This is a genomic window from Flavobacterium gawalongense, from assembly GCF_007097265.1.
GTDB classification, from domain to species: Bacteria; Bacteroidota; Bacteroidia; order Flavobacteriales; family Flavobacteriaceae; genus Flavobacterium; species Flavobacterium gawalongense.
On record NZ_VJZP01000013.1, the window covers coordinates 1 to 89,532 of the forward strand.

At 35.4% G+C, this 89,532-nt stretch carries 58 protein-coding genes; 25 read left to right on the top strand and 33 right to left on the bottom strand.

The genetic code is table 11. The annotated features are described in order from the left end of the window. The first annotated feature begins 303 nt into the window (after positions 1–303). Complete coding sequence (locus FNW38_RS08770; RefSeq protein ID WP_144064815.1) at positions 304–1,350, top strand: nucleoside hydrolase; 1,047 nt, start codon at positions 304–306, stop codon at positions 1,348–1,350. A gap of 38 nt (positions 1,351–1,388) precedes the next feature. On the opposite strand, the gene FNW38_RS08775 is transcribed toward FNW38_RS08770, so the two are convergent. Continuing rightward, positions 1,389–2,261: an AraC family transcriptional regulator gene (locus tag FNW38_RS08775; RefSeq protein WP_144064814.1), complete on the bottom strand. Its 873-nt coding sequence runs from the start codon at positions 2,259–2,261 to the stop codon at positions 1,389–1,391. A gap of 185 nt (positions 2,262–2,446) precedes the next feature. On the opposite strand from FNW38_RS08775, the gene FNW38_RS08780 reads away from it, so the two are divergent. Continuing rightward, the gene (locus FNW38_RS08780) at positions 2,447–3,043 is read left to right on the top strand and encodes a hypothetical protein (RefSeq protein WP_143387168.1); all 597 of its coding nucleotides are present in this window, start codon (positions 2,447–2,449) and stop codon (positions 3,041–3,043) included. 80 nt (positions 3,044–3,123) lie between these two features. On the opposite strand, the gene FNW38_RS08785 is transcribed toward FNW38_RS08780, so the two are convergent. Further along, the gene (locus FNW38_RS08785; protein WP_144064813.1) at positions 3,124–4,116 is read right to left on the bottom strand and encodes a Gfo/Idh/MocA family protein; all 993 of its coding nucleotides are present in this window, start codon (positions 4,114–4,116) and stop codon (positions 3,124–3,126) included. A gap of 505 nt (positions 4,117–4,621) precedes the next feature. On the opposite strand from FNW38_RS08785, the gene FNW38_RS08790 reads away from it, so the two are divergent. Then, on the top strand, positions 4,622–5,335 hold the full coding sequence (locus FNW38_RS08790) for a hypothetical protein (RefSeq protein WP_144064812.1): 714 nt from the start codon (positions 4,622–4,624) through the stop codon (positions 5,333–5,335). Between the two features lie 150 nt (positions 5,336–5,485). Here the strand turns inward: FNW38_RS08790 and FNW38_RS08795 are convergent, their stop codons facing one another. The 18 genes from FNW38_RS08795 to aspS form a co-directional block, all read right to left on the bottom strand. Then, positions 5,486–6,208, bottom strand: coding sequence for a DsbA family oxidoreductase (locus tag FNW38_RS08795; protein WP_143387171.1), 723 nt, complete (start codon positions 6,206–6,208; stop codon positions 5,486–5,488). A 522-nt stretch (positions 6,209–6,730) separates the two neighbouring features. Then, positions 6,731–8,101 (bottom strand): NADH-quinone oxidoreductase subunit N, encoded by a 1,371-nt coding sequence (locus tag FNW38_RS08805; protein WP_143387173.1) that lies wholly within the window; start codon positions 8,099–8,101, stop codon positions 6,731–6,733. Positions 8,102–8,114: 13 nt separating this feature from the next. Continuing rightward, entirely contained in the window at positions 8,115–9,557 is a 1,443-nt protein-coding gene (locus FNW38_RS08810) for a complex I subunit 4 family protein (RefSeq protein ID WP_144066682.1), read from the bottom strand. Positions 9,558–9,663: 106 nt separating this feature from the next. Further along, positions 9,664–11,547 carry an NADH-quinone oxidoreductase subunit L gene (gene nuoL / locus FNW38_RS08815; protein ID WP_143387175.1) on the bottom strand — a complete coding sequence of 628 codons (1,884 nt, stop codon included), beginning with the start codon at positions 11,545–11,547 and terminating at the stop codon, positions 9,664–9,666. Between the two features lie 6 nt (positions 11,548–11,553). Further along, entirely contained in the window at positions 11,554–11,874 is a 321-nt protein-coding gene (gene nuoK / locus FNW38_RS08820) for an NADH-quinone oxidoreductase subunit NuoK (protein WP_066079401.1), read from the bottom strand. A gap of 1 nt (position 11,875) precedes the next feature. Beyond that, entirely contained in the window at positions 11,876–12,388 is a 513-nt protein-coding gene (locus FNW38_RS08825) for an NADH-quinone oxidoreductase subunit J family protein (protein ID WP_143387176.1), read from the bottom strand. Then, the gene (locus tag FNW38_RS08830; RefSeq protein WP_143387177.1) at positions 12,388–12,933 is read right to left on the bottom strand and encodes a NuoI/complex I 23 kDa subunit family protein; all 546 of its coding nucleotides are present in this window, start codon (positions 12,931–12,933) and stop codon (positions 12,388–12,390) included. Before FNW38_RS08830 ends, FNW38_RS08825 begins: the two co-directional genes overlap by 1 nt. A gap of 154 nt (positions 12,934–13,087) precedes the next feature. Continuing rightward, the gene (locus FNW38_RS08835) at positions 13,088–13,540 is read right to left on the bottom strand and encodes an ORF6N domain-containing protein (protein ID WP_235890181.1); all 453 of its coding nucleotides are present in this window, start codon (positions 13,538–13,540) and stop codon (positions 13,088–13,090) included. A gap of 312 nt (positions 13,541–13,852) precedes the next feature. Beyond that, positions 13,853–14,905: an NADH-quinone oxidoreductase subunit NuoH gene (gene nuoH, locus FNW38_RS08840; protein WP_144066681.1), complete on the bottom strand. Its 1,053-nt coding sequence runs from the start codon at positions 14,903–14,905 to the stop codon at positions 13,853–13,855. Then, positions 14,898–15,947 (bottom strand): 2Fe-2S iron-sulfur cluster-binding protein, encoded by a 1,050-nt coding sequence (locus tag FNW38_RS08845; protein WP_144066680.1) that lies wholly within the window; start codon positions 15,945–15,947, stop codon positions 14,898–14,900. The genes nuoH and FNW38_RS08845 overlap by 8 nt, the downstream gene beginning before the upstream one ends. A gap of 18 nt (positions 15,948–15,965) precedes the next feature. After that, entirely contained in the window at positions 15,966–17,333 is a 1,368-nt protein-coding gene (gene nuoF, locus FNW38_RS08850; RefSeq protein WP_144066679.1) for an NADH-quinone oxidoreductase subunit NuoF, read from the bottom strand. 1 nt (position 17,334) lies between these two features. Continuing rightward, a complete protein-coding gene (locus tag FNW38_RS08855; RefSeq protein ID WP_143387182.1) occupies positions 17,335–17,865 on the bottom strand; it encodes a complex I 24 kDa subunit family protein in 531 nt (176 codons plus the stop codon). A gap of 74 nt (positions 17,866–17,939) precedes the next feature. Further along, positions 17,940–19,178: an NADH-quinone oxidoreductase subunit D gene (locus FNW38_RS08860; RefSeq protein WP_143387183.1), complete on the bottom strand. Its 1,239-nt coding sequence runs from the start codon at positions 19,176–19,178 to the stop codon at positions 17,940–17,942. 35 nt (positions 19,179–19,213) lie between these two features. Next, a complete protein-coding gene (locus FNW38_RS08865; protein ID WP_144066678.1) occupies positions 19,214–19,735 on the bottom strand; it encodes an NADH-quinone oxidoreductase subunit C in 522 nt (173 codons plus the stop codon). A gap of 4 nt (positions 19,736–19,739) precedes the next feature. After that, the gene (locus FNW38_RS08870) at positions 19,740–20,288 is read right to left on the bottom strand and encodes an NADH-quinone oxidoreductase subunit B (RefSeq protein WP_143387185.1); all 549 of its coding nucleotides are present in this window, start codon (positions 20,286–20,288) and stop codon (positions 19,740–19,742) included. A 125-nt stretch (positions 20,289–20,413) separates the two neighbouring features. Further along, positions 20,414–20,779: an NADH-quinone oxidoreductase subunit A gene (locus FNW38_RS08875; protein WP_143387186.1), complete on the bottom strand. Its 366-nt coding sequence runs from the start codon at positions 20,777–20,779 to the stop codon at positions 20,414–20,416. Between the two features lie 232 nt (positions 20,780–21,011). Further along, on the bottom strand, positions 21,012–21,206 hold the full coding sequence (locus FNW38_RS08880; protein ID WP_007137066.1) for a cold-shock protein: 195 nt from the start codon (positions 21,204–21,206) through the stop codon (positions 21,012–21,014). Between the two features lie 132 nt (positions 21,207–21,338). Further along, the gene (gene aspS, locus FNW38_RS08885; protein ID WP_143387187.1) at positions 21,339–23,084 is read right to left on the bottom strand and encodes an aspartate--tRNA ligase; all 1,746 of its coding nucleotides are present in this window, start codon (positions 23,082–23,084) and stop codon (positions 21,339–21,341) included. Between the two features lie 228 nt (positions 23,085–23,312). Between aspS and FNW38_RS08890 the strand changes: the two genes are divergently transcribed. Continuing rightward, positions 23,313–23,678 carry a toxin-antitoxin system YwqK family antitoxin gene (locus FNW38_RS08890; protein WP_143387188.1) on the top strand — a complete coding sequence of 122 codons (366 nt, stop codon included), beginning with the start codon at positions 23,313–23,315 and terminating at the stop codon, positions 23,676–23,678. Positions 23,679–23,853: 175 nt separating this feature from the next. Here the strand turns inward: FNW38_RS08890 and FNW38_RS08895 are convergent, their stop codons facing one another. The 11 genes from FNW38_RS08895 to FNW38_RS08945 all read right to left on the bottom strand — a co-directional run bounded on the left by FNW38_RS08895 (position 23,854) and on the right by FNW38_RS08945 (position 44,002). Further along, entirely contained in the window at positions 23,854–24,558 is a 705-nt protein-coding gene (locus FNW38_RS08895; protein WP_144064810.1) for an NUDIX hydrolase, read from the bottom strand. Between the two features lie 136 nt (positions 24,559–24,694). Further along, positions 24,695–26,380: a sodium/sugar symporter gene (locus FNW38_RS08900; protein WP_143387190.1), complete on the bottom strand. Its 1,686-nt coding sequence runs from the start codon at positions 26,378–26,380 to the stop codon at positions 24,695–24,697. Positions 26,381–26,828: 448 nt separating this feature from the next. Further along, a complete protein-coding gene (gene galE, locus FNW38_RS08905; RefSeq protein WP_143387191.1) occupies positions 26,829–27,845 on the bottom strand; it encodes a UDP-glucose 4-epimerase GalE in 1,017 nt (338 codons plus the stop codon). A gap of 115 nt (positions 27,846–27,960) precedes the next feature. Next, positions 27,961–30,183, bottom strand: coding sequence for an alpha-galactosidase (locus FNW38_RS08910; protein ID WP_144064809.1), 2,223 nt, complete (start codon positions 30,181–30,183; stop codon positions 27,961–27,963). A gap of 93 nt (positions 30,184–30,276) precedes the next feature. Beyond that, positions 30,277–33,411: a glycoside hydrolase family 2 TIM barrel-domain containing protein gene (locus FNW38_RS08915; RefSeq protein WP_143387193.1), complete on the bottom strand. Its 3,135-nt coding sequence runs from the start codon at positions 33,409–33,411 to the stop codon at positions 30,277–30,279. Positions 33,412–33,574: 163 nt separating this feature from the next. Then, on the bottom strand, positions 33,575–35,092 hold the full coding sequence (locus FNW38_RS08920) for a RagB/SusD family nutrient uptake outer membrane protein (protein WP_144064808.1): 1,518 nt from the start codon (positions 35,090–35,092) through the stop codon (positions 33,575–33,577). An 11-nt stretch (positions 35,093–35,103) separates the two neighbouring features. Continuing rightward, positions 35,104–38,178: a SusC/RagA family TonB-linked outer membrane protein gene (locus FNW38_RS08925; protein WP_235890180.1), complete on the bottom strand. Its 3,075-nt coding sequence runs from the start codon at positions 38,176–38,178 to the stop codon at positions 35,104–35,106. Between the two features lie 165 nt (positions 38,179–38,343). Next, positions 38,344–39,396: a UDP-glucose--hexose-1-phosphate uridylyltransferase gene (locus tag FNW38_RS08930; RefSeq protein WP_143387195.1), complete on the bottom strand. Its 1,053-nt coding sequence runs from the start codon at positions 39,394–39,396 to the stop codon at positions 38,344–38,346. A 1-nt stretch (position 39,397) separates the two neighbouring features. After that, positions 39,398–40,567 carry a galactokinase gene (gene galK / locus FNW38_RS08935; RefSeq protein WP_143387196.1) on the bottom strand — a complete coding sequence of 390 codons (1,170 nt, stop codon included), beginning with the start codon at positions 40,565–40,567 and terminating at the stop codon, positions 39,398–39,400. Continuing rightward, positions 40,560–42,914 carry a glycoside hydrolase family 2 TIM barrel-domain containing protein gene (locus tag FNW38_RS08940; protein WP_144064807.1) on the bottom strand — a complete coding sequence of 785 codons (2,355 nt, stop codon included), beginning with the start codon at positions 42,912–42,914 and terminating at the stop codon, positions 40,560–40,562. The genes galK and FNW38_RS08940 overlap by 8 nt, the downstream gene beginning before the upstream one ends. A gap of 62 nt (positions 42,915–42,976) precedes the next feature. Continuing rightward, the gene (locus FNW38_RS08945; protein WP_235890179.1) at positions 42,977–44,002 is read right to left on the bottom strand and encodes an aldose epimerase family protein; all 1,026 of its coding nucleotides are present in this window, start codon (positions 44,000–44,002) and stop codon (positions 42,977–42,979) included. Positions 44,003–44,130: 128 nt separating this feature from the next. Between FNW38_RS08945 and FNW38_RS08950 the strand changes: the two genes are divergently transcribed. The 3 genes from FNW38_RS08950 (at position 44,131) to fsa (ending at position 48,262) form a co-directional block, all read left to right on the top strand. Then, entirely contained in the window at positions 44,131–45,129 is a 999-nt protein-coding gene (locus tag FNW38_RS08950; RefSeq protein WP_144064806.1) for a GntR family transcriptional regulator, read from the top strand. 409 nt (positions 45,130–45,538) lie between these two features. After that, positions 45,539–47,578 (top strand): transketolase family protein, encoded by a 2,040-nt coding sequence (locus FNW38_RS08955; protein WP_143387199.1) that lies wholly within the window; start codon positions 45,539–45,541, stop codon positions 47,576–47,578. Between the two features lie 27 nt (positions 47,579–47,605). Further along, on the top strand, positions 47,606–48,262 hold the full coding sequence (gene fsa / locus FNW38_RS08960) for a fructose-6-phosphate aldolase (protein ID WP_143387200.1): 657 nt from the start codon (positions 47,606–47,608) through the stop codon (positions 48,260–48,262). Positions 48,263–48,519: 257 nt separating this feature from the next. Here the strand turns inward: fsa and FNW38_RS08965 are convergent, their stop codons facing one another. Continuing rightward, on the bottom strand, positions 48,520–49,209 hold the full coding sequence (locus FNW38_RS08965; protein ID WP_143387201.1) for an NUDIX hydrolase: 690 nt from the start codon (positions 49,207–49,209) through the stop codon (positions 48,520–48,522). Between the two features lie 614 nt (positions 49,210–49,823). Between FNW38_RS08965 and FNW38_RS08970 the strand changes: the two genes are divergently transcribed. From FNW38_RS08970 to FNW38_RS09055, 18 genes are all read left to right on the top strand, one after another. Further along, the gene (locus FNW38_RS08970) at positions 49,824–52,922 is read left to right on the top strand and encodes a SusC/RagA family TonB-linked outer membrane protein (protein ID WP_218043832.1); all 3,099 of its coding nucleotides are present in this window, start codon (positions 49,824–49,826) and stop codon (positions 52,920–52,922) included. 10 nt (positions 52,923–52,932) lie between these two features. Beyond that, positions 52,933–54,708 (top strand): RagB/SusD family nutrient uptake outer membrane protein, encoded by a 1,776-nt coding sequence (locus FNW38_RS08975; RefSeq protein ID WP_143387202.1) that lies wholly within the window; start codon positions 52,933–52,935, stop codon positions 54,706–54,708. Between the two features lie 79 nt (positions 54,709–54,787). Then, entirely contained in the window at positions 54,788–56,881 is a 2,094-nt protein-coding gene (locus tag FNW38_RS08980) for a beta-galactosidase (protein WP_143387203.1), read from the top strand. A gap of 361 nt (positions 56,882–57,242) precedes the next feature. Continuing rightward, complete coding sequence (locus FNW38_RS08985; protein WP_143387204.1) at positions 57,243–59,252, top strand: beta-galactosidase; 2,010 nt, start codon at positions 57,243–57,245, stop codon at positions 59,250–59,252. A gap of 478 nt (positions 59,253–59,730) precedes the next feature. Continuing rightward, positions 59,731–61,575: an NPCBM/NEW2 domain-containing protein gene (locus tag FNW38_RS08990; RefSeq protein ID WP_144064805.1), complete on the top strand. Its 1,845-nt coding sequence runs from the start codon at positions 59,731–59,733 to the stop codon at positions 61,573–61,575. A gap of 260 nt (positions 61,576–61,835) precedes the next feature. Next, a complete protein-coding gene (locus FNW38_RS08995; protein WP_185963117.1) occupies positions 61,836–65,678 on the top strand; it encodes a hybrid sensor histidine kinase/response regulator transcription factor in 3,843 nt (1,280 codons plus the stop codon). 111 nt (positions 65,679–65,789) lie between these two features. Next, positions 65,790–68,180, top strand: coding sequence for a glycoside hydrolase family 31 protein (locus tag FNW38_RS09000; RefSeq protein WP_144064803.1), 2,391 nt, complete (start codon positions 65,790–65,792; stop codon positions 68,178–68,180). Between the two features lie 829 nt (positions 68,181–69,009). Beyond that, complete coding sequence (locus FNW38_RS09005; RefSeq protein ID WP_143387208.1) at positions 69,010–71,196, top strand: family 43 glycosylhydrolase; 2,187 nt, start codon at positions 69,010–69,012, stop codon at positions 71,194–71,196. A 171-nt stretch (positions 71,197–71,367) separates the two neighbouring features. Further along, positions 71,368–73,989: an alpha-L-arabinofuranosidase C-terminal domain-containing protein gene (locus FNW38_RS09010; RefSeq protein ID WP_144064802.1), complete on the top strand. Its 2,622-nt coding sequence runs from the start codon at positions 71,368–71,370 to the stop codon at positions 73,987–73,989. A gap of 13 nt (positions 73,990–74,002) precedes the next feature. Next, positions 74,003–76,375: a glycoside hydrolase family 127 protein gene (locus tag FNW38_RS09015; protein ID WP_144064801.1), complete on the top strand. Its 2,373-nt coding sequence runs from the start codon at positions 74,003–74,005 to the stop codon at positions 76,373–76,375. A gap of 82 nt (positions 76,376–76,457) precedes the next feature. Further along, on the top strand, positions 76,458–76,730 hold the full coding sequence (locus FNW38_RS09020) for an immunoglobulin-like domain-containing protein (RefSeq protein ID WP_143387211.1): 273 nt from the start codon (positions 76,458–76,460) through the stop codon (positions 76,728–76,730). 143 nt (positions 76,731–76,873) lie between these two features. Beyond that, the gene (locus FNW38_RS09025) at positions 76,874–79,306 is read left to right on the top strand and encodes a sugar-binding domain-containing protein (RefSeq protein ID WP_144064800.1); all 2,433 of its coding nucleotides are present in this window, start codon (positions 76,874–76,876) and stop codon (positions 79,304–79,306) included. 36 nt (positions 79,307–79,342) lie between these two features. Beyond that, the gene (locus tag FNW38_RS09030; RefSeq protein ID WP_144064799.1) at positions 79,343–81,328 is read left to right on the top strand and encodes an alpha-L-arabinofuranosidase C-terminal domain-containing protein; all 1,986 of its coding nucleotides are present in this window, start codon (positions 79,343–79,345) and stop codon (positions 81,326–81,328) included. Positions 81,329–81,495: 167 nt separating this feature from the next. Then, positions 81,496–83,187 (top strand): ribulokinase, encoded by a 1,692-nt coding sequence (locus tag FNW38_RS09035; RefSeq protein ID WP_144064798.1) that lies wholly within the window; start codon positions 81,496–81,498, stop codon positions 83,185–83,187. Next, positions 83,171–83,875, top strand: coding sequence for an L-ribulose-5-phosphate 4-epimerase (locus FNW38_RS09040; RefSeq protein WP_143387215.1), 705 nt, complete (start codon positions 83,171–83,173; stop codon positions 83,873–83,875). The genes FNW38_RS09035 and FNW38_RS09040 overlap by 17 nt, the downstream gene beginning before the upstream one ends. A 158-nt stretch (positions 83,876–84,033) precedes the next feature. Next, complete coding sequence (araA, locus tag FNW38_RS09045; protein WP_143387216.1) at positions 84,034–85,548, top strand: L-arabinose isomerase; 1,515 nt, start codon at positions 84,034–84,036, stop codon at positions 85,546–85,548. Between the two features lie 19 nt (positions 85,549–85,567). Further along, positions 85,568–86,749 carry an aldose epimerase family protein gene (locus FNW38_RS09050; RefSeq protein ID WP_144064797.1) on the top strand — a complete coding sequence of 394 codons (1,182 nt, stop codon included), beginning with the start codon at positions 85,568–85,570 and terminating at the stop codon, positions 86,747–86,749. Between the two features lie 773 nt (positions 86,750–87,522). Then, a complete protein-coding gene (locus tag FNW38_RS09055) occupies positions 87,523–88,071 on the top strand; it encodes a transposase (protein WP_144064796.1) in 549 nt (182 codons plus the stop codon). A 189-nt stretch (positions 88,072–88,260) separates the two neighbouring features. Here the strand turns inward: FNW38_RS09055 and FNW38_RS09060 are convergent, their stop codons facing one another. Continuing rightward, on the bottom strand, positions 88,261–89,445 hold the full coding sequence (locus FNW38_RS09060; protein WP_185963118.1) for an RCC1 domain-containing protein: 1,185 nt from the start codon (positions 89,443–89,445) through the stop codon (positions 88,261–88,263). Positions 89,446–89,532 lie beyond the last annotated feature (87 nt).

The following is an 89,532-nucleotide window of genomic DNA, read 5'->3' on the forward strand; positions in this document are numbered from 1 at the left end:
TTAGTGGTGAATTTTATGAAATATAAGTTGTTAACAATGAAAATGTTAAAACAATATTTTTTGAGATGTTTTTTGCGCAAGGTGAGTTAGTAAGTGAAAAACTAATCATATTAAAGGATGAGTAGTTTTATAGAGTTGCAATTTGGTTAATTGCAACTCTATTTTTTGATGTAATTGGCAGGAAGTAAATGAATCTTACTATTGTAGGCTATAGATTTGACGCTCGTATTACATGGAACATTTATTAAATGCATCGCCCATATCCTTCTTTAAAAATCAAAAAGTGATTCAAAATTTATAATTATGAAAAACATCTTATTTATAATACTTTCAGTATTGTTAAGTGCAAATGTATTGGCCCAAGAGAAAACAAATCATAAATCGCCGAATTTGTTTGATGAAAATAAGGTCAAGCCGAGAATGCGATTAATCATCGACAATGATTTTGGTGGAGATCCTGACGGATTATTTGAGCTGGTTCAACATTTGTTATCTCCTTCCGTTGAAATCAGAGGAATAATCGGGTCACACCTTAAACCTGGGGATGGCTTTGATAATTCGAATAGTACAGCTGTAAATGCTAGGAATAAAGTTTTAGAACTCTTGAAAATTATGAAGTTAGAACATAATTACAATGTATATCAGGGATCTAACGAAGCTTTAAAAGATTTTAATACGCCGCAACAATCAGAAGCGGCAGCTTTCATTGTAAAAGAAGCAATAAGAGAAGATACCAAATTGCCATTATATGTCGTTTGTGGTGCCGGACTAACGGATTTAGCAAGCGCCTACTTATTAGAACCCAAAATAGCTGATCGGTTAACATTGATATGGATTGGAGGACCTGAATATTCGGATATTGCTACGCCACCTCCGGGCTATACAAGTTTGGAATATAATTTGGGTATTGATATAAAAGCGGGGCAGGTAATCTTCAATAATTCCCAAATACCAATATGGCAAGTTCCACGTGATACTTATCGCCAAGTATTATTACCTTATTCTTCTTTACTACTTAAGATTAAAAATCAGGGCAAAATTGGAAACTTTTTAGGTAAATCTGTTGAGAAGATTATGAGTTATCTGACTTCTGTTAATTACCCTATAGGTGAAACATACATATTAGGCGATAGTCCCTTGGTGTTGTTAACTGCTCTGCAATCTTCATTTGAAGCCGATCCTTCTTCAAGCCAATATGTTTTGCGTCCTTCTCCACTGATTAATGATCAGGGACTTTATGAAGTAAATTCAAAAGGAAGAAATATCAGGGTTTACAAGAAACTTGATGTCGGACTTTTAATGGAAGATTTTTATTCAAAACTCACTCTTTTTCAACAACATGTGTTATAAGCTAAAAATAATACATTGACATCTAAAAAAATGTCGCCTTACTTAAGAATAGATCGAAGTTCCTGACGATATTGCGAAGCACTTTTTCCCGTGAATTCTTTGAAGGATTTATTAAAATAGCTGAAGTTATTGAAACCGCTTTCAAAGCAGATTTCAGTAATGCTTATGGGTTTTTCGGCTAACAACTTGGATGCGTGAACAAGTCGGTAATCATTTACAAAATGAGTGAATGTTTTATTGGTAATCTTTTTAAAATACCGGCAAAAAGAAGGTACAGTCATGCTTACCAATACAGCAACCTCTTCGAGAGTAATATGTTCCTGAAAATTGTCTTTTACATAATTGAAAATAACATTTACACGGTCATTGTCCTGCATTTCCATTTCCATGGAGAAACCCTTTGCATTCAAAACTATGCTTTCTTTGGATAGTTCGAGTTCATTTAGGATTGATAGCATGCTCAATAGCCTCTCCAATTGAGACTGTTCCTCCATTGCTTCTATTTTAGTCCCTATATCTTTCTTTGTTTCTCCTAAAAATGAAATTCCTGATTTAGCTTGGTTGAATAAGTTTCTAATATTTGTCATTTCGGAAATATCAAAAAAATCATTCCCCAGAAAATCCGGTTTCATCTGTATGACCGTTTCGTTTTTGTTTCCTGTTTCTTCATTGGTAAACCCGCAATGAGGCAGATTACTCCCTATCAGTATTAGGTCTCCATCAGTATAATAGGATATATGACTCCCTATTTGTCGTTTCCCAGATCCCCCATTTACAAAAACCAGTTCAATTTCAGGATGATAATGCCAGTGGTTTGCATTATTGTTAGCATTTTCATCATATTTCGAGAAAGAAAATGAACTTCCAAAAGAAGGTGTTATGATTTCTAAGTTTGGTAGTATAGGTCTCATATTCCAGAATTTAGAATTAATGTAAAAATATCTAAAATACCAATATCATTGATATTTTTAACCTTTATCGATTTCGTAAAAGGTAAAATAGCATACAAACTTGAAAATTCTGCATTATTCTTAATGAATTTGTTAAAGTAATTTAGCCCTAAATAAATATCAATATAAATCTAAAAATTACTATTATGAAAAAGATTTTAAAATTTAGTTTAGTGTTAGCCGCAGTAGCATTAACTGCCGTAGAAGCACATGCAGGGAACACTGATTTCTCATTAGATTTAAAAAAAGAAGAAGGAAAGACTGTAAGTTTTACTTTAAGAGAGATCAAGAAAGTCGACTTGTCGATTTATGACACCAGTGACAATTTAATTTATCAAGAAAATGTTACTTCTGACGACGATATTAACAGAACATACGATTTGACGGCTTTCCCTGACGGAGTATATTACTTACAAGCTGAAAGTGACCTTAAAATCTCAAAGTATAAAATTGAGGTTGTTGGTAAAGTAGCCAAATTATCTGCTGATGCCATTTCTGAAGTTTACAAACCAGTTTTAGTAAACAAAAACGGAATAGTAACGCTTAACATATTAAACTTAAATCAAGTTCCAGTTACTGTTAAAATTTACAGCTCAAATGATACAGAGGTATATAATGAAACCTTACCAGCTGAATTGAATATAGGTAAAATATTTGACTTAAGTAACATGAAAGGAGACAAATGTACATTCATGATAACTTCTAATGGCAAAACTTTTGTCGAAACAGTTGAAGCCAAATAGTGATTAAAAAAATTGTAGTAATTGAGGAGGCTGTCTTTTTAGGGTAGCCTCTTTTTTTGCTTTGAACTATTTTAAAAATGCTAAAGGTTTCCTATAATCTTGTCCATAACCCAGCTCGTATGAGCACCAGTCAAACCTGTAGAAGGATGTTCACTGTTTCCCAGAAGGTGTTCTCGCATTTGGTTTACATGATACAACTGAATATTTTCTGGATGCTCAATAAAAAGCTCGGTTTGTCCTTGTTCATTAGAAAGTACTAAAGGCTCATTTTCAAATACAGAAAATGCTATTTTTCCTTTACTTCCAAAAATCTCGACTTTATCTTCTCGCTCATAGCAACCAAAGTTCCAACTTCCAGTACCCGTAATTCCGGATTCATGAAGCCAACAAGCCACAGCAGCATCTTTAGCAGAATACAATCCCTGCTGGTTAAGACTAAAACCAGATACCTCTTTAATATTTCCTAAAAGATGAATAAACAAATCCAACCCATGACTGGCCAAGTCATCAAAATAACCAGCAGTAGCGATGTCAACGTCGGTCCGCCAGTTGTATTCTCCTAATAAATCTTGAGCCGTTGCGGGTTTACTCAAATGCCATTTGATGTGTCTGACATCGCCAATACTATTAGAATCAAGCCACCTTTTTATCTGTTCAAAACGAGGTAGTGCACGTCTGTAATACGCAACAAACAAAGGAATATTTTTTTCTTCAAAAGCTTCATAAATTGCGAGACTATCTTGGTAATTTGGTGCCAAAGGCTTTTCGATACAGCAGATTTTTCCAGCTACAGCCACTTTGAGTCCATAATATTTATGAACATCTGGAGGTGTGGCAATGTAAATCGCATCAATATCAGGATCATTAATCAAGTCATCCGCATCAGTGTAATATTTACTAATTCCATGTCTTTTGGCATAATCAGCCGCTTTTTCAGCATCTCTTCGCATCACTGCTACGACTTCAAAACCATCTGTTTTCTGGTATGCGGGACCACTTTTTACTTCAGTAACATCCCCACATCCTAATATTCCCCAACGAATTATTTTTGTACTTTCACTTCTATTAATCATTTCCATAATTTTGAAATAATGCAACTTATAGCATTAGTTTATTACTTTTTACCAAGCCAATTTTCATATCACCTATACCCTATTCGTAAATAAAACACACCGTTAAGGTTAAAGTAAATTTAATTATTTATTGACAAAGACACAGCTTTCAACAAGTTTATTTAGCATGGAAATAAAATAACTTTTCGTTTTAGTCTCAACTATTAATATGCAACTGTTCTTGATTGTTGTATTCCGTAAAATGGTGAGAAAAGAATATCGTGAAACAAAAAATTGCATTAAAAAACACCTAAATCTTCGCTCCAGCAGAAATTATTATTGCTTATTTTATAAAATAATAATCAATTGATTTTAAGGTATTTAAATAAAAACAATCGATCGACAGCCTAAAACACAAAACCGTGATTCAAATTTTTGGCATGCTACTTGGATATACCTAATCAAATAAGTAAAAAAGCGAAAGCCGAAAAGCTCAAGAGTAGGCAAAACCCAAATTATATTGATTATGAAAAAAATTACCCTTTTAGTAGCTAGTATCTTCCTTATTGGAGGTGGTGTAGCGAATGCAACAGAAAAAAACAATTTTTCTCATGAGAGAAGATTACCTGTTGATTTTAGAAATGCGGAACCAATTGTGTTCACAGAAAGAGGAATTGAATTTTTTGTGTTTCCTGACGGACAATTTGATTTCAATACACGTCCTTCAACCGGCAATATGTATTATAAATCAAGTAAAAGAAATGCTGTAAATAAAACGTATGGTGTACCCACAAATTTTCGAAACAAAAATTACGGTGTAAAAGTGGAACACGATAATATGGGCAGAATAAGACGTATTGGAAATGTGTTTATCAACTATGATTCGAATGATAGAATTAAACGAGTTGGTTCTGTATACATGACTTACAACCGTTATGCCTTGGAACAAGTAGGTGGATTGCAAATTATCTACAACCGTCGTGGTCAAATTGTTGATATTATTGGAAGTGTAAAAGGACGTAGAGCGAATGAATACAGCCAAAATATCAATGACAACTACGATCATGATTGTAATTATGGAAATAACCAAAATGACAATGGTAATAACGATTATGATTATGATTATAACCAAAATTCAAATGATCAGGATCAATACTATTATAAAAACAACGGTACAAAAGCCAAAGTCGAAGACACTAAAATAGTAGGAAGTTTAGATATTAGAATAGATAAAAGATAGTTCGTTTGTTATAATGGTTAGTTTAAAAAGTCCCGTTGGTATTCGTATCAACGGGACTTTTGTTTGAAGCTATTTCTAGCTAACCGCTGCGTAAATAATATACCTTTGACACAACTGAGTTATTATATAATAGTTAAACTATTTTCCATTTTAGTCACAACCATTGATGTCACAACTATTTTCGGTTATCGTATTCAGCAAAGTCACATTCGAATCAAATTTTCCTTCTTCCCATACTTTCTCCAAAGTTTGTAGAAAAGCAGCTGCGGGTTGCGCTCCGGAAATTGCATATTTAGTATCGAAAACAAAAAAGGGAACACCTTGAACGCCAATTGAATTTGCTTCTTTAATGTCTTGCTTTACTTCATTTGCATACGCATTAGAATGTAAAACCTGTTCAATAGATTCAGCTTCTAGTCCTACTTCAAGTCCCAACTCTTTTAATGTATCTAAATCGTTAACGTTCTTGCCATCGGTTAAATACGCTTTGAATAATAATTCTTCTAAATTATTTGCCAGATTGTGCTTTTTGGCCAAATGCAGTAAACGATGTGCATTCCATGAATTCGCCAGAACTGCTTTTTCAAAATGAAAATCCAATCCTGCCGTTTTTGCGTTTTGAGTCATCTTATCGAGTATATTTTGAGCCCAATCATTGTCTTTTCTGTATTTTTCTGCCAAATGCTCTACCATATTGTCCTCAGGCGAGGCAATAAAATTAGCGTCTAACTGAAAACTTTTCCATTCAATTTCAACCGCTTCTTTATGCTCGAAATTCTGTAAAGCTTCTTCTATTCTTCTTTTTCCTATATAACAAAACGGACACATGATGTCCGACCAGATTTGAACTTTTAATTTATTTTCTATCTTCATTTTAATTGAAATTCAAAATTGATTTTATAAGGCAAAATTAATCAATTTGGTTCTGAGCTTTTTGAGTTTTGGAATTTTATTATAGATACCCAAATAGTAAATATTTATTACAATCAAGGAAACAGGAAACCTCACAAACCAACCATTTGGGATTACAATTTTAGTATTTCATTCATCAAACCGTAAATACCAATTAAACTAAAAAGTAGACCACTTAAGAAAATTTTTAGTTTTGTTGCAAATGACATATCATTTGTATCATACTCATAAAATTTATGCTTTATCATAATAACAACTCCTATGATGACAAAAACAATACTAATTACAAAAAGTTTAATATCCATAAAACCTACTTAATTTATTTTCTGTTCAACCACTACATCATTTGTTCTCTGAAATTTTGGTAATAGAAACTACACAAATATCTAGAAACATAACTTTATAAAAGTAATCATTTAATAAAAACTAAAAAACCATCAAAATTACTCTTGATGGTTTTCTGTATATTTTTAAAGCTTAGGTTTATGACAATAAATCCAAAACTAAGGAAGGAAACAACCCTAATGCGATATTCAACACAATCGCTATAACGGCAACGGCATAAATAATAACTGGCGTTCCTTTTCTTTCTTCGTTTGGTTCTTTAGTGTACATCGCCAAAATCAATTTGAAGTAGTAACCAACGCTTATAATTGAATTCACAACTGCTACGATTACTAAAGCCAAATAACCTGCTTGAATCGTTTGATTGAACAAAACCAACTTAGCAAAGAATCCAGCGAAAATTGGAATACCAGCCATAGAAAGCAAAGAAGCGGTAAGAATAGCGGCTAACAATGGATTCGTTTTTCCTAAACCGTGAAAATTCACAATATCTTCGTTATCTCTATTTTTACAAACGTATAAAATCACACTAAAAGCAGCGATTCCAGATAAAGAATAAGCCGAAGCATAATACAACAAACTACCCGCTGAAGTGGACAAACTCAATAAAGTCATCAACATAAAACCAGCATGGGAAATTCCTGAAAAAGCCAACATACGTTTTACGTTTGTTTGTCTCAATGCCATAATATTCCCAACCGTCATCGAAGCCATAGAAATAACAACCACAATAATTTTAAATGACTCAGAAATATCCGCATTCATAACCGATAACAACTTGTATAATGTCGCCGTGGCAACTACTTTCGCCAAAGTGCTCATCAATGCAGTTGTCAATGCAGGAGAACCTTCGTAAACGTCCGGTGCCCAGAAATGAAATGGAACTGCCGCCACTTTAAACAACATTCCGATTGTTACCAATACAATTCCGATTGGAAACCAAATTGGCAATTCAGCCGATTGCGACAATTCACTGATTTCAGTAACGTCAAAACTTCCCATCGCTCCGTAAATTAAACAGATCCCAAACAGAATGATTCCCGAAGCAAAAGATCCCATTAAGAAATACTTCATTCCCGCTTCGTTACTTTTTAAATTCATACGGTTACTTGCCGCAAGAATATAAAGTGATATTGATAATACTTCGATTCCTAAAAAGAACATCGCTAAGTTTCCAAAAGAAACCATCGCTACTGCTCCTGCCAATAAAAATACTTTTATGGCAATGAAATCTGAGATTTTAGATTGGTGATTTTCGTAAAAATTATGTCCTAAAGCGACCAAGAAAATGGTAAGCACAATAAACAAAGATGAAAAAGTACTTGAAAATTTACTGACAACAATCATGTTGTTATAGTAGCTCTCTGTCGAATTAAATTCCGATATGGTTAAACCAAGAACACCCAACAACCCAATAATTATTATTGGAACTATGGCTTTTCTTAAATTAAAAATTTCAAATAAAAGGCATAAAACACCTAATCCTATTATAGCTATTAATGTATTCATTTTTTTATTTGACTTAGTTAATTCGGTTTATTTGAGTTAAAATTTCTTCAAGGCTTGGGGTAATCAAATCGGTAATTGGTTTTGGATACATCCCAAAAAAGAATAAAACACCTATTATTAATACTAAAGTTAATCCTTCATTGAAAGTAACATCAGCGAAGATTTTTGAATTGGTTTCACCTAACATGGCGTGTTGGAACATTTTCAACATATAATAGGCCCCTAAAATTATAGTTGTTCCTCCTAAAACAGCAAACCAAATATTAATTTGAGAAAGGCTGTATAAAACGGTAAATTCTCCAACAAAGTTAAAAGTAGATGGCAAAGCAACAGATGCCAAAACCAATATCAAAAACATTGAGGTGAATTTTGGTGATTGGGGACGAATGCCTCCCATTTCGGCAATTGCTCTGGTTTCATATCTTCTGAAAATAATCTCAGCGACGTAAAACAATCCAACAACCACAAATCCATGTGCAATCATTTGTAAAACTGCTCCGCGCAATCCATCTAATGTCAATGTGTATGTTCCCGCTGCTATTAATCCAACGTGAGCCAAAGAAGAATAGGCCAATAATTTTTTTAAATCTTTTTGTCTCAGTGCTACAATAGATCCGTAAATCACACCCGCTATTCCAAGTCCAATGAAAATATACATGTATTCTTTGGCGGCAAGTGGCGCCAATGGCAATTGCCAACGAATAACACTGTACAATCCCATTTTTAGCATGATCCCAGATAAAAGCATTGTCCCAACGGTTGGTGCTTTTTGGTACACATTTGCTTGCCAAGTATGGAAAGGAATTAATGGGATCTTAATGGCATACGCCAAGAAGAAAGCCAAGAATATCCACAACTGTTCAGTCGCTGATAAGTTTAATTTATATAAATCTTCCAATAAAAGACTTCCCGCTTGTTGATACATATAAACAAATGCCACCAACATAAATAAAGAACCCGCAAGCGTGTAGATAAAGAATTTAACTACTGCTTTTTTACGTTCTTCTGTATCTCCGTTACCCCAAATTAAGGCGATAAAGTAAATTGGAATCAAAGACAATTCCCAAAAAATGTAATATAAAAGACCGTCTGATGCCAAGAATGTTCCTGCCATTGCAAATGACATAAACAGAATTAAGGCATAAAATGATTTTGATTTTTTATATTGATTACCAAAAGAAGAAAAAATAATTATTGGAGTCAAAGCCGTAGTCAATAAAAGCATCGCCATGGATAATCCGTCCGCTTTTAGAGCAAAAGAAATATTAGGTTGTGTAATCCACTGGTTGATGAAACTGATGTTTTCACCTAAATTATAGTGATTTAATAATACAATAGAAGCGCCTGCAGCAGCCAACCCAAAGAACAAAGCCATTTTTGAAGCCAGTTTATCGCCCGCAAGATAAGTTGCAAACGCACCAACCAAAAGTATAATTAATATTAGAGATACATTCATTTGTAATTTTTTATTATTTTTTAAATGTCAAATGTAATAGACTTTTAAAATGTAATTTATTTAATAATTGAAATTTGGCGTAAAAAGTCTATTTCATAGTATAAGATTATTGAGCTAAAAATAAATAAGAAACAATGGCACAAAGCCCTAATACGAAAACAAAAAGATAAAGTCCGATACTTCCATTTTGTATTTTCTTTCCTTGATAACTTATTTCATTAGTTACTTTTCCGAATCCAAAAACCAAAGCTGATAAAGCCGTTTCTATAGTGTCTCTGAAAAAACGTGACAAAACATTAATCGGTTTAACAAAAATAGCTTCATAGAATTCATCAACGTAATATTTATTGTAAAGTACTTTAGAAAATCCTGTAATTTCAGCATCTTCTGTCGGCACAGTATTTTGTTTAATATATTTGGCGTAAGCAATACCTATTCCAACTAATCCGCCTATCACAGCAATAGCCATAAGTATATATTCTGTAGTTCCTAAATGATGTTCTGCATTTGCCAATTTTGGTAAAACAGGAGTTAAATATCCATTCAACCAACTGTTTCCAGGCAAACTAATCAAACCACCAATTGTCGCTAAAATTGCTAAAACAATCAAAGGAATTGTAATCAAAGAAGGACTTTCATGCAAATGATGTTTTTGTGCTGAAGTTCCTCTGAATTCTTGGAAGAAAGTTAAAAACATCAATCTAAACATATAGAAAGCAGTCATTATAGAAGCAATCGAAGCAACAATCCACAATGGAATATTATGATGGAAAGCCACTAATAAAACTTCGTCTTTCGAGAAAAAACCTGAAAATAATGGAACTCCGGAAATAGCTAAAGAAGCTACTAACATCGTTACAAAAGTAATTGGCATCGCCTTTTTCAAGCCGCCCATGTTGCGCATGTCTTGCTCTCCGTGCAAAGCGTGAATAACCGAACCTGAACCCAAAAACAAACAAGCCTTGAAGAAAGCATGAGTGATTACATGGAAAACGGCTACTTCATAAGCACCTAAACCCAAAGCTAAGAACATTAATCCCAATTGAGAAACGGTGGAATAAGCCAATACTTTCTTAATATCATTTTGAACCAATCCTATTGTAGCGGCTACTAAAGCAGTCACAGCTCCAACTATGGCGATTATAGATTGAACGCTTGGAGTCAAATCAAATAAGAAATTTAATCTGGTAATCATAAAAATACCCGCAGTAACCATCGTTGCAGCGTGAATCAATGCAGATACCGGTGTTGGACCCGCCATCGCATCTGGTAACCAAGTATACAATGGAATTTGAGCCGATTTACCACAAGCTCCAATAAACAGGGCTAACGCAGCAACCGCAACCCAAAAATCATTATAGTCTGGCGCAGTAGTTATAGCTGTTTTTAATGTTGTAAAATCTACGGTTGAAAATAAATTCCCAAGAATGAAAATTCCAACTAACAACCCTAAATCTCCAATTCGGTTCATGATGAATGCTTTCTTAGCTGCATCATTGTACTCTTGGTTTTTATGCCAGAATCCAATTAACAAGTAAGAACAAAGACCAACGCCTTCCCATCCAATGAACATTACTAATAAGTTGCTTCCTATCACTAAAGTGATCATGAAGAATATAAACAAATTCAAATACGCAAAAAATTGGTGCATATTTTCATCATCATGCATGTAACTGATAGAATACAAATGAATCAAAGATCCAATTCCGGTTACAAAAAGCAACCATAAAATTGACAATTGGTCTAATTGGAATCCAAAATCAACGTTGAAATTACTGATTTGGATCCAGTCAAAAAGAGAAATATGAATTCCTTCCGGTTGCGCTGAAATTCCACTGAAAAAATAAGCCGTCGCAATAAAAGAAACCACAACAGAAAAGGTTCCAATTATTCCGGACAGCCATTTTCCCAGACTTTTCCCGAAGAAAACATTGATTAAAAATCCTAAAAAAGGAGCAAGAACTAAAACTAAAGCTATATTGGTATTCATTTCCATTTATCCTTTTAAGTTTTTTAAATTATCGATAGTAATTGACCCTAAATTTCTAAATATTGAAACTAGAATTGCCAATCCTACCGCAACTTCTGCCGCTGCAACAGCCATCGAGAAGAACACAAAAACTTGTCCTTGCGCATCTTGATGATACGTTGAAAATGCCACAAACAATAAGTTTACTGCATTCAGCATTATTTCAATTGACATAAATACGATAATGGCATTTCGTCTGTACAAGACTCCGAAAACGCCAATACAAAAAAGTATCACGCTTAGGAAAATATAATTTTCAATACCAATGTGGTTTAAAATATTGTTCATCTTATTTTTGCAATTTTTCTTTTTTAGACAATAACACAGTCCCAATCATAGCAACCAAAAGTAATATAGATGCAAATTCAAAAGGAACCATATATTCATTCAGAAGTATTTTACCCAATACTTTTATAGACTGATAATCTTCGCCAGTAGTTACGTATTCTCCAACTATAGGTTTTGAGTTGATGAAAATGGCTATCAAAACCAAACAAATCAAACAAAAAGAAACAATAGCTCCTAATCGAGTGATTCTAGGTCGGTGTACTTCTCTTTCCTCATTTAAATTCATCAACATGATGGTGAATAAAAACAAAATCATAATCGCTCCAGAATAAACAATAATGTGGACTATCGCTAAAAATTGAGAATTCAATAATAAATAATGACCCGCAATCGAAAAGAAACAAATCACTAAATAAATAGCACTGTGTATTGGGTTTTTACTGAAAATAGTCAAAAATGCGGTTGACAATGTGATAGCAGCCAATACACAAAAAATTATAAGTATCGTAGACATTAGTTAGCGTTTTTAAGTTGAGCGTTTTTCATTGCCATTTCCAAAGGCATGACCAATTTGTCTTTTCCAAAAATGAAATCTTCTCTCTCATAGCTGGAAGGAACCAATACTTTAGAAGTCGTCAGGTAAATTGCGTCTTTTGGACAAGCCTCTTCACACAATCCACAAAAAATACAACGTAACATATTGATCTCATATATTGAGGCATATTTCTCTTCTCTGTACAAATGTTTTTCATCTTGTCTGCGTTCTGCAGCTTTCATGGTGATCGCTTCTGCAGGACAGGACAAAGCACATAAACCACAAGCCGTACAATTCTCACGACCTTCCTCATCACGTTTCAACATATGCTGACCGCGATAAACAGGACTCATTTCACGTACTTGTTCCGGATATTGAATGGTAACTTTTCGAGTGAACAAGTGTTTGATTGTAATAAACAAACCTTTGACAATCGCAACCAGATACATTCTTTCCCAAAAAGTCATCTCTTTATTAGAGACTATTTTTTTTCTTCCCGATAAGGATATACTTTCTATTGACATTTTTTATTTTTATTTGAAGCTTAATCCTGCTATTCGTTTCAATCTTTTATCCTGGACTTGTTTCAGGATCCTGAAACAAGTCCAGGATAAAAGGATTTCCACTGCTATCAGGGCTAGGGCTTTTCGGTACTAATAATGTTCCTTTTTTTAAACTCTAATTTTTGTAACCAATTTTATTCCTTTCTACTTTATTGTCTTGCTTTTCCATCAACTCATCCAAATAAGTAAAAACCAATTCAATATTTTTATCGTGATTTACTAATTTCTTTTTTATTTCTTCAATTTCAAGTTTTACACTTAAATTATCGGTTAGAAATTCTCGCAAACTTACAAATATCTCTATTATTTTGATGCTCATTTGAGTCGCTCTTTCGCTTTTCACAACATTAGATAACTGTAATATTCCGTGTTCCGTAAATACATACGGAAGTGAACCGCCAAGAGCTTGTTTTGAAGGTATCGCATTTTGCGACACCATTAAATCAACCTCAATTTCATTAAGCCTAAACATAAAATGTTCAGGAAACTTATCAACGTTACGATTAACTTGTTGGCGTAATCTTTTAGAAGTGACATCATACAAATCAGCTAAATCCCTATCTAGCATAACTTTTAGGTTTCTAATAAAATAAATTTTATTAGTTATTACCCTCGTTTGGTATAATAATCTCATCCATATTAAAAGATAACTTATTTAAAATTGACTAATTGTAATAATATATACTTTTTTACTAACAATATTGTTTCTAACTCACTGTAAATTCGATCACCTTTTTTTGTTTTTTCAAGGTATCACAAAATGTTATACCTAACTTTCACAAATCCAATACCTATTTTTATAACTGGTCACAAATTGTGACACCTTACTTTTAATTCAAGATTTCAACTCCAACAATTCCCCCTTTGGGGGCTAGGGGGATTATAGCCCTAAATAAGCAGCAATATCGCTTCTCAAAATTACAATACCAGTGATCACAATATTGATAATGGATAATGGAATTAATATTTTCCAACCCAAATGCATCAATTGATCGTATCTAAATCTTGGAATCGTCCATCTTACCCACATGTAGAAGAAAATGAATCCACATATTTTTACAAAAAGAGCAACAATTCCAATAACATTCGCAATATTAATACCCCAATTTTCAACAGCCCGACTCATTCCCGGATAATTATAACCCCCAAAGAATAAAACCGCTAAAATTGTTGAAGAAATAAACATATTCGCATATTCAGCAAATAAATAAAATCCCATTTTCATGGATGAATATTCGGTATGATATCCTCCAATTAATTCGCTTTCGCATTCCGCTAAGTCAAATGGCGTTCTGTTCGTTTCTGCAAAAGCACAAATCAAAAAGATAAAAAAGGACAATGGCTGATAAAAAACATTCCAATTCATTCCAGCTTGTTGCGCCGAAATTTCTCTTAAACTTAACGTTCCAGTCATCATCAATAAAGCAATCATAGAAAGTCCCATTGCTACTTCATAAGAAACCATTTGCGAAGCCGCACGAACCGCACCCATCAAAGAGAACTTATTGTTCGATGCCCAGCCACCAATCATGATTCCATAAACCCCTACAGATACTACTCCAAAAAAGTATAATAATGCCACATCAATATCGGCTGCTTGAAGTAAAATATCCCTTCCAAACAAATGAAAACGGTCACCCCAAGGAATAACAGCACTTGTCATTAATGCTGTACTCATTGCAATTGCCGGACCTACAAAAAACAAGAATCTATTGGGTGTATTTGGTTCAAACTCTTCTTTCGAAAACAATTTCAAACCATCGGCAAGCGGTTGAAACAATCCCATTGGACCTGCTCTGTTTGGCCCAATTCTGTCTTGAAGCCAAGCTGCAACTTTACGTTCTGCCCAAGTAGAATACATCGCCATAAGCATTGTAATGGCAAAAACCACCACAATAATTACGCTTTTATCTATGATAAGTGTACTATTCATTATTTCCCAAACTTTTTTGATTCATAATGTCTTCTTCGGTCAATGGAATTTCGGCCATGCTTATTTTCTTGCGGTCTTCTTCTCTACCCAAAAGGATATTCTCTTCGGTAGCGATTTCCACTTTATGCAATTTTCTATAGTATTTATTTTGATTGATAACCGAATCTTTTTCAAATGCTCTCGGTCCTTCAATAGTCCAATCTTTTATGTCTTTGTGATCAAAACGACAACCATTACAAATAAATTCTTCTACTTCATGGTATTCATCTTTTCTTCCGGTAACACGTTGGATTTCGTCACCAAACATCCAAAGCGTAGTTTTTCCACAACATTTATCACAATCTCTGTATGCATTGTACGGTTTGTTAAACCAAACTCTTGATTTGAATCGGAACGTTTTATCAGTCAATGCTCCTACTGGACAAACATCAATCATATTCCCTGAGAACTCATTGTCAATCGCTTTAGAAATACAAGTCGATATATTAGAGTGATCCCCCCGATCCATCACACCGTGAACACGATTGTCTGTCAATTGATCCGCAACCATTACACAACGGTAGCAAAGAATACAACGATTCATGTGTAATTGAATATGTGGACCAATATTTTCTGGCTCAAAAGTTCTCTTTTCTTCAATAAAACGAGTTTCTGATTTACCGTGTTCAAAGCTTAAATTTTGCAAATCACATTCTCCTGCCTGATCACAAACTGGACAATCTAATGGGTGATTAATCAATAAAAACTCTGTCACCGATTTTCTTGCTTCGGTTACTCTATCAGAAGATTTGCTGTTCACTTCCATTCCGTCCATACAACCGGTTACACAAGAGGCCATTAATTTTGGCATTGGTCTTGGATCGGCTTCACTTCCTTTAGCAACTTCCACTAAACAACAACGGCATTTTCCACCGCTTCCTTTTAGTTTAGAATAATAACACATCGCTGGCGGAACTACTTCTCCACCTATCATACGTGCCGCTTGCAGGATTGTTGTTCCTGGTTCTACTTCTATGCTTTGACCGTCTATGGTTACTTTCATTTTCTGAAATTCTTGGCTTTATACGATTACTTTAGAAACTAAATGCTTTACTTTTTCAAAAGGTTCAGCGACAAAATGATCCCTATTTTTAATTTTTTCGGGGAAACGAATATGATATTCAAACTCATCTCTAAAGTGACGAATTGCTGCTGCCACTGGCCAAGCTGCTGCATCACCTAATGGACAAATTGTATTTCCTTCGATTTTACTTTGAATGCTCAAAAGCAAATCGATATCTTCTTCACGGCCGTGACCGTTTTCTATTCTATGCAAAACTTTTTCCATCCAGCCTGTCCCTTCACGACAAGGCGAACATTGCCCACAGCTTTCATGATGGTAAAAACGAGAGAAATTCCAAGTATTACGAACAATACATGAAGTATCATTGTAAACAATAAATCCACCTGATCCTAACATAGAACCCGTTGCGAATCCACCGTCACTTAACGATTCGTAGGACATCAAACGATCATCGCCGTTTGCTGTTTTATAAATTAAATGGGCAGGTAAAACGGGAACAGAACTTCCTCCCGGTACAAAAGCTTTTAAAGGTCTGTCAGAACTCATTCCGCCTAAATATTCATCAGAATTCATGAATTCGTAAACACTTAGACCCAATTCAATTTCATAAACACCCGGATTTTTAATATGTCCTGAAGCCGAAATTAATTTGGTTCCTGTAGAACGTCCAATACCAATTTTAGCATATTCCGCACCTGTATTATTAATAATCCAAGGCACAGCGGCTATAGTTTCTACGTTATTTACAACGGTAGGATTTGCCCAAAGCCCTGAAATAGCAGGAAATGGTGGTTTGATACGAGGATTCCCTCTTTTCCCTTCCAATGATTCAATCAATGCAGTTTCTTCACCACAAATGTAAGCTCCGGCACCACAATGAACATAAAGTTCTAAATCGTAGCCTGAACCTAATATATTTTTACCCAAAAATCCAGCAGCTTTTGCTTCATTGATGGCTTTTTCTAATATTTTATAAACCCACATATATTCTCCACGAATGTAGATGTAAGATAGATTTGCACCCAATGCATAACTGGAAGTAATCATTCCTTCAATCAATAAATGAGGAATAAATTCCATCAAATAACGGTCTTTGAAAGTTCCTGGCTCAGATTCATCCGCATTGCAAACTAAATGCCTTGGTTTTCCAGATTTTTTATCAATAAAACTCCATTTCATTCCTGCCGGAAATCCTGCTCCGCCACGACCACGCAATCCAGAAGTTTTAACTTCTTCGACAACTTCGTCTGGTGTTAATGTTTTTAAGGCTTTTTCTACTGAAGCATAACCACCGTTTTGACGGTACACTTCGTAAGTTTTAATTCCTGGAACGTTTATTTTGTCTAATAATATTTTTTGTGACATATTATTTATCGTGTAATATTATTTTATCGTTTTTGCAATCAGCGATTAATTGATCAATTTTTTCTTCGTTCAAATGTTCTCTGTAAAAATCGCCTAATTGCATCATTGGAGCATAACCACAAGCGCCTAAACATTCAACACCTCTAACTTCAAATAGGCCGTCTGGTGTTGGCTCACCCACTTTCACTCCTAATTTTTCGCAGGTATAATCCATTAAATCCTCCACCCCATTCAAACAACAAGGAGAAGTTTGGCAAAATTCGAACATGTATTTTCCAATTGGTCTTTGGTTGTACATCGTATAAAACGAAACTACTTCATAAACCTCGATTGGTTTGATTAAAAGGATTTCGGCTACTTTATTCATTAATTCAATACTCAACCAATTATCGTGAGCATCTTGAACTTCATGCAAAACAGGCAATAATGCCGATTTTCTTTTATCTTCAGGATAATGACTTATCAATTCATTGATGCGATTCATCAATGCTTCGGTCATATTTATTTCTTGTTTGTGATACGTTCTTTCCATTTTTATTTTTTTTGCCACGAAGGCACAAAGTCACAAAGTATTATTTTAAAATCTGAAATCGTAATCAATAACCATTATGCGTCTAATTCTCCGGCAATAACATTTAAACTTGACAAAATAACAATTGCATCTGAAAGCAATGATCCTTTAATCATTTCTGGATACGCTTGATAGTAAATAAAACAAGGCCTACGGAAATGCAATCTATAAGGCGTTCTACTTCCGTCAGTAACTAAATAAAATCCTAACTCCCCGTTCCCTCCTTCTACAGCATGATAAATCTCAGCAACTGGAACAGGAACTTCTCCCATTACAATTTTGAAATGATAAATCAACGATTCCATATTCGTGTAAACAGCTTCTTTCGGAGGAAGATAATAATCCGGAACATCGGCATGGAATTCATTTCCTTCAGGCATTTTGGCTAAAGCTTGACGAATAATACTCAAACTTTCCCAAACTTCGGCATTACGAACACAAAAACGATCGTAAGTATCTCCAGATTTTCCAACAGGAATAATAAAATCGAAATCTTCGTAAGAAGAATATGGTTGCGCTACACGAACATCATAATCAACACCTGCAGCACGTAAATTTGGACCTGTAAATCCGTAAGCCATAGCTTGTTCAGCTGTTATAGCTCCAACATTTACAGTTCTGTCAATAAAAATTCTATTTCTTTCGAATAAGTTTTCAAATTCTTTCCAAGCTGCTGGAAATTCTTCTAAAAACACATCTAATTTTCTAAAAGCTTCTGGTGACCAATCTCTTTCGAAACCACCAATTCTCCCCATATTTGTAGTCAAACGAGCCCCGCAAATTTCTTCGTAGATTTCATATACTTTTTCTCTAAATTGGAAAACATACAAAAATCCGGTATAAGCTCCTGTATCGACACCAAGAATGGAATTACAGATAATATGATCCGTGATTCTTGCCAACTCCATTACAATTACCCTTAAATATTGTGCTCTTTTAGGAACTTCAATATCTAATAATTTCTCTAATGTCATCCACCAACCCATATTGTTTATAGGTGATGAACAATAGTTCAATCTATCAGTAAGAGGTGTGATTTGGTAAAAAGGACGGTTTTCAGCAATTTTTTCGAAAGCTCTGTGAATGTAACCAATAGTTGGTTCTGCTTCCAAAATTCTCTCCCCATCCATCAACAAAATATTTTGAAAAATACCGTGTGTCGCTGGGTGAGTAGGCCCTAAATTCAGAATCGAAAGCTCGCTTCCGTCTTCGTTTAGTTGCTCTTGTATTCTTTTAGCATAGCGATGCTCTGGTGGTAATAATAGTTCTGACATTTAGTTAATGTGAAAAATTATAATAGTGAGTATTTTTAATAATTGTCTGTCGTTCTTCCAAAGAAACGGTCATCTTTATCCGTTCTTCCGCTATCTTCCATTGGAAATTCTTTTCGCATTGGAAAAGAAATCATTTCATCCATATTCAAAATACGTTTCAATTGTGGATGACCAATAAAGTTTATCCCATAAAAATCAAACGTTTCTCTTTCCATCCAATTTGAACTTAAGAAAATGTTTGATATTGTTTTTATTTCCGGGTTTTCACCGTTGATAAATGCCTTGATTTTAATTCTTTTGTTTTCGTACCAATTGTGCAAATGATACACTACCGCAAATTGATGATCAACATCATTGTCAGGATAGTGAATCCCGCACAAATCAGTTAAAAAATGAAACCGTAATGTTGGATCATTTTTCAAAAAAAGAATCACCGCCGTAATTTTATCAGCAGCGACTTCAAATGAAAATATATCTTTTTCCTGCTTGAATTCAAAAACAGCCGAATCAAATGTTTCAACTAATTTCTCTTGGATTTGTGTTGTTTCTAGCGCCATTACTTTATTTGATATTATAAGAAGCTAATAATTCTTGGTATTCAGGAGAACTTCTTCTTCTTACAGATTCAGTTCTAACCAACTCTTGTAATTTCATTACACCATCAACAATTTGCTCTGGTCTTGGAGGACAACCAGGAACATAAACGTCAACCGGGATTACTTTATCAATACCTTGCAAAACAGAGTATGTATCAAAAATTCCACCTGAAGTAGCACAAGCACCAACGGCAATTACCCAACGAGGTTCTGACATTTGTTCGTAAACCTGACGTAAGATTGGTGCCATTTTTTTTGAAATTGTCCCCATTACCATTAGCATATCCGCTTGACGAGGAGAAAAACTCACCCGCTCAGAACCAAAACGCGCTAAATCATAATGCGAAGCCATCGTTGCCATAAACTCGATACCACAACAAGACGTTGCAAAAGGTAAAGGCCACAATGAATTAGCACGAGCCAATCCCACAACATCATTCAGTTTTGTAGCAAAGAAACCTTCACCAACAACACCTTCTGGTGGCTCAACCATATTTATTTTAGAATCGCTCATCTTTGTAAAATTATGAATTACGAATTATGAATTATGAGTTCATAATTTAAATTTAAAAATATTCTTATAAACACTTTAGAAACCGGAATTCTTGTAATTCGTAATTTCTAATTCGTAATTAATTTTTATTCCCACTCTAGCGCTTTCTTTTTGATAATGTAGAAAAAACCTACCAAAAGTAAAAGCATAAAAATCACCATCTTAACCATACCTTCCATTCCCAATTCTTTGAAATTGATTGCCCATGGGTAAAGAAAAATTACCTCAACATCAAACAAAACAAATAGTATAGCTACAAGAAAATATTTTACTGAAAATGGAATTCTTGCGTTACCCACAGATTCGATACCGCATTCGAAATTTTTATCTTTGATTTCAGATGATCTTTTAGGACCTAATTTTCCTGAAACCAATATAGTACCTACAACAAATCCTACAGCCAAAATGAACTGCATTAAAATTGGGATATAATTTAATTGATCGGATTGCATATTATCGTTGTTTTTGAATAAAAATAAGCCACAAAGATAGGTTTCAAGGATTTAAAACACAAGTTTAAAGCAAAATTTAGTTTCTATGAAAATACGATTTTCTTGTTATTTTTAACGATTATAAATAATTTCGTATTTAAGACGTCGTTTTTTCATTATACTGCAAAAAAAAACGTTCCGATATAATCGGAACGTTTTAAACATTCGTAGGCAAAAAAATAAATTTTTATGCTTAGATCACTGCTACTTTCGCAGCAACTTTTCCTTTTCTTCCTTCTTCTTCTTCATAGCTAACTCTGTCACCTTCGCGCAATTCTTCCGCGTTGATTCCTGATGCATGAACAAAAATGTCTTTTCCTGTTTCTTCGTCTGTAATGAATCCGTAACCTTTAGATTCATTGAAAAATTTAACTGTACCTGTACGCATTGTAATAGTAATAATAATTTATAATAGAGCAAATGTAATATTTAATATAATACGAAATACTATCTTCTGTTTTTATTTTGTAAAAATATTGATATTCAACGTTTTCAAACAAATTTAAACGACAAACTGCATTTAGTCAATTTTAATATGCAACTCTTTTAATTGCGATTCATCAATTGTAGATGGTGCGTCAATCATAACATCTCTACCTGAATTATTTTTGGGAAAAGCAATGAAATCACGAATGGTTTCCTGCCCACCAAGAATCGCTACTAATCGATCCAATCCAAAAGCTAAACCTCCGTGTGGCGGCGCACCAAACTGGAAAGCATCCATCAGAAATCCGAATTGTGCTTTAGCTTCCTCCTCAGTGAAACCTAAATATTTAAACATCAATTGTTGCGTAGCTTTATCGTGAATACGGATCGATCCACCGCCAATTTCATTACCATTCAAAACCATATCATAGGCATTGGCACGAACTTTCCCTGGATTTGTCTCCAATAAATGCATATCTTCCGGCTTAGGAGATGTAAAAGGATGATGCATCGCATGGTAACGACCGCTTTCTTCATCAAATTCCAATAATGGAAAATCAACAACCCAAAGTGGTGCAAATTCTGTTGGTTTTCTTAATCCCAAACGACTTGCCAATTCCATACGCAAAGCGCTTAACTGTCCGCGCGTTTTATCCGCAGGTCCAGAAAGCACAAAAATCATATCACCCGGCTGCGCTCCTGTAGTTTTTGCCCAATGGCGCAAATCATTTTGATCATAGAATTTATCTACGGATGATTTATAGGTTCCATCTTCGTTGCATTTTACATACACCATTCCCGACGCACCAACCTGAGGCCGTTTTACCCAATCAATCAAAGCGTCAATTTCTTTACGAGTATAATTTCCAACTCCGGGAGCAGCAATACCCACTACTAATTCCGCAGCATTAAAAACCGGAAATTCTTTGCTTTTAGCTACTTCGTTTAACTCGCCGAATTCCATCCCAAAACGAATGTCCGGTTTGTCATTTCCGTATGTTTTCATAGCATGCTCGTAGGTCATTCTTGGAAATTTCTCTACTTCGATACCTTTTATTTCTTTCAATAAATGTCTTGTCAATCCTTCGAAAACATTCAAAATATCCTCCTGCTCCACGAAAGCCATTTCGCAATCTATTTGTGTAAATTCCGGCTGTCTGTCTGCACGTAAATCTTCATCACGGAAACATTTCACAATTTGGAAATATTTATCCATTCCACCCACCATCAACAGCTGTTTAAAAGTCTGAGGCGATTGTGGCAAAGCGTAAAACTGTCCTTCATTCATTCGAGAAGGAACAACAAAATCTCTGGCTCCTTCTGGAGTAGACTTAATCAAATAAGGTGTTTCTACCTCGCAAAAATCTAAATCTGAAAGATACTTGCGCACTTCCATGGCTACTTTATGACGAAAAAGCAAACTGTTTTTCACAGGATTTCTTCTAATGTCAAGGTAACGATATTTCATTCGGATGTCTTCTCCTCCATCTGTTTCATCTTCAATAGTGAAAGGAGGTGTAAGCGAAGCATTAAGAATATTCAATTCTGAAACTAAAATTTCTATTTCGCCTGTAGGAATATTTTTATTTTTTGCTTCCCGCTCGATAACAGTTCCTTTTATTTGAATTACGAATTCACGACCCAAAGTTTTAGCCGCTTCAAATACTTCTTTTTGAGAACGACCTTCGTCAAAAATCAATTGCGTAATTCCATAACGGTCACGTAAATCAACCCAATTCATAAATCCTTTATCCCTTGATTTCTGAACCCAACCAGCAAGTGTAACTTCAGTATTAATATGTGAGGCGTTCAATTCGCCACAATTATGACTTCTATACATGATCCAAATTTTAGATTATTTCGCCCTTTGGGCTCGGGTGCAAATTTAGGACTAATTATGAATAATGGATTGAGAATAGTGAATTTTTACACTATTGTTTTTTATCTCAATTTATTTTCCAATGTTAAGTTTTTGCCTAATGTTACTAAATTGTTATGTAAAAGTTTTTTTAATGTAAATTAATAAGTAAATTTGACATATAAATACAAAACATTAACAACTCAAGATATGAAAAAGTGTATTATTTTAGTAGCAATACTGTTCTCAGGGATGATTTTTGCACAAGAAGCAAAACCAGTATTAGAACCTTTTGGCAAAAAGATTAAAGCGACTTACTTTTTTGAAAACGGTCAAGTGCAGCAAGAAGGTTTTTTTGAAAATGGAAAATTAGAAGGAGTTTGGGTTTCTTTTGATGAGAAAGGAAACAAAACTTCGTCCGGTGAATATGAAAATGGTCTTAAAACCGGAAAATGGTTTTTTTGGTCTCAAAACAATGACACTGGCATTAATAATCTAAGTGAAGTTGATTATTCCAATAATAGAATAGCTTCCATTAAAAACTGGAAACAAGACGCATTGGTCGACAGAGACTAAGGATTAATCCATTAATATTAAAAAGCTTTCGCCTAAAACGAAAGCTTTTTTTATTATAGTCCTTTTTGTTTTTTCAACCATCCCAAATTACAAAACCGGTTACAGGCAAAGCAGCCATAAAACCAATTGTAAAATAGACAGTCATTTATTTCATAATTACAAATAGCACAAGACATTATTCGTTAATATATTGACTGGGAACAAAATTCAAAAAGGTTTTAAAACCAGCGCTATATTTTTTTAAATTTACGGTGTAATAAAAGGCTCCTTTTTTTGAACTGAGCTTGTCCTTATCTTCCAACTTTTCTAACAATTTAGTAGACAACAACTTTCGGTTGAAATTCCCTTTGTCAAATTCCATATTATAAACAGCCTCATAAAGGCTTTGCAATTGCGGCATGGTAAACTTATCCGGCAACAATTCGAATAAAAGCGGATGTAGCGCCGCTCTGTACCGTAGCTTTTCTTTGGCCAATTCAACAATAGCAGAATGGTCAAAAATTAATTCGGGTAACTGATTAATAGGAAACCAAACCGGATGATAATCCTCACTAATCTGCTGATTGTATTTATGAATATCTATTAATGCAAAATAGGCAATGGATATGGTTCTTTCAACGCTATCTCTATTTGGCTCTGTAAAACAATGCAACTGTTCCATATACACCCCATCCAGACCTGTAAGATCTTTAAGAACCCGAACCGCAGCATCGTCAGCACTTTCGTCATCACTTACAAACCCTCCTACTAAACTCCAATTCCCTTTAAAAGATTCAAAATTTCTTTTTATAACCAACAATTTTAACTCTTGTCCATCATATCCAAAGATGATACAATCGACTGCAAATAAAAATCGTTTTTGTTGAGAATAATGCGACATACTTACGAAAGGTGTATTAAAATCAAATGCCCTTTAGTTAAGTTTTTCCAGCTAAATAATTGCTGACTACTTCTAACTAAACGGCATTGATTCAGATTATTTTAAGGTCTCCAAAACTTGATGTTAAAAAATAATGCTACCAAAATTTAGCATACAAAGCAAAAATAATCAGTAGTGTTATTACTATCAATACTGTTGTTTGAGGTTTTACCTTGAACATTTCAGTATCTAACTCAAAGGCTTTTGGATTCACTTTTGGCCCAGCAAAACTCACTGCAATCATAATAAGCATGGTAAACATAAATGACAACCCCATACAGATGTGAAATGGTATTTCATATCCGCCTTTTCCATTCGTATAAGCCGTGTATAATAATGTTTCATTTCCAAATAGTGCTGGTGCAAATTCGTTAAACAAAACCGACAATAAGAAACCGGAGATTACCCCTATTATTGCAGCAGTTCCTGTAGTTCTTTTCCAGAACATTCCAAGGAAAAACATGGCAAATACACCCGGACTAATAAAACCTGTATATTTTTGAATATAGGTAAAACCACCCACACCACCAATTCCAAGTACATCATTCCAAGTAAATAAAACAGCAAGGAGCATGGCTGCAAAAACAGCATATCTTCCTATGTTCACCTGACCTCTATCAGTAGCATCTTTTTGGATGTATTTTTTGTGCACATCCAGAGTATAAATAGTAGAAATACTATTTACTTTACCCGCTAACGATGCAACAATCGCAGCAGTTAAAGCTGCAACTGACAATCCTTTTAAACCTGTTGGAAGGAAAGTTAACACTGCAGAATAAGCACCATCTTTACCACCTACCAATTGAGGTAAATGCCCATTCTCATATAAAACATAAGCAGCAATACCAGGTAACATAACAATAAGTGGCATTAATAATTTTAAAATCCCCGCAAACAAAATACCGGTACGGGCAGTTTGTAAATCCGCTCCTAATGCTCTTTGGGTAATGTATTGGTTACAACCCCAATAATTAAGATTAATAATCCAAATACCAGCCAAGTAAGACATCATTCCTGGGAAAGTAAGATACTTATTAATATCATTTTGAGAAGAAGTCGCAGTGGGTTCCGGGATAATCATTTTGAAATGCTCCGGAGCTTCTCTCATCAATACTTTGAAACCTGCTATAGCATTTTCGCCAACACCAAAATATTGTCCAACAGTAGTCAAAGCAATGTAAGACGTAACCAGTCCACCAATTATTAAAACAGCAACCTGAATTACATCCGTATAAGCAACCACTTTCATACCTCCTAAAGAGATCACTAAAGCAAAAACGGCAAGCCCGATCATAATAGCATGTAAGTATTCACCACCAGCCAATCCATTAATGGCTACAGCACCTAAATATAAAATAGAAGTCAGGTTAACAAATACATATAAGAACAACCAGAAAACGGCCATAATTAAAGCAGTTGATTCGTTATACCTTGTTTTCAAAAATTGAGGCATCGTGTAAATCTTGTTTTTTAAATAAACAGGAATAAACCAAACGGCTACAATAATCAAAGCAATGGCAGCAATCCACTCATAAGCAGCAACTGCAATTCCTAAAAAGAATCCTTCTCCACTCATTCCAATAAACTGTTCTGCAGAAATATTAGAGGCAATCAATGAGGCGCCAATAGCCCACCATGTCAGTGTTCCTTCTGCCAGAAAATAAGCTTTGGCATCGTGTTCGTTTTTTTCGCGTTTGCGATAAACGGTATATCCATAAGTGGACACCACGATAAAATAGATAATAAATACTGCGTAATCTGCGAAGGCAAGGTTCTGGTTCATGAGTAAATAGTTTATTAATAGTATTAAAAATAGATTGCATTGGTATATATTATTTATGAAGTAAAAAGATTCTAATTACAGAATCAATTATTATACATTAATAATACTTGATTAATCTTTAATTTTTTTCAAATATATTATTATTTGTTAAATTGACAATTATTTTATTAGGATTATTTTTTATTGTTCATTATTTTAATGAATGCTATAAAAAAAGCAGTTTCAATTGCTATATGTTTTTCTTTACATTCCATTGCTTAATTTAAATATAGTTCATCTCATCTCGAAAAACGGGACTAATTATTACAGAAAATGCAATGATCAGCCAATACTCTTTATTTATCTTAAGATTTAAGATGTAGGGCGTTATTTTACTATCAAAACACTTTATCAGGAAATAATATCCCTTTCTGATTCACTAATCCACTTCAAGTCACCAACTTCTTTGTTATTTACCTCTAACTTTCTGCTCCCATTTCCAAGCACTTGCTATCCCTTCTTCCAAAGTTGATTCTGTTTTCCATCCAAGAATGTTATTTGCTTTTTCGGTATTGGCATAAGCCGAAATAACGTCACCTTCTCTTCTATCAACAATTTTGTATGGTAATTTTTGCCCACTGGCTTTTTCGAAAGCTGTAATCACTTCCAAAACAGAACTTCCCGTACCGGTTCCCAAATTAAAAGTTTCTATCTTATCTAAATTCTTTTTATTTACTAATCGTTGCAAAGCAATAACATGCGCTCTTGCTAAGTCTACAACATGAATATAATCCCGTACACAAGTCCCATCAGGCGTTGGATAATCATCCCCGTAAATCGATAGTTCTTTCCGCAAACCAATTCCGGTTTGGGTAATAAAGGGTACTAAATTTTGTGGTACTCCAATAGGTAATTCCCCAATTTCCGTCGATGGATGTGAGCCAATAGGATTAAAATAACGCAACAAAATAGCCTTTATACCACTTACTTTAGCAACATCAGCTATAATTTCTTCGCCAATTTGTTTGGTATTCCCATAAGGCGACATCGCTGGTTGAATTGCTGCCGATTCAGTAATAGGCATTGTTTCGGCTTGGCCATAAACGGTGCAAGAGGAGCTAAAAATAAAATGAGCCTCTGGTTTTTGTTGCAATTCCTGAAGTAAATAGATTAAAGTATTAATATTATTTTCATAATACAACAAAGGATCTTTTACACTCTCACCAACCGCTTTAGAAGCCGCAAAATGGATTACACCAGCAACATCAGAATGTCTTTTGAAAAAATCCTGAACCGCTGTTTTCTCTCTCAAATCCAGCTTTTCAAAAACAGGTGTTTTACCCGTTATAGCGACAATTCCCTTTAAAACTTCTTCAGACGAATTAGAAAGATTATCGATAATTACAACTTCGAAACCTTCATTTTGTAATTCAACTACAGTATGCGAACCTATAAAGCCTAAGCCGCCTGTAACTAGTATTTTCATAATTTATTTTTTATAATGTATTTGACTTCCGATGTTATTATTATGAATTGATTTTCAAAAAATCTATTCATTCTATAAAGCAAATATTTTTTATCTTTTCTACTTTTTGGTTGCCTTATTTCAATTCAGTAATTTCAAGAATAACGCTAGTTCTTTGCAAAGTAACATTAGGATTAACACCAACTTTCATAAGAAAATCTCCCGTATATACCTTCTCCGAAGAGATCGATGATTTAGTCCCCGGATACAAGTTAATTTCCTTAACAGTGTATTTTTTATTTGGATCCAATCCATCCAAAACAACAGGTCTTTGTGTTGCGGTTATCTTGAAGCGGTTATTTACCAAATAATTAAAAACAATCGCTTTACTCTTGTCTGGATTAACATACATAAGTGCCGAGATATCATTTTCATGGGGATTTATTAAACGATACAAATCGCCATGCCATACAATATCTTTAAAAGAATTATAATTAGCAATTGCCTGTTTGCAGAATAATTTATCCTTTTCATTTAAATGACTTACTACTATATCAAAACCTAATTTTCCCATACTCGCCACGTCAATTCTAAACTTTAGTGGTTGTTTCCCCCAGTCAGTAACGTGGTTATCGGTAGCGATAGCAGGAAAAAAATAAGAATAATCCCATTGCATAAATATTCTTTCCACGGGCTCAGTATCATCACTTGGCCAAAATTCCGTAAAATATTTAAGTAATTCATAATCCCCGCGACCACCCCCGCCAGAACACAACATCATAGGCACTTTAGGATATTTGGCACGAATTCTCTCCAACACTTTATACAAACCTCTTACATAATCTATATATAAATTAGATTGAGGAATTCCTTTTTTGTTAAGATATGCCGAATACGCATTGTAAATAACTGCATTGCAATCCCATTTTATAAAAGCTAATTCGGGATTTTTGGTAAACAGATTGTCTACAATTCCAAATACAAAATCCTGTACTTCTGGATTAGACAAATCCAGTACTAGCTGATTGCGATAATAAACTTCAGGTCTCTCAGGTTGTCGGATAACCCAATCAAGATGTTTTTCGTATAATTCACTTTTTGGGTTTACCATTTCGGGTTCAATCCAAATCCCAAACTTAATCCCTTCTTTTTTTGCTTCTTTCACCAAATAACCCAAGCCATGCGGCAACTTTTTGACATTTTCTTGCCAGTCACCAAGACCAGCTTTGTCATCATTTCGAGGATGTTTATTGCCAAACCACCCATCGTCTAATAAGAACATATCGACTCCTAAGTCTTTTGCATCCTTAAATAATGAAGTTATTTTGTTTTCATCAAAATCAAAATAGGTAGCTTCCCAATTGTTCAATAAAGTAAGTCGCTCTCCTTGACCATCTAACAATCGGTATTTTCGAGCCCAATCATGAAGGTTTCGGCTCGCTTCCCCTGTACCATGATTAGACAATGCATATATTAAAGATGGCGTTTTAAAAATTTGATTTGCCGGCAGTAAATATTCTGAGGCATACGGATTAATTCCTGCGATAAGGCGAAGATTTTTGTAAGAGTCTATTTCAAAATCCAGTTTAAAATTGCTACTCCAAGCAAGTTGACCTAACAAAACTGTCCCCTCATTTTCGGAAGCGGGTCTACCAAACGACACTATGAAATTTGGCGTTTGCAAAAGCATAGCTCTTGTTCCCAGTTTAGAATCTACGGTTCTTATGCCTTGCAAAAGTTTTGATTCAACGGGCTGCATTTCCTTTAAATATTCCCCTTGAAAACTGGTAAGATAAAAGTCTTTATTGGTAAAATATAAATTAGCAGAAGCAAATTTTTGTAACAAAACAGGTTCCTTTTCACTGTGTTTTATCTCAGTCCATTGTTCGATTATATTTTCTTTTGTCCAAACTTTATAGTACAAAGTAACTTCAAAAGGATAAAGTGAATCCTTTAAAACAATACTTGTAAGAGAAGAGTTTTCGTCGATTTTTTCTTTTTTATGACTAACATATTTCAGTTCTAACGAAGGGTTTCCATCGGTATGTTTGACTTGAATAGCAGGTTCAGAAAAATTCCATGTTCCTGCAGGTGTATAGGTTGCATTATAAATTCCCGCATTCTCGTCTTTAAAATTATAACCATCTGAAACAGCGGGATATTCACTGACATTTTCAAGAGGTTTACCAAAATAAATAGTCCTCAATCGGTTGTCATCATCCGTTTGTAACAACATAAGATTACTATCGGTTGCAATAGGAATAGTCACTTTCTGAGCTGACAGATTAATGACACTTATCATAAAATATAAAGTGAACATATATTTTTTATTAAAATAGGATTCTAGTTTTTCTTTCATAATTCTTGTTCTAAATGTCATCATCTTTATCGGGTATACAATTTTCATGACTCTTCATGCATTCCAAAAACGTCATGGGTTTTTATAACTATTTTATTTCTTTTTAGGTTTAATAACAAAACCATAACTATATTCTTTGTTCTTCAATTGATATTGTTCATGCGGTAAAGCTCCCCAACTATTATCCCCACCAACGCCTCTTTGGGCTAAATCAACACAAACTATAACCTCCTTACGAGGAGTGATATCACTGGTGTGACGGTATTTTTTTGTTAAACCTGGATCAAAATCTTCAGGGTAATTATGTAGCGCACTTACACCTAAAGGCTGTAACCCTTCTATTTCAATCCCATTCCCTGAACTATTTGTAAGTGTCAACCAACGAACATCTGTTTTATATCCATTTTCTTGAGGACGTGTATAGGGTACATATTGATCGGCAACTTTACTTTGGTAAATTCCCTTCAAAGAAGATGTATTTCTATCCTGATAGTTTTCCCAAGGTCCTCTTCCATAATAACTGAAATTATCTAATTCTTTCTTGAGAGAGAATATCATCCCAAAACGAGGCATTTCAGATAATGGATTGTTCCCTGCCTTGAATGAATTTAACATCGTTAAACTTCCATCTGAATTCATAGTATAAATAATCGTATAAATAGACGCTACATCACTTAAGAAAAGGTTAGCTACAATACTTGTTTTTCCAGACTCTTCTTTGACCTCAATAGTGTTCAAACTACTAACTCTTCCTACAGTTCTCCATACATTACTTGCCACCTGCATATTATTTCCAAAGTCATTATCAGTTGGTGCGCGCCAAAAATTAGGAACCGGTAATTGATTAAAAAAACGTTCTCCGTTGGATTTGTAATCTTGAATCAAACCTGTATTCTTGTTTATTGTCACTTCAACACCAGACGCACTAAGCGTGATAACATCTTTAGTTTCTTTAACAATAGGGCTTGTCCCTTTTGCTGCTGCTTTAACAAAGTATTTACTCTCACTAATTGAAAACTGTTCTCGGGCTACTTCAAAATTTTGAGGTAAAACTTCGGTCCCATCTTTTGTGTAGGCATAAACATTCAAAAGATATTCAACTCCGTCTTTTGATGATAATTTTGGTAATTCAAGTTGTACTTGTTTCTTGGATTGTGGTTCAAGACGTATATCAACAGTATCAGTCTTGATAACCAACCCATTTTCCAAAACCTCATATTTGAAAAGGTATTTATCAAGATTTGTATATCCAAATCCGTTTTCCACCTGAATAATTCCTTGTTTCAAATCAACCCCTGTGAACAGAATATCCTGATACACTTTTTTTACTTCGAAAGCACCTGGGTGCGGCGTACGGTCGGGCCAAACTAATCCATTATGACAGAAATTTTCATCGTTGGTGTAATTTTGGCTTCCCATATCTCCACCATACGACCAATATTTGCGTCCTACTTCATCTGTCATCTCAAATCCCTGATCTACCCAATCCCAGATAAATCCTCCCTGCATGTTATTGCTGCTGCGAATAATATCCCAGTATTCCTGAAAATTACCACTACTATTCCCCATAGCATGGGAGTATTCACACATAATAAACGGACGTTTCACCTCTTTGCGTTTAGCATACTCTCTCATATAATCCATACTAGGATACATAGGGCAAACTACATCGGTATTTTCTTCTTCACCAGCTTGCTCAAATTGAACCAATCGAGTTTTATCTCTGTTTTTTATCCAATTATAAGCCTCTTGAAAAACAGGTCCGTTTCCACACTCATTACCCAAAGACCAAAGAATTACAGAAGGTTGGTTTTTATCTCGCTCTACCAAACTGTAAATACGATCCAAATGTGCTGCTTTCCACTCTGGCAGATAAGCAGGATGTTTTGTTTTATCAAAGGAACCTTGCAATTCAGCACCCATACCATGAGTTTCAATATTAGCCTCGTCTACCAAAAATAAACCATATTGATTACATAATTTAACCCATTCAAGGTTAGATGGATAATGACTACTTCGTACCGCATTGATGTTTAATTGCTTCATCATGCGAATGTCTTTCATCATGGTTTCTTTATTTTGATAATGACCCGTTTTAGGATTATGTTCATGAATATTTACACCATGAACCATGATTCGAATACCGTTAACCAATAATTGTCCGTTCATCAATTCTACTTTTCGGAAACCGATTTGCGTAGAAACCGTTTCAAGAAACTTTCCGTTTTCATCCTTTAGCGTAAGCAATAAAGTATATAAATAAGGATTTTCGTTGCTCCATAAACGAGGTGAATCTACTTTTTGATTAAAGTTAGTTGATTCAATTGAATTTGCTTTTAAATTTATTTTTATCGTTTTTGTAAAAACTTCCTTTCCCGTTGCATCCACTAATTTAGCTTCTACAGTTTGGTTATTTTTTGCAACCTTGTTCATGTTCTTAACTTTAACATCAACAGACAAACTTCCGTTTTTATAAGAATCGTCAAGATCAGGACGTGCAAAGAAATCTGCAATACGGGTATTAGCCGTACTATAAAGATAAACGTCGCGATCGATCCCTGACAAACGCCAAAAATCCTGATCTTCCAAGTAAGAACCATCACTCCAACGATACACCTCAACAGCAACCTGATTTTTACCGGCTTTTACGTACTTCGTTATATCAAACTCCGTTGGACTTTTCGTATTTTCACTATACCCTACTTTTTCTCCATTTACCCAAATATACATCGCTGAAGTTCCTGCTTCAAAATGAAGGTAAACACGACGTCCGTTCCAATTTTCTGGCAACTCGAAAGCACGTCGGTAAGACCCTACTGGATTATCTGCATGATCAATGAACGGTGGATTTTTAACAAATGGATAGATTATATTAGTGTAAATAGGAATTCCATACCCGCCTAATTCCCAGTTTGAAGGCACGGAAATTTCTTTCCAGTTGGTTGTATTAAAATCTGTTTTGAAGAAGTCTTTCGGACGTTGATCAGGCGTAGATGCCCAATTAAATTTCCATTTTCCGTCTAAAGTTAGAAACCAAGGAGAACGAGTATAATCATCCGCAATAGCAGATGATTCATCGGCATAAGGTAAAAATGCCGCTCTTGCAGGCTCTCTATTAATCTGAAATATTGCTGGATTTTCCCAATCGTTAGTCGTTGGTTTTTCTTGTGCGCATACAACCAAAGAAATAATTGTAAAAATGCAGGATAAAATTGTTACTTTTTTCATGTATAATGAATTTTTAGGATCGGATTACTTTTATCAGATAAACATTAAAAGAGATCGGATGTTTATAAGAGATGACAAATGATTAATTTACTATAATATAGCTTATTAACCATTTGTCAAATTCTTATTTTAATCTTTTATTAATTAAAATGTATAACCCATATTACCAGTTGGCATTTTGTGTCATTTTTGGGTTATTATTTAACTCACTTTCCGGAATAGGAAAGTAGTTGTATTTAGCCGAGTAATTAAGATACCCCCCAACTTGACTTTCTTTGATTACTTTTTCTAAAGTACCCCATCTTCTTAAATCATACCAATGAATACCCTCACGAGCAAATTCAACATTTCTTTGATGCATAATCTCATCCATCATTTGAGCTTGATTCCATGCGATCATTGTGATATTAGCTAACTTCGCTCTGTCTCTTATTCTTTTAACTAAAGGAATAGCTTCAAGTACTTTTCCTTGCATCGTTTTGGCTTCAGCAAGCATTAAAAGTACATCAGCATAACGCATTGCATATTCGTTCAATTCTGATTTCCAATCTCCTTCATCGTTATTCCACCAGTTTTGATTTTTTCTTATCCAGATATCAGTCGCCTTAAACTTAGATGTGAAATTATAATTATAATAAACACAACCCGGATAATCCCATGCCAAAGTAGCAAGAGCTCTAGGATCAAAACTACCATCCGTGGTTTTCTCTTTGGTCATAGCGTCTAATAATTTTTTTGAAGGCAACAACTCAAACCATCCTCCAACTTCTCCTGGCGCTAATTCTTGAGCCATAGTTGTTGCTCTTGTTCTTTCTGATGGATTTCCACCCCAAATAGTAGCACCACCTTGTCTGCTGAACTGAATTTCAAACACTGATTCCTTGCTATTTTCATGTTTACCATCAAATAATTGTGCGTAATCGTCCAAAAGACCAAACCCATTTGCGGTTTCGTTATTTACCAGCTTAGAAAATTGCTCTTCGGCTTTAGCCCAATCTTTTAAATATAAATACGATTTTCCAAGGTAAGCGATTGCCGTATTTTTCGTTACTCTACCTTTTAAAGCTGAAGGATAGATCTCAGGTAGAGGACTTGTTGCCGCCGCTTGAAAATCTGCAATTATCTGTTTCCACACTTCTTCTTCCGTTGATTTTTCTTTAAAATAATCTGCCGATTCTTCTACTAAATCTGTAAAAATTGGAACACTACCAAATTCATTTACTAAATTAAAATAATTCAATCCTCTAAGAAAAGTAGCTTCAGCAACGATTTGTGCTCTTTTTGTTTCATCAATATTTTTGATTTGAGGCGCATAATTGATTACTTGATTCGCACGAAATATACCAATATACATCGCTTTATACATACCGGTAGTCTCACTTGTACTAGGTGTATTTTTATAGCTAGAAACTGCATAACGCCCAGGCACATCATTTCTTGCAACAAAATTTTCTGTTCTGTTTTCTTTCAACTGCATCGCTTGTATTTCCCAATAACCCGCGTTATTGTTGTCTACTAAAACATTGTAAACAGTCGCTAATCCAGACTCCAAATCCTCAGGAGTTTGCCAGAAAGAACCGGTTGTTACTTTACTAGGGTTTTGTAATTCGAGGTTATCGGAACAAGAACTTAGCAAAGCTAGTCCTCCCATAAAATATAATATAATTAATTTCTTTTTCATTTTTCGTTGATTTAAAAGTTAAGTTGCATACCAAAAATAATGGTTTTGCTTAATGGATACGATTTATAATCTATTCCTCTACCTCCAAGTCCATCAGCCGAAACGTCTGGATTATATCCTGTATATTTAGTAGCAGTAAAAAGATTATCTCCTGCAACATAGAATCGACATCTGTCAATTTCTAATTTTTTACTTAAATCATTAGGAAATGTATATCCTAATTGAATCGTTTTTATTCTAAGATAAGAACCATTTTCAAGGAAACGATCTGAATAATCAGCTCCATTATCATTAGGATCATCAATATTTAATCTTGGGAAATTAGAGTTTGGATTAAAAGTAAACGAATCTAATGTTGCTCTAGAGTAATTAATATTAGCTCTTACAGTTTGTAGATCTGTATTATTTCCGTTATATATTTCATTTCCTTGAACCCCTTGAGCAGCAACGGTCAAATCAATTCCTTTCCAATCTGCTTGAATACGTAATCCATATTCAAAATCAGGAAAAGCACTTCCTCTAAATTGTCTGTCTCCAGCGTCAATTTTTCCATCTCCATTAAAATCAACATATCTTATGTCTCCTATTTGTGCTCTAGGTTGAATAGGACTTCCATTTACATTATGTGCATCCAGTTCCTCTTGTGATCTGAATAATCCATCAGTCTTAACAAGGAAAAAAGAATAAATAGGATATCCTACTTTACTGTAAGTCACTGCTGATCCATGAAATGATCCACTAGAACCTGCAAGAATCTGACTTCCTGTGCTCAATTCTTCAACACGATTTTTTACACTTGAAATATTAGAAGTTATAGAGAAATTAACTTCTCCCACCTTTTGATTAAGCGTTAACCCCATCTCAAAACCTTTATTTGAAACCTTACCCGCATTAGTGTAAGGATCATTACTAGACCCAACTGACAAAGGAATTGGCACACGTAAAAGTAAATCTGATGTGTTTTTTTGAAAGTAGTCAAAAGTATAATCTAATTTACCATTCCATAAACCTAAATCAAAACCAACATTGGCTGTCGAAGTTGATTCCCATTTTAATCCAATCGCAGGATATTCTGTTTGAATATTACCTATCCAAAGTGTATTCGGCTCTCCTGTACCATAGCTTATTCCTGATGTAATTGATCCAAGATATTGGTAATCTCCAATTTCTTGATTTCCTAATATACCATAACTTGTACGTAACTTAAATTCAGATACAGGTAAGTCTAGGTTTTTAAAAAAATCTTCTTTTCCTATTCCCCATGCTGCAGAAATTGAAGGGAAATTTCCCCATTTATTTTCTGGACTAAAACGAGAGGAACCATCACGTCTAAAAGTTGCCGTAAGAATATATTTGTTATCGTAAGAATATATCGCACGTCCAAGATAAGAAATCAATTTACTCTCAGTAGCATACCCTGAAATAGATGGTTGTTCAGCACCTGCCAGAACAAATATACCATCTGGCATTCCTTGTACAGAACCTAAAATAGAACGGAAATTATTTTGATAAACAGTATGTCCTGCTAATAAATTTACAGAATGCTTACCGAATTTTTTTGAGTAATTTAAAGTGTTTTCAATTTGATAATATTGGTTTAAATCACTTCCTTCCGCTAAAGTATTTTTTAAATTCTTGAAGAATCCTCCAACTTCATAACGTGGCGTATAGTTATAACTCTTATGCTCAGAAAGTGTTACCCCTACATTTAATTTATATTTAAAGCCATCAAAAAAACTTGCTTCAGCATAGGTATTAATCAATGCTTGGTAGTAATCGTTTTTCACATCAAAAAGATTCAAAGCCGCTACTGGATTGAATATATCCGTAACCGCACCTGACGCTCCACCATATCCGCCTACAGCATCTTCATTATAAATTGCAAACCCGGGAATCATAGATATAGCCGCTCCAAGAATATTTCTTCCTTGCCCTGGCATGCCTGGCAAATCATTTCTTTTTTCTTTGGTCAACATTACTGTTTCTCCAATTTTAAAAATACCCTTCTTGTAATCCGATTTAACTCTTAAGTTGACACGGTCATAATTTGTTTCCTTTATAACTCCTTCTTGATTAAAGTAGCTTAATGACATATTATATTTTAAATTATCCGATCCTCCAGAAAGCCCTAATGAATAGTTTTGTGTAGGAGCAGTTCTAAATATTTCATTCTGCCAATTAATTCCCGCACCAGGAACTTCCGGATTTAGAGCAATGTCTAACGGTGCTTTTCCTGCAGCACTATATGCAGCATTACTTACTTTTGCCCATTCTTCTTGATTTAACAGATCTAGCTTTTTAGTAACACTGGCAACACCATAAAAAGAATCGAAGCTAACTTTCATCTCCCCTTTTTTTCCACTTTTTGTAGTAATCAAAATTACACCGTTTGCAGCTCTTGAACCATAAATTGCAGCCGCAGAAGCATCTTTCAAAACTTGAATTGATTCGATGTCATTTGGGTTAAGGTTATTCATTGACGCAACAGCAATATCATCAACTAATATCAAAGGATTGTTATTGTTTAATGATCCGGCACCTCTAATCTGAATTCTCGTTCCAGAACCAGGAGCACCTCCTGCAGACTCTACAGTAACACCTGCAATTTTACCTTGTATCGCACTTCCTAAATTAGTATTACTTTGAGAATCTAATTGTGCAGCTTTTAATCCTCCAACGGCTCCTGTCAAATCACTTTTTTTAACAGTACCATATCCAATTACTACTACTTCTTCTAATGTATTATTTTCTTCTTGGAGTGAAATGTTTATCACATTTCTACCCGCAATAGCCTCTTCAACTTTAACATATCCAATGTAGGAGAAAACTAGTGTAGCATTAGGGTCAGCTACATTTAATTTATAATTCCCATCACCGTCTGTCATGGTTGCATTTGTCGTTCCTTTGACGACTACAGAAGCGCCAATAACTGTTTGGGATGTTTTTTGATCTACAACAGACCCTGTAATAATATTCTGAGCCTGTAAACTAATACACGAGGTCATAATGATTATTGACAGAGTGAGTTTAGATGTTAAGAATGTTTTAATCCTTAACAACTGATTTACGTTCTTCATGGTTTTCATAAATTCATGGTTTTAAAAATTGGTTGGTTAATAAAATTTTTTTGTGTTTATTTAATTATCCTTTTAAAAAGAGACAAAAGATTAGTAGCCTTCCTTGGAAAAGAAAGAAATTGAAATTGAGCTCGAAATCAATTCATTCGGAATTTTTACTATATTTTGTGTAGTTTACAGGGAATGCTTATAATGAAGTTCTGACAAGTTTTTTAAAACTTCAGCACTTTTCTCAGGGGTAATATCTCTTTGTGATTCACCTAACATTTCGTAACCTACCATGAATTTTTTTACGGTTGCGGAGCGTAACAATGGTGGATAAAAATGCATGTGAAATTGCCATTCCGGATGCGATTCTCCATCAGTTGGCGACTGATGAATTCCTGACGAATACGGAAATGACGTTTCAAAAAGATTATCATATTTTGTAGTCAATTGTTTTAAAATCGTCGCAAAAGCAGTTTTTTCTGTTTCCGTAAAATCAGTAATTTTCCCAAAATGACGCTTGCTGATTATCATGGTTTCATAAGGCCAAATTGCCCAAAAAGGAACCAACGCTACAAAATGATCATTCTCAATTACAATACGTTCGTTTAGTTTTAATTCTTCCTGCAAATAATCCTGCAAAAGTGTACTTCCATGTTTATCGAAATACGCTTTCAGATTGTTCTGTGTCTTCTCCACTTCGGTTGGTAATGAAGATTGTGCCCAGATTTGTCCATGCGGATGTGGATTACTACATCCCATAACACTTCCTTTGTTTTCAAAAATCTGAACATGATTGATATAATCTATTTTGCCCAAATCTGTATATTCTTTTTGCCAAGTGTGAATGATGTCTTCGATGGCAACAACAGCCATTTCCGGCAAGGTAAGATTGTGTTTTGGTGAAAAACACACTACTCTGGAAATTCCTCTTTCTGGTTGTGCTTTGAAAAAAGTTTCATTTTTATTCTCTTCAAATGCAATTTCTTCTTGCTTTAAAGCAGCAAAATCATTTTCAAAAACAAAAGAGTTTTCATACGCTGGATTTACCTCTCCATTTGCTCGAACATTACCCGGACATAAGTAACATGTTGGATCATACTCCGGTAAAGAGTCTGAGGTCACCGTTTCGTTTTGTCCCTGCCAAGGTCTTTTTGAACGATGTGGAGAAACCAAAACCCATTCGTTGATTAACGGATTATAGCGTCTGTGCGGATCTTCGTTGATATCAAAATTTTTCATTCTAGTTATTTTTATAAAGTGATGTTCCGTTTCCAATTTTAACATCATAAATTTTTAATTCTATTCCAAAAGCATCAAAATAAAGTGCCGAAAGTTTCTTTTTAATAGCCTCTTCATGCCCCTTTTTTATTAAGTTGATTGTACAACCACCAAATCCACCGCCCATTAATCGGGAACCAACTACCGCTTCTTCTTTTTTAAGAGTGTCAACTATCATGTCTAATTCAGCACAACTTACTTCATAATCAGCGGATAATCCTTCATGAGTTTCGAACATTAATCTACCTAAAGTTTCGATATCTCCTTTATCCAAAGCTTCACAGGCTTGGATAACACGCTTAATTTCTTTTACTGCAAAAAGGCTTCTCTTGAATACATTTTCACTCATCTTATCCTTTACACTTAGTACTTGACTTTCGGTACAATCTCTAAAACTGTTTACTGCCGGGAAATTATTTTTTAAGATTGAAAGTCCTTCTTCACATTCTTCTCGTCGGGTATTGTAAGCCGATGAAAACAAGGAATGTTTCACATTACTATCGAATAAAATCAAAGAATAATCACTAAAATTGGCATCATGGTATTCATACTCCAAGGTTCGGCAATCAATTTTTATCACTTTGTTTTCCTGTCCCATGACACTCGAAAACTGATCCATTATCCCGCAATTAATACCTACCCAATGTTCCGCTTTTTGTCCCATTAGAGCGATATCAATTGGTTTAATATTCAAATTAAAAAGTTCATTTATTCCAAATAAAAAACCACATTCTAAAGCTGCTGATGATGACAAACCGGACCCAACAGGAATATTACTGCTAAAAACACAGTTGAAACCTTCAAATTCAAAACCATTTATTTTCAATTGATTAACAACACCACGAATATAATTGGTCCAAACATTATCTGTTAATTCCATTGAACCGGTAACATCCATTTCAAATTCATCATCAAGATCTATGGCGATTATTCTTGATGTATTAGAATTGCTTTTTTCGAAAGCAAAACAAATAATTTTATCAATCGCTGCAGGTAAAACATATCCGTCATTGTAATCAACATGTTCACCAATAATATTAATTCTTCCCGGAGAAAGTACTATTTTTTGTGGCTCAGCACCAAATGTCTCTTTAAAAAAAGTGTTCGTTTTTTTAATTAAAATATCATTCATTATTAGAAATTGTAAGTGTTCCATTTTGTAATCGTTCGGAACTTGACGTTATTTTTATTGATTTTTTTAAACTTGGTGTTTTAAGAATAATGGTGGCAATTCCTGCCTCGGCTTTTACTGGATTTTCACCTATTAATTCTGCATCTCCTTCGCTTAAAGCAAAAGTCACTTCGTTAGTTGCATCTGGAATAACCGTTCCGTTCTCATCTGTAATTTTGGCATAAATAAAAACCATGTCAGGGAAATTCGGATTGATTGCTTTTGATGAAACATCGTAACTCAATGCTATTTTAGCAGCACTTTCAGGTGTTTTAACAACATTTGAAACTACTTTTTCTCCTTTAACAAAACCTTCGGCTCGTAATGTTCCAGCAATAAATTTTTCTACTTTAAAAACAAATGGCGCATGTTTTAATTCATCACTATTTTGATTTATTGTTGGTTTTTGTTTGCCAACCAAAACATCATTCAGATACAGCACCACTTCATCACAATTACTGTAAACGGTCACATTCAATGGCGAATCTGATGTCCAATAATTTGCAATATGCACCATCGGACCAAAAACTAATTTTTTGTCCAAAGTAATAGTAGCATCACGCTGACTTTGGTAAAAATGGTAGGCAAATTTTGGAATTCTAAAAATATCGCTTATTCCAGAACTCTCTAAATCATTGCTGTATCCGCGATTGTAATCAAACATAACCCAATTTGCTTCGCCAATAGTCTGTGCTCCTTTTCTATTCGAATTGGCCGCTTCCTGAAAATTATAGGCTTGTTGCAACAATCGCTTTTCACCATTGCTACGCAACTGACGTGAAGTTCTTTCGTCTTCCTTCAAATTAGCAAATTCGGTTTGATTGAATCCGGCATTCTGCGCATAATATTCCCAATCACCATACTCCGCTATGAAAATTTTTCTATTCCCTTTGTTGTATTTTGTCCAATAATCCGGAGCTTTTCCGTGTTGGCGCGCCGGAATAAAAATATCATAATTTGGATTGTCAATCCAACAGGCACTGTAATTGTGCGGAAAAGGCAATTCTTCTTTTAATGCTTTGGCGGCTTCATTCATGAAACTTTCGCTCATTTCGGTTTCGTTCAAAGAGGCTTCCCAAAAAATAATACTGGGATGATTCCTGTCTCTTCTCGCCATATCGCGAATATCCTGAATAGCATTTTTTTGAAAGGTTTCATTACCAAAAAACTGCCAACCCGTTAAACTATTCATGACCAAAATACCCAATTCATCACAAGCATTCAAGAATGCTTCGGCATGTGGATAATGCGATAATCTTACGAAATCTAAACCTGCATTTTTAATTTTTACTGCATCGCGATACTGTGCTTCATCGGAAATCGCATATCCTAAATATGGATATTCCTGATGTTCGTTTGTTCCTGTGATGTATAATTTTTCATCATTGAGATAATAGCCATCGTCTTTTATTTCCGATTTTCGGATTCCTACTTTTTCCGAATAACTGTCAATAATTTTATTATTTGAAATTACCTGAACTTCTAAATGGTATAAATTTGGATTTGAAATTGACCATAATTTTGGGTTTTTCACCACAATCTTTTGGGTAATTGATTTATCTGAATTAGTTTTTATCGTAAATACTTCCGATTTGAATTCCAGTTTTTCTCCTTCTTTATTAGTCAAAATAAATTTCAACGAAATATCTTTTGCGACAGCGAATTCGTTTTTTAAATGAACCTGTACTGCTCCTGAAACCTTATTTTTATTAACATCATCAAAGTTCACATAAATTCCGCCACTTGCTTTTTTATCAGCCTGAACCGCATTAGTAATGTATAATTTATCCGTTGTAATGAGATAAACATTTCTGTAAATTCCACCATAATAATTAAAGTCTAAATCCTTCAATGGCTTTCCTGGCAAAAATTCCGGATTGTCTTCGTTGTTGACTTTGACTTTAATAATGTTGTCTTTTTTTGCTTTCAAAAAAGGAGTTGCATCAACCGTAAATGGTAAATAACCGCCTTTATGATTGGTCACTTTTTGGTCATTTATCCAAACATCCGCTTCTTGCATCACCCCTTCAAAATATAGGAAGACTTTTTTGTTTTTAAAATTCCCGACTTTGAACTTTTTTTGATACCATGAAGTTCCCTGAAACTGGTTGTTCACCACCAAAGGTTCAATCTTTGCAGTGTGAGGAATCGTTATTTTCTCCCAATTGGAAGCTGCTTTTTCTTCCCTTTTGAATTCCCAATCAAAACCAAAGTTTACTTTAGTTCTAGATTGCGCCTGTATTTTTCCAAAAGAAAAAGTCAGTACAATTAGCAATAGAAAAATAATAGGTTTCAAAATCGATTTCATTTTTTGGATACGATAAAAATTTTAAACAAATAAAAAACAGCAATTATTATAATTATTTTTTGTTAAAAGGATTGAAACTTATAAATCGTTTTATGATGATAAGTCTCCTCTTTTTTCAAAACCGAATTCGGAAAATGTTCGTGATTCGGTGCATCAGGAAAATTTTGTGTTTCAAAACAAATACCGCTCAACGAATGATAATCCGCATTTTCTTTTCCTTTTACAGTATTGAAACAATTACCGCCAACATAAATGTGAACTCCGGGTTGATTGGTATAAACTGCCATTTTTAGATTATTCTTTTTATTAAAAAGCGAAGCCGAAAATTCATTTTCTTTTTCTAAAACAAACGTAGTATCAATTTTTGAAGGACATTTTTTTGGCTGACTAAAATCAAAAGAAGAATTAGCAGTGTTTAAGAACCTTCCGGTTGGAATATTTTCATTTGTAGTCTCCAATATTTTTTCGGAATTTACAATCAATTCCTGTTCTGAGATATCGGATTCGTGACCATCAAGATTAAAATAACTGTGATGCGTTAAATTCACAATGGTATCCTCAGTAGTGTTTGCTTTGTATTCTATAATTAATTCGTTTTCCTCAGATAAAGTATAGGTTAACACAACTGATAAATCTCCAGGATAATTCTCTTCATTATTTGGACTGAAATACGATAAAGTTATCGATGGGTTTTTACCTTCATTAACATTTTCAATCTTCCAAACCTTTTGGCTGAAGTTCTTGTTTCCACCATGTAACGAATGATTATTATTGTTTTTATTTAAATCAAATTTTTTTCCATTCAAACTAAAAGTTCCATCATTTATTCTTCCGGAAAATCTCCCAACTGTTGCTCCAAAATAGGGAGCACTTTCTAAATCAAAGGATTCAATGTATGCTTCTAAAGTATCAAACCCCAAAACTACATCCACAATTTCTCCGTTTTTTAGTGGCATTTTCAATGATGTAATGATAGCTCCATAATTGATAACATTCAATTGCAATCCATTTTTGTTAGTCAATTCATAAGAATCGATAACTTCACCACTAGGCATCAAACCAAATAATTCCATTATATAATTAGACATAAAATATGATATGTGTTTTATTTTCAATATTTTTTTATGAAATATGAAATTCAAAATTATACGATTAATTCACTTTAGCATACCAGTACCTACCAGTTTTTCGTATATTGCACGAAAAATGTTTATTTATGAAAATTATTTCGATCCAAAATAATCTTGGAGTTCCAAAATATAAGCAGATAATTCTTTCAGTTGAAAAGGCAATAGAAGAAGAAAAACTAAAAAAAGGAGACCGACTTGCATCCGTAAATAAAGTTTGTTTGACTTCTTCATTATCACGTGATACCGTTCTACAGGCATACGATGAATTAAAAAAAAGAGGCATTGTTTACGCCATCCCTGGCAAAGGATACTACATTAAAAGTGTTGAAATCACTATAAAACAAAGGATTTTTTTACTTTTTGATGAGTTAAACATTTTCAAGGAAGACACCTACAATTCGTTTGTAAAAAATATTGGGAAAAATGTACAGGTAGATATTTTCTTCCATTATTTTAATGTACAAGTTTTCAAAAAATTAATAAATGATAATAACGGAAATTACACGAAGTATATCATAATGCCAACCAACTTAATCGATGTCTCTGATTTTATAAAAACCCTACCAGTAAATGAAGTTTTTATACTAGATCAGACCAATCTTGAACTAGAATCCTATCCCGCAATTTACCAGAATCATAAGAAAGACATCTTTGATGGGTTATGCAAAGGAAAATCCAGGTTAAATAAATATAAAAAGCTCATTATGATTTTCCCTGGATTTAGAGAACCACCGGGAATGAAAGAAGGGTTTTTGAATTTTTGTAACGATTATTCATTTGATTATGAAGTGATCACTGAATTTACTGACAGAGAAATAAGCATCGGTGAAGTATATATAATTCCAAACGACAGGGATTTGGTTCGTGTGATTGAAAAATCAAAGCTTCAAAACTTAAAATTAGGCAGTGATTTTGGGATTATTTCCTATAACGAAACTCCTCTCAAAAAAGTAGTTGCAAATGGAATAACCACTATTTCTACCAATTTTGAAGCGATGGGAAAAATTTTGGCGCAGATGATTTTAAAAGGAAAAAAGGAACAAATAGAAAACAAGTGCGCTTTGATAATTCGAAATTCTTTGTAAAAACAATCGCCTTATTTGCATTCCTAATTTTAAAAAAATAGAGATGTTATTTTTTATTGGCAAAGAAAATGCGATTCCCGTTTTAAAAAAGCAAGAACAATAATTTATTTGTTATTGTAAAATAAATTTTCATACATTTGCAAATGTGTTTTTTACACTTATTATTAATTCCAGCGTTAAATCCTCAAAAACAGCATTTTATTTGACGTACTTAAGAATAACAGATGACAATAATTAAATACAACAATACGTTTTTAGAGCTATTAACACGTTTAATCTTGAACCAACCCCTTCAAAGCAAAACCATTTGAAATGGATTTAGAAACAAAAATTTTCTATGTTGGGATGTCTATAATGAAAACAAATGATGTCCTTTTTTCTAATTACACGAAACTATTATAATTAAATTATGAATAAAAAAATTGACCAATTAGCAGCTAATAATATAAGAGCACTCGCCATTTCTATGGTAGAAAAAGCAAAGTCGGGGCATCCCGGAGGTGCCATGGGAGCTGCAGATTACATGCACATTTTGTACACTGAATATCTGAATTTTGATCCAACGGAAATGGATTGGACTTTTAGAGACCGTTTCTTTATGGATGCGGGACATTTATCAGCATTAATGTATTCTCAATATTATTTATTGGGAAATTATAAAAAAGAAGATCTTCAAAATTTTAGACAATGGGGTTCCGTTACGCCAGGTCACCCGGAAGTAGACGTACTCAGAGGAATAGAAAACACCTCAGGCCCTCTAGGTCAAGGGCACGCTATGGGTGTGGGAGCCGCCATTGCAGCTAAATTTTTAGATGCCCGATTTAAAGGGCTCTTTAATCACAAAATATATGGTTTTATTACCGATGGTGGTGTTCAGGAAGAAATTTCTCAGGGAGCAGGGAGAATAGCGGGACATTTAGGATTGAACAATTTTATTATGTTTTATGATTCTAATGATGTGCAGCTTTCATCCATGACCGATGAAGTAACATCCGAAGATACAGCAATGAAATACGAAGCTTGGGGGTGGAATGTAATAACTATAGACGGCCATGACCATGCGCAAATTAGAAAAGCGCTGAATGAGGCTCATGAAGAATCAGAAAAACCAACTCTAATAATTGGCAAAACAATTATGGGGAAAGGTACTGTTACTGCAACTGGCGACATGTATGAAGGAGAATGTGAATTGCATGGAAAACCTATTGGCGATACCAAAGCAGATTATATAAAAACACTTATTAATCTAAATGCAAATCCTGAAAATCCATTTGTTATTTTTGAAGAAGTTGAAGCACATTATGCAAAAATAGTAGCAATAAAAGCTGAAAAATCAGCCTATAAAAAGCTTCAAATAGCCACTTGGAAAAAAGAAAATCCTGAACTGTCTCAAAAGATGGATTTATTTTTATCCGGAAAACTCCCAGAATTAGATTTAAGCAGTGTTGTCCAAAAACCTAATGCAGCCACAAGAGATGCTTCTTCTGCAGTACTTGCCTATTTAGCAGAACATGTGGAAAACATGATTGTTTCTTCGGCAGATTTGTCCAACAGTGATAAAACAGACGGATTCCTAAAAAAATCATCCATATTGCAAAAAAATGATTTCAGCGGAGCTTTTTTACAAGCCGGAGTTGCGGAACTGACCATGACTGCTATAGCTAACGGAATTGCACTTCATGGAGGTGTTATTCCTGTGGTGGCAACATTTTTTGTATTCTCCGATTATATGAAACCTGCGATTCGATTAGCAGCCATTCAAGAATTACCGGTAAAATATGTTTGGACACACGATTCCTTCCGAGTGGGTGAAGACGGACCTACGCACCAACCTATTGAACAGGAAGCACAAATTCGTTTAATGGAAAAAATAAAAAACCATTCTGGAAATCAAAGTTTATTGGCGCTACGCCCAGCGGATGCTATAGAAACTTCGGTAGCTTGGAACATGGCATTAAACAATACCAAAACGCCAACCGGTTTGATTCTTTCCAGACAAAATATCAAAGACATTCCTGCACAAGGAACTTCAAGATATGAAGAGGCAACCGAGGCAGTGAAAGGTGGATATTTGGTCAAATCAACACAAAATCCTGATATCACTTTAATCGCAAATGGATCGGAAGTGGCTACGCTTTTAGCCGCTGCATCTATATTGGAAAAAGAGAAAAATCTAAAAATAAACGTAGCGTCAATTATATCCGAAGGTTTATTCAAACAACAATCAAAAGCATACCAAGAAAGTATCATCCCAAAAGGGAAATTGGTATTTGGACTAACAGCCGGGCTTCCGGTTAACCTTGAAGGTTTGATAGGAGATAGTGGAAAAGTGATTGGATTGGACCATTTTGGTTATTCTGCTCCGGCAAGTGTATTGGACGAAAAATTTGGATTTACCAGTGAACATGCTTGCGCAGCAATCCTTAAATACATTGAAGAAAATAAATAAACAACCACAAAACTAAATAATAAAAACATGAAATTTTTTATCGATACAGCAAATTTAAAAGACATAAAAGAAGCCAATGATTTAGGGATCCTAGACGGCGTAACCACCAACCCATCGCTAATGGCGAAGGAAGGAATTACGGGAGCTGAAAATATTATTGCTCATTATGTAAAAATATGTGAGTTGGTGGATGGTGATGTCAGTGCCGAAGTGATTTCAACTGATTTAGCAGGAATGATTGCCGAAGGAGAAAGATTAGCAGCTTTGCATCCTCAAATCGTAGTAAAAATTCCAATGATTAAAGAAGGGATAAAAGCGATAAAATACTTTTCGGACAAAGGAATAAGAACCAACTGTACTTTAGTGTTTTCTGCAGGTCAGGCATTGCTTGCTGCAAAAGCCGGAGCCACTTATGTATCTCCCTTCATCGGAAGATTAGATGACATCTCTACCGATGGGATGGCATTAATTGCTGAAATCAAATTGATTTATGACAATTACGGTTATGAAACACAAATTTTGGCTGCATCAGTGCGTCACGTCATGCATATTTTGAATTGTGCCAAAATTGGAGCCGATGTAATAACAGGCCCATTAAGCGCTATTGAAGGATTATTAAAACACCCACTTACTGATAGTGGTTTAGCTACTTTTTTAGCAGATTATAACAAAGGGAATAGTTAAACACGGAAACCTTTAATCATTTAGAACTACCCTATTTTCAGCCATTTTATATACTAAGGTAGTTTTAATTCATAAGAAATAATCTAAAATCATCGAAATTGTAGTAGATCAAGAGAATACCATTATTTCTGACCATTTTTAGTTGGTTCCCAAAAAAAAGGAAGCCTCATTTACGAGACTTCCTTTTTTATTTCTTAAAATTCTGAAGCTAATTTCTTATTCCAAAAGTTGATTTGGGATTCAGAATCTAAAACTATTTATAAATTCAAAACAAAATCATTCAATAATTTTGCATCATATTTTTCTTTGTCAAACGTATACAGATAAGACCCTTTTCTGGAGGACATCATGTCTTTTTCATCTAATTTCACAAGAATATCTAACGAGTTTATCTTGCTGATAAAATTTCTCTTATCCAGTTCTTTACTTAAAATGGCTTCGTATAATTCCAGCAATTGGCGCATGGTAAATTTTTCCGGCAAAAGCTCAAATCCAACAGGTTTTATAGACGTTCTATAACGCAATCTTCTAATGGCGTGTTCTACCATAGAATCATGGTCAAAAATTAATTTAGGAGCTTGAGCAATACTAAACCATTGTGCATGATAGTTTTGTGTCAACTCTTCGTTGTGATTCTCAATATTAATTAATGCATAATAAGCTACCGAAATAGTTCTTTCGACAGGGTCACGATTTATTTCACTGTAAGCATATAGTTGCTCCATATAGATGTCCTGAAGACCCGTATACCGATCAAGAATTCTAATTGCCGCAGTGTCTAATACTTCTTCTTTTTTAAGAAATCCTCCTATTAAAGACCACTTCCCTTTTTCAGGTTCAAAATCTCTCTTTATTAAAAGTATTTTTAAACCTTCCTCATCAAATCCGAAAATGATACAATCTACTGCTAATAAAACCTTGTCAGCAGAACTATAACTATTTAACATACTCCATTTTTTAGGGTAAATATATAAACTTCCTTATAGGTTTCATAATTTATTAATGTAGATTTTACACTTAGCAAGCTTAAAAGAAAAAAATAACAGCCTTAAATCGGTATAAAATAAGATGTTAGAAACTTTATTAAAAACAACAATTTGCGTTATTCTGAATGCTTTTATAAGGAGCAAAATAGATTAATAAATGCATATTTTTTTTCTATTTCGATCGATTGAGATGATTAGCAACGATTTATTGGTTTGAAATCTGGTTCATTTACTGAAAAGCACAAGCTATAAACAAGACTTTTTTTACAATATCGCTCTGATTTATAGTTTAAAAAGTAACTATTCAAATGTTTTTTTGAAATAATTAAGAACGTTGATTTTTTATATAATTGTTTGTTTTTTGAACTAAAGCGTTAACTTAACACAAAGTAATTGTAAAAAACTGCTTTTTTTTTACAAAATCACAATATTTAAATGTTGTTTTTACACTTAATTTACAACATCTCTTTTTTTTTGCTATTTTTTTTATCATATTAATTTGTTTTTGTAGATTTTTTTTAATTAAATTTACAAATGTAAAATACACACTTATAAATTAACCAAAACTAAACAGAATGAAAACAAACAAAAGATTATTCTATTATTGCAATTTTTTATTGCCAAAAAGAGAATGGTTATTAGCAATAATAGCTATGCTATTTTCATCTTATACAATGTCTGCTCAACAAGATAAGATTATCACAGGAATTGTTACTTCCGCAACAGATGCAATGCCATTGCCAGGGGTTAATATTACAATAAAAGGAACTCCCACTGGAATTGTTACTGGCGTTAACGGTGACTATTCTATAAAAGCTACATCTAACGATGTTCTTGTTTTTTCCTATATAGGGCATTTAAATCAAGAAGTAACTGTTGGGAACAAATCTCAAGTGAATATTGCTTTAAAAAGTGAGCTTACTTCACTAACTGAGGTTATTGTAGTGGGTTATGGTAAACAGAAAAAAAAGACATTGACTGGAGCTGTATCAATGGTTCAGGGAAAGGATTTAGTAAAATCGCCTGTTACCAATGTTAGTCAGTCCATTGGAGGTCGTGTACCCGGAGTAGTCGCTATTTCTGGAACAGGAGAACCAGGTTCTGATGGAGTTACACTTAGAGTTAGAGGTGTTAATACATTTGGAAATTCATCACCACTTATTGTCGTTGATGGTGTAGCTGGACGTTCACTAGAACGAATAGACCCAAGTACAATTGATAATATTTCCGTTTTGAAAGATGCTTCTGCCGCAATATATGGAGCTCAGGCTGCTAACGGAGTTATACTAATTACCACAAAAAGGGGTACTAGTGGAAAACCAAAGGTAAGTTTATCTTTTAATCAAGGATTTTCAGGGCCTACTATACTTCCAAAAATGGCTAGTTCATCTGAGTACGCTACTCTTCTCAATGAAATTGATAAATATGCATCCCGAACTGAAAGGTTTACAGCTGATGAAATTCAAAAGTTCAGTGATGGGTCAGATCCGCTACGTTATCCTAATACTGACTGGTTTAAAGAAACACTAAAACCTTGGTCTGCTCAAAATTACGCGAATTTATCTGTTAGTGGAGGATCTGATGTCGTTAAATATTTTGTAAACCTTTCACAAAAATCACAGGATGGATTTTATCGTAATAGTGCGACAAAATATAAACAGACCGATTTTAGATCAAATCTTGACATTAAAGTTAATGATTATGTCAATCTTACTTTTGATTTAAATGCAAGTTTAGAAGACCGTAATTACCCAACCCGTTCTGCACAGAGCATTTTTAGAATGGTAATGCGAGGTAAACCAAATTTATTGGCTTATTGGCCAAATGGTTTGCCTGGACCAGATATTGAATTTGGAGATAACCCCGTTGTGACTGCAACAGATGCCACTGGTTATGACAAAGATAAAAGATATAATTTAAATTCAAATTTAGGGATTGACATAAAAGTACCAGGGATCGATGGACTTACGTTTAAAGGAAAAGCTTCAGTAGATAAAGGCTACCGATTTGATAAAAGATGGGAGACACCTTGGACATTATATTCATGGGATGGTTCGTCTCTTGATGCTCAAGGAGAACCTGTACTTCTTCCAGGACAAAAAGGATTTTCTGACGCAAGGCTTACTGAAACATTTAACGATTCTCAAAATATAACCTTAAACGGTTTATTAAACTACAGCAAAACTATTAATGAAAACCATGATATTAATTTTCTAGTTGGTGCTGAAAAAATAACAAGCAAAGGTGATTATTTTAGCGCTTATAGAAGAAATTATGTTTCAACAGCAATCGACCAATTATTTGCAGGAGGACAGAAAGATATAAGCAATAATGGATCAGCTTCCGAAGAAGCACGTCTTAGCTATTTAGGAAGAGTAAATTATAGTTTTAAGAATAAATATTTAGCAGAATTTGTATGGAGATACCAAGGATCCTACATTTTTGACAAATCAAGCAGATATGGATTCTTCCCTGGCGTATCATTAGGATATGTCCTCTCTGAAGAAAAATTCTGGAAAGATAATGTTAGTTTTATCAGTTTTGCTAAACTAAGGGCTTCTGCAGGAAAAACAGGTAATGATTTAATTAACCCTTACCAATATCTTGCATCGTACTCCGTAAATAATTTAGTATATATCTCGAATGGAGGAAGTACTTTAGAACAAGGTCTTTATGAAGGAGTTTTGCCTAACACAGGTGTAACTTGGGAAACAGCGATTCAGAAAAACATAGGTATTGATGCTGACTTTTTAAATGGGGATTTGACTCTTACTGCAGATTATTTTATAAACTTAAGAAAGGACATACTATGGAAAAGAAATGCATCTATACCAACATCTGCTGGACTAACGCTACCTGATGAAAATATAGGAAAAGTAGAAAACAAAGGAATAGACTTTAATATTGTTTATAAACATAAGATTAACGACTTTAAATACAGTATTGGCTTTAATAGTCTTTTTGCAAAAAATAAGATATTGTTTTGGGATGAAGCTCCAGGAGCTATTGCGTATCAGCAAACAACCGGAAGACCAATAGGCGCACAACTTTTATATAATTCAATCGGTGTATTTAAAGACCAAGCTGCTGTAGATGCTTACCCTCATTGGCAAGGAGCCAGACCAGGAGATGTTATTTTTGAAGATGTTAATAAAGATAATGTTATTGATGCAAATGATAAGGTTAGATTTGATAAAAGCGGTACGCCAACTTTTACTGGTGGTCTTAATTTAGATTTTAGCTATAAAGGATTTGATTTGGGTATATTGTTACAGGGAGCAACAGGTGGTGTGTTTTACGAATCAACAGAATCTGGTGAATTAGGAAATTTCCTTAAAAGCTTTTACGATAATAGATGGACAGAAGCAAACCCTAACAGTGAACATCCAAGAACATTTAACCGAAGTAATGAATACTGGGTTGCAAACGGAAACACCTATTGGTTGCATAAAACAGATTATATAAGAGTAAAAAATATTGAACTAGGCTACACATTGCCTGAAACCTTAACAAGCAAAGCAAACTTTCAAAAGGTTAGAATTTATGTAAGTGCATTTAATTTCCTAACCTATAGTCCTGACATGAAAGACTTTGATCCAGAAAATGTCTCTGGTAACGGACAGAATTATCCTCTTAACAAAGTTGTAAATTTTGGATTTAATATAAATTTTTAAAAAGATAGTAATGAAAAATATAAAAACAATAATTTTATTGGTCTTTCTTGGAACTTTTGTTTCATGTAATGACGATTTTTTGGATGTGGTACCATCAGACAGATATTCTGATGCTGCTGTATGGCAGGATCCTGCTTTGATAAAAGCCTACGTTAGCGATATCTACAGAGGTCTACCAGAAGGTTTTGAAAATGTAACATTAGCTTCATTAAGTGATGATGCATTAGATACATGGCAATTTGATAGCGATCCTATTGTAAAAAGCGAAATTAATCCCAGCTATTTGGCTATTTTTTCATCAGATCATTGGAACATTAGCTTTAGAAATTATAGCTGGCCTAATCTTTATAAGAACATAAGATCATGCAATATTTTTCTTGACAATATGGCTAATTCAAACCTTACAAGTCCAGAAATTGCACAGTTAAGAGGTGAGGTACTATATTTAAGAGCTCATTATTATAGTACATTGGTTAGTCTTTATGGAGGCGTCCCTCTTATTGATAAAGCCTTTACTTCTAATGATGATTTATTGACTCCTCGTAGCACATTTGAGGATTGTATTAAATTTATAGTTAAAGATCTGGACGATGCAGCTGCTATATTACCAATTAGTGGTGACAAAGCTAGAGCAACTAAAGGGGCTGCACTTGGGTTAAAATCAAGAATATTAACTTATGCAGCCAGTGACTTGTTTAATTCTAACGGATCATGGACATCCGGTTATGCAAATAATGAATTAATTGGATACACTTCGGGAACTCAAACTGAACGTTGGCAAGCTGCAAAAAATGCATCCAAGGCTGTAATTGATCTTGGAATTTATGATCTATTTGGAGGAACAAATCCTGGTTCTCAAGAAGCTGCTATAGATAATTATAAAAAACTTTTTATAAATAATGGCAATCAAGAGGATATGCTATTAACATTTGTAGATAATATAAATTATACTAATTGGGACTCTTCCAATCCAGGTTTGTTCACTGGACCAAACGGCTATCATAACTGGGGTGGTTCTTCCCCTCTTGGGCAACTGGTTGATTCATATGAGATGAATGACGGGACAAAATTTGATTGGAATAATCCAACACAAAAGATAGCTCCCTATGAAAATAGAGATCCAAGATTTTATGCCAATATTTTATATGATGGGGCTAAATGGAGAGAAAGACCAGATGATGTGAAAGCAGCTGATCCATTAGGGATTATCCAAACTGGAAAATATCAGCAAGCGAATGGTACATTCGTACCTGGGCTTGATACTCGACAAGGACCGATTGAAGATTGGAATGGTTCTTACACAGGGTATTATACAAGAAAATTTATTGATCCTTCTATAAACCATCAATATGTAAAACAAAAATTGCCTTGGAGACAAATGAGGTATGCTGAAATTCTTTTGAACTATGCTGAAGCATGTTTAGGGCTTGGACAAGAAACTGAGGCTAAACAGTATATAAACATGATCAGATCAAGAGCTGGTATGCCGAATGTCCCAACTAGTGAATCTGGACAAACATTAGTAAACAGGTTTAGAAATGAAAGACGTATAGAGTTGTCTTATGAACAACAACGATATTTTGATGTTCGTCGTTGGATGATTGCTCCAAACGTACTCACTAATGCTCAAGGCGTTAGTATTATTTACCCATATGGCTCAACAAAACCGACCTATTCTACAATAGAAGTTAGAAACAGATCATGGATTAATAAGTCATATCTTCTTCCTATTACGCAAGATGAAATGAATAGAAATAAAAATTTGATTCAAAACCCTGGGTATTAGAAAATAAATTTATCAATAATTGAAATAGAGAGTCAATCATTAAGTTGAAAGACTCTTTATTTTTTTAAATTATGAAATTATGAAAACAATTCGATTCTTATTATTATTTGCATTATTTCCTTATTACATAAATGCTCAATCATTTGTTCCTGATAACATACTCTATGGTGTAGCTTATTATCACGAGTATATGCCTTCCGAACGACTGGATAAGGATGTAAAGATGATGAAAGAAGCGGGCATTTCAGTTGTCCGTATTGGAGAATCAACATGGAGTTTATATGAACCCCGTGAAGGAGAATTTGAATTCGCTTGGCTAGATCGTATTATCGATAAATTTCATGAAGCTGGCATTAAAGTAATTTTAGGAACACCAACATATTCAATACCTGCCTGGTTATGGCACAAACATCCAGAAGTCTTAATTGATTTTAAAAATGGAGCAAAAGCAAAATATGGGATTAGGCAAAATATGGATATTACAAATCCTACTTATTTATTTTATTCGGAACGGATCATCCGTAAAATGATGGAACATTTTACTTCACATCCAGGAATTATTGGTTATCAAGTAGACAACGAAACAACTTCAAGAGGAGTTAATAACTACGATTTTCAAGTAAGTTTTGTAAATTATCTTAAAAAAAAATACAAAACACCACAAAATCTTAACAAAATATGGGGTCTTAATTATTGGGGGATGACTATCGATAGCTGGGAAGAGGTACCTCCTAGAGACGGTGTAACAAACACAGGTTATAAATTAGACTGGGCACGTTTTAACCGAATTGCTGTTGCTGATTTTCTAAAATGGCAATCTGGAATAGTTCAGGAATACAAACGTAAGGATCAGTTTATTACCCATTGTTTTATGCCATCTGTCCAAGATGTTGATCAATTAGAAAGTGCTGCAAAAATGGATGTAATGGGGGTTAATATTTATCATGATGTACAAGATAAATTAACTGGGAATGAAATAGCCTTTTCAGGAGATTATTTTAGATCTGTCAAAAACACAAATTATCTTGTAACTGAAACTAATGCACAAACAATTGGCTGGAATTCATCGATTCAATTCCCTCCATATCCGGGACAATTAAGACAAAATGTATTTGCTCACATTGGTTCTGGAGCAAATATGGTTGAATATTGGCATTGGTCTTCACTTCATTACGGACAAGAAACTTACTGGAAAGGAGTACTATCGCATGACCTAGAACCCAATAGAGCCTATGGCGAAGTCACAGAAACTGCTCATGACCTAAAAAGATTTGGAAAGAAATTAGTAAACCTTAAGAAGGAAAATGAAGTAGCCATTCTTTTTAGCCATGATTCTAATGATGGTTTGAATTTTATGCCGTTTAATGGAAGTGGTTCCGCCTGGACCGATTCAGACGGTAGCGCCTATCGTAACCAATTGGTAGCTCAGTTCCACAGAGTTCTTTATCAAAACAATGTTGGTGTTGATTTTGTTTTTTCTGAAAGACCAAATTTTGATAAATATAAACTTTTAATTATACCATCCTTATACATAGCTTCTGATGAGCTTCTTAAAAAAATCAATACTTATATAAAAAATGGAGGACATGTAATAATGCAATTTAAAAGCGGTTTTTGTGACGAAAATTCTATGGTTCGCCCAATGTTAGCTCCAGGTCCGTTGCGTGAAGCCTGTGGATTTTATTATCAGGAATTTTCCAATTTTAAAGAACTATCCTTAAAGGACAATCCATTTGGCGTTGAAAATAATGTTAATCTAGCTAAAGACTGGATGGAGTTCATTATTCCTGAAACTGCAAAACCACTTGCCTTTTATGACAATCCGTTTTTTTCAAAATATCCAGCAGTTACAATAAATAACTTTGGCAAGGGAACCCTACTTTATCAAGGGTCTATATTCTCAGATGAGATTCAAACCAAGATTATTAAACAAGAGCTCACAAGAGCTGGAATTGAAAGTCCAGACTTTAATCTAAGTTGGCCTATTATTGTCAAATCGGGTACGAATGATTATGGAAATAAAGTACATTTTTACTACAACTATTCTTCTGAAGATAAGGAGTTAAAATATCCTCATGAATCTGGGAAAGAATTAGTATCTGAGAAATCAGTTGCAAAAGGAGAAATCATTAAAATACTTCCTTGGAACGTATTAATTATTGAAGAAAAATAATACCTTAAGGTATGTTTATAAGGTCTAAATTTATGGCTGTACGTCCCAATATTAATAACAGACAATATTACTAGAATATTTTGTCTGTTATTAATACCAATTTAAAATCAGAATTTAAACAAATCATAGTGTTCAGAAAATTTAATTCTATTTTTGAAATCAATTAAAAAATAAAAATGGCTAACTTTTTTCAGGAAACAAACAAAAGAACAAATACCAAACTGAACATTAAACCTCCAAAAAATCATTCGTTAGAAACAAGTAATTAATTTTAAATCCTAAAACTAAAATGAATAAAATAATTTTTTATTTTCTCTTTATTTTTTGCCTGCAAACAGTTGCATCCGGACAAAGTGTCAAGATGGACAAGCTACTTTATGGAGTTGCTTATTATGATGAATATATGCCTTATGACCGATTGGATACCGATATTCTAATGATGAAAGAAGCCGGTATAAATGTGGTTCGTATTGCCGAATCAACTTGGAGTACGGTTGAACCGCAAGATGGTGTGTTCGATTTTACTCATACTGACCGAGTTCTAAATGCCATGCACAAAGCCGGAATAAGCGTAATTGTTGGTACACCAACGTATGCAGTTCCTACTTGGCTAGTACGAAAATATCCGGATATATTAGCTATAACTCCAGATGGTCCCAATAGATATGGAGCTCGTCAGAATATGGATATTTCCAATCCAAATTTTCGTAAACATGCTGAAATTGTAATTCGAAAAATTATGGAGCATGTAAAGGATCATCCCGCTATAATAGGCTACCAAGTAGATAATGAAACTAAAGCATACAATACTGCCGGTCCTGAAGTACAAAAACTTTTTGTGAAATACATGCAGGAAAAGTTTAAATCGCTGGATGTCATTAATAAAGAATTTGGTTTAGATTATTGGAGCAACCGCATCAATAACTGGAATGATTTTCCTTCAACAGTTGGAACAATAAATGCAAGTCTTGGTTCTGAATTTTCAAAATTTCAGCGTAAACTGGTAACGGATTATTTGACCTGGCAAGCATCAATAGTAAAAGAATACAAACACCCGGAGCAGTTTGTGACACAAAACTTTGATTTAGACTGGAGAGGATATTCGTATGGCATTCAACCTGATGTAGATCACTTTGCCGCTGCAAAAGCAATGGATATTGCAGGAGTGGATATTTACCATCCTACACAGGACAAACTCACCGGTATCGAAATCTCTCTTGGAGGTGATTTAACCCGTTCGATGAAAGGTGGAAAAAACTATCTGGTTCTTGAAACCGAAGCGCAAGGTTTTGCACAATGGGTTCCCTATACAGGACAATTAAGATTACAGGCTTTTAGCCATCTGGCATCTGGAGCAAATATGGTGGAGTATTGGCATTGGCATTCCATTCATAATTCTTTCGAAACGTATTGGAAAGGATTGCTCAGTCATGATTTTGAACCCAATCCAACGTATAATGAAGCCAAAACTATTGGTAAGGATTTTGAAAGACTAAGTTCCCATTTAATTAATCTGAAAAAGAAAAATAAAGTAGCTGTTCTTTTTAGCAATGAAGCATTAACTGCATTCAAGTGGTTTGGATTCGGCTGGGGATCTAAGGAAAGTTATAATGACATTCTTCGTCCTTTGTATGATGCCTTATATCGTATGAATGTTGGAGTAGATTTTGTTGATCCTTCAAGTAATAATTTAGAAGACTACAAATTGATTGTTGTTCCCGCTTTATATGCTGCACCAGATAGTTTATTGCAACGCTTAAATCGCTTTGTGAAAAATGGAGGCCATGTTGTTTATACTTTTAAAAGTGGATTTTCGGATCAAAATGTAAAAGTTAGAACATCTAAGCAACCTGGTATTATTGAGGAAGCCTGTGGTATTAGTTATAGTCAATTTACCATTCCTGAAAATGTTTCTTTGAAAGGGGATCCATATAATGTTGGTGTTGAAAAAAATAAAGTGAGCACATGGATGGAATTAATTACGCCTACTACAGCAAAAGTTTTAGCTTACTATGACCATCCGGTTTGGGGAAAATACGCAGCAATAACTGAAAACAGTTATGGCAAAGGTTTAGCAACTTATATTGGATGTTCGACAAGTACTGCCGTTACTGAAAAAATAGTAGAAGGCGCGCTAAAAAAAGCAGATTTGTGGGGATTAGACCAACAACTGTCTTTTCCTTTGATTACAAAGTCAGGAGTAAATGAAAAGGGTAAAACAATTCATTATTATTTTAATTACTCATCCGTTGCAAGCTCATTTAGTTACCCATACAAAGAGGGTAAAGAATTGCTTTCTTCGGAAAGTGTAATAAAAAACAAAGAGATTCAGATCGAACCGTGGGGATTAAAGATTATTGAAGAAAATTAATTCAGAATCATCTTTTAGATCAGATTTAAAACAAATAGTTTATAGAGTTACAATTAACAAATTGTGACTCTTTTTTTTGGATGTAATTGATATAAAAGGGTCTAAATCAGATTATGGATAAATTTTCTGGTGGGAAATTTGGCTATCTTGATAAAAAAGCAAACTATAAATAAGACTTTTTTAAAATACCGCTCTAATTTAAAGTTTAAAAGGTAAATATTTTGACATTTCTTTAATCATTAACAAAAGTTAGTTTTTCTATAAATATTTGTTTTCGGCCAAAAGTGTCGATTCTTTCAATAGATTAATTTGTTTTTGTAATTTTTTTTTAATTACATTTACAAATGTAAAATAAACACTTATAAATAACTTTACATCATACTAAAAAATAAAAGTTCATCATAATATACATTGATTCCTTAAAACAACAAAATACACAAAGCGTTTCAAACAATTACAATCACAAAAAATCACACTAATGACCCGATCTAAATTTAACAAAATAGCACTCTCTGTCTTATTGTTTTCCATATTCAACTATACTATTCAAGCCCAAACCAAAAAAGAATTTCATAGTTGGGCAGCAACTCCCCCTATGGGCTGGAACAGTTGGGATTGCTTTGGCCCCACAGTTACCGAGGCAGAAGTAAAAGCCAATGCGGATTATATGTCCAAATATTTGAAACCGTACGGATGGGATTATGTTGTGGTCGATATCAGATGGTATGTTGGGAATGACAAAGCCCACGGATACAATGAAAAAGACCCTGATTATGTCTTGGACCAATACGGCAGATTTATGCCCGCAGCAAACCGTTTCCCTTCTGCAGCGGGAGGAAAAGGTTTTAAACCATTGGCGGATTACCTTCATAAAAAGGGGTTGAAGTTTGGAATCCACATTATGCGCGGCATTCCCGTAATAGCGGTAAAACAAAACTTGCCCATTAAAGGCACAAATTTTACTGCCAAAGACATTTACTCGGATAAAGACCAATGCACTTGGTTGCGGGATATGTACACGGTAGTTCCAAGCAAGCCGGGCGCGCAAGAATATTACAATTCGCTTTTTGAACTTTATGCTTCTTGGGGACTTGATTTTGTCAAGATTGACGACCTTTCTTCACCAATTTATTTTGAAGGAGAAATCGACATGATTCGCAAAGCCATTGACCGCACGGGACGTAAAATCGTATTGAGCACTTCTCCCGGAGAAACTCCAATTGCACACGCCGATCACGTTCAAAAAAACGCAAATATGTGGCGTACCGTTGGCGATTTTTGGGATAGCTGGGAACAATTAAAAGACCATTTTGAAGTGTTTGAGCGTTGGAACAAATGGCGTTCCTATGGTGCTTATCCCGATGGCGATATGTTGCCGCTTGGACGAATTGGGATCAGGGCAGAAAGAGGAGATCCTCGTATGACCGCTTTTACCAAGGACGAGCAATACACTCTAATGACCTTATGGAGTATTTTCAAATCTCCGTTGATGTTTGGTGGGAATCTTCCGGACAATGATCCTTTCACACTTTCGTTGCTGACGAATAAAAATGTATTGAAAGTGCTGAACGAAAGCACGAACAACAAACCGCTTTTTACGGATAAAGACAAAGCCGCTTGGATGGCTGACGAACCAAAAACAGGAGCTAAATACTTGGCGGTTTTCAATACAGCCGATCAAAAAATGGTATCCGAAGAAAAAGCAGTTTGGAACAGCGGATTAATCTCAAAAACAACTTCTGGTCAAAGTGCCACATTAGATATTGATATTTCTGGTGCTAAAAAACTATATTTAGTGGTAAATGATGGTGGTGACAAAACCGATTGGGATCACGCCAACTGGATTGAACCCACTTTATATAAAGGAAAAGACTCTCTTAAACTAACCAGTTTAAAGTGGAAAAAAGCAACATCGGGATGGGAAAAACCAAAGGTTAACCAAAGTGTTTCCGGCAATAGTCTCACAACAAATAAAATTAAATATGAAAATGGCATCGGTACACATTCCAATTCAATTATAGAATTTGACATACCTGAAGGCTATACTCGTTTTAAAGCACTTGTTGGATTGGATGAAGCTTGTATCACTCAAAATACTGGCGCTACAGTTAAATTTTTTGTATTTACCCAAAACCCTTCAGGGCCTCCACCTCCACCGAGTGTAAAAATTCCGATAAATTTGAAAAACATAGGACTTTCGGAAAGCTATTTAATCACCGATTTATGGTCAGGAAAAGTACTAGGTAAATATTCCGGAGAATTTGCTCCTGAAATCAATTCGCATGGAGCCGGCTTGTATAAAATGATTAAAGTGTCGAAATAGCTATTTTTTGTAGTTTCGTCTTAACTATCATATTCATGGATTTAATTACTTATTATGGAGCATAAATCTCTCTTGGAATTTAGAACACACTAATAGAAATTATGAATAGCTATTTTCGTCGTTATATTTTACTTGGGTTGTTTTTATGTTTTTGTTTACGTACAACTGCACAGCAGCACTTTGTATTTACATCTATCGATTGTAAAAATGGCCTTTCAGAAAATAGGGTACGCAATATTCTGCAGCTTCAAGATGGACGAATGGTTATTACCACCGAGGGAGTGACCAATATTTATGATGGAACTTCCTTTAGATATCTACATCTGAAGGGAAATAATATTTCTCGATTAACAGCCTATACAGGGTTTCACCATGGCTATGTGGACAAAGAATATGTGTGGATAAAAGACAAAGGAAAGTTGATGCTTATTGACATTAAGCAGGAGCGTTTTGTGTTGAATCCGGAAAGTGTATTAGCTTCCATGGATATTCACGAGCCAATTGCTGACTTTTTTCTTGATACTTATCAGAATTATTGGGTGCTCACTTCTTCAGACAAGCTGTTAATTAGGGATGCTCAAAAAGGGAAAACTTCTGTTTTTCGTGAGCATGTTTCTACTTCCAACGGAATAAAAGACCAACTTTACGATATAGCCGTCATCCAGCAACAGGTTTTTCTGTTTTATCGGTTTGGATTAATAGTTTGCTACGATTTGAATACGGGTAAAGAGTTGTATAAAACAAGTTCTTTGTCAAAAAAAGATCAAATGCGATATGACCGCACGCTTATGGTTGTTCAGTCGAAAAATTCCCTATATCAGATACGAAACGGGGCAAGCGGTGTCATGTTGGCTTATGATATTCAAAAAAAAACCTACACAACCCTGCTTCAAACGGACTATTGGCTCAATACGATTTCTGTTGATAGTAAAGGCAATTTATGGGTAAGTTGTGCCATGGGATTGTGGTTTATTGATAAGACCCTGAAACAAAAACAATTTATTTCATCGTTTAAGTTGGTTGATGGAGCTGAAGTAAATACCGAAGCAAGTACGCTTTATAATGATTCGCAAGGCGGACTCTGGATTGGTACATTCAATCATGGGTTGTTGTATTACCATCCCGACCGATTTAAATTTAAGAATGTAGGGAAAACGTTTTTCGGAACGCAGGCGAAAGATATTGATGTAACCTGTTTTGAGAAAACGGAACAGCAGACAATTCTGGTTGGAACAAAAAATGGGGTGTACAGCTATTCACCGGAAACTTCGAAACTCTCCATTTTTCCCGAATTACCAGCCGATGTTGATTGTATTTCGATGACAAAAGATTCCCAAAATCGAATATGGATATGCACTTGGAATAAAGGAGTGTATTGTTTCCAAAACAATCAGATTAAACATGTGGATCAGCTCGCTGGAAATTGCCGTTACATTGTGGAGAATCCAGATGGGCAGTTGTTAGTCGCAACATCAGAAGGATTAGCTGTTTTTAATCCTGCGAATGGAGTGTTTCAGCAACTGCAATTAGCATTGAACGGAGAACCATTACATTCTGTTTCTCAATTGATTCTTTTTGATAAGCAGTCTTTTATGGGAAGAAGTAACGCTGGATTGTTTGTTTATAATTATAAAAAAAATACTATCAGTCAACCTCTGAAAGAACTCCTGAAGAATGAAAACCAACAATATACCAGTGTTTTTAAGGACAGGCGCGGTATTGTGTGGATTGGGACTCAAGATGGATTAAGTGTTTGGCAGCCGTCAAAGGCAGAACTGCATACGCTTTTTACAGATGACGGTTTGGTGAATAACAGCATTAAAGGAATTGTAGAAGACAGGCAAGGATTGATATGGGTTACAACCTCGGGAGGTGTTTCCCGTATTGCGGTGAATACGAAAGGAAAACAGCTTCGTTTTTCTATTGCTAATTTCAATCATTATGATGGGGTGATTGAAAATGAATTTACTCCTTCCGCTACTTTTGCATCCGATAAGGGACAGCTGTTGATGGGTGGTGTGAATGGATTTAATAGCATTGACCTGCACAAGCCTTGGTCATTTAAACGATTGCAAAAACCATTGTTTACCGGTTTAATGCTTTTCGGAGCTAAAGTGAAGCCGGGCGAATCGTATGATGGCAATGTCATATTGAAAAATGCAATCGCTGCAACAAATCGGTTAGAGCTAAATTACAATCAGAATTTTATAAATGTTGACTTTTCGGCACTTAATTATGTCAATCCCATCCAGACTTATTACCGCTATCGTCTGGAGGGTGTTGATGATAATTGGCGCGAAATAGTTGCCCAGAATGGCACGGGCAGTGCTTCGTATACCAACTTGGCTCCGGGAACTTATGTGCTGAAAGTTAAGGCAGCCAGCAATAGTAGAGAATGGTCGAATGAATATGCCGAAATCAGTATTGTAGTTAACCCGCCATTCTGGAGAGCTCCAATAGCTTATGTTTTGTATCTGGCAATCGCCTTGCTGTTGCTTTATTTGTCGCTGACGTATTATAAACGATGGACAAATCAGCAATTGGTGCGAAAGAATGAAGAAAAGCTGAATCAAATGAAGTTTAGTTTCTTTACGAATGTCAGCCATGAATTCCGTACACCGCTTACCTTGATTATTACACCGCTTGAATCGATATTGAAAGAAATAAAAGAAACTGCCATAGAATCAAGAATTCGGTTGGTTTACCGTCATGCACTAAACTTGCAGCATTTGGTCAATCAGTTGTTGGATTTCCGACGGTTGGAAATTTCTGGTGAGAAACTGAATCTGACTTTTGGCGATTTAGTGGATTTTGTAAAGCAGTTCGAAGACTTATTTGGCAAACTGGCCCAAGAAAAACGGATTGATTTTTCGATACAATCCGAAAAGCTGGAGTTATTCATGTATTTTGATAATGATAAATTGTACAAGGTAATCAATAACCTGTTGTCGAATTCTTTTAAGTTTACTCCATCAGGAGGAACTATTGTGATACGACTCTCGCAAGAAATAGGGAATCAAAATTTAGATATTGTTCAGCTTGAGGTTATCGATACGGGTTCGGGAATCTCTGAAAAAGATTTGCCGAATGTGTTCAATCGTTTTTATCAGGCTTCAACAACTCAGGGAGGAAGTGGTATTGGTTTACATCTGGTGAAAGAGTATGTGGCATTGCATTCGGGAGAAATAGTTGTGGAGAGTGAACCCAATATAAAAACAGTATTCGTCGTTAAAATTCCAATAAATCTTGCTCCTCAAAAAACAGATTCTGAAACTCTTGTTGCTGTTCCTGAAGACACAATCGATAATCAGTTAATGACAGCAACATCAAAAAAAGAGACACTTTTGGTTGTTGAAGATAATGATGATTTGAGACGTTTTTTGGTAACGGAGTTATCCCATAAATATGAAGTTTATGAAGCTCCAGATGGCGAAGAAGGAGAGGTTTTGGCTTTGTCAAAATTTCCCGATTTGATAATAAGCGATGTGATGATGCCCAAAGTCGATGGATTTGAATTATGTAAACGCATAAAATCGAACGTACAGACGTCGCATATTCCGGTGATATTATTGACAGCTCGCACATCCGAAGAGCTCAAAATGACAGGTTATCAATCGGGAGCTGATGAATATTTGGCTAAACCGTTTAATTTGGAAATACTGTTGCTTCGAATTGATAAACTTATTGCACAAAAAAAACAACGGCAATCAGCCTTTTCGAAAAAATTGGAGGTGAATCCAAAAGAGATTACCATCACCTCGATTGACGAACAGTTGATACAAAAGGCACTTGCCTGCATGGAAGAAAATATGGATAATCCGGATTATTCTGTTCAGCAGTTTAGTCAGGATTTAGGAATGGATCGAACGGTATTGTATAAAAAAATGCAGTCCATAACAGGACTTGCCCCTTCAGAATTTATTCGTTCCATTCGGTTGAAACGTGCCGCGCAACTTTTAATTCAGGGGCAATATCCCGTAGCCGAAGTAGCCGAAAAAGTGGGTTTTAATACCCAAAAATATTTCAGAAAATATTTTAAAGAAGCTTTTGAAGTCACTCCGTCAAAGTATGCTCAAAATGGGCGAAATGCTGATAATGAGTAATTGTGAACGAATAAACAACTAGGTGTACCTGTAAAAACAACATATCGTACCCATTCACTTAAGCGAATATAAATAGCTTTGGTTGATATTGATTAACTTAAATTAAACCAAATGAAAAATGCATTTCTGAGTAGAAATCACCAGTACATTCTGTTGCTTGTGTTGTTTTCTTTTTCGTCATTAGCAGCTCAAAATTATCAAAAAACGACTGTAGGGGTGAAAACCAAACTCCAGTCAATGGATGTTGAAGTCCAGTTTTACAGTCCGAGTATTGTTCGTGTTTTGAAGTCGCCCGAAGGAGTCGCCTTCAAAAAAGAAAGCCTGTCCGTAAACAAAAAACCACAGGAAACAAAATTTACAATCCAACAACAAGGAGATGTCGTTTCGATGAAAACCGACAAGATGGAAGTAGAATTAAATTTGCTAACGGGAAAAGTCAGCTATCTTGATTTGAACGGAAAATCTTTATTTACAGAAAAGGAATATGGAACACAATTTACTCCTACTGTAGATGTAAAGAAAAATAGTTTCACCGTTCGTCAGGCATTCAAGTTGGATCAAGACGAGGCAATTTACGGTTTGGGACAATTACAAAATGGAAAGTTGCAACAGAGAAACCAACGCATTGTATTGAAAAATGGTAACATGAATGTTAGTTTTCCATACTTTTTGTCAAGTAAAGGGTATGGAGTCTTTTGGGATAACTATTCTGCAACCACTTTTACGGATAATGCGCAGGAAACTTCCATGGAGTCTTTGGAAGATTGTTCGGATTATTACTTTATGTATGGTGGTTCTGCTAATGGTGTGGTAACCCAAATGCGCGACCTTACGGGACAGGCGCCTATGTTTCCTTTATGGTCTTATGGGTATTGGCAGTCGAAAGAACGTTATAAAAATCAGCAAGAGTTAATGGATGTGGTAGCGAAGTATCGTGAGTTGAAAGTTCCTTTGGATGGAATTATTCAGGACTGGCAATACTGGGGCAAAGACAGTCTTTGGAACCAAATGGGATGGGATTCGGCCACATTCCCAAATCCTAAAGGGATGGCTGATTTCGTTCATAAAAATAATGCCCATCTGATGGTAGTGGCTTGGCCGGGATTTGGTCCAGAAACAAAACAATTTACTGAGTTTAAAGACAAAAACATGCTTATTGACTTTGATACCTGGCCACCAAAATCAGGAGCAAAACCGTATGATCCATACAATCCGGCTGCACGTGATATTTACTGGAATTATTTGAATAAAGGCGTTTTTTCCATCGGAGTTGACGCATGGTGGCTTGATTCATCTGAGCCAGATCATATTAATGTCAAAGATGCAGATTTTAATCAGCCAACGTATCTTGGTTCCTACCGTTCGGTGTTGAATGCTTTCCCGTTGACGCACGTGAGTGGGGTGTATGACCATCAGAGAGCCACGACTTCTGATAAACGTGTTTTTATTTTAACCCGTTCGGCTTTTGTGGGTCAGCAACGTTATGGTGCCAATACATGGTCGGGAGATATTCAATCAACATGGGAATCATTGGGTAAGCAAATACCTGCTGCATTGAACTTTTCGCTTAGTGGTGTGCCATATTGGAATGCCGATATTGGAGGTTTTTTTGCTGGACGTTGGGAAAAAGATGGAGGTGAAAACAATCCTGAATTCCGTGAATTGTATGTGCGTTGGTTGCAATTTGGAACATTTACTCCCATGATGCGTTCGCATGGAACACAAATCCCAAGGGAGATTTATAATTTTGGAAAAAAAGGTGTTTGGTCTTATGATGCCATTGAGAAAAATATCAATCTACGCTATAGTTTGTTGCCTTACTTGTATTCAACTGCCTGGGAAGTGACCAGTCAGTCGGCATCTATCATGTATGCACTTCCTTTAGTTTTCGAAAATGATCCAAAAGTGCGTGATATTAAGGATGAGTTTATGTTTGGACATTCCTTCCTTGTGGCACCAGTTGTAAAACCAATGTACACCGGTAAAAAAGAGGATAAAGTATTCGAAGATTTCAGTACAACTGGAAGTCGCGAAGTATATTTACCGAAAGGGGCAAACTGGTTTGATTTCTGGACTGGAGAAAAGCTCAATGGCGGACAGTCTGTAACCAAAGAAACTCCAATTAACATTATTCCACTTTATGTGAAACAGGGAACTATTTTGCCTTGGGGACCTAAAGTACAATATGCAGAGGAGAAAAAATGGGATACGCTCGAAATCCGCATTTACCCGGGAGCTGATGGTAAATTCACTTTGTACGAAGATGAAAACGACAATTACAATTATGAGAAAGGGGCTTTTTCAACCATAAAACTGGAGTGGAATGAGCAAACCAAGACGGTAACTATTGGTAAAAGAAAAGGAAGTTTCAACGGTATGATAAAAAACAGAACATTCAATATAGTACTTGTGGATAAGGAAAAAGGAATAGGAGTATCTAGTACTTCTAATTTCAATAAAACAATAACCTACAATGGAAAAGCAAAATCCGTGAAACTATAAACAACTAAATACAGACCCCAGAATTCGTCAATTGACAGATTTTGGAGTCACTATTTGAATGAAAACACGCAACAAAATAGATAAACCCAATTTGTTGGTGCAAAACCATAAAATTGTAATTGATTTGGGACAGGTTGAATCTATAAAAGTTTCAGATACTTACATCGTTTTGACAGTAAAACAGATGGTAGGATTAAGGATTGCAAGGTGTTTATTAAATTGAATCCATCCAAAATATAGGTTAAATTATATTTATATTATTTTATTTTAACTATTTTTTTTACCCTGTTTTAGTTTGATTTCGTTTCTTTTAATAATAACAAATTCTTAGTTTTCAAACAGAAGTTTCGTAATAAATATTTTGAGGATACTCCTAAATTTAGAAATGACTTCTTCTAAAAATATCAAATCATACTTAAATAATTACAAGACTCATAATTTACAATTCATTTTTTTATCAGGTTGATTTGTTTGTATACTTTTTTTAATTATATTTACAAATGTAAAAAACACACTTATAATAAATTTATACTGTTCAATCCAGACCGAAAAGAATTTCATAGTTAGGCAGCAACTCCCCCTATGGCAGGAACATTTGTAACAGCTTTGGACCTAGAGTTACTGAAGTAGGAGTAAAAGCTAATGCTGAATATATGTACAAATATTTACAACCCTTCAGAACCCCATTGAGTGTGGAAATTCCGGAGAATTTACTCCTGAAATTAACTCGCATGGTGCAGGCCTGTATAAAATTGTTAAAGTATCTAAAAAATAACTCAATCTTATTTAAAAAAGCATGATTTCTAATCTAAAAATATCCCTGAAAAAAATGAACACTTGCAAATGGGTCGGTTTATTCCTGGCCTTGAACACTCTTGGATCGGTGACAGCACAACAGCCTTCTAAAAAGAAATCATCCAAATCTGAAATTAAGGCGTCCAATACCAAAACAACAGCCTATTTATTTACCTATTTCACGGGCAACTCCAAAGACGAAGAAGCGATTCGTTTTGCCATCAGCAACGATGGTTACAATTTCAGGGCATTAAACAACAATAAACCAATTATTAATTCTGCCGAAATAAGCGAAACTGGAGGGGTAAGAGATCCTCACATCTTGCGCGGGGCAGACGGAAAAACGTTTTACATGGTCGTAACCGATATGGTTTCGGCTAAAGGTTGGGATTCTAACAGAGCCATGACCTTATTGAAATCTTCCGATTTGATCCACTGGACTTCCAGTAAGATTAACATCCAAAAAAGATTTCCCGGAAATGAAGACCTGCTTCGTGTATGGGCACCGCAAACCATCTATGATGCCAAAGCCAAAAAATACATGATCTACTGGTCAATGAAAAATGGCAAAAACCCGGATATCATTTATTATGCTTACGCCAATAAAGATTTCACCGATTTAGAAGCCGCTCCAAAACAATTGTTCTTCAGTCCGACAAACGGATCCTGTATTGATGGAGATATTATTTTTAAAGATGGTAAATACCACCTGTTCTTTAAAACAGAAGGAGAAGGTGCCGGAATTAAAATTGCCACATCCGGCAAGCTTACCGAAGGTTATGTTTTGCAGGACAAATACGTGCAGCAAACTAAAGATCCTGTTGAAGGAGCCGGTGTGTTTAAACTCAATAACAGCGAGGAGTATATCCTGATGTATGATGTATACACCAAAGGAAAATACCAATTCACCAAAACAAAAGACCTTAAAAATTTCACTGTAATCGATCAGGAAGTAACGATGAACTTTCATCCGAGACACGGAACCGTTCTGCCTATAACCTCAGAAGAAGCCGAAAGATTGCAAAGCAAATGGGGTAACGCTGCAGATGTTATCGGTACTGCCAATGCCAAAGAAATCAAAAAAATAAACACAAAAATTGATGCCGAAAACAAAACGGTATCGCTATCTGTTAAACCGGGAACCAATTTGAATGCATTCAATCCGTCATTCCTTTCTTTTCCGGGTATTCAGGTTAAACCAAATACGCCACAAAATTTCAGCAATGGTCCTGTTCAATATACCAGTACAATCAAAGGGCAATCTCCCCAAACCTGGACTGTTTATGCGGCAGAAAATCATAATCCCGTATTAGAAGGGCTTTATGCAGATCCGGATATTATTTTTTCAGAGAAAACAGGAAAATTCTACATCTATCCTACCAGCGACGGATTTGACGGTTGGTCAGGGACGTATTTCAAAGCCTTTTCTTCTCCGGATTTAGTGAACTGGAAAGATGAAAACGTAATCTTAGATCTTCATAAAGATGTGAGCTGGGCAAAGAAAAATGCCTGGGCTCCTTGTATTACAGAAAAGAAAATTGGTGATACCTACAAATATTTGTATTATTTCTGCGCGGCGCAAAAGATTGGTGTTGCCGTGTCAGACAACCCTGCAGGACCTTTTATGGATTCCGGAAAAGCGCTGATTGACAAACGTCCTGAAGGAGCGAAAGGCGGACAACAGATTGACCCAGATGTATTTATTGACCCACAAACAGGAAAAAGCTATTTATACTGGGGCAACGGTTATATGGCTTGTGCCGAACTAAACGACGATATGATTTCTATCAAGGAAGAAACCATCAAAATAATGACTCCTGATAATACCTTCCGTGAAGGTGCGACTGTTTTCTTTAGAAATGGCAAATATTATTTCCTATGGTCAGAAGACGATACCCGAAGTGAAAACTATAAAGTACGTTATGGAATTTCTAATTCTCCATTAGGCCCAATCCAAATTCCAGAAAACAATCTTGTGATTGCAAAGGACAAAGAAGCCGGAATATTAGGAACAGGACATAATTCGGTAATACAAGTGCCCGGAAAAGACGAATGGTACATTGTATACCACCGTTTTAATTACCCAAAAGGAAATACCATGGGTGAAGCAGCAGGATACAACAGAGAAGTATGTATCGATAAATTAGAATTTGACAACGAAGGCAATATTAAAGAAACAAAACCAACCCATCAGGGAATTAAAGCAATCCAATTGAAATAATCGTTTAGGATAGTCCTAAACGAATGCCTAAATAAAATTAGCCACGGATTCAACGGATTTTCACAAAAACAAGCAAATTTTAATCTGTGTAAATCTGTAAAAATTCGTTGAATCTGTGGCCAAAACAATAAGGTTGGTCCGCTTAGCGGACAGTCATAAAAATAGTTACCTATGAAAAAAATATTATTTTTTCAAAAACAAAAAAAGCACTTTCTAAGGTTAGTGCTTTTATGTTTTTCTGCGTTATCTGCTTACGGGAATACCCCTGATTTCGCTTATGTCTTTTCGTATTCTTCAGGAAAAAGTTTTGACGGACTCCATTTTGCATGGAGTGTAGACCAGGTCAATTGGCATCCGATAGGACCGCAACACAATTATATGCACTCCGATTATGGAAGCTGGGGTTCGCAAAAAAGAATGGTTTCACCACTACTTTTTCCCGGTGCCGACGGACAATGGCATTGCCTGTGGAGCCTGAATGAAACCGACGGAAATTTTGCCCATGCCGCTTCCAAAGACCTTCTCTACTGGGGCCGTCAGTCTTACCCTGTTGTCATGACTAATCAAAACTGCTTGACTCCCGAGGTAACTTACAACAAGGAAAAAAGCGAATACACCATATCCTGGTTGAGTAAAAATCAAACCGAAACAACGGCCTGGTGTACCACAACCAAAGATTTTAAAACCTTTTCGGAAACCAAAAGTATCCCGGTAGCAGCGCACAAAAACTCACGCAGCACTGTCCTGATATCCGGAAAACCAGAAACTGGCTCCATCAATAAAGTTGCCTGGAACGTTATTGAAGGTTTAATCAAAACCCAACAAGTATCCGTCTATAAAAACCAACTTTGGTCAGAAACCACCAAAACAGACACCGAACGTTTTGCCGACTTGAAACCTGTAGAAGCAAAGTTCAGCTTGGATGTAACGAAAAGCAAAAAAATCAGCAATTCCTTATTGGGAATCTTTTTTGAAGACATCAATTATGCCGCCGATGGCGGCCTGTACGCCGAATTGGTTCAAAACAGGGATTTCGAATATACGGTAAGCGACACCAAAGGCCGAGACACCAACTGGAACAGTACCAAGGCATGGAGCCTAAAAGGAGAAACCGCTCAATATATCATCGATTCGATAAACCCGATCCATCCCAACAACAAGCATTACGCAAAACTTTCGATTCAACAAGTTGGAGCCGCATTGGCTAATGAAGGTTTTGACGGTATTGCGGTAAAAGCCGGGGAAAAATATGATTTTTCAGTATTTGCACGTACTACCAAAGGCAAAGCAGGCAAACTTCTGGTGCGCCTGGTTGGCAAAAATGGGGAAATCTATGGGGAAACGACCACTCCATCGATTACTGCCAATTGGAAAAAATACAATGCAACGATTACCGCCAAAGCCGCTGTGGCCGAAGCCCGTCTGGAAATTATTCCACAAATGACAGGATCATTAGATTTGGATCTGATTTCACTTTTCCCACAAAAAACATTCAAAGGTCATAAAAACGGATTGCGTGCCGATTTGGCTCAACCTCTTGCCGACTTAAAACCTAAATTCATGCGTTTTCCGGGAGGCTGTGTAGCCCACGGTGACGGAATCGCCAACATCTATAATTGGAAAAATACCATCGGCCCGCTCGAAGCTCGTAAACCGATGCGCAACCTTTGGGGATACCACCAAACGGTTGGTTTAGGCTATTTCGAGTACTTCCAGTTTTGTGAAGATGCTGGAGCCGAACCATTACCGGTCATAGCCGCCGGGGTTCCTTGCCAAAACTCCTCAACAGGAGGTGCCGGACAACAATGTGGGATCCCAATGTCTGAAATGGATAATTATGTACAAGATATTTTGGATTTGGTAGAGTATGCCAATGGCGATGTGACTACCAAATGGGGAAAAAAACGTGCCGAAGCCGGACATCCAAAACCTTTTAACCTGAAATATATCGGTATCGGAAACGAAGACCTTATCACCGATATTTTTGAAGAACGTTTCACCATGATTTTCAAGGCGATGAAAGAAAAATATCCTGAAATCACCGTCATCGGAACCGTAGGTCCAAATTTTGAAGGTACCGATTATCAAGAAGGCTGGGATATCGCCACAAAATTGGGCGTACCGATGGTGGACGAACACTACTATCAATCTCCGGGCTGGTTCATCTATAATCAGGATTATTATGATAAATATGATCGTGCCAAACCGAAAGTATACCTTGGTGAATATGCAGCTCACCTGCCTGGAAGGCCTAATAATATAGAAACAGCCCTGGCTGAAGCTTTATATCTGACTTCCGTGGAACGTAATGGTGATGTCGTAAGCATGACTTCTTATGCACCGCTACTGGCCAAAGACAAGCATACGCAATGGAATCCCAACCTGATCTATTTCAACAATACCGAAGTGAGACCAACGGTAGGTTATGAGGTACAGAAACTCTATGGTCAAAACGCAGGTGACCACTATATCCCGAGCGAGATTAGCCTTTCCAACAATCAGGAAAATGTAAAAAACCGTATCGCTATATCAGTGGTTCGTGACAGCAAGAGCAACGACCTGATTGTAAAACTGGTCAACCTCCTGCCCGTTGCCGTTAATGCATCGGTTGATTTGAAAAATGCTAACCTTGGAAATAAGGAAGCTGTAAAGACCGTATTGAAAGGAGATCCAGCTGACAAAAATGCGAAACCGGTAGTTGCTGCCTGTTCCGTTTCGGAGTTAATGAATGCTGAATTACCGGCCTACTCATTCACGGTGTATCGTATTAAAACCGTTGGCACAAATAAATAAGATTTAAAAAATCATGCTGAAAAATAGTATCACAAACACCATCTGGCTCGGACTTGTACTGGTTTCAACCGCTGCCGTTTACGGACAGTCGGCTCAATTGCAAAGTTTTCCGTTATCCTCGGTTCGCTTGCTGGAAAGCCCTTTTAAAGCGGCCCAGGAAACCGACATGAAGTATATATTATCCCTTGATGCAGATCGGCTACTAGTACCTTATTTCAGAGAGGCTGGTTTAGAATCTAATTCAAAAAGTTATGCTAATTGGGAAAATACCGGTCTTGACGGGCACATCGGCGGGCACTATCTTTCGGCTTTATCTGAAATGTATGCCGCAACCGGAAATCAGCAAATAAAGGAAAGACTCGATTATATACTCAACGGTCTCGAAAAATGTCAGCAAAAAAATGGCAATGGATATATCGGGGGTGTTCCCGGAAGCAAAGCCTTATGGGAGGAGATTGCCAAAGGAAAGATTGATGCCGGAAGTTTTTCATTGAATAAAAAATGGGTTCCTTGGTACAACATACATAAAGTATATGCCGGATTGGTTGATGCTTACACCTTAACGGGAAATGAAAAAGCCAAAAAGATGCTGATCCAACTTTCCGACTGGTGTTTGAATCTAACCGCAAATCTAACCAATGATCAGATCCAGCAGATGTTGCGCAGCGAGCATGGCGGCATGAATGAGGTTTTTGCCGATGTGGCAGTGATTACGGGTGATAAAAAATACCTGGTTCTGGCTCAAAAATTCTCCCACAAAGTTATTCTTGATCCCCTTTTAAAAAATACCGATGCCCTTAACGGAATTCATGCCAATACCCAAATCCCTAAAGTAATAGGTTTTATGCGTGTTGCCGAAGTTTCGGGCTATAAAGAATGGGCGAATGCTGCCAACTTTTTTTGGAACACGGTGGTGAATAACCGAACCATTTCTATTGGAGGAAACAGCGTGAGAGAACACTTTAATCCATCAACCGATTTTTCCTCTATGCTGGAATCCAGAGAAGGGCCTGAAACCTGTAACAGTTACAACATGCTTAAATTGAGCAAGCATTTATTTCTAGCCGATCCTTCTTCAAGGTATATGGATTATTACGAGCGTACGACATACAATCATATCCTGTCTTCCCAACATCCCGAAGGAGGATTCGTGTATTTCACCCCTATCCGACCTCGTCATTACAGAGTCTATTCCGAACCACAACAATCTTTTTGGTGTTGTGTGGGCTCTGGTTTAGAAAATCACGGAAAATATGGTGAACTCATATATGCTCACGACAAGCAAAATCTTTATGTGAACCTTTTTATTCCTTCTACTTTGAATTGGAAAGAAAAAGGAATCACGCTAACGCAAAACACCAAGTTCCCGTTTGAAGAACAATCTTCCATCATGCTAACGTTGAAAAAACTACGGCAATTCGGCATTAAATTCCGTTATCCTTCTTGGGTTGAAGACGGCAAAATGAAAATCACGGTCAACAACAAAGAAATCAGCATTACAAAAGATTTGAATTCCTATGTTTCCATAGAACGAAAATGGAAAACCGGAGACGTGATTTCAGTTATTTTACCAATGCAAAACAAAACCGAACAACTTCCGGATAAATCCGCCTGGGTTTCTTTTCTACATGGGCCAATTGTGTTGGCGGCAGTTACTGATACCACAGACCTTAAAGGTTTAAGAGCCGATGACAGCCGTATGGGACATATTGCCAACGGCCCTATTTACCCAATAGAAGATGCACCTTTACTTGTTTCCAACAACACGGATTTGGCCGCTTCATTGAAAGCAGTAGCCAACAAACCGTTTACTTTCTCCGCTTCGGATCTTATTTATCAGGAAAAACACAAAAACCTGCTACTCGTTCCTTTCTTCCAAATTCATGATGCAAGATATATGTTGTATTGGCCGTTTACAACGAAAGAAAAATTACCTGAAATACAAAGAGCGATGAAAGAAAGAGAGGAAGCGCAAATGAAATTAGAAGTACTTACCGTTGATGTGCTTACTGCCGGTGAACAACAACCGGAATCAGACCATAATTTCAAAGGAGATAAAACAGATACCGGAATTTTTAAAGAACGTCATTATCGAAACGGGCAAGGTTTCTTCAGCTATGATTTGAAAAATTCACTTTTAGAAGCCCGTAAATTGCGCATTACCTATTTCGGTGCTGACAAGAATAAAAATTTTGATGTTTATGTTAATGATGTTTTGGTAGCCTCCATGAATATGGACGGTTTTGAAGGAAATAAGTTTATTGATAAAACAATAGAACTTCCTGCTGCCATTCTGAACGGAAAGCATAAAATTTTACAAGTACAATTTAAAGCAAAACCCAATTCGGCCATTACCGGTATTTATGAGGTTCGCTTATTGAAATAGAATTATAACACACTAATTAGCAAACTACCAGAGGCAACTGGTATTAAGAAAAACAGCTTATAACTAAATATATTTCATAAATATGACAAACATAAAACTTAGCTTCTCATTCTTTCTTGGCATCATACTTTTAATCTCAACAGCTGTCATTGCTTTACCTCATCAAGAGAAAACTGTTCTAGCGGATCAGGATAAAGTAGCCTCAGATGCAAAATCACTGAACATTCCCAAAGGTTATTCCAAAAACCTGCAATGGAATCTGTTACTTGATTCGGTTGGCACGAACGGTTCGAGCATCAGTTGGAAATCTGGCAAACCAAAATACATTTCTATTGATGGAAAACTGTTGAAATAACTATCCAACTCGATAAGAAAGAATAGACAGTATTGATTTTTAAAAAGAAACTAATGATTAAACAAAATGAATATAGCTTCGGATTTGTCATAAAGCCAATGGAATAGAAAAAAGAAAAAAATCAATTAGGAACAGATAAAATTATGAAAACAAAATTATTGTGGATGTTTACCATCTTGCTGCTTTTAACTTTCAAGTTGGAGGCAAAACCCAGATTTGGAGAAGCTATTTTATTTAACAACGATTGGAGATTTATCCTTTCAGATGTAAAAGACGGAGCAAGTTTAGACGCAATTGATGCAAAATGGAGAGTGTTAAATCTTCCGCACGATTGGAGTGTTGAGGGAACATACAGCCCAGACAAAGCTAGTTGTACCGGTTATTTACCGGGTGGTATTGGATGGTATCGCAAAACTTTTGACGTTTCAACAACTCAGAAAGGCAAAAAGGTATACATCTATTTTGAAGGTGTTTATAATAAAAGTGAGGTGTTTATAAACGGAAAATCTGTGGGAAAACGTCCTAACGGCTATGTTTCGTTTATGTATGATTTGACTCCTTATATAAAGTTTGGAGAAAAAAATGTCATTTCGGTCAGAGTGAATCATTCCGAAGAGCAAGATTCGCGTTGGTACTCAGGTTCCGGAATTTATCGCGATACTTATTTGGTCTATGCTTCGCCTGTTCATATTAATTTATGGGGTGTGTATTCTAAAACCGCAACTATTTCTGATAGCAAAGCAAATGTTGATGTAGAAACAACAATTAAAAACACTACCGGAACAGTCGCTAATATTGAAGTCACTCAAGAAATTGTAGATCCGATAACCGGAAAAGTGATTGCTTTCCAAAAAAGGGAAAATAAAATAAATGCTAATGCCAATTCCGTTTTAAATCAAACGCTGACTCTGAATAAGCCCAAAAGATGGTCATTGGAAACTCCTTTTTTATATAAATTGAGAACTATTATAAAAAACGACGAACAGATCATTGATAAAAGCGAACAAATGATTGGAATCAGGGAATTACAATTTGATGCCAACAAAGGATTTGCAATAAATGGAAAATGGACAAAAATAAAAGGAGTTTGTATTCATCATGATGCAGGAACGCTTGGATCTGCAGTCCCAAAGGAAGTTTGGAAGAGACGTTTGGAAACGCTAAAAAGTATTGGTTGTAATGCAATTCGGTTAAGTCATAATCCGCATTCATCAGACATTTATGAATTATGTGACGATTTGGGATTGTTGGTTATGGACGAGGCCTTTGATGAATGGGAATTTGCAAAAAGAAAATGGATAAAAGGATGGAATGTGGGTGTTCCTGAATTTCAAGGATCATCGTCTTTCTTTAAAGAATGGGGAGATCAAGATTTAGAAACCATGATGCTTAGAGATAGAAGTCATCCTTCTATTTTTATGTGGAGCATTGGAAACGAAGTAGATTATCCAAACGATCCATATTCCCATCCCGTTTTGAATGGGGCAACTCTCGACCAACCGGTATATGGGGGTTATTTGCCTAAAAGCCCTAATGCAGAAAGATTGGGTGGCATTGCAAAAAGATTTTCGGCCACCGTTCGTAAATTTGACACTTCTAGACCTGTAACTGCAGCATTGGCAGGTGTGATTATGTCTAATGAAACAGCGTATCCATTTGCTTTGGATGTTACGGGTTACAATTACACAGAGGGAAGTTACGACATAGATCACAAGAAATATCCTGAGAGAGTTATTTACGGAAGTGAAACTGGTCATAGCATGGATTCTTGGAAGGCTACAAGAGACAAGGATTATGTTTTTGGGCAGTTTTTATGGACAGGTATTGATTATTTAGGCGAAGCAAAAGCTTGGCCTTCCCGCGGGTTTAATTCAGGGCTTTTAGATTTTGGAGGCTTTTTGAAACCGCGAGGCTATTTCCGTAAAGCTTTGTGGAGTTCAGAACCTAGTGTTTACATTGGAACCTACCCATTGCCGGCGAAGAAGGATTTTTTATCTATGGATGCAATTGCTATTTGGAATTACAAACAGGATGAGGTGATAAGAGTGGTTTGTTATTCGAATGCACCAAAAAACAAATTGTTGCTAAATGGAAAACAAATAGGAGAAATAAAAGGCTTAGACGACAACACAGGAATTATATATTGGGATCTTCCGTTTGAAGCTGGAAAACTAGAAGTTGTTGGGCTTGATAATGACAATAAAACGATTTGTACTTATGCCATAGTATCATCAGAACGTTCAAATAAAATGAACGTGACGGTTGATAAAAAAACGATAAATAGCGATTTGGGCATTGCTCATATAACAGTCCAAGTTGTTGATAAAAATGGTGCGCCAGTTATGATTTCAGACGAAGAAATAACCTGTACCGTTGAAGGGAATGCTAAATTGTTAGGTTTAGAAAGTGGCAACAATTCAGATATGACCAGTTATTCTGATAATGTGCATCGGGTGTATCGCGGTAAAATTTTGGCATACATACAATCCTCTGGAGAAGCAGGAGACATTAAAATTAAGTTTTCTACTCCTTGGTTGCCAGATGCTACTGTTACTATTAAATCCATTAAAAATTAAGAAACAATATTATTTTTAAACAAAGTAAATAAAATCATGAAACATAATCTTATTTCTAAAATCACGCTTTTTGGCCTATTGTTGAGTGGCCTTTATGCCAATGCCCAAAAAACAAATCTGGAAGTTAATATCGCCAATACTGTTACTAAAATTCAGCCAACCATGTTTGGTTTGTTTTTTGAAGACATCAATTTTGCTGCCGATGGGGGGTTGTATGCCGAAATGATTAAAAACCGATCCTTTGAATTTGAAGTACCTCTTATGGGTTGGAAACAACCTAATAGCAGTAAACATAGTCTCAACCAACAATCGGGTATTGCAACAACGATGAAAACATTGGAAAACAAATCCAATCCTAATTTCTGTAGAGTTACTGTAAATGATGACAAAGGATTTTCGATTATTAATGAAGGATTCCGAGGAATGGGTATTAAAAAAGAGGGGCGTTACAATCTTTCGCTAAAAGCGGCCAATCATAACGGAGCTTTCAAAAAAATTATCATCCAATTTATTGATAAAGACCAAAAAGTTTTAGGCGAAACCAGCATTGTGCCGACATCTACCGACTGGAAAAATTATAGTACACAACTTACAGCTACGGGAACCGAAGCCAAAGCACAATTGAAAATTACCTTTGAAGGAACAGGGACTATCGACTTGGATATGATTTCCTTATTCCCAGAAGACACTTGGAAAAACAGAAAAAATGGTTTACGCAAAGACATTGTTCAGTTATTATATGACATGAAACCCGGATTTTTACGTTTCCCTGGAGGTTGTATCGTAGAAGGAAAAATTTTAGCAAACCGATACCAATGGAAAAAAACAATAGGTGATGTGGAAAACAGAGAAACCATGATTAACCGCTGGAATACGGAGTTCAGTCACAAACCTGCTCCTGATTATTTTCAGAGTTTTGGATTAGGATTTTTCGAATACTTTCAACTTTCAGAAGATATTGGTGCCGCTCCACTTCCTATTTTAAATTGCGGAATGGCTTGCCAGTATAATACGGGGGAATTAGTCCCGATGGCTGAATTAGATCCTTATGTGCAAGATGCCTTAGACTTAATTGAATTTGCCAACGGCGGAACAGAAACTGCTTGGGGCAGACTTAGAGCTGACATGGGACATCCAAAACCTTTCAACCTGAAACATATTGGCGTTGGAAATGAGCAATGGGGACCAGATTACATTGAAAGATACAAAGTATTTGAAAAAGCCATTAAAGCAAAATACCCAAATATCATTATTGTTTCCGGAGCCGGTCCATCACCAGATGGAGAATTCTTTGACTACGGCATGAAAGAGCTTAAAAAACTAAATGCTGAAATCATTGATGAGCATTATTACAAAAGTCCAGAATGGTTTAAAGAAAATGTGACTAGATATGACAATTATGACCGAAAAGGCCCTAAAATATTTGCCGGAGAATATGCTGCACATCCTAAAGGTGTAGAAGATGGTTCTAAAGAAAACAATTGGTTGGCTGCACTTTCTGAATCTGCATTTATGACTGGTTTAGAACGCAACGCAGATGTGGTACACCTTAGTTCCTACGCTCCATTAATGGCACATATAGAAGCTTGGCAATGGGCTCCTGACATGATTTGGTTCAACAATTTGGAATCATATGGTTCTGCTAATTACTATATACAAAAATTATTCGCAACCAATAAAGGAACCGACTTAATCACTATTACCAAAAACGGTAAACCGCTAACAGGACAAAACGACCTATTTGCCTCAGCGGTAAAAGACAGCAAATCCAAAGAAGTAATCATGAAACTGGTAAACACTGCTGCAACGGCACAAGAGGTAAATATAGACTTAAAAGGAAGCAAATTACAATCTAAAGGAACCGTAATAACACTTACCAGTGCGAATTTAAATGATGTTAATTCATTTGCCGAACCTACCAAAATAAGCCCTACAGAACACGATTTTAAATTGAAGGGAGAGAAAGCGCAAATGAGCCTTCCAGCCTATTCTGTAACTGTTTTAAAAGTAAAGATGAAATAATCGCAACAGAATAAATGTATCATTGACAATTATTTTTTGTTTTACTCGTATACAGTTATTTTATTGATGTTTTGACAAAAATTACAAAATTAAATTAAATTAAGTGTTTTTTATACACTTATAATATAAATATATTTATATTTGCATTTATCTTAAAAGTTTTTAGAATGAAAAATTACGTTATAGGATTAGACTATGGAACAGATTCTGTTCGAGCAATATTAATAGACACTGAAAACGGACAGGAATTGGCATCGAATGTTTGTCACTACAAGCGTTGGAAAAACAAAGAATATTGTAACGCATCTATAAATCAGTTTCGTCAACACCCTTTAGATCACATCGAAGGATTAGAAGCCACAATAAAATATGTTGTTGAAAACAGTACTATAGATCCTTCCCTTATACGAAGCATTTGCATCGACACAACCGGTTCTTCACCTGTACCAGTTACTGAAGACGGAACACCATTGGCTTTGACAAAAGGTTTCGAGAACAATCCTAATGCTATGATGGTATTATGGAAAGATCATACTTCTATAAATGAAGCAAACGAAATTAATGAACTTGCCGCTAATTGGGGTGGAGAAAATTTCACGAAATATGTGGGAGGAATTTATTCTTCAGAATGGTTTTGGGCAAAAATTTTGCACATAGCCAAACAAGATGAAGCAGTAAAAAATGCCGCTTATACTTGGATGGAACATTGTGATTTAATGACGTATTTATTGATTGACAATAAAGATTTAAAATCGTTTAAAAGAAGCCGTTGCGCGGCTGGTCATAAAGCGATGTGGCATGAAGACTGGAACGGTTTGCCTTCAGAAGAATTTCTAGGAAAACTACATCCTTATCTTGCGGCACTTCGCGGAAGATTGTACGATGAAACCTATACATCAGATCTTGTAGCAGGAAATTTAAGCCAAGAATGGGCAACAAGATTGGGGCTTACTACAAATACAGTTGTCGCTGTTGGAACATTCGATGCACATTCTGGTGCTGTAGGAGCCAAAATAGAAGAAAACACTTTGGTTCGCGTTATGGGAACCTCAACGTGTGATATTATTGTTGCTTCGGAAGAGACAATAGGAACTAAAACCGTACGTGGCATCTGCGGTCAAGTTGATGGGTCAGTAATTCCTGGTTTTATTGGTTTAGAAGCGGGTCAATCCGCTTTTGGAGATTTATTGGCTTGGTACAAAGAATTACTACTATGGCCAACGGATCATTTATTAGCTACTTCTACCCTTTTGACAGACGCTCAAAAAGAGCAACTAAAAGAAGAAATGAGCGATAATTTAATTATAAAATTAACGGCAGAAGCAGAGAAAATTCCATTATCCGAAAGTGTTCCAATCGCCTTAGATTGGATTAACGGAAGAAGAACCCCAGATGCCAATCAGGAAATAAAAAGTGCCATTTCTAATTTATCATTAGGCACAAAAGCACCTCATTTATTCAAATCACTAGTTAACGCGATCTGTTTTGGTTCTAAAAAAATAGTAGATCGTTTTGAAGAAGAAGGCGTAAAAATAAATAGCGTCATCGGAATTGGTGGTGTAGCCAGAAAATCACCTTATATTATGCAAACTTTGGCTAATGTTTTGAACAAGCCTATTAAAATTGCAGCTTCAGATCAAACACCAGCATTAGGCGCCGCTATCTATGCAGCAGTTGCCGCAGGAATTTATCCTAATGTAATTGAAGCCAGTCAAAAAATGGGAAGTGATTTTGATGGAGAATATTTCCCTCAATTAGACAAAGTTGCAGCCTACCATAAGTTGTTGTTAGCGTATGACCAATTAAGCTCTTTTGCAGATCCATCCCTTAAAAAACTACAACATGAGCAGTATGTATAAAGATTTAAAACAAGAATGCTACGAAGCAAACATGCAATTGAATGCATTAAATTTGGTAGTATATACTTTTGGAAATGTAAGCGCAGTAGATAGAAAAAATGGCGTTTTTGCCATAAAACCTAGCGGCGTTCCTTACGAAGATTTAAAACCGGAAGACATTGTTATTGTGGATTTTGACAATAATATTATCGAAGGCACTATGCGTCCTTCATCGGATACAAAAACGCATGCTTATTTATATAAAAATTGGCCAAACATTGGCGGTGTGGCACACACTCATGCAACTTATTCTGTGGCTTGGGCACAATCACAAAGAGACATTCCAATATTTGGAACAACCCATGCAGACCATTTAACATCTGATATTCCTTGTGCAGCTCCCATGAGTGACGCGCTTATCGAAGGAAATTACGAACACAATACGGGAATTCAAATTTTGGATTGCTTCAAAGAAAAAAACCTTTCCTATGAAGAAGTGGAGATGATTCTTATAGGAAATCATGGGCCATTTGCTTGGGGAAAAACGGCTGCAAAAGCGGTTTATAATAGCAAAGTTTTAGAAGTAGTGGCCGAAATGGCTCACTTAACATTACTGATAAATCCAAATGCACCAAGACTAAAAGATTCATTAATAAAAAAACATTACGAACGTAAGCACGGGAAAGATTCCTATTACGGGCAAAAATAAATTTTGAAGATAATAGACCACTTATATTCCTATAGTTCCGACTCCCTCTCCTTTGGAGAGGGCTGGGGCGAGGTTCTTTAAAGTGCATTTTTTATTCGATTTCTATTGAATCCCGAAAGCTTTATAATAATAGACAAAGAAAACATTAAACAAAAAATATGATAGATATATCTCAAAAGGAAGTTTGGTTTGTAGTAGGAAGCCAAGAATTATACGGCGAAGAAACGCTTAGAAAAGTAGCTGAACATTCACAACACATTGCAAAAGGATTAGATGCTTCATCCTATATACCAGTAAAAATCGTATATAAAGATGTGGTAAAATCACCAGCACAAATTACTAATGTATGTTTAGAAGCGAATTCTAACAAAAACTGTATTGGTATTGTGGCTTGGATGCATACTTTTTCGCCAGCAAAAATGTGGATTGGCGGTTTAAGTATTCTTAAAAAACCGTTGTGTCACTTGCATACCCAATTCAATGCGGAAATTCCATGGGCTTCTATGGATATGGACTTTATGAATTTAAATCAATCAGCTCACGGAGATAGAGAATTTGGTTTTATCATGTCCAGAATGCGTAAAAAACGCAAAGTGGTTGTAGGACATTGGGAAGACGAACGCGTTCAAAAAAAATTAGGCATTTGGTCCAGAGTGGTTTTAGGTTGGGATGAATTCCAAAACTTAAAAGTAGCTCGAATTGGAGACAATATGCGTGAAGTTGCAGTAACCGAAGGAGATAAAGTTGAAGCCCAAATCCGTTTTGGTTTTTCGGTAAATGGTTTCGACTCTTCGGATATAACAAAACATATTGATACAGTTTCTGATGCTGATACCAATAAACTGGTTGAAGTATATGAAGCGTCATATAATTTGGCTCCGGCACTTCAAAAAGGTGGAGAAAAAAGAGACTCATTAGTAGAAGCTGCAAAAATTGAATTAGGATTAAGAGCATTCCTTGAAGAAGGCGGGTTCAAAGCATTTACAGATACTTTCGAAAATCTTGGTTCGTTAAAACAACTTCCTGGAATTGCGGTACAACGTCTTATGGCGGATGGATATGGTTTTGGTGGCGAAGGTGACTGGAAAACAGCGGCGATGCTTAGAGCGATGAAAGTAATGAATGTAGGTCTTGAAAATCAAGGTGGAACTTCATTCATGGAAGACTACACCTACCATTTTACACCTGAAAAATCATATGTTTTAGGTTCTCATATGTTGGAAATCTGTTCTTCTATTGCTGATGCTAAACCTTCTTGCGAAGTACATCCTTTAGGAATTGGAGGAAAAGAAGATCCTGTTCGTTTAGTATTTAATGTAGCGGCAGGAAATGCAATTAATGCTTCATTAGTTGACATGGGTAACCGTTTCAGACTGATTGTAAACGAAGTAGAAGCGGTAGCTCCGATGGCTGATTTGCCTAAACTTCCTGTTGCCCGTGTATTATGGGATTGTAAACCTAACCTGGATATTGCAGCAACAACATGGATATTGGCTGGTGGTGCACATCATACTGTATACAGCCAAGTGATTACAACAGAATATATGGAAGATTTTGCCGATATTGCAGGAATAGAATTGCTGGTTATCGATGAAAAAACAACCGTAAGAGACTTTAAAGATAAAATTAATGCGAACGAAGCGTATTACCATCTTTTTCAACATGGATTATAATAATTAAAAATAAGTAATTATGAATGTATTAAAACGTTGTATTTATGGTGTTTCCATAATAAGTTTAGCAAGTATGAATGTTCAATGTAAAGGCGATAAAAAAGTGGAAGAAACGACTAAAGAGGCAAAAGCTACAGAAATGGTAACTATCGAAAAAACGGCTTACGGAACTACTCCAAAAGGTGAAAAAATTGACAGTTACAAACTGAAAAACCAAAAAGGAATGGAAGTAGATATTATCACGTATGGTGGTATTATATCCTCCTTAAAAGTGCCTAACAAAGCGGGGAAATCTGAAGAGGTTGTCATCGGTTTTAATTCGTTGGAACAATACATGAAAGCTAATCCTTACTTTGGAGCCCTTATTGGAAGATATGGCAACCGAATTGCAAAAGGTAAATTTACTTTAGACGGAAAAGAATATTCTTTAGCGATCAATAATACACCAAATGCATTACACGGTGGACCAGAAGGATTCCACAGAGTCGTTTGGACTGCTGCTGAAGCAAAAGGTGGAGACAGCGCTTCCTTGAAATTGAAATATGTAAGTAAAGACATGGAGGAAGGATACCCAGGAAACTTAACCGTTTTTGTAACCTATACCCTTACTAATGAGAACTCATTAGATGTACTTTATGAAGCGACTACAGACAAAAAAACAATCGTGAATTTGACACAACATTCTTATTTTAATCTGTCATCTGATTTTTCTAAACCAATCTTAGATCATGAAATAACTATCTATGCTGACAAATTAGTTCCAGTAGATGCAACATTAATACCTACAGGTAAATTGGCCGATGTAACGAATACGCCTTTCGATTTTAGAAAACCTAAAGTTGTTGGGGCAGCCATAGAAGCTAAAGACGATCAGTTGAAAAAAGGATTGGGTTACGATCATTGTTGGGTACTAAACAATCAAGACAAAGGAGAACGTTTTGCAGCTTCTGCTTATGATGCAGGAAGCGGAAGATTGCTTGAAGTATACACCGATCAACCAGGAATACAATTATATACCGGAAACTTTTTAGACGGAACTTTACCAATGAGAAATGGTGGGACGTATGCGCACAGAACTGGTTTATGTTTAGAAACGCAACATTATCCAGATTCTCCAAATCAAAAAGATTTTCCATCTACGGTTTTAAGCCCCGGAGAGAATTACAAGACAAAAACAACATTTAAGTTTTCGGTTAAATAAAAATTCAATAAAAAACACTAACTATTATAGATTAGTTTTCTATACCCATAATTAATAAGTTGAATGGTTTGGTTTATCATATGGAATTAGTTAGTAAGCCCGGAAGTAACACTTCCGGGCTTTTTTATGGGTATTGAAAATGAATTTCGAATGTTTGAATTGCCGTTGGCTTTAGCCATCGGAATTTTCAATGCATAATTATCATAGGCTTTAGCCAAAACCTATACTGTATTTTGGCTAAAGCCAATAATGTTATACCTTTTTTCCGATGGCTAAAGCCAACGGCAATTCAATACCTGTTAAAAAAGGGATTTTTATTATTATTCTGTTTATAAAATGAGGGAGAATCTCCCTCATTTTATAATTTTTATGCCAAAAAATACAATAAACATCATTCTTTCAGGGAAAACGCTTTTAGATATTCTTTTGAATGAAGTACAATCTTAAACTTTTCTGCGTAAATCTGCAAAATCTGCGTGCAATTTTTACGCAGATTTTGCAGATTTACGCAGATTACAATATCAAAGAGAATGAATCAAAACTATTATTTAGGTTTAGAGATTAAAAAAATGAAGAATGTTTAAAAGCGTTTGCATTGCTAAATCTTCACCACAAACCTCTGGTGCTTGCCTGCGGCGAGTACCTACTTAAATTAAAAAATAAATCGTAGCGTTTGCAACGCGGATAATTAAAACAGAAGTAAATTTAAAGAATCATACTTCGGTTTTCTACACAATTTATTTGCTAAAATCAATACATTTGAAATAAAAACAATGTCTGAGAAATACAAAGTTGTTGACAGTACTGTGCCTACTTTTATTACTATAACTGTAGTAGATTGGGTAGATTTATTTGTAAGACCTATTTATTGTACCATCTTAGATGAATCCTTGAATTATTGCATCAAGGAAAAAGGATTAAGTGCATATGTATATATGACCAGTCATATTCATTTAATAGTGACTGCATTTGATGGTGAGTTACAAAATGTTGTTCGGGATTTCAAAAAATTTACTTCAAAGAAACTAATAGAAGCTATCAAAGAATATCCAGAGAGCAGACGAGAATGGTTGTTACGGAAATTTAGTTATGAAGCTCAAAAATCAGGAAGAGCTAAAAATTATAAATTATGGCAAGACGGTTTTCATCCTGTTATATTAGACACTTTAGAAAAAATAGAACAGCGTGTCAACTATATACATTATAATCCTGTTGAAGCAGAAATCGTTTTTCATGAAAGAGATTATGTAAATAGCAGTTACAGAAATTATGAAGAAGACAACACCGTTTTTTGTAATGTAAATGTTGAACCTTTATGGTAATTTGTTACAATAGCCGCGTTACAAACGCTCTGTTTTATTTTTTTAAAGTAAGTGGGTACTCGTTGCAAACGAGCACCAGAGGGGTTTTGATAAGGAGGCATGAATAAATTTTGATTAAGCTTCTTTTATTTTTAAAATTACACAATTCTTAGGATAATTTATTTTTTTATAGATATTTATAAAGGATTATTAATTGATTTGAGTTGGTGAGTTTCTATCAATTAATGTTCCATCACCTAATTGTCCATCAGCATTATTACCCCAAGCCCAAAGTGTACCATCTTTTTTTATAGCAATCGTAAAAGTTGCTCCAGTTGAAATAGACTGCCAATCGGTACCTGTTCCAACTTTAACAGGACTTTTTGTAACAGAATTAGTGCCGCGACCTAATTGCCCTCGGCTGTTACTTCCCCAAGACCAAAGTGTGCCATCTTTTTTTATAGCAACGGTAAAACTATTTCCAGTAGATATAGATTCCCAATCGGCGTCTATTCCTATTTTAAAAGGAGTTGTACGATAACTACCTACATTATCACCTAATTGTCCATCAGCATTATTGCCCCAACCCCAAAGTGTTCCATCTGTTTTTATAGCAACAGTAAAAGCCTCTCCATTAGATATAGATTTCCAATTCGTATCTATTCCAATTTTATAAGGGCTGTAAGTATTTATAATTGAAGATGCAGTATGTTGCCCAAAATCCCATAATGAACCATCTTCTTTTATAGCATTAGTATATGAAAATGTATCATAATCTTGCATATTATATCCAGTTGAAATAGATTTCCAATTGTTGTCGTTTCCAACTTTAGTAAGAGTCATTACATAAGAGGATGAACTGTTACCTGATGTATTTATGAAACCAACCCCACAAGACCATAGTGTACCATCAGTTTTTATTGCAACAGTAAGGTCAATTCCAGCTGAAATAGATTTCCAATTAGAATCCGTTCCGATTTTAGCAGGACTTTTTATAGGAGAGAGCGAACCGTTACCTAATTGTCCTCGACTGTTACTTCCCCAACTCCAAAGTGAGCCATCTTTTTTTATAGCAATCGTAAAAGTTGCTCCAGTTGAAATAGACTGCCAATCGGTGGATGTTCCTATTTGAGTTGGAATTAATTTAGAAATAATTGTTCCATCTCCTAATAGTCCATAATTGTTATTACCCCAACCCCAAAGTGTGCCATCTTTTTTAACAGCAACAGTGTGTCCCCCAAAGGCTGAAATAGATTGCCAATTTTGAGAATTAACTTGAGGATTATTATTGCTTACGGGAGGATTGTTTACCGGATCTTTGATTACTTCATCACTTTTAGAACAAGAAAAGAATGTTAAAATTAAAATCGCAAGTAAAATAAATATTTTTTTCATGAGTATTGCTTTAACCCAACTTGCAGGGTTTAGCCTGTGAACCATTGTTGAAAACGAGATTCTTGTTTGAGAAGTTCAGATTTGGGG

Excerpts from the sequence above, each read along its gene's own strand:
- FNW38_RS08895 (WP_144064810.1), bottom strand. The coding sequence starts at position 24,558 with ATGTCGCATTATTCTCAACAAAAACGATTTTTATTTGCAGTCGATTGT.
- FNW38_RS08920 (WP_144064808.1), bottom strand. The coding sequence starts at position 35,092 with ATGAAAAAGAAATTAATTATATTATATTTTATGGGAGGACTAGCTTTG.
- FNW38_RS09020 (WP_143387211.1), top strand. The coding sequence starts at position 76,458 with ATGACAAACATAAAACTTAGCTTCTCATTCTTTCTTGGCATCATACTT.
- FNW38_RS08925 (WP_235890180.1), bottom strand. The coding sequence starts at position 38,178 with ATGAAAACCATGAAGAACGTAAATCAGTTGTTAAGGATTAAAACATTC.
- FNW38_RS08795 (WP_143387171.1), bottom strand. The coding sequence starts at position 6,208 with ATGAAGATAGAAAATAAATTAAAAGTTCAAATCTGGTCGGACATCATG.
- FNW38_RS09050 (WP_144064797.1), top strand. The coding sequence starts at position 85,568 with ATGAATGTATTAAAACGTTGTATTTATGGTGTTTCCATAATAAGTTTA.
- FNW38_RS08955 (WP_143387199.1), top strand. The coding sequence starts at position 45,539 with ATGAATAAAAAAATTGACCAATTAGCAGCTAATAATATAAGAGCACTC.
- FNW38_RS08785 (WP_144064813.1), bottom strand. The coding sequence starts at position 4,116 with ATGATTAATAGAAGTGAAAGTACAAAAATAATTCGTTGGGGAATATTA.
- FNW38_RS08950 (WP_144064806.1), top strand. The coding sequence starts at position 44,131 with ATGAAAATTATTTCGATCCAAAATAATCTTGGAGTTCCAAAATATAAG.
- FNW38_RS08990 (WP_144064805.1), top strand. The coding sequence starts at position 59,731 with ATGACCCGATCTAAATTTAACAAAATAGCACTCTCTGTCTTATTGTTT.
- galE (WP_143387191.1), bottom strand. The coding sequence starts at position 27,845 with ATGAAAATACTAGTTACAGGCGGCTTAGGCTTTATAGGTTCGCATACT.
- FNW38_RS08900 (WP_143387190.1), bottom strand. The coding sequence starts at position 26,380 with ATGAACCAGAACCTTGCCTTCGCAGATTACGCAGTATTTATTATCTAT.
- FNW38_RS08995 (WP_185963117.1), top strand. The coding sequence starts at position 61,836 with ATGGTTATTACCACCGAGGGAGTGACCAATATTTATGATGGAACTTCC.
- FNW38_RS08985 (WP_143387204.1), top strand. The coding sequence starts at position 57,243 with ATGGACAAGCTACTTTATGGAGTTGCTTATTATGATGAATATATGCCT.
- FNW38_RS09060 (WP_185963118.1), bottom strand. The coding sequence starts at position 89,445 with ATGAAAAAAATATTTATTTTACTTGCGATTTTAATTTTAACATTCTTT.
- nuoK (WP_066079401.1), bottom strand. The coding sequence starts at position 11,874 with ATGAACAATATTTTAAACCACATTGGTATTGAAAATTATATTTTCCTA.
- aspS (WP_143387187.1), bottom strand. The coding sequence starts at position 23,084 with ATGTATAGAAGTCATAATTGTGGCGAATTGAACGCCTCACATATTAAT.
- FNW38_RS08845 (WP_144066680.1), bottom strand. The coding sequence starts at position 15,947 with ATGAAAGTAACCATAGACGGTCAAAGCATAGAAGTAGAACCAGGAACA.
- fsa (WP_143387200.1), top strand. The coding sequence starts at position 47,606 with ATGAAATTTTTTATCGATACAGCAAATTTAAAAGACATAAAAGAAGCC.
- FNW38_RS08780 (WP_143387168.1), top strand. The coding sequence starts at position 2,447 with ATGAAAAAGATTTTAAAATTTAGTTTAGTGTTAGCCGCAGTAGCATTA.
- FNW38_RS08810 (WP_144066682.1), bottom strand. The coding sequence starts at position 9,557 with ATGAATGTATCTCTAATATTAATTATACTTTTGGTTGGTGCGTTTGCA.
- FNW38_RS08870 (WP_143387185.1), bottom strand. The coding sequence starts at position 20,288 with ATGAGCGATTCTAAAATAAATATGGTTGAGCCACCAGAAGGTGTTGTT.
- FNW38_RS08770 (WP_144064815.1), top strand. The coding sequence starts at position 304 with ATGAAAAACATCTTATTTATAATACTTTCAGTATTGTTAAGTGCAAAT.
- nuoL (WP_143387175.1), bottom strand. The coding sequence starts at position 11,547 with ATGAATACCAATATAGCTTTAGTTTTAGTTCTTGCTCCTTTTTTAGGA.
- FNW38_RS09000 (WP_144064803.1), top strand. The coding sequence starts at position 65,790 with ATGAAAAATGCATTTCTGAGTAGAAATCACCAGTACATTCTGTTGCTT.
- FNW38_RS08890 (WP_143387188.1), top strand. The coding sequence starts at position 23,313 with ATGAAAAAGTGTATTATTTTAGTAGCAATACTGTTCTCAGGGATGATT.
- nuoF (WP_144066679.1), bottom strand. The coding sequence starts at position 17,333 with ATGTCACAAAAAATATTATTAGACAAAATAAACGTTCCAGGAATTAAA.
- FNW38_RS09015 (WP_144064801.1), top strand. The coding sequence starts at position 74,003 with ATGCTGAAAAATAGTATCACAAACACCATCTGGCTCGGACTTGTACTG.
- FNW38_RS09025 (WP_144064800.1), top strand. The coding sequence starts at position 76,874 with ATGAAAACAAAATTATTGTGGATGTTTACCATCTTGCTGCTTTTAACT.
- FNW38_RS08970 (WP_218043832.1), top strand. The coding sequence starts at position 49,824 with ATGAAAACAAACAAAAGATTATTCTATTATTGCAATTTTTTATTGCCA.
- FNW38_RS09035 (WP_144064798.1), top strand. The coding sequence starts at position 81,496 with ATGAAAAATTACGTTATAGGATTAGACTATGGAACAGATTCTGTTCGA.
- FNW38_RS08945 (WP_235890179.1), bottom strand. The coding sequence starts at position 44,002 with ATGTCTAATTATATAATGGAATTATTTGGTTTGATGCCTAGTGGTGAA.
- FNW38_RS09030 (WP_144064799.1), top strand. The coding sequence starts at position 79,343 with ATGAAACATAATCTTATTTCTAAAATCACGCTTTTTGGCCTATTGTTG.
- FNW38_RS08980 (WP_143387203.1), top strand. The coding sequence starts at position 54,788 with ATGAAAACAATTCGATTCTTATTATTATTTGCATTATTTCCTTATTAC.
- FNW38_RS09040 (WP_143387215.1), top strand. The coding sequence starts at position 83,171 with ATGAGCAGTATGTATAAAGATTTAAAACAAGAATGCTACGAAGCAAAC.
- FNW38_RS08775 (WP_144064814.1), bottom strand. The coding sequence starts at position 2,261 with ATGAGACCTATACTACCAAACTTAGAAATCATAACACCTTCTTTTGGA.
- FNW38_RS08975 (WP_143387202.1), top strand. The coding sequence starts at position 52,933 with ATGAAAAATATAAAAACAATAATTTTATTGGTCTTTCTTGGAACTTTT.
- FNW38_RS08830 (WP_143387177.1), bottom strand. The coding sequence starts at position 12,933 with ATGTCAATAGAAAGTATATCCTTATCGGGAAGAAAAAAAATAGTCTCT.
- FNW38_RS08825 (WP_143387176.1), bottom strand. The coding sequence starts at position 12,388 with ATGTCTACGATACTTATAATTTTTTGTGTATTGGCTGCTATCACATTG.
- FNW38_RS09055 (WP_144064796.1), top strand. The coding sequence starts at position 87,523 with ATGTCTGAGAAATACAAAGTTGTTGACAGTACTGTGCCTACTTTTATT.
- FNW38_RS08910 (WP_144064809.1), bottom strand. The coding sequence starts at position 30,183 with ATGAAAGAAAAACTAGAATCCTATTTTAATAAAAAATATATGTTCACT.
- FNW38_RS08860 (WP_143387183.1), bottom strand. The coding sequence starts at position 19,178 with ATGTCAGAACTATTATTACCACCAGAGCATCGCTATGCTAAAAGAATA.
- FNW38_RS08865 (WP_144066678.1), bottom strand. The coding sequence starts at position 19,735 with ATGGCGCTAGAAACAACACAAATCCAAGAGAAATTAGTTGAAACATTT.
- FNW38_RS08875 (WP_143387186.1), bottom strand. The coding sequence starts at position 20,779 with ATGCAATCCGATCAATTAAATTATATCCCAATTTTAATGCAGTTCATT.
- FNW38_RS08965 (WP_143387201.1), bottom strand. The coding sequence starts at position 49,209 with ATGTTAAATAGTTATAGTTCTGCTGACAAGGTTTTATTAGCAGTAGAT.
- FNW38_RS09005 (WP_143387208.1), top strand. The coding sequence starts at position 69,010 with ATGAACACTTGCAAATGGGTCGGTTTATTCCTGGCCTTGAACACTCTT.
- FNW38_RS08805 (WP_143387173.1), bottom strand. The coding sequence starts at position 8,101 with ATGAATACATTAATAGCTATAATAGGATTAGGTGTTTTATGCCTTTTA.
- FNW38_RS08940 (WP_144064807.1), bottom strand. The coding sequence starts at position 42,914 with ATGAAATCGATTTTGAAACCTATTATTTTTCTATTGCTAATTGTACTG.
- FNW38_RS08855 (WP_143387182.1), bottom strand. The coding sequence starts at position 17,865 with ATGGAAAGAACGTATCACAAACAAGAAATAAATATGACCGAAGCATTG.
- araA (WP_143387216.1), top strand. The coding sequence starts at position 84,034 with ATGATAGATATATCTCAAAAGGAAGTTTGGTTTGTAGTAGGAAGCCAA.
- nuoH (WP_144066681.1), bottom strand. The coding sequence starts at position 14,905 with ATGAATAGTACACTTATCATAGATAAAAGCGTAATTATTGTGGTGGTT.
- FNW38_RS08880 (WP_007137066.1), bottom strand. The coding sequence starts at position 21,206 with ATGCGTACAGGTACAGTTAAATTTTTCAATGAATCTAAAGGTTACGGA.
- FNW38_RS08930 (WP_143387195.1), bottom strand. The coding sequence starts at position 39,396 with ATGAAAAATTTTGATATCAACGAAGATCCGCACAGACGCTATAATCCG.
- FNW38_RS08915 (WP_143387193.1), bottom strand. The coding sequence starts at position 33,411 with ATGAAAAAAGTAACAATTTTATCCTGCATTTTTACAATTATTTCTTTG.
- galK (WP_143387196.1), bottom strand. The coding sequence starts at position 40,567 with ATGAATGATATTTTAATTAAAAAAACGAACACTTTTTTTAAAGAGACA.
- FNW38_RS09010 (WP_144064802.1), top strand. The coding sequence starts at position 71,368 with ATGAAAAAAATATTATTTTTTCAAAAACAAAAAAAGCACTTTCTAAGG.
- FNW38_RS08835 (WP_235890181.1), bottom strand. The coding sequence starts at position 13,540 with ATGCTAGATAGGGATTTAGCTGATTTGTATGATGTCACTTCTAAAAGA.
- FNW38_RS08790 (WP_144064812.1), top strand. The coding sequence starts at position 4,622 with ATGAAAAAAATTACCCTTTTAGTAGCTAGTATCTTCCTTATTGGAGGT.